The following is a 110,616-nucleotide window of genomic DNA, read 5'->3' as shown; positions in this document are numbered from 1 at the left end:
TCTGGGTCGACATGACCCGCGCCACCCTCTACGGCTTGCTGCCGCTATGCCTGGTGCTGGCGCTGTTCCTGGTATGGCAGGGTGTGCCGCAAACCTTCGCCCATTACGTTGATGCCGTGACGCTGCAAGGTGTGGATCAAGTCATCCCGCTGGGCCCTGCAGCCAGTCAGATTGCGATCAAGCAACTGGGCACCAATGGCGGCGGCTTCTTTGGGGTGAACTCGGCGCATCCGTTTGAAGACCCGACGGCGTGGGCCAACCTCTTCGAAGTGGCGTCGATCATTCTCATCCCGGTCGCCCTGGTGTTCACCTTCGGCCATTACGTTAAAGACCTGCGTCAGAGCCGCGCGATTCTGGCGTGCATGCTGGCCTTGTTCCTGATTGGCGGCGCAACCTCGCTGTGGTCCGAGTACCAGCCCAATCCGACCCTGAACAACCCGGCCGTGGAGCAGACCGCGCCGCTGGAAGGCAAGGAGACGCGCTTCGGCACTACGGGCACCGTGCTGTGGTCGGTGACCACCACTGCGGCGTCCAACGGTTCGGTCAACGGCATGCAGGACAGCCTCAGCCCGCTGAGCGGGATGGTGGCGCTGGTCAACATGATGGTCGGCGAAGTGATTTTCGGCGGCGTCGGTGCCGGTCTGTACGGCATGTTGCTCAATGTGTTGATCGCGGTGTTCCTCGCCGGCCTGATGATCGGCCGCACCCCGGAATACCTGGGCAAGAAGCTTCAGGCCAAGGAAGTGCAGTTGCTGGTAGTGACCCTGCTGGTCATGCCGGTGGGTGTGCTCGTGCTGGGTGCCATCGCCGCCAGCCTGCCAGGCCCGGCCGGTGCCATCAGCAACCCTGGCCCCCACGGCTTCAGCCAGTTGCTCTACGCCTACACCTCGGCCAGTGCCAACAACGGTTCGGCGTTTGGTGGTTTCAGCGGCAACACCGCGTTTCACAACCTGATGCTCGGGCTCGGCATGTTGATCGGCCGATTCGGTTACATCCTCCCGGTACTGGCCCTGGCCGGTAGCCTGGCGATGAAGAAGACCGCGCCGATTGGCCAGAACAGCTTCCCGACCCACGGCCCGTTGTTCGTGACGCTGTTGACCGTGACCATTTTGCTGGTGGGTGGCCTGACGTTTCTGCCGACACTGGCGCTGGGCCCGATTGCTGAACACCTGAGCATGGGCTTCTAAGTCAAGGGGATATGAGAATGAACATGTCTGTAAAAAATGCTGCCCCTGCGCGCACTCAGGAGCCCGCCAAAACCGCGATCTCTGCGTTGTGGCGCCCGGCGCTGGTCCAGGCGTTCGTCAAGCTGGATCCACGTCAACTGCAACGCTCTCCGGTCATGCTGGTGGTCGAGCTGACCGCCATCCTCACCACCGTGCTGTGCTTTGTGCCCGACGCCGCCGTGCCGACCTTCGTGGCCGTGCAAATCGCAGTGTGGCTGTGGTTCACCGTGTTGTTCGCCAACTTCGCTGAGGCCTTGGCCGAAGGGCGTGGCAAGGCCCGCGCCGACAGCCTCAAGGCTGGCAGTGAAGGGTTGAGCGCACGCCGCAAGGAGGCCGACGGCAGCTTCAAGGTGGTACCGGCCACCAGCCTGCGCAAAGGTGATGTGGTACGCGTCGCCGCAGGCGAAATGATTCCTGGCGACGGCGAGGTGATCGAAGGCATCGCCGCGGTCAACGAAGCGGCGATCACCGGCGAATCCGCCCCGGTGATCCGCGAGTCCGGCGGCGACCGCTCGGCCGTCACCGGCAACACCCGCCTGGTGTCGGACTGGCTGCTGATCCGCATCACCGCCAACCCCGGCGAGTCGACCCTGGACCGCATGATCGCCCTGGTGGAAGGCGCCAAACGCCAGAAAACCCCCAACGAAGTCGCGCTGGATATCCTGCTGATCGGCCTCACCCTGATCTTCCTGCTGGTGGTGGTCACCCTGCAGCCATTCGCCCATTTCGCCAATGGCAGCCTGCCCCTGGTGTTTCTGGTCGCACTGCTGGTGACGCTGATTCCCACGACCATTGGCGGCTTGCTCTCGGCCATCGGCATCGCCGGCATGGACCGACTGGTGCGTCTGAACGTGATCGCCAAGTCCGGTCGCGCGGTGGAAGCGGCGGGGGACGTGCACGTGTTGCTGCTGGACAAGACCGGCACCATCACCTTCGGCAACCGTCGTTGCTCGGCCGTGGTGGCGGCGCCCGGCGTCAGTGGTCGGGAAGTGGCTGAAGGCGCGTTGTTCGCCTCCCTGGCCGATGACACGGCGGAAGGCAAGTCCATCGTCGAATACCTGCGCGCCTTGCACCCCCAGGCCGAGCCGACACTCGACCAACTGATCGCCGTACCGTTCAGCGCTGAAACCCGCTTGTCCGGTGTCGACTACCAGGGCCGCGTCTTCCGTAAGGGCGCGGTGGATTCGCTGCTGGCATTTATCGGCCAGCAACGCAGTGACCTGTTACCTGCGCTGTCGCGGGAAATCGACAAGATTGCCCAGAGTGGCGGCACGCCGTTGCTGGTATGCGCCGATGGCAAATTGCTCGGTGCGATCCATCTCAAAGACGTGGTCAAGCCCGGTATCCGCGAGCGTTTCGCCGAGCTGCGTACGTTGGGCATTCGTACCGTGATGGTCACCGGCGACAACCCGCTGACCGCCGCCGCGATTGCCGCTGAAGCGGGCGTGGATGACGTACTGGCTGAAGCCACGCCGGAGAAGAAACTGGCGCGTATCCGCCATGAACAGAACGACGGCCGCCTGGTCGCCATGTGCGGCGACGGCGCCAACGACGCGCCGGCACTGGCCCAGGCCGACGTCGGCATGGCCATGAACGATGGTACCCAGGCCGCACGTGAAGCCGCCAACATGGTCGACCTCGACAGCGATCCGACCAAGCTGCTGGACGTGGTACAGATCGGCAAGGAGTTGCTGGTGACCCGCGGCGCGCTGACCACCTTTTCCATCGCCAACGACGTGGCCAAGTACTTCGCGATCCTGCCGGCGCTGTTTGCCGCGATCTACCCGCAACTGGGCGTGCTCAATGTCATGCACTTGCAAAGCCCGCAGAGCGCGATCCTGTCGGCCATCGTGTTCAACGCGCTGATCATCGTGGTGCTGATTCCCCTGGCCCTGCGCGGTGTGCGCGTGCAGGCCGCGAGTGCGGCGGCCTTGTTGCGTCGCAACCTGCTGATCTACGGCCTGGGTGGGCTGCTGGTGCCTTTTGTGGGCATCAAGGCAATCGACATGCTGCTGACGGCGCTGCACCTGGTTTGAGCCTGATCGTTCCCACGCTCTTCGTGGGAACGCCGCCGCCCCGGACGCTCCGCGTCCCCGCATCACTGAACTGAGGAGTCTGAAATGTCCAACATCATCCGCCCAGCCCTGAGCCTGCTGGCACTCATGACCCTGATCACCGGCGTGGCCTATCCGCTGGTAGTCACCGGCGTGGCGCAAGTGGCCTTCCCCGACCAGGCCAACGGCAGCCTGGTGCGCGATGCCGGCGGCAAGGTGCGCGGCTCCAGCCTGATCGCCCAGGAATTTACCGGCGACAGCTGGTTTCACCCGCGCCCGTCAGCCGGTGCTTTTGCCACCGTGTCCAGCAGTGCCAGTAACCTGGGCCCAAGCAATCCGGCCTTGGCTACCCGCATATTCGAGGATGCCGGCAAACAGTCAGTGCCTGGCCAGGGGCCTGTACCGTTGGCTTCGCTGACGACCTCCGGCAGCGGGCTTGATCCACACTTGCCACCCGAGGCAATTGCCTATCAACTGGCGCGAGTGGCGGCCGCACGAAAGGTGCCGGTGTCGACCTTGCAGCGGTTGCTGGAGGAACACATCGAAAGCCCGTTGGTAGGCCCGCCCGTAGTAAACGTGCTGGCCCTGAACATGGCCCTGGAACAACTCTGAACCCTTGTGGGAGGGGGCTTGCCCCCTCCCACATTTGACATCCATTGAGCCTGATTACCTAGACACCTGAGGAACCCCGCGCATGAGCGACTCCGGCCGCGCCGATGCCCTGCTAGCCGACCTGCCCCGCAACGGCCGTGGCCGGCTCAAAGTTTTCCTCGGCGCCGCGCCCGGCGTGGGCAAGACCTACGCCATGCTCCAGGCTGCCCATACTCAACTGCGCCAGGGTGTACAGTTGATCGCCGGCGTGGTCGAGACCCACGGCCGCGCCGAGACTGAAGCCTTGCTCAGCGGCTTGGCGCAACAACCGCTGTTGCGCAGCGAATACCGTGGCGTAATGCTTGAAGAAATGGACCTCGACGGCCTGCTCGCGGCCAGGCCCAGGCTGGTGCTGGTCGATGAACTGGCCCATAGCAACGCCCCCGGCAGCCGTCATGAAAAGCGCTGGCAGGACATTCAGGAATTGCTGGCGGCCGGCATCAACGTGTTCACCACCGTCAATGTCCAGCACCTGGAAAGTCTCAATGACCAGGTGCGTGGCATCACTGGCGTGCAGGTGCGTGAAACCCTGCCGGACTGGGTGCTGCAAGAGGCCGACGAACTGCTGCTGATCGACTTGCCGTCGCGCGAGTTGCTCGAGCGCCTGCGCGACGGCAAGGTGTATGTGCCGGAACAGGCGCGTGCGGCCATCGATGCGTTTTTCACCCAGACCAATTTGATGGCCCTGCGCGAGCTGGCCATGCAGACCGCTGCCGCCCATGTCGACGACGATCTGGCCCAGGGTTACCGCCAGCTCGGCCAAGCGGCGCCGGCGGTGCGTGGCCGTCTGCTGGTGGGGGTCGATGGTGACGCCCACGCCGAACGCCTGGTGCGCCATGCCAGCCGGGTCGCCCAGCGGCGGCATTTGCCCTGGAGCCTGGTGCATGTCGACAACGGCCGCGCGCGGGATGAACAGTCACGGCTGCGCCTGCAAAATGCCCAGCAACTGGCTGAACGCTTGGGCGGTGAGGTGGTGCTGCTGCGGGCCGGCGAGGTGGCCAGAACGTTGATCCAGCATGCCGCCGAGCGCCGCGCCAGTCTGGTGCTGGTGGGGCAGTCGCGCATGCGCTGGCGCAGGCGTCTGTTCGGCGGCGGCCTCGCCGCACGCTTGCTGCGCAATGCGCGGGGCCTGGAAATCAACGTGCTCGACAGCGACGATATCCCTGCAGCGCCGCGCTTGCCGCAGGTGCGTGGGCTGCGCTGGTTCGACTACGGCCTGGCCGTGGTAGCCACCCTTGTCGCGGCGGGCCTGGCGTGGGGCGTGTCCAGCGTCCTGCCGTTGCCGAATATCTCGCTGGTGTTTCTCGCCGCGGTGCTGCTGGTGGCGGTGCGCAGCAGCCTGGGACCTTCGTTGGTGTGCGCGGCGTTGTCGTTCATGACCTACGACTTTCTGTTTATCCCGCCGAATTTCTCCTTCGCGATCCAGCGTGAAGAGGATGTCCTCACGCTGTTGTTCTTCCTGTTGATGGCGGCGCTCACCGGCAACCTGGCCGCACGCCAGCGTCGGCAATTGCAGGCGCTGCGCGATACTCAGGAAGAAACCAGCGAGCTGCTCGACCTGTCTCGCAAGCTCACCGCCGCCACGGATCGCCAGGCGGTTGTCAGTGCGGCGGCTCACCACCTGCAAGGCTGGAGTGACCTGGATCTGTGCCTGGTCAATCGCGATGGCCAGGGCGGTTGGACGATCGAGACCGGCGGCCCGATGACCCTCACCGAGGCCGAACGTGCCGCCGCCGACTGGGCCTGGCAGCACGACCAGCCGGCAGGCATGGGCACCGGCACCTTGCCGTTTGGACGCTGGTGGTGGTGGCCGTTGTCGGGTGAAGAGGGGCCGCTGGGCTTGTTGGGCGTCAGCGCCAAAGCCGGCATGGCGTTGAGTGGCCAACGCCGTCGCCTGCTCACCGCCCTGAGCCAGCCGTTGGCCCAGGCGCTGGCGCGTGCGCAGTTGGCGCAGGAGTTGGAGTCCGCGCGTTTGCACGGTGAAACCGAACAACTGCGCAGCGCCTTGCTCGCCTCCGTCTCCCATGATTTGCGCACGCCGCTGACCTCCATGCGCGGCAGTATCGACAGCCTGCTGGCGCTGGGCGAGGCGATCCCCTTGGAGGATCGCCGCGAATTGCTTGAAGGCACTCGCGATGAAGCCGAGCGCCTCGACCGCTATATCCAGAACCTGCTGGACATGACCCGCCTGGGCCACGGCGCGCTGAAGCTGGCGCGCGATTGGGTGTCGCCCGGCGATATCGTCGGCAGCGCCCTTGGTCGATTGCGCGCCGTGCTGGCGCCCTTGCAGGTCAATACCGATGTGCCGCCGGACCTGCCGTTGCTCTATGTGCATGCGGCGTTGATTGAGCAGGCCCTGGTCAATGTCATGGAAAACGCCGCGCGCTTTTCGCCGCCCCAGGGCCGCTTGCAGTTGAGCGCCGGCGTGTCGGACGGCCAAGTGTTTTTCGCCGTCGCCGATGAGGGACCGGGAATTCCAGAGGACGAACGCGCGAAGATCTTCGATATGTTCTACACCGCTGCGCGCGGTGATCGCGGCGGACAGGGCACCGGCCTGGGGCTGGCGATCTGCCAGGGCATGGTCGGCGCCCACGGTGGGCACATCAGTGTGGCCGACGGTATTGAAGGGCGGGGCACCTGTATTACCTTGTTCCTGCCATTGCCGGCACAACCTGCCCTGGAGCAAAACCTGTAGGAGCGAGCTTGCTCGCGAAGGCCGTTAACGATAATGATGGCCTGCTGAATGCACGCGGCGCCCTGGTCGTTTTTCGCGAGCAAGCTCGCTCCTGCATGGGTTGGTTTTTTTTAATTGATTTTAACTGAGACACCATGAGCCAGACCGCGACGATTCTAGTCATTGATGACGAACCGCAGATCCGCAAATTCCTGCGCATCAGCCTGGCCTCCCAGGGCTATAAGGTGATCGAAGCCGGCACCGGCAACGAGGGCCTGGCGCAAGCGGCCTTGAGCAAACCGGATTTGCTCGTGCTGGACCTGGGCTTGCCGGATATGGACGGCCAGCAAGTGCTGCGCGAGTTTCGCGAGTGGTCGACGGTGCCGGTACTGGTACTCTCGGTGCGGGCCAGCGAAGCGCAGAAGGTCGAAGCCCTCGACAGTGGCGCCAACGACTATGTGACCAAGCCGTTCGGCATCCAGGAATTCCTCGCCCGTGTGCGCGCGCTACTGCGCCAGGCACCGACGGGAGAGGCTCAGGAGGCCGCGTTAAGTTTCGGCCCGCTGACCGTGGACCTGGCCTACCGCCGCGTCCTGCTTGACGGCGCCGAAGTGGCACTGACCCGCAAGGAGTACGCGGTGCTGGCGCAACTGGCGCGGCATCCGGGGCGGGTGATTACCCAACAGCAACTGCTCAAGGATATCTGGGGGCCGACCCACACCGAAGACAGCCACTACCTGCGCATTGTGGTGGGCCATTTGCGCCAGAAGCTGGCGGATGATCCGACGCAGCCGAGGTTTATCGTGACTGAGGCGGGGGTGGGGTATCGGTTGCTGGGGGCTTGAGTTCAGCGGTGCCTGAACCGGCCTCATCGGGGGCAAGCCCCCTCCCCACTTTGAATGTATTCACAAACCTAAATGTGGGAGGGGGCTTGCCCCCGATGAGGCCCGCTCAGACACCCGCAATTTCAGGCCTGCTCACTCTCATACCGATCCAGCGTATCACTGGCAATCTCCCGCCCCAGCGCGATCAATTCCGGCGCCTTGTAGAACTCGAAAAACCGGCACACCCGCTTGGGCACGTTGATCAGCACATCCGGCGGGTAACCGGCGATTTTGTACTGCGCCAATGACGTCTGCATCACCTCGAAACTCTGGTTGATCAAGTCCAGCAGCGAAGCAGGCCCGACATTGTCGATAATGAACGAGCCCGTGGCCGACTTCGGCGCACCGGGCTTTTCCGGCGCGGCGGCGGGTTGCTGGGATTCGGGTTCAGCCGACTCCAGCCACGGGTTGATCTCGGCAGCCTGGGCCTGCAAGGCTTCCTGCTCGAGCTTCATCAACTGCTCGGCCTGTTTGCGCCGGAACGGCAGGTGCGAGCCGAGTGATTTTGCCAGGCTGTTAAAGCGGCTTTTGAAGGCCGGCGGGCGCTGGATCACCGGCAGATGATAGTGCTTCTGGTTGGTGGCGTTGAGGTTGACTGCAATGATCAAGTCGCAATGACTCGACACCACCGGCACGATGGGCAACGGGTTGAGCAAACCACCGTCCACCAGCATGCGGTTGCCCTGCATCACCGGCGTGAATAGGCTGGGGATCGCTGCCGAGGCGCGCATGGCCTGGTGCAGGCAACCTTCCTGGAACCAGATTTCCTGTTGGTTGGTGAGGTCGGTGGCCACGGCGGTGTAGGGGATGCGCAGGTCTTCGATAGTGATTTCGCCGACGATCTTGCGGATCTGCCCGAACACCTTTTCGCCGCGAATCGCGCCCAGGCGAAAGCTCACGTCCACCAGGCGCAAGACGTCGAGGTAGTCGAGGCTTTCGATCCAGTTTCGGTAATCGTCCAGCTTACCGGCGGCATAGATCCCGCCGACCACGGCGCCCATCGAACAGCCGGCAATACAGGCGATGTCATAGCCGCGTCGTTCGATTTCTTCGATCACGCCGATATGGGCGTAGCCCCTGGCTCCGCCGGAGCCCAGCACCAAGGCAACACGTTTTTTCATGACCAGACCCTTCGCGAAACAGGTGCCCACAATGCACCCATCCAGGGGGCGGCTTCAATCCTCGGTGAGCCCTGCCAAAATTTTTCCAGAATCGCCACGAGGCTCGGGTATGCTCTGGCAATAGGTACTACCGATTTCAGGCTAAGGACAAGGCACTTTTTCCTGTAGGCATCGTCTACAGGCTACGACAGATTTTGTATATTTTGAGGTGTCATCAATGAAAGCCTGGATGTGTTTACCCGTGATCCTGTTGGCCTTGGCGGGCTGTGCCGGGAAAACCGCGTATCGCGACAGCTGCGGGTCGCAGTTGGACGCCGCATGGAAAGAGCTGGACCTGGCCAAGGCCGAAGGCTTCGCAGGCACCGTCAGCTATTCCAAGGCGTTGTCACTGTTGACCGGGGCCAAGACCCAGCAGCAATTCGAGGCGTTCGAAGGCTGCTCCAACAAGGCCGAGAAGGCGCGCTTCTATATCCGTGAGTCACGCGCCGGGCGTTGATTTCGTCACGCGCAGGGTTTTTCATCGCAAAGGGAGGGCAGGATGTCAGCGCTGGTCAATCAGTTAGTCGCTCAGGTCATTGGCCTGGAAGTAGGGTTACTGAGCTGCCAGGCTCGTCTTGCCGCGCTCACCGACGGTGAAGCCCTGCATGATCTGCGCACCACCGTACGCCGCCTGCGCAGCCTGTTGCGCCCCTTGCGCGGGTTACCGGGTGTCGAACAGCTTGAGTCCGCCGCCCGCACGGTCGGCCAATTGACCACGCCGCTGCGTGACCGCGAGGTGCTGGCGGCATACTTGCACCAGCACGGGCATCATGAAGCGGCTGAGCGTCGTCTGCGCCTGCAACCTGAAGCCTATCGCCAGGTCGCGCAAAGCCCGGAACTGGCCCACCTGCTGCAAATCCTCGATGCGTTTCCACGGTTTATCCGTGCCTCCCAACACCAGAAATTGCTCGGGGGCCTGCGCTCGCGCATCCAGAAGCGCCTGGCCAAGCAATGGAAAACACTCGATCACGCGCTCAAAGATCCAGAGCATGATCGCCACCGTTTGCGCTTGTTGATCAAGCGCGTGCGCTACGCAGCCGAAGCCTATCCCGAGTTGGACAAGCTGCCGGTCCGCGCCATGGCCGCTTTGAAAAAAGCGCAGGGCGCTCTGGGTGATTGGCATGACTGCTGGCAATGGCTGCTCCAGGCCGAGCACCAGGCTGACCTGCAGCCCTGCATTGCGACCTGGCGTGCCGCCATGGTCAAGGCCGAGGCACGGGCGGATCGAGTGCTGGACAAGCTCGGCGCGGATTGTTTCTGAACCGGTCCGGCTTTTGGCCGGAATAGGCGCTGTACCTGGCGGGGCGGATGGTTAAGATCCCCTCATCGTTTGCTTGATGTGAGGTCGCCATGCGCTTTAGTGATTTGCTCGACGCTGCTCGCAGTCACCCGTTGGATGTCACCATTCCTGCCGAATGGGGCCAGGGCCGCGCCACGTTTGGTGGCTTGGTCGCCGCCTTGCAATACGAGGCCTTGCGGGCGCAAGTGCCGGCAGACCGGCCGCTGCGCTCACTGGCGATCACTTTCGTGGGCCCGGTAGCGCCGGATGTGCCGGCCAGTTATGAAGTTGAAGTGTTGCGCGAGGGCAAGGCCGTCAGCCAATTGCTGGGCCGTGTGGTGCAGAACGGTGAAGTGGCGACCCTGGTCCAAGCCAGTTTCGGTGCATCCCGCGAGTCGCAAATCGACGTGGCGAGCGCGCCGCCCCCGGTGTTCAAACAGTGGGACGAGTGCCAGGAGCTGCCTTATATCAAAGGCGTCACGCCCGAATTCATGCGGCACCTGGCAATGCGCTGGAGTGTCGGCGGCCTGCCGTTCACCGGCACTAAATCCCGCGACATGGGCGGTTGGGTGCGTTTGCGTGGAGATGTGAAGGAAGAACCGCTGACCGAGGCGCATATCCTCGCACTGGTCGATGCGTGGCCCCCGGCGTTGCTCCCGCATTTGAACAAACCGGCGCCGGGCAGCACCCTGACCTGGACCATCGAGTTCATCCAGCCGCTGCAGAGCCTGACTACACTCGATTGGTGCCAATATCACGTCAACATCGAACACGCCCGCGACGGCTACGGCCATGCCGCCGCCGCGCTCTGGAGTCCGACCGGCGACTTGATCGCCCTCAGCCGCCAGACCGTGGTGGTCTTCGCCTGACGCTCAACGCGGGTGGCGCTGACGCCAGGCACGCCACCAGCCACCGCTGAGGACAAAGCGCGGGAACGTCACGAACTGCTCGACCACCAGGCGTTGCACCGCATCTTTACGGTCGCTGAACGGCTCACTGACCTGGGCTTCCAGGCTATGGCCGTGACGCTGCAACGCCAGGCCCCCCAGGATACCGATCACTCCGATGACGACACTGACCAGACTCAGGCTGAACACACCGGAAACGATCAACAGGAAGCCGATGATGAACAGCGGCACGGCAATCAGGTGCAACGCCAGGTTGGCCGGGTGCTGATGGTTTTGTGGGTAATGACGCCATTGCCAGGCGGGGAGATTAGGGTGACGTTTGCCCATGATGGTGAATCCTCTGTCCGTTGAAACAACTTGGACAGAGTTTAGGTGGGGGTTGGCGGGGCAGCGAATCAAACCTGGCTATGGCTGTCATAGACGGTCCCGAGGAGATCGGCGCAACCGGTGCGACGTCTCCCCGGACTTGACACCTACAGCTTCAACTGCCCAATCGCCTTATTCAACTCTCCCGCCAGCGTCGCCAGCTCATTGCTGGTGGTTGCCGAATCCACTGTCTGCTGCACGGTGTTCTCGGTTACATCACGAATGCTCACCACGGCGCGGTTCATCTCTTCGGCAACATGGCTCTGCTGTTCGGCTGCCACCGCAATCTGGGTGTTGCTCTCGCGCATCTGCGCCACGGCATCGGTGATTTCCGCGAGCGCGGCGCCGGCTTCCTGGGCCTGCTGCACGCAGTCATCGGCCTTGAATGAGCTTTCCTGCATGAAGTCCACCGCGTCGCGGGTACCGGCTTGCAGCGCCGAGACCATGCGGGTGATTTCGTCGGTAGAGCTCTGCACGCGCTTGGCCAGGTTGCGCACTTCGTCGGCGACCACGGCAAAGCCGCGGCCCATTTCGCCGGCGCGGGCGGCTTCGATGGCGGCGTTGAGGGCAAGCAAGTTGGTCTGTTCGGCGATGCTGTGGATCACGCCGACCACGCCGTTGATTTTCTGGCTGTCTTCGGCGAGTTTCTGGATCATCTCAGCGGTCTGTTGCACACCCGTGGACAGCCCGGCGATTGAGCGTTGCACCCGTGTGACCACTTCCTGGCCGCTGCCGGCCAGGGTGTCGGCGGTTTGCGAGAGGTCGCGGGTAGCCCCGGCGTGCTGGGCAATATGGTGGACGGTGGCGGTCATCTCGTTGATCGCCGTGGCGGCCTGGTCGGTCTCGCTTTGCTGGCCGAGCATGCCGTGCTGCACCTCGTTCATGCTGCTGGCCAGGCGTGCGGCACCCTCGTCCAATTGCCTGGCGGTGCGGGCCACGGTGTTGACCACCCGTTGGTAGCCGGCTTGCATGGCGTTGAAGGCGCTGGCCATCTGCCCGACTTCATCCTTGCAGGCCAGGGGCACGCGGGCGGACAGGTCGCCGGTCTTCTCTACATGCAGCATCACGTCCTTGAGGGTGTTGAGCTGGCTGAGCAGGAAGCGGATCAGCAGTTGCGAGGCGCCGAGCATCGCCAGCATCAGAATCGCCACCGCCACCGCATAGTTGACGAAGCGTTCACCGAACACCTGACGCAGGCTCGGCGCGTAGGCGAGTATGGCGACCTGTTGTCCGTCGGCACGGCGGATGACTTCGGCGCCCAGCAGGGGGTTCACGCCGAACAAGGGCAGGTGACTGAGCTCGACCCAGCCGCTGGCGCCTTGCAGGGCCGACAGGTCCTGGCCTGCCTGTTGTGGCGCCTGGTCGCGGGTGAAGCTCAGCCAGTTTTCGCCAGTGGGAAGGGGCGTGTCGACCGGCCAGGCGCTGAGCAACTGCGCCTGGGCCCTGGCCGAATCCTGGGACGCCTGGCTGCGCGCCTGTTGTTCGAGTTGGACGGCATACAGCACCAGCAGCAGCGTAGTGATGAAAGCCACCGCGTTGACGGCCCAGAATTTGTACTTCAGCGAGATATTGCTAAGCCAGGCACCCATGGAGGTTTTCTCTGATAGCGGAAACAGTATTGGCAAGGTGCCAGTATTGTGCCGCTATTCAGGAACGGGTTTTTGATATGGGTCAATGCGCCGCATCACTGCACGGCAGGCAGGCCAAAAAAAGCACGGGCACAGGCGGTACTGTGAATTGCCAGGTCTTCCAGGGTTTCATTGCGATGCAGGGCCACTTCACGCAGCACTTCGGTCAGGAACGCAGGCTCATTGCGACCGTTCTTCGGCTTGGGGCGCAGCGTGCGTGGCAGCAGGTAGGGCGCATCACTTTCCAGCATCAGACGGCCACGGGGAATTTCCCTGACCAATGGATGCAGATGCGTCCCACGGCGCTCGTCGCAGATCCAGCCGGTGATACCCATGTGCAGGTCAAGGTCGAGGTAGCTGAACAGCGCCTCTCGTTCGCCGGTGAAGCAATGCACCACGGCGGCGGGCAGGTGGTCACGGTAGTCCTTGAGGATCTCCAGCAGGCGCTGGTTGGCGTCGCGTTCGTGAAGGAACACCGGCAATTTCAGTTCGACGGCCAGGGCCAGGTGTTCCTCAAGGACTTTTTCCTGTTGCGGACGCGGTGAAAAGTCCCGGTTGAAATCCAGTCCGCACTCGCCGACGGCACGCACGCGCGTTTCGTTGAGCAGACCGCGCAAACGCCGGGCGCTGTCGCTGTTCCAGGCGCTGGCGGAGTGGGGGTGGATGCCGGCGGTGCTGAACAGGCGTTGCGCGCTTTCATCGAGGTTCACGCACAACTCCAGGGCCTGCTCGCTGCCTTCGACACTGGTGCCGGTGAGTACCAATTGTTGCACGCCGGCGGCGTAGGCCCGCTCGAGAACGGCCGAGTGCCTCTCGTCGAAACTGGGGTTGGTCAGGTTGACGCCGATATCAATGAGTTGCATGGTGCTACCTCCGCCTGCGGCCGGAAAGCATATCAGAGCTGTAGATTGATAAGAAAAACGAAGAACTACAACGCGTTATAGCTGTCTTTGAACGTCGCCAGCGACATTGTGCCGGGCCCGTTGCCTCTCACCGTGTCGCCGTTGCACGCTTTGCCAGCGCATAAAGCGCTCTGTTTCTGACGCCCAACAGCTCTTTTTCACGAAGACGTTGGCCAGTATTCTTTCCGGAGAGCGGATGATCCGACCCTCGGCGTTGCTTCTGATGTGCCTGACGTTACTGCTGCCCCTGGCAGCGGTCGCGCGTCTGGATGGGCCGCTGGAAGTGACCAAACCCGGCAAGGTGCGTGACCTGGCGGAGATTCGCTCCAGTCGTACCCTGCGTGTGCTGGTCAACCAGAGCCGTAACAGTTCCGGTGAAGTGCAGGGCCAGGCTATCGGTGTCGAATACCATCGCTTGCGGGCTTTCGAGCAGTACCTCAATGGCCATGCCCGCGATGGGCAGGCAATCAACCTCAAGATCATCCCCAGGGCCAAGGACCAGTTGCTTGGCGCGCTGGCCCGTGGCGAAGGCGATCTGGTGGCTCCCGGCGAATTGCTGGACATGAAGGCCGCGCACAAGATCAGCACCAGTGACCCTATCGCCAGCGACGTGCCGCTGTGGCTGGTGGGCGTCAAGGGTGAACGGCGCTTTACCCGATTGGAACAGTTGTCGGGCCGCACCCTGGCGTTGACCACCGGCAGTGCAGCGGCGGATGCGATCAGCCAGGTCAACCAGAAACTGGCCCTGCACAAGCGCCCGCCGATCAAGGTGGAATGGGTCGACCCAAGCCTGGCGGTGGAGGACGTGCTGGAGATGGTACAGGCCGGGATTTTTCACCTGACCATCGTTGAAAAACCGATTGCCGAGCGCTGGTCGAAAATCCTGCCCAAGTTGCGCTTTGACAAGCAGGTGGTCATCAGCGAGCCGGGCGACGAATACTGGTTCGTGCGTCAGGATGCTTCGATGCTGCGGGCAAGCATCGATCGTTTCCTCAAGACCTACCACACCCCTTCCGATCAGGATGTGGCGTTCCAGCGTATCTATCGACGTCTCTACCAGGTACGCAACCCGTTGGCCCGCGCCGACCGTCAACGCCTGGAGAAACTGCGCCCGGTCCTGCAAAAGCATGCGCGCGAGCAGGGCATGGACTGGTTGAACCTGGCCGCGCTGGCATTCAAGGAGTCTGCGCTGGACCCTGGCGCACGCAACAGCGGTGGCCCTACCGGTCTGATGCAGATCACGCCCTCGGCGGCGCAGCGGGTGGGCGTGAACAATATCGAGAATCTGGACAGTAATGTGCAGGCAGGCGCGCGCTACCTGGCCATGATCCGGCGCAAGTTTTTTGCCAGCCCCAAGCTCAATGAGCGTGAACGCATGGCCTTCGTGCTGGCGGCGTACAACATGGGTCCGGAGCGGGTGCAGGGCATGCGCACCGAAGCCAGGCGTCGGGGGCTCAACCCCAATCAGTGGTTCTTCCAGGTTGAACGCATTGCCATGGAGCAGGTAGGGATGGGCGGCGTCAGCTATGTGAATAGTGTCAACAAGTACTATCTGGCGTTCGATCGGGAGCGAGAGTCCCTGGAACCGCCTGCGCCGAAAGTTGCGTCGCGCAAATAATCGATTTTATCGATGTCTATAACGCATTTTTTCAGCTTTTATCATTGTTTAAACTGATTAATATAGCGGCCAACCAACCCCCTACCTGAAAAAGGATTTACCCCCATGAGCCCATTGATTACCCGTGTCCTTTCCACTCGCGCCGGTTACGGCCTGACGGTTCTGCGCATCTTCGTCGGCATTATCTTCGCTGCCCACGGCTCGCAAAAACTCTTCGGCTGGTTCGGCGGTGGTGGTCTGGCCGGCACTGCACAATGGATGGAAAGCATTGGCCTGGCGCCGGGCACCCTGATGGCGGTGTTGTCCGGCGGCACCGAGTTCTTCGCCGGCCTGGCGCTGATCATCGGCCTGCTCGCACGTCCTGCGGCACTGGGCTTGACCTTCCTGTCGCTGGTGGCGATCTTTTCGGTGCACATTCATAACGGGCTGTTCATGGCCAACAACGGTTATGAATTCGCACTGGCCCTGCTGGGCGGCTCGCTGGCGGTACTGTTCGAGGGCGCCGGCAAACTGTCGGCCGACCGCGCCATCGCCAACTGACCGTTTCGCAAGGCACCAGAGGCCCGCCATGTGCGGGCCTTTTCGTTGCCCGGGATTCTTGACACTGCCCCGCGGGCTTCTCTAGGATGCTACCCATGCGCCGATTTAAACAGCTAATTGCGGGGCGCCACTGGACTCGATGCAGTCCGACAGACCATGCACTCAGCAGCAGGCACAGGTCGAAATACCGCTAAAGCGCTGGTTCGGTGTTGCCTCTCACCTGCCCGCAGACTTTTGAGGCAGAGACACGACACGATGAATGCACTACGCCCTCTGATACGCCTGGCCCCGATCACTGCGGACCTGACTCAGTGCAACCCGAAAATCCTCTTGGGCGGCAAGCACCAGCCGACGCTGCTGCGCTACCTGGATGGCTGGCCACGCCGCACCGGGCGGCCTTCAGCATTCCTGATCCAGTTCGTGGAAGACGGCGACTCCCTGACGCGTTTTCCCAGCAACAGCTTTGACCTCGCGGTGATCCAGGCACCGAGTGCAGACAACGCCGAAGAGGTGATCCGCCAACTGACCCGTGTTGCCCGGCAAGGTTTGATTGCCCGCCGCTGATTCCCGCCGCCAAGTGATCAGTTGAAGGCTACTGGCGACCCTCGGTATCGACGCAGGCAGCGATACCGTATCCAGGCTATCAGGCACAGAATCAGGGGTACCGTCGCGATCATCAGCAGCTTTATGTTGCGTTCGAAGCGGTGCAGCGGTGCATATGCTTCAACCTTGAGGGCATGCAGCTCCATGGGCAGGCGCAGGCGTTCCTTGTTGAGCGCTTGCAATTGGGTATTGGTGTCCACGGCCTGGGTGCCCAAGCCGGTGGCCTTAGGATTCAACCGTTGCCACGCTTGTTCGGTACGCTCAAGGCGACGCTCCAGTTCTGCCGCCTTTTCCCTATAAGACTGTGCAGCAGCTTCGCGCATGGGCTCGAGGGTGATGAACGAACGCGACGTGATAGGCGGGCGAATATTGGCCAGTGATGCGGGTGCCGCCAGGTTATCCAGCGTATTGAGTACGAACTGCACGTTATTGTTGGCCGTTGTCTGGCTGACCGCGTCGGCAAGCAGATCGGTATCGGCAACCACCACGACCTCAATCCGGGCAGCCTTTTGCAAGCCTGGCGGCTGTCCGCCGAAGCCGTCAGGAAATGCCGAATAGGCCGGCCCCTCCAGACGCGCGGCGATCACATGGCGCTGGCCTGAAGTGGAGGCTTCGTCAATCAGTGCGTCGAACTGCGTCGCTGAAGCGAAACGCCCGGCGTCCAGCAGCGCAGACTGCCGAGAGCTTTGCAGCAGCGGGGTGAAGGTCATCCGGCTTTTTCGGTTGCGCAAGAGCGCGCCACTGCTTGATACGCTCAGAGTGTTGAGTTTCCAGGTGCTGATATCGTGCGCATTCATTGCCTGTCGTGGCAGTTTCAACCGGGCTGGATGCAAGACGGTGGGCATACCCGGGCCGAGCGAGGCCGAGGAGGCGTAGAGGCTGTCAACCAGCAGCTTGTTCGCGGACATGCGTATGCCCCATGCGGTCAACAGGCCATCCAGCCTGGAATCTACCGATACGGCTTCAGACCCCATCTCGCTTACCGGGTCGATGAAGATCATCAGCTTGCCGCCGCTCAAGACAAACTGTTCTATGGCATAAAGCGCTTGTTCGGGCAGCGCCCTTGGTTGCACGACCATCAAGCTGCCTATGGACGCAGGCACCTGGGAGATGTTCGATGCCAACTCCACCAGGTTGAAATGCCCGCGCATCTGCTCCATCAGTTGGCTGGCGGACTCATTCAACTGCAACCCGGACAGCACGCCGACGCTGGGCCGACGAGGTTGCATCAACCGATAGATCAGTTGGCTGATCTGATACTCGAGCAGCGGTTCGTCGACGGGGTTGAACGCATCGATGCGTTGCATACCTTGGCCGGCACGGGTGCCTATAAGGCCAAGGAATCCTTGTGTGTCATCCAGGCCGAACAAGCTGGCTTTGTAGGCGTCTTCGGAAAAAGGCGCGGGATCAATAATATGCAGATTAATCATGCCGTTGGCGCCTGCTTCGAATTCCTGGAGCAAGTCCTCTATGCGTTGGCCGAAGCGTTTCACGATTCGGCTTTTCTTCGGTGCTGTGAGCGAGTTGAAGTAATACAAGTCCAGCGGGCTTTCAAGCGTCGCGAGCAGTTGCTGCGTCGAAGGCGATAACGTATGAATTTTCTGTTGTGAAAAGTCCCAGCGGGTGTCGGGTAGTTTGTTTATCCAGACCAGATTAAATGCCAGGAACAGTAATGATATGACGATCAACGTCATACCCATACGGAGAGCGGATCGCATCAGCGACTTTCCTTAACTGTTTTTATAGTTGAGTGTAACGATGGTTGCGTAAAGGAAGGCAAAGATCATGCTGATAAAATATAAACCGTCGTGCAGTGTTATTTTGCCGTTGTCCATTGAACTGAAGCGGGAGGTCGGGTCAAGTTTCATGAGGCTGTCAACTATCCAGATCGGTGCCTGATGTTCAAGCGCATCCAGGACAGAAGAAAGCCCGCTGATGGTGAGCAGCAAGCCCATCGTGAGTAGGAAAATAATAATGCGCTGGTGCGTGAATGCACATATAAAACAGCCAACAGACAGATAGCTTCCCGCCAATAGCCAACTTGCCAGAAATTGTGATGCGATCACCCCGTTGTCGGGCGTTCCAAGGTAATGGGCGGCAGCCACTATAGGAAAACTCAGCAACAGAGCAACACTGCATACAGCCCAGGCTGCGAGGAATTTCCCGATCACTCGTTCTGCCGAGGTGAGGGGCAGGGTTTTCATCATGTCGCAAAAGCCGTCGTTGCGTTCATCAGACCACAATTGCATCGATAAGCTGGGTATCAACAGCAGGTAGAGCCAGGGATGCAGTTCGAAAAACGCCTGTAAGTCACTGCTGTCGCGCTCCATCCAGCGATGGGTATGCAACCCCAGCGCCGCACATAGCACCAGGAAAAACGCCACGCTCAGGTAGGTGTGGGGGGTACAGGCATAGCTGGCGAGTTGGCGTTTGAAAATGAGGGGCAGCAGTTTCAAGAGGATACCTCGTGGCTCAGATGGTGAACGACATCGTTCAGGCGACCTGGCTCCAGATGCAGTGACGTGATGTTCCAGCCGCGATGGGTGATGAGTGAATTGATGGCGGGGAAGATGGCGTGCCCGGGCATGGCCAGAACCGTCACTTTGCCAGGGTTTTGACGGTCTTCTTCGATGCCGGCAACGCCGGGTAATACGGCCAGGGCGAGTAAGTCCAGGGGCGGATCCGCTGCAAGCGTCACCGCTTGGAAGTGCCGGGAGCTGCGCTGCAAGTCCGTCAGCGAAGCGTCGGCAATCAAGCGCCCGCCTGCGATTACCAGGGCGCGGGTGCAAATGTCGGACAGCGTGTCGTAATGGCGCGAGGCGATGAGGACGCTCATTTCTTCGGCCAGGGACTGAACAAGCGTCCTGAATTTGAGCCGTTGCTCGACGTTCAGCCCTTCGGTGGGCTCGTCCAGCAGGAGCACGCTGGGGGAGTGCAAAATGGCTTGTGCAATGGCGACTCTGCGCTTCAAGTCAAGGCTGAGCACATCGATGGGGCAGTTGAGTACGGGGTGCAGTTCCAGTCGCGTAGCGACCCGGTCCACGTGGCGGCGTTTTTCGGCGCCGCTGAACCCACGCGCGGCGGCAACAAAGTTGAGGAGGCTTTTGACTGACAGCGTGTGATGGGTTATGCCCCCTTGGAGCTGGTAACCGACGGCTTGCCTGGCGAGAATTGAATGGGTTTGGGTGTTCACACCCTGAATGCTGATGTGCCCACTGGTAGGCCTTGTCATGCCGGAAATCAAATTCAACAATGTTGTTTTACCGGCGCCATGCTCTCCAAACAATCCCACGCATTCCTGGCGGTGGGCACAGAACGAAAAGTCGCTTAGCACGTTTTTTTTGCCCAGGTACTTTGTCAGGTTGCTGACTTCGATCATAGGTTTACCGAATCAATTGGGCGGTGCCTGAAGAAGGTTTCGTTCGTGGTGTCGGTGCGTTAAAAAGATTACGTTCAATACCTGCTCTTGGGAACGCTGGGCTCACTTAATAAGTAAAGTCCTACGTTTGAGTTGATAACGCGCTGAAACAATTGTGGTGTTCTGAGTGCTTAATAATGGTCGGATATTTGTCTGATATTTATATAAGGTTTTCTTTTTGCAATGAGGCCTGACTGCCATGATGCTTCTACGTACCCTTGTTCTTGAGCGCAGCGGCGAGGATGCTCCCGTCAATGGCGCACTGTTGTGTGGCTTTGCGGTCGAACAGACGTCCTCCAACTTCCTGGTGTATAGCCTTGATGAAGAAGCCGAACCCGGTCATTCCAGGGTGTATATCGCGGCTTTACGCAAAAAGCTTGAACGGTATTTTCTTGGCGGGGTTGAGTCCAAGGAGGACTTGCAAGTAGCGATGCAAGTCTTCAAGCAAATCCTGATGATGGCGGCGGCATCCGGCAATAAGGAACATGCCGTCACCGAGTCTCAGGTTCCTTTTCACTTCATTGATCTGAAAGGCTGCAGGTTGCCACCCGCCAGGCCCGAGGACCATCACTCAGTGATCGTCAAGAAAGCGCTGGTGATGAAGGTGATTACATTGGGTATGTCCGCCCCCGCTGCGCCGGCCATCGAAAGCAGCGCGGTTATCGTGCCGTCGATCCGCTTCTCGTCGCAAATGGTTGCACCGCCGCGGGGCAAGCGTCAGCCGGAGCCCGTCGCGCCGCCCGCAGATGAAGGTTTCGTTGAAGAGCCGCCTGCGCAGGTCATGGCACCGGACGAGTCGCACGTACCGCTCGAGTCCAGTGCGCCGATCGCTCAGTCAGAACCCGTAGAAATGCCGTCGCAACCGCTCTCTCCAAAGGAAAACACCTCCATCCTCGAGATAGACAGCACGCTGAGCAATCTGGCCAGGGTTGCCCAGGAGCTGACACAGAAGAAACAGGCTGTCATCGAACGCGAAGAGATGCTCGAACAGTGGCAGGCTCGATTGCAACAACAGCAGACTCAGCAGGACGAAAGAAGCCGAGCGTTGGACCAGCACCATTCGCGTCTGCAAGAGCAGGAGCTGGAGGTGAGCCAGAAGACCGAAAAGATGGTGCTGATGATGTCGCAGCTATCGCTGATGCGGCAGCGCCTGCAAGGCACGCTGATTGAACTGGACCAGGTGCTTGACGGGCAGGGCTGAGTCGCTGTCGCGCTGGATACTTTGCGCCGTTGATTTATCATCGATCCCCGCCAGCCGACGCCAGGGTATGATGCCGTGGTCTGTCGACACTATTGGACATTGCCTGGGGATGTGCGCGTTTGAGTACCAAGCTGATTACCAAAGAAGGCCATGAAGCGCTGAAAAAGGAGTTGGACTACCTTTGGCGTGAGAAGCGCCCGGACACCACGCGCAAGGTCACATGGGCAGCTTCCCTGGGAGACCGCAGCGAAAACGCGGATTACCAGTACAACAAGAAGCTGTTGCGTGAGATCGATCGGCGGGTGCGCTATCTGCGCAAACGCCTCGAAGATATGCGTGTAGTGGAATACATGCCCGAGCAGGAGGGCAAGGTATTTTTTGGTGCGTGGGTCGATGTCGAAAACGAGCAGGGCGAGACCAAGCGTTTTCGCATTGTGGGTTATGACGAGATCTATGACCGGATGGATTACATCTCCATCGACTCCCCCATGGCACGTGCGCTGCTGCGCAAAGAGGTGGACGATGAAGCCATCGTGCAAACCCCGAGCGGTGAGGTGTGCTGGTGGATTACCCGGATTGAATATGTGAAATAGCACCTGATGGCCCTGGGTAGAGCAAGGGCCATCAGTGTTTCAGCCCTCGCGCAATACCGTCAGCGGGCTGGCGTTGAGCGCACGACGCGTACCGAACACCCCGGCTGCACCGATCAGCGCCGCACCGATCAACGGCAACAGCAATAGCCAGGGGTGAGGGTGCCAGGCCAGGTCAAAGGCGTAGCGGTACAGCACCCAGGTCACCAGTTCCGTGCCCAGTGCCGCCAGCAACCCACTGACCGCCCCCAGCAGGCCGAACTCGATGCGCCGAGCCTTGACCAGCAGTCTGCGCTCGGCACCCAGCGCGCGCAGCAGCGCACCTTGGCGAATCCGCTCATCGAGGGTGGCCTGCAAGCCGGAAAACAGTACGGCCATGCCTGCGGCGAGCACGAACAGCAGCACGTATTCCACCGCCAGCGTTACCTGTGCAAGGATGCTGCGCAGTTGTTCCAGCAGCGCCTCGACCTGCAGGATAGTGACGGCCGGGAAGGCTCGGGACAGGTCGACGATCTGCTGGTCATGCCCGGGTGCCAGGTAGAAGCTGGTCAGGTAGGTGGTCGGTAAATCCTTCAAGGTGCCCGGTTGGAAGATCATGAAGAAGTTGGGCTGGAAGTTGTCCCAGTTGATGGTCCGAAGGCTGGTGACCCGAGCCTCGCGATTCTCCCCGCCAATGGTGAATACCAGATGGTCGTTGAGCTTGAGTTTCAGGCTTTCAGCCACTTTGGCTTCCACCGATACCCCTGGAATCTCATCGCCCGGCTGCGCCGTCCACCAGGTGCCCGCCGTCAGTACGTTACCCTGGGGCAAATCCGCGGCCCAGGTCAGACTCAAGTCCCGTTGCACCGCGCGATCGCCGCTGGAGTCCTTGCTGACGATCTCTTGTACGGGCTCGCCGTTGATGCTGATCAGCCGGCCGGGGACTACGGGATAGAGCGGTGCCGATTGCGCCTGAACGTCCAGGAGGCGGGCGCCAAACGCCTCTTTGTCGGCCGGCAGGATATTCAGCGCAAAATAGTTGGGCGCATCCTTGGGCAACTGGTTCTGCCAGGTGTCGAGCAACTCGCCGCGCAGCAGGGCGATCAAGCCCATGGACAGCAGAATCAGGCCAAACGCCAGGGACTGGCCGGCTGCAGCCAATGGATGACGCAGCAACTGGCCCAGGCCCAGGCGCCAGGGCAGGGAGGCCCGCGCCAGTAACCGGCGCAGGCTTTGCAACAACAACAGCAGTAAGCCGCCGAGGATCAATGCCGCTACCACACCGCCGCCCAGTAATGCGAAGGTCAACACCAGATCAAGGCTCAGGCGCCACATGATCAGGCCCAGGGCAAAGAGCGCCGCGCCGTAAACCATCCAGGTGCTCGAGGGGATCGGCAGCAGGTCGCGACGCAATACCCGCAGCGGCGGCACCCGGCCCAACGCGGCCAGGGGCGGGAGCGCGAAGCCGGCGAGGGCGACGAGCCCGGTACCGATACCGGCAACCGCCGGCAGCAGCCCACCGGGTGGCACGTCCGCCGGCAGCAGGTCGTGCAGGAAGTAGAACAGGCCGAATTGCGCGAGCCAACCGAGGAGGGCGCCGGTCAGGCTCGCCAGCAGGCCCAGTACGCTCAGTTGCAGGCTGAACAGCAACATGGCTTCGCGGCGTGACAGCCCCAGGCAGCGCAGCAGGGCGCTGGCATCGAAGCGGCGGCTGGCAAAGCGGTTGGCCGACAGCGCCACGGCTACACCGGCCAGCAACACCGCTACCAGGCTGGCCATATTCAGGTAACGCTCGGCCTTGCCCAGGGCGCCGCCGATCTGTTGGTTGCCATCGCGCGAGTCCTGCAGGCGCTGGTTGGCCGCCAGGCCCGGCTTGATCAGATCGCGATAGGTTTGCAGCGCCGTGCTGCCGGGCGGGGCGCGCCACAGTTCGCGATAGCTCACGCGGCTGCCAGGCTGGACCACGCCGGTGGCGTCCAGGTCCGCCAGGTTGATCATCACCCTGGGCGTGAGGCTGTAGAAGTTGCCGGCGCGGTCGGGCTCATACGTCAGTATGCGTGTCAGGCGCAGGGTCTTCATGCCGACGTCGATGCTGTCGCCGACTTTCAAATCCAGCGCGGTCAGCAGCCGCGCCTCCACCCAGGCTTCGCCGGGCTTGGGGCCACCGCCCGGGGTTTCGGCACCAAAGGGCTCCCCCGTACTTTTGAGCTCGCCGCGCAGCGGGTACTGCTCGTTGACCGCCTTGATACTGGAGAGCTGAATGCCATTGTCGGCGGCGATAACGCTGGAGAATTCCACGATGCGCGCATGATCCAGGCCCAGTTCGGTGCCGGATCGGATTTGCTCGGGACGGGCCGGCGAGCTGCCTTCGAGTACCAGGTCCGCGCCCAGGAACTCGGTGGCGCGCAACAGCATGGCGCCGTTGAGGCGTGCGCCGAAATACCCGATGGCGGTGCTGGCGGCCACGGCCACCAGCAGGGCGAAGAACAACACGCGCAGTTCGCCGGCGCGGGCATCGCGCAGTAACTGGCGCATGGCAAGACTGAACAGGCGTAACAGCGGCAGGCGTGCCATCAAGGCTCCAGGGGCGCGACCATCAGGCCGGCTTCAAGGCGGATCAGGCGTCGGCAACGATGGGCCAGGCGCTCGTCGTGGGTGACCAGTACCAGGGTGGTGCCGCTCTCTTTATTGAGTTCGAACAGCAGGTCGCTGATGCGCTCGCCGGTATGGCTGTCGAGGTTGCCGGTGGGCTCGTCGGCAAACAGCACGTCCGGCTCGGCGGCAAATGCGCGGGCAATCGCCACACGTTGCTGCTCGCCGCCGGAGAGCTGGCGGGGCGAATGGGTCAGGCGCTTGCCAAGGCCGACGCGCTCGAGCAGGTGCGTGGCACGCTCGCGGGCATCCTTGCGGCCATCGAGCTCCAGCGGCAGCATGACGTTTTCCAGCGCATTGAGGCTGTCGAGCAACTGGAAGGACTGGAATACGAAACCCACATGTTCGGCACGGATACGTGCGCGTTGGTCCTCGTCGAGGCTGCTCAAGTCTTGGCCGGCCAGGGTGACTTCACCGCTGCTGGGCAGATCAAGGCCGGCGAGCAGACCGAGGAGGGTGGATTTGCCGGAACCGGAGCTGCCGACGATAGCCAGGCTATCGCCCTTGTTCAGTTCCAGGCTCAGTTCGTGCAGGATAGTCAGTTCACCTTCCGCGCTGGGAACCACTTTGCTGAGGTTTCGCGCGGTGAGAATGCTTGCGCCCATGGAGAATCCGATGCGAATGTGGTTTTTGAGTGCTGGCCTGGCCTTGATGTGCATGGCCCAGAACGCAGCGGCGGGTACAGTCCTGATCGTTGGCGATAGTATCAGTGCCGGTTTCGGCCTGGATACCCGCAAAGGGTGGGTTGCCCTGCTGGAGCAACGGCTCAAGCAGGAGGGTTTTGACGATAAAGTGGTCAATGCGTCGATCAGTGGCGACACCAGTGCCGGAGGCCTCGCGCGGTTGCCGGCGGCGCTTGCAGCGCATAAACCGGAGGTGGTGGTGATCGAATTGGGCGGCAACGATGGGCTGCGGGGTCAGCCGCCGGCGCAATTGAAACAAAATCTTGCGTCGATGATTGATCAGTCCAAGGCTGGCGGTGCCAAGGTGCTGCTGCTGGGCATGCAGATCCCGCCCAACTATGGCAAGCGCTACGTCGACGCGTTCGCCAAGGTATTCGGCGAGGTGGCAGAGGAAAAAAAGGTGCCGTTGGTGCCGTTTTTCCTGGAAGGAGTGGGGGGGCATCCTGAGTTGATGCAAGCGGACGGCCTGCACCCGGCGGTCGCCGCCCAGGGCAGGTTGCTGGAAAATGTCTGGCCGACGCTAAAACCGCTGTTATGACGCTTTTCTACCGGCAGGCTTTCGGCTAAGGTGGCGCCCCCCCGATTTGGAGCCCCTGATGTCGCGTCCTGCCTGGTCCCTGTTTAACTACCAACTGATCGAGCCGGACGAGCAGTTGGATCTGTTCGCCTGCCAGGAAGTCCGAGTGCATCTGGTGGCGCGTCAACTGGAGTTGGGCGGCTCGATCGATCGCACGCTCTGCGGCACGTTATTGCCGGCGCAACCGCTCTGGTCGTCGGTGGACCGTTCGATCTTCCAGGACCAGCGACTATGTCCGTTATGCCGGGCAATTCTGGAGTCGCAAAAGCGCGGCACACCGCCGATCTGGCCGGAGCTGCGCTTCGAGCTCTAAGCGCGGCCGGCTTGATGCCAGGCACTCGCTTGACGTATACAATCAGTTTTTTCCTACCGTCGTTCTGCGAAGGATTTTCCGGATGTTGTCGCGCCTTTCCGTCGTTACCTGCTGCCTGTCTCTCGCTGCGCTCTGCGCGGTCGGTCCGGCCTCAGCCTTGCAGTTGCCCTTGCCGCCGCCCGGTGAGGACATCGTCGGTCAGGTCCAGGTGATCAAGGCCAAATACGAAGACACGTTTGCCGACCTGGGCACCACCTATGACCTGGGTTATTCGGAGATGGTCGCCGCCAACCCGGGCGTCGATGCCTGGTTGCCGGGGGCGGGGACGGATATCGTGCTGCCGACGCGTTTCATCCTGCCGCCGGGCCCGCGCGAAGGCATTGTGATCAACCTGGCCGAATATCGGCTCTACTATTACCCCAAGGGGCAGGACGTGGTGTACACCTTCCCGTTGGGGATTGGTCGTGAAGGCTGGGGGTCGCCCATTGCTCACACCAGCATCATCGCGAAGACGCCCAACCCCACCTGGACACCGCCGGCCTCGATCAAGGCCGAACATGCCGCCAACGGTGACCCGCTGCCCAACGTGGTGCCTGCCGGCCCCGACAACCCGTTGGGCCCGTTCAAGTTCACCCTGGGCACGCCGGGTTATCTGATCCATGGCTCCAACATGAAGTTCGGTATCGGTACGCGCACCAGCCACGGTTGCTTCCGCATGTTCAACAACAACGTGTTGGAAATGGCCAGCATGGTGCCGGTCGGCACGCCGGTGCGGATCATCAACGATGCCTATAAGTTCGGCAGCGCCGGCGGCAAGGTCTACCTCGAAGCCCATACACCGTTGAACGACGATGGCACGCCGTCGGTGGTCGACAAGCACACGGCGGTGATCAATGCCCTGCTCAAGCGTGAAGACCTGGCCAACAGCCTGCGGGTGAACTGGGATCAGGTGCGTGATGTGGTGGCGGCGGAAGATGGTTTGCCGACTGAAATCGGTGTGCCTGGCGTCGCTCCGGTGGTCTCCAGCGCGCCGGTTGATTTTCAATAAAGCCTCTGCGGACGGCTCCGGCCGGCGCGGCAGATTCCAGGCAAAAAAAAGCCGACCCATAGATGGATCGGCTTGATAACAACCCCGAAGGATTATTACTTGCGGCTTGCTTTTTCAAGCATGCGCAGAGCGCGCTCGTTAGCTTCGTCAGCAGTCTGTTGTGCTTTTTGAGCAGCAGCCAGCGCTTCATCAGCTTTACGGTAGGCTTCGTCTGCACGAGCCTGGGAGCGAGCTGCTGCATCTTCCGTTGCAGTCAGACGAGCTTCGGTTTCTTTGGAGACGCTGCTGCAACCGGTAGCCAGAACTGCGGCCAGAGCCAGAGCAGAGAATTTCAGAACGTTGTTCATCGTGTTCCCCTTCAAGGACTTTCTATTAGATGGCTACTGTCTCAGAGTGAGCAAATAGCCGGCGTACATACTACCCATTACTTGTAGTAAGTAAACTGACGTTGCGCAAGAAGCAAAAAAAATTCTTGTACCGAATCTGTTTTAGCTAATCTTTTGAAGGTTTGTATAAAAGCCAGGCAAATTTTTCTCATCCGGTTGAAGATTGGATCCAGGCTGAAATGGCCGGCCCGCATGCCTCGATCTTCGTAAATAGATGAAATTTTATATATCCAAGCGGGCACTTCCGTTGCGCTTGCGTGTCCCGCACCGGGCATCTTTCGTTCATCTAGAGGTGACTTTAACAGCGCCGGTTCGTCTCAAGCTGCAACTGCCGGCAATGTTCAGGCGTTCGGTCACCGGTTGATCGGGGCCCTTTCTAATAATCCACCCGTGGCAGGGGATGACGAGTGTGCCTTGAGCAATTGCTCAATTGGTGCCTACTATTCCCTACGTGCGGGTGTGAGCGCTCAGGGTTTTCTCGTTGTCGAAACCGGCACGGGGTGGCGTAGATGTTCCTTCGCCGGAAAAACATCGGTAAGGTAGGGTCAATATTCAAGACCCGCGAGGAGTAGTGATGAGCGAGGCGTTGTCCATCCACCATGACCAGGCTGGTCATCAGTTCGAGACCAATGTGGACGGTCATCGTGCCTATCTGACCTACATGGACCTCGGAAAGCAGACCCTGGATATCTATCGCACATTCGTGCCCAACGCGTTGCGTGGGCGTGGCATTGCGGCCGCGTTGACCGAAGAGGCGTTGAAGTTCGCCGAAGAGTCAGGCTACACGGTCATCCCGTCCTGCTCTTATGTGGAACGCTACATGGAGCGCCACCAGCGCCATGCCGCGAAGCTGTGAACGAACAGCCATAAAAAAACGCCGGGTTCAGCCCGGCGTTTTTGTGTGTGCCTGATTCACAGGTACGTGCCGCTTCAGCTGCGTTTGCGTTTGGGCAATACGTCCTTGAGCTTGGCGTGCATGCTGCGCAGGGTGTTCTCGGTAGCGGCCCAGTCGATGCACGCGTCGGTGATCGACACACCGTACTGCAAGTCGGCCAGGTCTTTTGGAATGGCCTGGCAGCCCCAGTTCAGGTGGCTCTCGACCATCAAGCCGATGATCGACTGATTGCCTTCGAGGATCTGGTTGGCAACGTTTTCCATCACCAGCGGCTGCAGGGCCGGGTCCTTGTTGGAGTTGGCATGGCTGCAGTCGACCATGATATTCGGCTTGATCCCGGCTTTGTTCAGCGCCTGTTCGCAGAGTGCGACGCTGACCGAATCATAGTTGGGCTTGCCATTGCCGCCACGCAGCACCACGTGACCGTAGGCGTTGCCCTTGGTGGTGACAATGGACACGCCACCTTCCTGGTTGATGCCCAGGAAGCGGTGAGGGCTGGAGACCGATTGCAGCGCGTTGATCGCCACGGTCAAGCCGCCGTCGGTGCCGTTCTTGAAGCCCACGGCCGAGGACAGGCCTGACGCCATTTCGCGGTGCGTCTGGGATTCGGTGGTGCGGGCGCCGATGGCCGACCAACTGATCAGGTCCTGCAGGTACTGCGGGGAGATCGGGTCCAGCGCTTCGGTAGCGGTGGGCAGGCCCATTTCCGCCAGGTCCAGCAGCAGTTGACGACCGATATGCAAGCCATCCTGGATCTTGAACGAGTCGTCCAGGTACGGGTCGTTGATCAAGCCTTTCCAGCCGACGGTCGTACGCGGCTTCTCGAAATACACGCGCATTACCAGATACAAGGTGTCGGACACTTCTGCCGCCAACCCCTTGAGGCGTTCGGCGTATTCGTGAGCGGCCTTGAGGTCGTGGATCGAGCAAGGCCCGATCACGACGAAGAGGCGGTGGTCGGTGCCGTCGAGAATGTCACGGATGACTTCGCGGCCCTTGGTGACGGTCTGCAGGGCAGCGTCGCTCAGGGGAATTTCGCGCTTGAGCTGATCGGGCGTGATCAGGGTCTCGTTGGATTCAACGTTAAGGTCATTGATCGGTAAATCAGCCATCGTGTTACTCGTCAGGGTCACGGGTGCCGGCCGCCAGCCATCCCCGTGCGGCGGAGCACAGCATGATTTGGATACAGGGGGGAGGAACCTTAGCGCGTAATACGGGCCCGCGACAATGGGCAAACGCCGCTTTAATCCAGCACTGGCTGCACAACCGCCTCATGGGAGAACTCGCCGGCGTGACGCGACACCCAATCGCGGGCCAGGGCTTCGACTTGCTGGGGCGTGGGCTCGGCGGCTTCATGCAGGCGGCAGTAGCGCTCGATCTGGCACACTTGCTCGCCCATGCGCGCGCCGAACAGGGCATGTTCGTCGGTAAAACTGATGCCGATGCGATAGCCGGCTTCCCCTTTGCGGCACCACGCGACATAGCCCGGATAGCGGGCGCCGGCGCCCAGGGAGGGGATATGCAGGTCGACCGCCGTGCCGGGGCGCCAGGCACGCGGCCAGTTGCAGGCGATGCCGCCGCGGCCGATAGTGCGCAGGTGTTGGCGAGGCAGGGGAGGAGAAGGACGTTGGATCAACTCGACAGCGACATCATCAGGGTGAGGTAGAAAACGACCCATGTACACGGACTCCGAACACCGTCCCTTGGACGGCAGTGGCAGCAGTATAGTGAAGGAACTGGAATTGACCGACCTGGATATCGACCAGCAATTGCTGGGATTGCCAGGGTGTTCGCTGGTAGTGTTTACCAGTGTCGGTTGTTCCAGTTGCCGCTGGGCGCGCCAGCAGTTGCCGGGCTGGCGCTTGCCGGTGGACCGACTGTGCTGGGTGGATGCCGGGCACAACGGCGGCGCGGTCGAACGTTACCAGATCTTTCATTTGCCCGCGTTGTTCCTCGTGTGCGAGGGTCAATTCCACGGGCAACTACAGACACGTCTTACGCAATCAGACCTGACCGATGCGGTAAACCAAGCACTGACCCGTACCCCAGAGGATTTGCCATGACCGCCACTGCACACCCTTCGCCACGTATCGGCATCATTGGCACCGGCGCTATCGGCGGCTTTTATGGCCTGATGCTGGCGCGTGCCGGGTTCGATGTGCATTTTCTGGTACGCAGCGAATACGCGGTAGTCAGTAAACAGGGTTTGCGCGTCAATAGCAGCGTGCATGGCAACCTGCACCTGCATCCGGTGCAGGCGTATGCCAATGCTGCCGATATGCCGGCGTGCGATTGGCTGCTGGTGGGGACCAAATCCACCGGCAATGCCGATCTGGCCCCGACCATCGCGCAGGTCGGGGCGCCGGATGCCAAGGTGGTGCTGTTGCAAAACGGACTGGACGTCGAGGACAGCCTGCGTGAGCACCTGCCGCCGTCACTGCACTTGTTGGGCGGGCTGTGCTACATCGGTGTGCATCGCGCCGCGCCCGGTGTTGTCGAGCATCAGGCGCTGGGGCGTGTCAATCTGGGCTATCACAGTGGCACCGCGGCCAACGATGAGGTGCGCCAGCAGGCGATTGTCGAGGAAGGAGCCGCGCTGTTTCATCAGGCGGGCATCGAGTCTCAGGCCATGGCCAGCGTGCACCTGGCCCGCTGGCATAAACTGGTGTGGAATGTGCCGTTTAACGGCCTCTCGGTTTTGCTCGGCACCGGCACCCGCGCGCTGATGGCGGATGAATCCAGCCGCGCGCTGATTCAGGCGCTGATGGTCGAAGTGGTGCAGGGCGCTCACGCCTGTGGCCATGAAATAGCGGTAAGCTACGCCGGGCAGATGTTCGCCATGACTGAAACCATGGACGACTACCTGCCCAGCATGTATCACGACCACGTGCACAATCGCCCGCTGGAACTGGCGGCCATCTATGCGCGACCGCTGGCCGCCGCCAAGGCGGCTGGCTGCGAATTGCCGCGCATGCAGGCGCTTTTCCAGGCCTTGAGTTTTATTGATCGGCACAATCGCTGATTCGGGGGCAAGTACATGGTGAAGGGGTTGAGCGACAAACTGGTGCTGGCGATTTCATCGCGGGCCTTGTTCGATTTGAGCGAGAGCCACAAGGTCTACCTTGCCGAAGGGGTGGAGCCGTATCGCCAATACCAGATCGAGCACGAGGAGGAAATCCTTGAACCCGGCGATGCCTTCCCGCTGGTCAAGAAACTGCTGAGCCTCAATGCCAGTCTCGGGCGCGCCCGTGTCGAGGTGGTGCTGGTGTCGCGCAACAGTGCCGATACCGGCCTGCGGGTGTTCAACTCGATCCAGCATTACGGCCTGGACATTTCCCGCGCCGCTTTCGTTGGCGGGCGTAGTCCCTATCCGTACCTGGCCGCCTTTGGTTGCCATCTGTTCCTGTCGACCCATGCAGACGATGTGCGCAGTGCGCTCGACGCCGGTTTTGCCGCGGCGACGATCCTGTCGGGCGGCGCGCGCCGGGCATCGAGCGAGGAGTTGCGGATCGCCTTCGACGGCGATGCGGTGCTGTTCTCCGACGAGTCCGAGCGCGTCTACCAGGCTGGCGGCCTGGAAGCGTTCCAGGCCAGCGAACGAGAGTCGGCGCGCCAGCCCTTGCACGGTGGCCCGTTCAAGGGCTTCCTGGCGGCGCTCAACCTGTTGCAGCGCGAGTTCGCCGACGAGGCGTGCCCGATTCGAACGGCACTGGTCACCGCGCGCTCGGCGCCGTCCCACGAGCGGGTCATTCGCACCTTGCGCGAATGGGATATCCGCCTGGACGAGTCGCTGTTCCTGGGTGGCCTGGATAAATCCGCGTTCCTGGAAGCCTTCGCCGCCGATGTATTCTTCGATGATCAGGCCGGCCATTGTGAGAGGGCCAGGGAGGTGGTGGCCACCGGTCATGTGCCCCATGGCATCAGTAACGAGTTGAACATCCAGAGTGAGAGCTGAGCCGAACTCCTCAAGGCGCTGCTAAGCTCATTTGATCTCCGCCAGCCTGGCAACCCAGGGGGTTCTATGATTCGTTCGATGCTGTACGCCACGGATCTTGGCCTGTATGCACCCTATGTCATGCAACATGCCCTGGCGTTGGCGCGAACGTTCAAGGCGGATTTGTATGTGATTCATGTGGTGGAGCCCATTGGACTGTTCGCTGAATCGGTATTGCAGAGCTACCTTGATGAAAAGGCACTCAGCGAATGGCAGCGCCATGGGTTGACCACGGTCATGGCGACGATTGAGCAGCGGGTGCTCGACAGCTTTCGCGAGGAGCTGGGGGAAGGCGAGCAGGACCTGGAGTTGATTCGTTCGGTGCGGGTGATCCAGGGGGACCCTTGCGAGGTGATTCTCGACCAACTGCATAAACTCTCCGTCGACCTGTTGATCGTAGGCAGCCATAGCCATGCAAGCGCAGCGGCCACACCGCTTGGGCGTACCGCTGCGCGCCTGGTGCAGGTGGCGAGCGTGCCGGTTTACCTGGTGCCGTCGCTGCAACGTCGGCGCAGTGACGATACTGATCGGTGAGGAATGATAAAAAGTTCTAGATTTATACGTCTTACCTTTAATATAGTTATATACCGTCGCTGATACCCGTGGCGTCTATCTGCTTTGAGGGATTGATATGAAGCTTCAACAACTGCGCTACATCTGGGAAGTGGCGCACCACGACCTCAACGTTTCCGCTACCGCTCAAAGCCTCTACACGTCGCAACCCGGTATCAGCAAGCAGATCCGCCTGCTCGAAGACGAGCTGGGCGTCGAAGTCTTCGCGCGCAGCGGCAAGCACCTGACCCGCGTCACTCCGGCGGGCGAGCGCATCATCACCACGGCCGGCGAGATCCTGCGCAAGGTCGAGAGCATCAAGCAGATCGCCCAGGAATTTTCCAACGAGAAGAAGGGCACCCTGTCGATCGCTACCACCCACACCCAGGCACGCTATGCCTTGCCGCCGGTGATCCGCGATTTCATCAAGCAATACCCTGACGTGGCGTTGCACATGCACCAGGGCTCGCCGATGCAGATCGCCGAAATGGCCGCTGATGGCACCGTCGATTTCGCTATCGCCACCGAAGCCCTGGAGCTGTTCGGTGACCTGGTCATGATGCCGTGCTACCGCTGGAACCGTTGCGTGGTGGTGCCGCAGGGGCACCCGCTGGCCAAGTTGCCTAAGCTGACCCTGGAAGCCTTGGCCGAATACCCGATCGTGACCTACGTGTTTGGTTTCACCGGCCGTTCCAAGCTCGACGAAGCCTTCAGCCACCGCGGCCTTACGCCCAAAGTGGTGTTCACCGCAGCCGACGCCGACGTGATCAAGACTTACGTGCGCCTGGGCCTGGGCGTGGGCATCGTCGCCAAGATGGCGGTCGACGCCAGCCTCGATAAAGACCTGGTGGTGCTCGATGCCAGCGAGCTGTTCGAATCCAGCGTGACCAAGATCGGGTTCCGGCGTGGCACGTTCCTGCGCGGTTTCATGTGCGATTTCATCGAAAAATTCGCACCGCACCTGACCCGCGAAGTGATGGCCAAGGCGATCCAGTGCCACAACAAGCAGGAACTGGAAGAATTGTTCGCCGGGGTTGAACTGCCGGTTCACTAAAGTGGCTCAGCGGGCCTCGGTCACGGTGAAATGTTGCCGAGTGCCCGCCACCAGAATCTCCACCTCATCATCGATACACTTGCCCAGCAGGCTCTTGCCCAACGGCGAGCGCGGGGTGATGACGGTTACCGGTTGCCCGACCACATCCACCTTCAACCCCGCCGCATCCGGCGCCAGGAACAGCCACTGCTGGCGACCGTCTTCGTCTTCCAGGCCGACCAGGGTGCCGAGTTCTATCCCGCGCTGATCATCGTAGGCACGCAGTTGCAGATTCTGGCACAGCACCAGCGATTGCCTGATTTCCTCGACTCGCCTGGCTTGTCCGGTCGCCAGGTACGAAGCCTCCAGGCCGAGGGTGTCGTATTTGTTCTCGGCGATGTTTTCTTCGTGGGTCGCCGTCTCGTAAGCAGTCTGCGCGGCGCGTTGGAGGACATCGAGGTCGACTCTCAGCTTTTCCAGAATCAATTGAAGGACGGCGTGTTTATTCATGGCTGTGCTTGATCATTCGCAGAATTGCAGGACATTTGCCCGGCTCTTTTCGTTCGGGGCGTTCTGGTCTTGTTGCAGCCAGAACTGGCATTTGGGGTTGGACAGGTTGCGCGCATTGTTTCGCGCCTGCTCCAGGGCTTGTTGCTGTTCCTGCTTTTGCAGGTTTTGCTGGTACTGCTCGAACATCCGGTTGGGCGGCTCCGGTGCAACGCTGGGCGGTGTGCCCAATTGTTGAACCGCCTGGGCCACCGGTGCCAGGCTCTGCGGGAACAGGTAGCGCGAGGCCAGCCAGGTGGTCAGCGCGATGGCGATAAACCCCAGCCACAGGCCTGCGGCAATGGCGATGCAAAGCTTGAACAGCGACATCGGACGGTCAGACATGGTGGCCTCCTGGCGGGCATTGACGGCAAGTTGGCGATTGTCGCACAGCCGCTGCGCAGAATAATCGCGATCAAGCCTTCTGCATCGGCGCATTTATGCGGACAATCGAGCCTTTGAGCACTGGAGCCCGGAATGAAAGCGCGCTGGGATATTTTTTGCAGCGTCGTCGATAACTACGGCGACATTGGCGTGACCTGGCGACTGGCCCGGCAATTGGTGGCGGAACACGGCTGTGGCGTGCGCTTGTGGGTCGATGACCTGCGCGCTTTTGAGCGCATGTGCCCGCAGATCGATGTCAGCCTGGAGCAGCAGTGGCAAGAAGGCGTCGATGTACGCCACTGGCCGTGCGAATGGCCGGCAACGGCTGCGGCCGATGTGGTGGTTGCAGCGTTCGCGTGCCAACTGCCGGCTGACTACATGCAAGCCATGGCCGCGCGTGAGCGCACGCCGTTGTGGATGAACCTGGATTACCTCAGTGCCGAGGACTGGGTGGTGGGCTGTCACCGCCTGCCGTCGGTGAAGTTCAAGGGCGTGCAGAAGTACTTCTTCTTTCCTGGTTTTCGCCCGGGCACTGGCGGGTTGTTGCGTGAGGCAGGCTTGCTGCAGCAGCGTCAGGCTTTTCAAGAGGATGCCAATGCGCAGCGACAATTCCTGCAAACCTTGGGCGTGTTTCCAGTAGCCGATGCGCGGCTGATCTCGCTGTTCGCCTACGAAAACGCCGGGCTGGGCGGCTGGCTGGACGTGTTGTCGACAGACGGGCGTGCCACTCATCTGTTGGTGCCGGAAGGGCGGATTCTGGGCGATGTGCAACGCTGGCTGGGCGAGGAGGGGCTGACGGCGGGGGCTGTTCATCAGCGTGGCGCCTTGACCGTGCAAGTGCTGCCGTTCGTGCGCCAGGGGCAATACGACCAGTTGCTGTGGTGCTGCGAGCTGAATGCCGTGCGTGGCGAGGACTCATTCGTGCGCGCCCAGTGGGCCGGGCGCCCGCTGCTGTGGCACATCTATCGTCAGGATGAAGACATCCACCTGGACAAGCTCGATGCCTTTCTTGAACTGTACACCGCCGCCTTGTCGCCGACGGCCAAGGAGGCGGTGGTTGCGTTCTGGCAGGCCTGGAACACCGAGGGCGATATGGCCCGACCGTGGAAAATGCTGCAGGCGCACTGGCCGGAACTCAACGGGCATGCGCAGAACTGGTGTCTGGAACAGGCCTTGCAGGCCGATCTTGCGACGGCGCTGGTACAGTTTTATGAAAGTTGGATATGATACGCCACCTTGATTTTTGTAAATCCCATCCAAATTTCGGATATATGCAATGAAAACTGGTAAAGAACTGAAACCCGGTACAGTGATCCGTCTCGAAAACGACCCTTGGCTGGTTCAGAAAGCCGAGTTCACCAAGTCCGGTCGTAACAGCGCCATCATGAAGACCAAGCTGAAGAACCTGCTGACCGGTTACAAGACCGAGATCGTCTACAGCGCCGATGACAAACTGGACGACGTGATCCTCGACCGCAAGGAAGCGACCCTGTCCTTCATCAGCGGCGACACCTACACGTTCATGGACACCACCGACTACACCATGTACGAGCTGAACGCTGAAGATATCGAAGCCGTTCTGCCGTTCATCGAAGAAGGCATGGAAGACGTCTGCGAAGCGATCTTCTTCGAAGAGCGCCTGGTTTCCGTAGAGCTGCCGACCACCATCGTGCGTAAAGTTGCCTACACCGAAGGTTCCGCTCGCGGTGACACTTCCGGCAAGGTGATGAAGCCTGCCAAGCTGAGCAACGGTACCGAACTGCAAGTGGCCGATTTCATCGAAATCGACGACCTGATCGAGATCGACACCCGCGAAGGTGGTTCGTACAAAGGTCGCGCCAAGAAGTAATTGCTGCGCCCCGATACAAACTGAAAAGCCCGACCATGCGTCGGGCTTTTTTGTGCGTGCGGTATTACTTCAGGTGTTGCTTGAGTTCATCCGACGCTTGCAGCAAGGCGGAACGTACAGCGGGCACCTGGCTGACCACGTTGAGCAAACCGTAGTCGTGGATCATGCCGTTGTAGCGTACGGCAGTCACCGGCACGCCGGCCTGATCCAGCTTGCGGGCGTAGGCTTCACCCTCGTCACGCAGTACGTCGGCACCGGCGGTTTGCACCATCGCAGGGGGCAACCCCTTGAGTTGATCGGTGGTGGCCCGCAGTGGCGAGGCGTAGATCTCGGCGCGCTGGTTGGCGTCGGTGGTGTAATTGTCCCAGAACCATTTCATCATGTTCCTGGTGAGGAAGTGCCCTTCGGCGTACTGGTTGTAGGAACCCGTGTCGAAGTTGGCGTCGGTCACCGGCCACAGCAGCAGTTGGAACCTGATCGCCGGCGTGCCCTTGTCCTTGGCCATCAGGCTGACCACCGCGGCCATGTTGCCGCCGACGCTGTTGCCCGCGACTGCCAGGCGCTTGCCATCGACGTTGATTTCCTTGCCGTGCTCGGCCACCCACTTTGTCGCGCCGTACGCCTGGTTGATCGCCACCGGGTAATGCGCTTCCGGCGATGGCGTGTAGTTGACGAAGACCGCCACGGCCCCCGAACCCACCACCAGGTCGCGCACCAGGCGTTCATGGGTCGGGTAGTCGCCCAGCACCCACCCGCCGCCGTGGAAGAACATGAACACCGGCAACGTCCCCTTGACCCCGGCCGGACGCACAATGGTCAGGTCCAGCGGCTGGCCGTCGACCTGAATGGTCTTCTGGCTCACATCCGCCCTGGGCAGGCTCAACTTCACGCCGGCCTGGGCACCGGTCAGCACCGCGCGGGCTTGCTGGGGCGTCAATTGCTCCATCGGCTTGCCGGTGCCGGCGTTCAGTGCATCCAGGAACCCCTGGGTGCTGTGCTCCACATCACCGCTGGCGGCGAAGGCTGTGCTGATGGACAGGGCGAGCAGGCTGCCGGTGAGTGCTTTGGCAAATGGGTTCATGTTCTTCTCCGATCAGGGCCGTGGTGGTTAAACGGTTACGTGCAGACGCACATCAACGTTGCCGCGCGTGGCGTTGGAGTAAGGGCAGACCTGATGAGCGGCGTCGACCAGACTTTGCGCATCGTCCTGGGCCAGGCCTGGCAGGCTGATGTGCAGGTCGATGTCCAGACCGAAACCGCCGGGGATCTGGCCGATGCCAACGTGGGCGGTGATCGAAGCGTCATCCGGGATTTTGCGTTTGGTCTGGCCGGCGACGAATTTCAGCGCGCCGATAAAGCAGGCCGAGTAGCCGGCCGCGAACAGCTGTTCAGGGTTGGTGGCCTGACCGCCAGCGCCGCCCAATTCCTTGGGGGTGGAGAGTTTGACGTCGAGGATGTTGTCGCTGGAGACGGCGCGACCATCACGGCCGCCGGTGGCGGTGGCTACTGCGGTATAGAGCGTTTGCATGGTGTCGTCCTCTGGCTTATAGCGCCAAATGTTTGTGCGCTAGTTAGTTGGTGAAGTAAATGTATAGCGCTAATATTTTGCGCGCAAGATAAATTCACAAATATTTTTCAGGCGACGGGAAAACAAGGTGGGAGGGGGCAAATCTTAATGCCAGTCAGTTAAGGGTACACCTCCGTCTGTAGGAGCGAGCTTGCTCGCGAAAAACTCACAGACACCGCGTTCATTCAAAAAGCACGCGTTATCGTTGACGTTTTTCGCGAGCAAGCTCGCTCCTACAGGATTTGTCCCCTCCCACAGGTTCAGTATTTTGCTTCTTTAGATTGCGCTCTGCAGGTTGCTGCGCAGGGCAATCAGATCCGCCTGCAGCTTGCGTAACTGCTCCAGCTCCAACCCGCTGGCGCCCAGGATGCACTGTGGAATGCCCATGGCCTTGTCCTGCAGCGCGCGCCCGGCAGCGGTCAATTCCACCACCACCACGCGCTCATCTTCGCGGCTGCGGGTGCGGCTCAACAGGCCTTCGGCTTCGAGGCGCTTGAGCAGGGGCGTCAGGGAGCCGGGATCGGTGAGCAGGCGATTGCTGATTTCACCCACGGTCAAACCGTCTTCTTCCCACAGCACCATCATGGCCAGGTACTGCGGATAGGTCAGGCCGAGGGCCTGAAGCAGCGGTTTGTAGACCTTGGTCATCAACAGCGAGGTGGAATGCAAGGCGAAACACAGCTGGTTATCCAGCATCAAGGATTCGCAGGGAGTAGGATTTTTGCTCATGGCGGTGCCTCTAAAAGCCTGTATGAATGGAATCTAGCGGCCGAATCTTTAATGCGCCAGATAATTCTGCCCCGACGGTCAGGCCAGACCGCTTTGCAGTGCCAGATCCCAAGGTGGAACCGGGCTGAAACGGGACTTCAGGTATTCCAGCAGCAACCGGCTGCGTGCATTGGGCTGCTGTTCCAGGCGTAGCGCGTAGATGCCGGTGGTTTCCGGGCTGGGCAAGCCGCTTTCACAAAACAGTGGCAAGAGTTCACCGCGCACCAGGTATTCGCTGGCGAGCCACGTGGGCAGGTGTGCGATACCCAGCCCAGCCAGGGCGCCCGAGAGCAGGGCTTCGGCGTTGTTGGCACTCATGCGGATACGACGCGGGCGATAGATGGCGCGGCGCCCGTCCAGTTCGAAGCGCCAGGCGAACATCGGCGCGAGCCCGTCCCAGTCCAGGCCGTCGTGTTCGCTCAACTGGCGCGGGTGCGTTGGCGTACCTCGGCTTTTCAGGTAAGCCGGGCTGGCGCAGGCAATGCGCACGATACTGGCGAGCGGCGTGGCGATCAGCCGGGTGTCGGCAATATGCCCGGCGCGCAGCACCAGGTCGACCTTGCCCAGGTGCGCGCCCTGCATATCGACAAAGCTGTCGATCAGATGCAGGTGCACATCCAGCCCTGGGTACACCTGCAGGAAATCTGCAATCACGGGCGCCAGGTGCCGTCGCCCGAACGCCGCCGGTGCATCCACGCGGATCAGGCCTTCCGGCGCATGGCTCAGGGACACGGCTTCGGCGCGCGCCAGCTGCAACTCACCGACGATCCGTCGCGCCCGCTCGGCAAAGGCCAGGCCGGCCGGAGTGGGGACCACCGCATGGGTACTGCGCTGGAACAGGCGGCTGCCGATCGAGTTTTCCAGACTGTCGATACGCCGCGCCACTGCCGAGGGGGTCAAAGGATGCCGGCGCGCAGCGGCGGAAAAGCTGCCGCTTTCCAGCACATCGAGAAACAGACTCAATTGATCGGTCAATGTATTGGGATTCATGGGTCCATGCTTGTGCGAGTTTGGCACAGCCATTGTGCGTTGCTGTGCGTTTCCGTGCCATAGCCGACTGCGTAGCATGCAGGACTCAGGATTTATGGAGTAGCGAACGGTGTTGGATTTAGCGATGTACCTGGTATTGGGCGCGGCCCTTGGCACAGTGGGCGGCTTGTTTGGCATTGGCGGCGGGCTGATCGCCATCCCCGTGCTGGGTGTGCTGTTCGGACTCGATCAGCAGATCGCCCAAGGCACCGCGTTGGTGATGGTGGTGCCCAACGTGATGCTGGCCCTGTGGCGGTATCACCAGCGCAACCGCATTGAGCTGCGCCATGCTTTGCCATTAGGCGTGATGGGCTTCAGCTTCGCCTGGCTGGGTTCGATCTGGGCGGTCGGCCTGGACGCCGGCGCGATGCGGATCGGGTTTATCGTCTTTTTGGTGGTCCTGGCGGCCTACAATCTGGTGCGCATGTTTACCCGCAACGCACCGCCGACTGCGCAAATGCGCTATTCCTGGCCGTGGCTGGGAGTACTTGGCGCAGCGTCAGGCGCCATGGGCGGACTGTTTGGTGTCGGCGGCGCGGTGGTCGCCACACCGGTGCTTACCAGTGTATTCGGCACCAGCCAGGTGGTCGCCCAAGGCTTGTCCCTCGCGCTGGCGCTGCCCAGCACCGGCGTGACCCTGGTCACTTACGCCTGGCATCACGAAGTGGACTGGCTGATTGGCGTGCCTTTGGCGGTGGGCGGCCTGCTCAGTATCAGTTGGGGCGTGAAGGTTGCCCATGCACTGCCCGAGCGGGTGTTGCGTGGCCTGTTCTGCGGTTTTCTGGCGGTGTGCGCGGTGATGCTGACGTTTAAAGTCTGAATCCTTCGAGAATGTATTCGGCCAGGCATTCGGTAATGGGCGACGTCATTTGCGGGTTGCGCAGCAGGCGCAGGTTCATCGACGGCAACGGCGGGAAGCCTTCGTCGCTGCCGAGCACGCGCAGGTCCTGGGACACCAGGCTTTCCATGCTGACCATCGCCGCCAGGCCGGCGCTTACCACCGCCAGGATCGCCGCGCCATTGGAGCTGTGATAGGCCAGGCGATAATCCCGTCCAGCCGTATCCAGCGCTGCCTGAGCCCACTGCGTGTAGAGGCAGTCGCCGCCGGAAACCGCCAGCGGCAGGGCCTCGTGTTCGTCCACGCAAAAACACGGCGCGGCGGCCCACACCATGCGTTCCGTGCGCAGGAATTCACCGAGATCATTGCCGGGTTCGCGGCTGATGACGGTCAATGCCAGGTCCCGTCGCTGCATCAGCACCGTTGACGACTCGCAGTGCAGCTCGATCTGGATCAGCGGGTAGGCCTTGGAGAACTGCTTGAGAATGCCCGGCAGGAAGCGCATCACGTAATCGTCCGGCGTGCCGATGCGCACCAACCCCACCATATGCGGCTCGCGCAGGGTGTTGAACACCTCGCTGTGCAGTTTCAGGATGCGCCGCGCATACCCCAGCAACACCTGGCCTTCGGGTGTCAGCCGCACCTGACGGCCGTCGCGTTCGAACAACTTGCGCTGCAGCACGTCCTCTTCCAGTCGTTTGATCTGCATGCTCACCGCCGATTGGGTGCGGTTGACCAGCTCCCCGGCGCGGGTAAAGCCGCCCTGATCGGCGATGGCGACGAAAGTGCGCAGCACTTCTGTGTCGATGCTCGGGTAAGTCGACAATTGATCAATCTCCGAGATGTATTGCATAAGAAACATTCGTTGGATTGATCATAGGCTCAGGCACACACTCGCGTCATCCCCACTGGAGGGCGAGAAGATGAAAGGTCATAAAGATCATGGGTTGATGGCAAGGTCGCAATTTTTCGGGCTTTTGCATACCTTTTCGCGCTGGCAGGCGTTGCATCGCGAACGCCGGATGCTGGCAGGCATGAGTGATGATGCGCTCAAGGATATCGGGCTCAACCGTGTCGACGTGGAGCAGGAAATCCATCGGCATTTCTGGGAAGACCCACTGCGCAAGTGACCGGGGATGCAGTAGGGTAGGTGCGAGCATTCAAGGAGCTATCCATGCCCGCCATCCTCTCCTTTTCCCTCAAGCAGGCACGCCGCATGGCGCTGTCGGCCCAGGGGTTCTCCGGGCGCCAGCCGCCGGCGCAGATAAAAGCCGCACACCTCAATCGCCTGATCGAACGCCTCGGTGTGCTGCAGATCGACTCGGTCAATGCGCTGGTGCGTTCCCATTACCTGCCGCTGTTTTCTCGACTGGGCAATTATTCTCCCTCGATGCTCGAACAGGCCGCCTGGAGCCAGGGGCGGCGGCGTGCGTTGTTCGAATACTGGGGACATGAGGCCTCGTTGCTGCCCATGACGATGTATCCCTTGATGCGCTGGCGCATGGAACGGGCCAGACAGGGGCAGGGGATCTACGCGCAAATGGCGCGGTTCGGACGTGAGCGGCAAGACGTTGTCCAGCGCGTTCTGGAGGCTGTCGAACAGCGGGGCGCATTGGGCGCGGGCAGCTTGTCGACCCGCGAGGAGCGCGCCGGGCCCTGGTGGGATTGGAGTGACGAGAAACATGCGCTGGAATGGCTGTTCGCGGCAGGCCTGGTGACCGTGGCGGGGCGGCGCGGGTTTGAACGCCTGTACGATTTGCCGGAGCGGGTGATCCCCGGTGAAATCCTGCAAACCTTCGTGAGCGAAGCCGACGCCCTGCGCGGCTTGTTGCTGCACAGCGCCAGCGCATTGGGCGTGGCCACTGAAAAAGACCTGCGCGATTACTTCCGCCTCGATCCTGTCGACAGTCGCCAGCGCCTGGCCGAGCTGGTCGAGGAGGGGCAATTGCTGAATTGCCAGGTGCAGGGCTGGAAGCAATCGGCGTATTGCCTGCCCGAGCCGAAAGTGCCACGCAGCGTGCCGGCCAGCGCCTTGCTGTCGCCCTTTGATTCGTTGATCTGGGAGCGTGCCCGTACCGAGCGCCTGTTCGATTTCCGTTACCGCCTGGAAATCTACACCCCACAACACAAGCGGGTGTACGGCTACTACGTGCTGCCGTTTTTGCACAACGAGCGGATCGCAGCGCGCGTTGATTTACGTGCCGAACGGGCCAGCAATTGCCTGGCGGTACATGCGGTGCACGAGCAAGAGCAGGGCCTGGATGAGCCGGGCATGTTGGCGTTGGCGCTGAACCTGCGGCAGATGGCCGATTGGCTGGGGCTGCAACAGATCAAGCTCAATTGCCAGCGGCCGAGTGCCGCGCGGTTACGCGTGGCACTGCTCAGGATGGATGCTGGGATTTAGGGCGCCATCGGGGGCAAGCCCCCTCCCACCTTTTGAGCGCGGTCCCTGGAGGGGGCTTGCCCCCGATTGGCGCCAGTCCAGTCGACAACAACCTGGAACCTAACGCTTGACCTGTTTCAAGGTTTCGGCAATCAGAAACGCCAGTTCCAGCGACTGGTCGGCGTTCATCCGCGGGTCGCAGTGGGTGTGATAGCGGTCCGACAAGCCGTCCTCGGTGATCGGCCGTGCGCCGCCGATGCATTCAGTGACGTTCTGCCCGGTCATCTCGATATGAATGCCGCCGGCATAGCTGCCTTCAGCCTGGTGCACCTGGAAGAACTCCTTCACTTCGCCAAGGATCTGCGCAAAGTCGCGGGTCTTGTAACCGCTGCTGGCCTTGATGGTATTGCCATGCATCGGATCGGAGCTCCACAGTACCTGCTTGCCTTCGCGCTGCACGGCGCGAATCAGCCCGGGCAGGTGGTCGCCAACCTTGTTGGCGCCCATGCGTGCGATCAGGTTCAAGCGGCCAGGGTCGTTGTCCGGATTGAGAATATCGACCAGACGGATCAGGTCGTCCGGGTTCATGCTTGGGCCGACCTTGACCCCGATCGGGTTGTTCACCCCGCGCAGGAACTCGACATGGGCGCCGTCCAACTGACGGGTACGGTCGCCAATCCAGAGCATATGGGCCGAGCAGGCGTAGTAGTCGTTGGTCAGGCTGTCGCGCCGCACGAAGGCTTCTTCATAGTTGAGCAGCAACGCTTCGTGCGCGGTGAAGAAGCTGGTCTCGCGCAGTTGCGGCGAATCGTCCATGCCGCAGGCGCGCATGAAGGCCAGGGTTTCGTCGATGCGGTCGGCCAGTTGGCTGTACTTCTCGGCCAACGCGGAGTTGGCGATAAAGTCCAGGTTCCACTTGTGCACCTGGTGCAGGTCGGCGAAGCCGCCCTGGGCAAAGGCCCGCAGCAGGTTGAGGGTGGCGGTGGACTGGTGGTAGCTCTGCAACAGGCGGTCCGGGTCCGGTACGCGGCTCTTTTCGTCGAAGCCGATGCCATTGACGATATCGCCGCGGTAGGCGGGCAGGGTGATGCCGTCGATGGTTTCATCGTTGGACGAGCGCGGCTTGGCGAACTGGCCGGCCATGCGTCCGACCTTGACCACCGGGCAGCCGGCGGCGAAGGTCATCACAATTGCCATCTGCAGCAGCACCTTGAAGGTGTCGCGGATTTTCGCGGCGGAGAACTCGGCAAAGCTCTCGGCGCAGTCACCGCCTTGCAGCAGGAAGGCGCGACCCTGGGTCACTTCGGCAAACTGACGACGCAATTCGCGGGCTTCCCCGGCAAATACCAGCGGCGGGTAACTGGCCAGGCTCTGCTCCACTTGCAGCAGGTGCGCAGCATTCGGGTAAAGGGGTTGTTGCTGGATCGGCAGGGCACGCCAGCTGTCGTGGCTCCAGGGTTGGCTCATCATGAACTCGTTAGTTAGGTTGAGGTTCGGACGTCAATGTTAGCAGCAATTAGTGCGTGACCTGCTGGCGTCGCTTGGCTGACAATCGCGCACTTTGTCCTGCAGCAAACCCGTTAGGAGTAGTGATGAGCGAGGAGCGTGTCGAGCGCCTGCTGGCCGAAGTCCATGATGATTTCGGCATGATCCGTGTGCTGGAAGTGGCCGATTACCGTTTTCTCGAATTTGGCGATGCCATTGAGCAAAGCTGCGTGTTCACCGCCGACCCGAGTTGGCTGGAGTACGACTACACCCGCGCGATGTTGATCGGCGCGTTGTGCCACGAGCAGCCGGAGAGTGCGTTATTCCTCGGCCTGGGCGCCGGGACGCTGACCCAGGCCTGCCTCAGGTTCCTGGCGCTTGACGATGTTGAAGCCATTGAGCTGCGCCCCGACGTACCGCGCCTGGCGATGGAGTATCTGGGGCTGGACGATGATCCTCGCCTGTATATCCGCATCGGCGATGCCTTGCAATTGCTCGAAAGCGCTGAGCCTGCGGACCTGATCTTCGTCGACCTGTACACCGATGTGGGGCCCGGCGTCGGCCACCTGGCCTGGACGTTCCTCGAGAACTGCCAGAAGAAGCTCAACCCCGGCGGCTGGCTGGTGATTAACCAGTGGGCCACCGACGATGGCAAGCCACTGGGCGCGGCGTTGTTGCGCGGGTTGTATCACCGGCATTACTGGGAACTGCCGGTGAAGGAGGGCAACGTGATTCTGCTGGTGCCTTCGGAGTTGGATCAGGCGCTGGATCTGGATGCGCTTTGCGAACGGGCTGAAGCGCTGGCGCCGCGATTGGGGTATTCGTTGCAGGCGTTGATCAAGGCGATTCGGCCGGCTACTTAGTCGTCTGTACCGGCGCTATCGGGGGCAAGCCCCCTCCCACATTTGTACGCGTACATCCTTTGGAATGCGGTCGAATGTGGGAGGGGGCTTGTCCCCGATGAGGCCGGTACTGCCAACTCAAATCCCTTTGAACACCCCCGGCCGCTTCTCGATCATCGCCCGCACGCCTTCCTTGGCATCCTCGCTGTTGAGCAGTTTATCCACCATCGGCGGCAATGCGGCCGCCGCCACGGTCTCACCTTCCCTGTGTGCCAATCGCGCCGACATCAGCGTCGCCTGCACCCCAAGCGGCGCCTGGCGTGCGATGCGATTGGCCAGTTCGATGGCGCGGGGCAGCAGGTCTTCGCTGGCCATCACTTCCTGCACCAGGCCCAGACGCAGGGCTTCATGGGCGTCGAACTCGTCGCCGGTCAGTAACCAGCGCATCGCGTTGCCCCAGCCGGCGATCTGATGAAAGCGTAACGTCGCGCCGCCGAACGGAAAGATTCCACGCTGCACTTCCATCTGCGCGAAGCGAGTGTTGCTTGCGCAAAGGTTGATATCCGCCGCCAGCATCAGTTCGATGCCGATGGTCAGGCAGTAGCCGTGGACGGCAACGATGACCGGCTTATTGACCCTGGGGCCTGCGAACACGCCCCAGGGATCGCAGCCGCCCAGGGGCGGTTGCCAGCCTGCGGCCATTACGCCGCTGACATTGGCCAGGTCGAGCCCGGCGGTGAAGTGGTCGCCATGGGCAAACACCACGGCAACTCGCGCATCATCGTTTCGATCAAAATCGCCATAGGCCATGCTCAGTTCGTTGAGCAGATCCAGGTCGAAAGCATTTCGCTTGGCCACTCGATCCAGCCCCAACAGCAGGACATGACCCTGGAGTTCACGGCTGACGCGGCTGGTACTGGCTTGATTCATCGGGTGTGCCCTCGGGCGCGGGTAAGGTTTCAGACCAAAGGGCTGGCCTGGACAGGTGAACCGTTTAAGCGTGATGACCAACAGGGCCGGGCTTTTGAAAATAGACCCTGGCGCGCTTATCTGCAAAGGCTGTGACACAGCTTGGTTTCTCAGTGCTTTGCGATAAAAAAAGCTCCCTTTTTCAGCTATTTCCGGTATAGTGCGCGCCGGCCTTTAACCGGGCCGCGTTTAGGTAGCGCAATTCCCCGAAGTCAGCTTCGGCTGCACGTCCGCACAGCGGACTCTTCCTTGACGAATCTTTTTCATTCATTCGTTTTCGCAAATCCCCGCCGACAAAGCAGCCAGGGCGACTCTTGAGTCTCAACACGGCATGCGCAGCTTTGGAGCATGGGTCTTTGCGGATGCACTTAGAGGCAGACCCATGACCCAGGAAACCGGCGGCTTCGCCGCTTTTAATCTCAATCCGAACATTCTCGCCGCTGTCATCGCGACTGGCTACGAAGAACCTTCGGCTATTCAGCAGCAATCGATCCCGATCATCATGGCCGGCCAGGACATGATTGGCCAGGCGCAAACCGGTACCGGTAAAACCGCCGCGTTCGCCTTGCCTATTCTGCATTGCATCGATCCTGCCAAGCGCGAGCCGCAAGCCCTGATCCTGGCGCCAACCCGTGAGTTGGCGCTGCAAGTAGCAACCGCTTTCGAAACCTACGCCAAGCAAATGCCAGGTGTAACCGTTGTGGCCGTTTACGGCGGCGCGCCCATGGGCCCACAACTGAAAGCCATCCGTAACGGCGCACAGATCGTTGTCGCCACCCCGGGCCGTCTGTGCGACCACCTGCGTCGTGACGAGAAAGTCCTGTCGACCGTGAACCACCTGGTTCTCGACGAAGCCGACGAAATGTTGAAACTGGGCTTCATGGATGACCTGGAAGTCATCTTCAAGGCGCTGCCACCGACCCGTCAGACCGTATTGTTCTCGGCTACCCTGCCGCAGTCGATCCGCGCGATTGCCGAACGCCACCTGCGCGATCCGCAACACGTGAAGATCCAGACCAAGACCCAGACCGTTACCGCGATCGAACAGGCTCACCTGTTGGTTCACGCTGACCAGAAGACCTCGGCTGTACTGAGCCTGCTGGAAGTCGAAGACTTCGACGCCCTGATCATGTTCGTGCGCACCAAGCAAGCGACCCTGGACCTGGCCAGCGCCCTGGAAGCCAAAGGCTACAAGGCCGCTGCGCTGAACGGCGACATCGCCCAGAACCAACGCGAGCGCGTCATCGACTCCCTCAAGGATGGCCGCCTGGACATCGTTGTGGCGACCGACGTTGCCGCCCGTGGTCTCGACGTTCCACGTATCACCCACGTGTTCAACGTTGACATGCCTTACGATCCGGAATCCTACGTTCACCGTATCGGCCGTACTGGCCGTGCCGGTCGCGAAGGTCGTGCACTGTTGCTGGTGACTCCACGTGAGCGCCGCATGCTGCAGGTGATCGAGCGTGTAACCGGTCAGAAAGTCGCCGAAGTCCGCCTGCCGGATGCCCAGGCCGTTCTCGATGCCCGCATCAAGAAACTGACCAACAGCCTGTCGCCGCTGGTGGCTGACGCTGAATCGACCCACGGCGACCTGCTGGACCGCCTGACCGCCGATATCGGTTGCACCCCGCGTGCCCTGGCGGCAGCCCTGCTGCGTAAAGCCACCAACGGTCAGGCCCTGACCCTGGCAGCCATCGAGAAAGAACGCCCACTGGTACCGAACAACGCGCCACGCGGTGATCGTCCAGAGCGTACCGGTGACCGTCCGGACCGTGGCGATCGCGAGCGTCGTGCTCCGGTTCCATTGGCCGAAGGTCGTGCCCGTTGCCGTACCGCGCTGGGCGCGCGTGACGGTATCGCTGCCAAGAACCTGCTGGGCGCTATCCTCAACGAGGGTGGCCTGGCACGTGAAGCCATCGGTCGCATCCAGGTCCGTGACAGCTTCTCCCTGGTGGAGCTGCCGGAAGACGGCCTGGAAAAACTGCTGGCCAAGCTGAAAGACACTCGCGTTGCCGGTAAGCAGTTGAAGCTGCGTCGCTACCGCGAAGATTAATCCGCCCCTGGGCTGATTGATCGCACATAAAAATCCCCGACTGGTTCGGGGATTTTTTATGCCTGGAACTTATGACCTGCACCCTCCCGCAGTTGGATCTGCGTCAGCCAAAACGATAGATGTCCATGCCAAGGGCGCCCAGTGTGAAGCCCTGGTGCGCCACGCTGAAATCTGCGCCCGCACCCCGCGCGAAGTACAACGGCAACAAATGTTCATCGCTGGGATGGCTGCGCACGGCGTGAGGGGCCTGTCGACGATAATCGTGCAACGCGGTTTCATCATTGGCCGCCAGCTTGTCGACAACCCAGTCGCGGAACTCCAGTGCCCATGGCGTGATGGTCTCAGGCCCCGCACGCCAGTCCAGTTCACCCAGGTTATGGGTGATGCTGCCGGAGCCGATCAACAACACATCTTGCTCACGCAGGCCGGCGAGCGCATTCCCGACCCGGGTTTGCAGGGCCGGGCCCATGCGGCTGGGCAAGGAGACTTGCACCACCGGGATATCCGCCGCCGGGTACATCAGCGACAGTGGCACCCAGGTGCCGTGGTCGAAGGGGCGGCGCTCATCGATGTGCGCGCCTAAGCCATCGGCATGCAGCAGCCCGACGATGTCAGCGGCCAGCCGTGGAGCGCCCGGCGCCGGATACTGCACGGCAAACAACTCGCGGGGAAAGCCGCCGAAGTCGTGCCAGGTTTGCGGGGCGGCGCTGCCGCTGACCAGTAATTCGTGGCTTTCCCAATGCGCCGATACCACCACAATCGCCTTTGGGCGGGGCAGCTCGGCCGCCAGGCGTTGCAACGCCGGGCCGCTGGCGCCGGGTTGCAGGGCGAGCATGGGCGAACCGTGGGAAATAAACAGGCTGGGGAGCATACGAAGGATCCTGGGCGTTAACATAGGCCCATCTTCAGTCAGATCACCAATCACAATCTAATATAAGTTTTAGTGCCTTTTGATCGAATTTTCGAGGTGATGCATGGAACCTGAGTTTTGGCAGGAGCGTTGGGCAAGCAACCGGATTGGCTTTCATTTGCCCGAGGTCAACCCTTATCTGCAGCGGCATTGGCCGCAACTGGGGTTGGCGGGCGGGGCCAAGGTGCTGGTGCCGTTGTGCGGCAAAAGCCTGGATCTGGTATGGCTGGCCAGCCAGGGCTACCACGTGATGGGGGTGGAACTGGCCGAGCAGGCGGTTGAGACGTTTTTCAACGAGCAGCGGCTGGCGCCGAAGGTCAGCCAACGGGGCGCCTTCAAGGTGTACCAGACGAGCCGGATCGAAGTGTGGTGTGGCGATTTCTTCGCCCTCGACGCACAGACAGTCGCTGATTGCAGCGCGCTGTATGACCGCGCAGCGTTGATCGCGCTGCCGCCGTTGATGCGAGTCAAATACACCGAGCACCTCAATGCCTTGCTTGGCCAAGGTTGCAAGGGGCTGCTGGTTACGCTCGATTACGACCAGGCCCGGAAGTCCGGGCCACCCTTTGCGGTCAGCGATGAGGAGGTGCGCGTGTTGCTGGGTGGGCATTGGGCGTTGGACAGGCTCGAAGAACAGGACCTTCAAGGCGAAAGCTGGAAGTTCGAGCGGGTTTACCGGTTGACCAAGACCTGAATCGCGCCCACAAAAAAAGGGGCGATTCAATCGCCCCTTTTTGTCTCGCTTGTCCCGTCGATACTGTCAGCCGCGACGACGCAATGCTTCAATCCGCTCTTCCAGCGGCGGGTGGCTCATGAACATGCGCGCCAGGCCCTGCTTGATGCCGCCGTTGATGCCGAAGGCGGTCAGGCTGTCCGGCATATGCACCGGCAGGCCTTGTTCGGAGCGCAGGCGCTGCAGGGCGCCGATCATCGCGCTGGTGCCCGCCAGGCGTGCGCCGGCCTCGTCTGCGCGGAACTCACGTTTGCGCGAGAACCACATCACGATGGCGCTTGCCAGGAAGCCCAGGACCAATTCGGCGAAGATCGTCGCCACGAAGTAGGCGATACCGCGGCCTTCTTCGTTCTTGAAGATCACCTTGTCGACGAAGTTGCCGATGATCCGTGCGAAGAACATCACGAAGGTGTTCACCACGCCCTGCACCAGCGCCAGGGTGACCATGTCACCATTGGCCACGTGGCCGATCTCGTGTGCCAGCACCGCCTTGACTTCGTCCGGCGAAAAACGCTCCAGCAGGCCCTGGCTGACGGCGACCAGCGCGTCGTTCTTGTTCCAGCCGGTGGCGAAGGCGTTGGCCTCATAAGCAGGGAAAATCCCCACCTCGGGCATTTTGATGCCTGCTTCTTGAGACAACTGCTCCACGGTTTGCATCAGCCATTGTTCATGGCGAGTGCGTGGTTGAGTGATGATCTGGGTGCTGGTGCTCATTTTCGCCATCCACTTGGAGATGAACAGCGAGAACAGCGAACCGGCAAAACCAAAGACCGCACAGAAAATCAGCAGCTGATTGAGGTTCAGATCAACCCCGTTGGCCGCCATGAACCCATTGAAGCCAAAAAGGCTCAGGGTGACGCTGGCAATCAGTACGACCGCCAGGTTAGTGGCCAAGAACAGCAGGATGCGCATCATGGTTGTAGAGTTCTCCTCATGCTTAATATGTCGCTTACTGCGGGGTATATAAGGTGCGGCCTGGGGTGATTCAACCGGGCGACTATTTCAAACTGTGTCCTACAGCGAAAATGTAGCGCGTTGAAGGGATTTTCCCACAAGCAATCCCCTGCCGATTGGCCGCCAAGCGTGTCGCACAGCCCGTTAATACTGGGGTAGGGCGGCTGGCGCGGTGCCATCGTTCGGTCCGAGGCCATCCTTGCCAGAGAAGTGTTGCCAGATAATCGCTGTACGACTAAATGCAGGTCGTACAGCCGCATTACCCTTACTGGCGATAGGACTTCAGGAAGTTGCCGATGCGACCGATGGCCATGTCCAGTTCATCCACGCGTGGCAAGGTCACCACGCGGAAGTGATCCGGCCACGGCCAGTTGAATGCGGTGCCCTGGACGACCAGCAGCTTTTCCGACAGCAGCAGGTCGAGCACGAACTTTTCGTCGTTGAGGATCGGACAGACTTTCGGGTCAATCCGCGGGAATGCGTACAGCGCGCCCATGGGCTTCACGCAGCTGACGCCCGGGATTGCGTTGAGCAACTCCCAGGTGCGGTTACGTTGCTCCAAAAGGCGGCCTTGAGGCAGGACCAGGTCGTTGATGCTCTGATAGCCGCCGAGGGCGGTCTGGATCGCGTGCTGGCTCGGCACGTTGGCGCACAGGCGCATGTTGGCCAGCATGTCGATGCCTTCGATATAGCTCTGGGCGTTGTGCTTGGGCCCCGAAATGGCGATCCAGCCGGAGCGGAAACCCGCCACGCGGTAGGATTTGGACAAACCGTTGAAAGTCAGGCACAGCAGGTCGGGTGCCAGGGAGGCGGTGCACACGTGGACGGCGTCATCGTAGAGGATCTTGTCGTAGATCTCGTCGGAGAACACCACCAGGTTGTGTTGGCGCGCCAGTTCGAGCATGCCCAGCAGCACTTCTTTGGAGTACACGGCGCCAGTGGGGTTGTTCGGGTTGATGATCACCAGGGCTTTTGTGTTCGGGGTGATCTTGGCCTTGATATCGGCCAGGTCGGGGAACCAGTCGGCACCTTCGTCGCACAGGTAATGCACCGGGTGGCCACCGGCCAGGGTCACGGCGGCGGTCCACAGCGGATAATCCGGTGCGGGCACCAGCACTTCGTCGCCGTTGTTGAGCAGGGCCTGCAGCGACATCACGATCAGCTCGGACACGCCATTGCCCAGGTAGATGTCTTCAATCCCGACACCTTCCACCTGTTTTTGCTGGTAATACTGCATCACCGCCTTGCGCGCGCTGAACAGGCCTTTGGAGTCGCTGTAGCCCTGGGCCGTGGGCAGATTGCGGATCACGTCCTGGAGGATTTCGTCGGGCGCTTCGAAACCAAAGGGCGCCGGGTTGCCGATGTTCAGCTTGAGGATGCGATGACCTTCCTCTTCCAGGCGTTTGGCGTGCTTGAGCACCGGGCCGCGAATGTCGTAGCAGACGTTGGCGAGCTTGTTCGATTTACTGACCTGCATGGCGATGTGATCCTGAAAATGAACGATCCAGACGGCGTGGACACTACCGTACTGTGAATCCTGCGCGGCCCGCACCTTAAATACGTTTGAATGCCGGTGGCGCGGGTGCCAGACTGGCGTTTTGAAGAGGCGCAATCATACGTGCCGCCTGATCCACGGAAAAGCCACAGATCAGGGTTTTTCAGTTGCCGAGGTGTATCGATGGAAAAGCTGCAGAAAACCGTTGATGAATGGAAAGCCATGCTCGATCCGGAGCAGTACAACGTGTGCCGGCTAAAAGGTACCGAGCGACCTTTCAGCGGCAAGTACAACGAGACCAGGACCGATGGTGTGTATCACTGCAGCTGCTGCAATGAACCGCTGTTCGATTCCAAGGCCAAGTTTGACTCGGGCTGCGGCTGGCCCAGCTTCTACGAGCCGATTGCCGACAGTGCGATGGTCGAGATCCGGGATATCAGTCACGGCATGATCCGCACCGAAGTCACCTGCGCCAAGTGTGACGCACACCTGGGGCATGTGTTCCCGGACGGTCCGCCGCCGACCGGCCTGCGTTACTGCATCAACTCGGTGTGCCTGGACCTGGTGCCGCGCTGAGAGAACAGTCCGTTAAGCGTACATCCCCCTTTGTAGGAGCGAGCTTGCTCGCGAAAAACGTTAACGATAACGCGTGCTTTCTGAATGAACGCAGTGCCTGTGAGTTTTTCGCGAGCAAGCTCGCTCCTACAAAATGCCTTGGGTTCTGGGTTGATGGCACGTCATCATTCCCGTTTATTAGTTTGTACACGATTCAATTGCGAACTATCTTTCTGCTTCCCCTTTGCCAGAGTCACTGCCATGAGCGACAACCTGTTGAGCATCCCTTGCACCACGATCAAGGGTGAGCAAAAGACCTTGGCCGATTTCGCCGGCAAGGCCATCCTGGTGGTCAACACCGCCAGCAAATGTGGTTTCACCCCGCAGTACAAGGGCCTGGAACAACTCTGGCAGCAATACAGGGACCAGGGCCTGGTGGTGCTGGGTTTTCCTTGCAATCAGTTCGGCAAGCAGGAGCCGGGCAATGAAGGCGCGATAGCGGAGTTCTGCGAGCTGAACTTCGGCGTCAGTTTCCCTTTGTTCAAAAAGATCGACGTCAACGGCAGTGACGCCCACCCGCTGTTCGTGCAATTGAAAAAACAGGCGCCGGGACTGCTGGGCTCGAAGAACATCAAGTGGAACTTCACCAAGTTCCTCATCGGGCGTGACGGCAGGCAGGTCAAGCGTTTTGCACCGACCACCAAGCCTCAGGACCTGAGCCAGGAGATCGAAGCGCTGCTCAAATGACAGAGGCTGGCGCACGTCAGAGGCTTGTCGTCCCAGGCACCCACAGGTCCAGCAGGGCCTTGAGTTCTTCACGGCGAAATGGCTTGGCCAGGTAATCATTCATCCCTGCCGCGCGGCAACGCTCGCGCTCTTCGGAAAGGGCGTTGGCGGTCAAGGCAACGATCGGCAGGTCTGGCCAGCGACCGCTCTGGCGAATCTGCCGGCTTGCTTCGTAGCCGTTCATCACGGGCATGTTGCAGTCCATCAACACCAGATCGAAACGCTGGTCCTCAAGACACTTGAGGGCTTCGCCACCATGGGCGGCCACAATGACCTCGCAGCCGAGCTTGCCCAGCATGCCCTTGGCCACCAGTTGATTGACCGGGTTGTCCTCCACCAGCAGGATGCGCGCGCGATCGCTGAGGGAAGTGGCGTCGATTCGGACCGGGTCTGGAAGCGGTTGCGTGTCGCTGTGCAAATTACGCTGCAGGATCTGATACAGCGCATTACGGCTCAGTGGACGGGCTTGTTGCTGCAGCGGTGCCAGGGCCGCGACTTCTTCGCCAGGCATGAAATTGCCATAGGCCGTCACTACCAGGATCGGCGCGGTAATGCCCGGCCGCAGGCGGAACAGGCACTCCGGGCAATCGGTGATCAACAGATCGGGACGCTGTCCGCTCAGATCGTCCTCCATGGAATAGCAACGCGGCGCCAATCCCCAGTGGGGCAGCAGCGTGGTGAGCAACTCTCCCAGGCCACTGCTTTGATTGGTAATGACGATCACATCCCCCGCCAATGGCACTTGAGCCACCGCCGGCAGGTGGGTGGGCAGCGGCAGGTCGACGCAGAACTGGCTGCCGAAGCCGACCTCCGAACTGATGCTCAAGCGGCCCTGCATGGCCTCGCACAGGTTATGGGTCAATGCGAGCCCCAGGCCTGTGCCGCCAAATTGGCGCGTGATGCCGGCGCCGGCCTGGGTAAACGGCTGGAAGATCTTGACCTGAGCGTCCTGTGCAATGCCGATGCCGGTATCGCAGACTTCGATGCGTACCCCGTCGCCGTGTTGGCTCAGGCGCACATCCACACGGCCGAAGCGGGTGAACTTCAAGGCATTGGACAGCAGGTTGCTGACGATTTGCCGTACCCGCGTCGGATCGCCAATCACCTGGGCAGGAAACAGCGGGTCGATCAGGCAGGTCAGTTCCACACTGGGCGCGGCGTTTTGCGACAACAGGTTGGCGGTGTCTTCCACCAGTGATCCCAGGTCGAACGGGATACGTTCAAGCTCCAGTTGCCCCGCGTCGAACTTGGACAGGTCGAGGATATCGTTGAGCAACTCCACCAGTACCTTGCCGGAGTCATGGGCGATGGACAGTTGCTGGCGCTGCTCGGCGTTGAGCGGGCTGTCCAGCGACAGGGCAATCATGCCCAGCAGGCCATTGAGCGGGGTGCGGATTTCATGGCTCATATTGGCCAGGAACGCCGCCCGCGCCTGGGCCATGCTCAGGGCGGTCAATCTCGCTGCTTCCAGTTCGTCATTGAACTCGCTCAAGCGCTGGTTGCTGGTCTTGAGTTCAAGGGTGCGCGCAGAAACGATGTCTTCGAACTGACCCAGGTATTCGGTGAGGCGATCTTCGGCATGGCGACGCTGCTGAATCTCGGCTTCCAGGTTTTCGAACTGCTGGTTGGCAACGTTGACCAGCACGCCGATTTCGTCATGCTCATGCCCCGGCGGGCAGTCCAGGCGCGCCTGTCTGCGCGTGCTCAACGCTCGAATAATGCGCACCAGCGGCTGGGTGAGCATGACGTAGAACAAGCCCAGCAGGATCCCGGTCAGCAGCAGGCTGCGGACAAAACCATTGAGCAGCGTGACCTCGGCGCGGCGCAGGAAGCGGCCGCCAAACGCGTAGGTGTCTACATCAAGGCGCAGCACGCCGAGGGATTCGTTGGGCATATGGCTGAGGTACAGACGGTCTTCGAACTGGCGGTTGGCGCCAAACAGAAAATCGCTGAGGGGCCGATAATGGCTTTCCTGGCGCGGCCGGCCGACATCGGCCAATACCACGCCGTTGTTGTCGATCAACTGGGCGTGAACAATGGCAGGGGAGTGCAGCAGGCCCAGGGTCAGTTCCTGGGCGAGTTCGGCATCGATGTTATAGGCGATGCGCGAGGCGGGGTTATGGCTGATTTCGATCAGCGAGCGTATTTCCCGATTGATGGATGCGTCTTCGCTGGCATAATCAATGCCGATCTGGATAAGACTGAGCAAGGTTCCCAAGAGGAAACCAACCAGCACAGTCAATCTGGCTTGTTTATAAGACAAGCGGTGGGCGAACTTGATATCCATCGAGTGTTGAACCACTTCACGTTTCCCTTCGCCCGGCAAGCATAGCTGAACATCCACCAATGCTGACTTGCCCGGCATGAATCGATTTTCTTGACGCAGCCTTGTGCGGTCTGCCACAGGGTTGCCAATACGCCATCTTTTACAAGAACTTGCCAGAGGAATAGCTGTGGATTCTCGATTGAATGCCTTTCTTGAGCGGGCTGACGCAGTGCTCGCGCGTCTGGAGCCCCTGTTACCCGCCCCGCGCCAAGCCATTGACTGGCATCACTGCCTGGCCGCGCGCTGGCAGCGCGAAGGCCGCACAGGCTTCCTGTTGCCGCTGGAAGTCAGCCTGGACATGCGTCTCTCGGACCTGATCGGCGTCGACAAACAACGAGAAACACTGGCGCGTAACACCCAGCAGTTTCTTGACGGCCTGCCCGCCAACCATGCGCTGCTGTGGGGTTCGCGTGGCACCGGCAAATCCTCCATGGTCCGCGCCTTGCTCGCCCAGCATGCCAAGGCCGGCCTGCGCTTGATCGAAATCGAGCGTGACCACCTGGCCGACCTGCCGCGCGTGGTCGAGCAACTGCTCAAGTTGCCGCAGCGTTTCATTCTGTTCTGCGACGACCTGTCGTTCGAGGCCGGCGAAGGCGACTATCGGGTGCTCAAGAGTGTACTGGATGGCTCCCTGGAGCAGGCGCCGGAAAACGTGTTGCTGTACGCCACCTCCAACCGTCGTCACCTGGTGCCGGAGAACCAGAGTGACAACGACAATTGGAAGCGCGTGGATGGCGAGCTGCACCCGAGTGAGGCGGTGGAAGACAAGATCGCCTTGTCCGACCGCTTTGGCCTGTGGCTGTCGTTCTACCCATTCACCCAGGAACACTTCCTGAATGTGGTGGAGCACTGGATCGGCGAGTTGGCAGGCAAGGCCGGCTTGCCGTGGCAGCGCGATGAACAACTCGACATTCTCGCCGTGCGCTGGGCCACCGGGCGCGGTAACCGCAATGGCCGCTGCGCCTATCAGTTCGCCCGTTACTGGGTGGGTCTCAAATTGCTGGAGCGTCAACCATGATCGATTTGCAACAGGCCGGCACCGGCCTGGATGGCTATGCCCTGTTGTGCGCGCAACTGGAGTCGCTGCTGGCCGATGAGCGGGATTTCATCGCCAACAGCGCGCAATTCTCCGCGTTTCTGTTCAATCAGTTGGACGACCTGAACTGGGCGGGTTTTTACCTTAATCGCAATGAGGAACTGGTGCTTGGCCCATTCCAGGGCCAGATTGCCTGTGTGCGGATCCCTTTCGGGCGTGGCGTGTGTGGCGCCGCCGCTGCGACCCGGCAGACCCAGCGAGTGGAAGACGTGCATGCGTTTGCCGGGCACATTGCCTGTGACAGCGCCTCGAACAGCGAGTTGGTGGTGCCGCTGGTCAAGAACGGCCAATTGATTGGCGTGCTTGATCTCGACAGCCCATCGCTGGCGCGTTTTACCCCTCAGGACCAGGCGGGTATCGAACAGCTGGCGGCTATTTTCCTGCGCTTGACCGATTGCTGAGCGAGCGAGGCGGGGAATGCCTTTGTAGGAGCGAGCTTGCTCGCGCAAAATGTCAACGATAACGCGTGCTTCCTGAATGAACGCGGTGTCTGTTAGTTTTTCGCGAGCAAGCTCGCTCCTACACTGATTTACTGGCTGTCCAGCTCATGCAGTTGGAGTTGCAGCGCCCGTTCCAGCTCGAGCATGAGTTTTTCCAGGGACTTGATCCCCGCCTCGACCACTCGCCGATCATCGTCGCGGGAACAGGCCTGCTCCAGGGCCTCGCATTGCCCGGCCAAGGCATTGGCTTGAACGATGCGTGCGGCCCCCTTGATCTTGTGGGCTTGTTCGATGATGTCCATGGACGACGCCTTGCGATCCAGTAGCGTGATGAGTGCCTGACGATCATGCACGCTGCTGGTCAGCAGTTCTTCAAGCAAACGTCGGCTCAATTGCGGATCCCCTCCCGTCAGCGCGTCCAGGCATTCCAGGTCCAGCCGCTGGCTTGTGGGTTGCGGTGTGATCTGCGCCAGTTGCCGCTCCAGTATCGTGAGGCTGATGGGTTTGAACAGGCAGTCATCCATGCCCGCTTCCACGCAGCGTTGTCTTTCTTCCGGTTGGGCATTGGCGGTAAAGCCCAGCACCACGCAGGGTGCCAACTGTTCGCGTTGCTCGTATTCACGGATGGAACGGCTTAACTCGTAGCCATTCATGATGGGCATGTTGCAGTCGGCGATTACCAGATCGAACTGTTCCTGGCGCCAGGCCTGGAACCCGGCGGCACCGTGCTCGGCGGCGGTGAATTGATGGCCCAGGTAGCCCAACTGCTGGCACATCAGCAGGCGGTTCGCCGGGTGGTCGTCTACCACCAGCACATTGAGCACCGGAGTAGAGGCCGGCTTGGCTGGCGCATGCTCGCCCACGGTCGTGACCGGGCGCAGGCGCGGCATCTTCAGGTTGACATGTACCTGGGTGCCGACCATGGGCACGCTGCTCAGGCTTAACTGGCCGCCCATCATTGCGCAGAGGCTGCGGCAGATCACCAGGCCCAGGCCGGCGCCGCTTCTGGCCAGGTGCCCGGAGTTGTCGGCCTGGGCGAATGGCTCGAACAGGCGCAGTTGGTCGTCGCGGTTGATGCCTATGCCGGTGTCCTCCACGACCAGCTTCAGTTCGACCTGTTCCGGTGTCTGGCTCGGCTGTACCTCCACCTTGATTTTCACCTGCCCACGCTCGGTGAACTTGATGGCGTTGCTCACCAGGTTGGACAGCACTTGCTTGAAGCGCAGCGGGTCTATCAAGACTTCGATGTCGCTCAGGTCGGGCTTGAACTCCAATAGCAGGCTGAGGGTTTTCTGGCGTGCAAGGCCGTCGAAGACACGCACCACGGACTCAATCACCTCCCGCAGATTGACACGTTCCGGGGCCAGGCTCAGGCGCCCTGACTCAATGCGCGCGATGTCGAGAATATCGCCTATCAGTTCCAGCAGATCCTTGGCCGAGTTGTACGCCACTTCTATCGCCGGACGGTCGAGGTGCCCCTGGTCGGCGCGCTTGAGCGTCAATTCGAGCATGCCGATCACGGCGTTCATCGGGGTGCGTATCTCGTGGCTCATGGTGGCAAGGAACGTGCTTTTGGCGCGGTTGGCCTCATCGGCGCGCTCTTTGGCGGCACGCAGCTCATCAAACAACTGGCGTCGTTCACTGATGTCGATCCAGCCGCCAATGATGCCCTGAACTTCGCCGATGGAGTCGCGGTAGGGCAGGATCCAGTGGTAGATCGTCAGCTTCTTCTCGTGGATATGCAGGGTGCGGTCCAGGATCAATGGCGTGCCCTCAGCCACCACCCGCAGGTAATCGGCGTGGTACTGCGCCGCTTCGGGCGCCAGGGCCATGCTCATCTGGGTCACGCTTTTGCCGATCACATCCTCTCGCTTGACGTCGAATGTCTGCAGGTAGCTGTCATTGCAGGTTTGCAGCAAGCCATTACGGTCACGCACATAGATGGGGTGTGGCGTTTCGTTGACCAGTGCGCGCATGAACTCGAACTGATCGTTGAGGGCGCGCTCGGCCATTTTTCGTTGCCTGATCTGGCGGCGCATGTAGGCGTTCCAGGTCAGGGAAACCAGGAGCAACAACCCGGTTCCGATGACGATCCGGGCAATCAGTTGGTTGTAATTGCGCCAATAGCTGTCGGACTCGACGGTATAGCCACGCCAGCGACTGTTGATCACGCCCATTTCATCCGGGGCGATACTGAGCAGCGCCTTGTCGAGGATCGAGCTCAATTCGGTGGCATGGCGTGATGTGGCCAGGGCGAATGTCGCCGGCGTTGTGCCGATGCTGGTCGTGATCTGCAGCTTGTCCCGGAAAACTTTCGAGGACAGGAAGTAATTGGCGATCAACAGCGTGTTCACCGCACCCTCCACTTGCCCTTGCGCGAGCAACTCGGATGCCCTGAAGGTATCGCCGGTTTCCACCAGTTGAATCCGGGGATAGTCCTTGCGCAGGGTATCGGCCAGTGGCGTACCTTGGGTCACCGCCAGGCGCTTGCCCGCCATCTGCTCCAGGTTCAAGGGCGCTCCAGGCTCCTTGCGGGTCAGCAGCACATACGAGTTTTCCAGGTAGGGACGGCTGAAATTCAACTGCGCCTCCCGTTGGTTGCTCGGTACGATGGCCCCGATCATGTCGACGTTGCGTGTGGCGACCTGCTTGATCATATCGTCGACTTCACGCCCGCGCTGAACCGCGAAACGCAGGCCGGTACGCAAGCGAATGAGTTCAAGCAGATCGGCGGTGATACCGCGAAAGTTACCTTCCGCGTCGAAGAAGGTCAGGGGGGCAAAGGTTTCATTGACGATGACCTTCACAACCGGATTCGCCTTCAACCAGCGTTCTTCGCGCGGGGTCAGTTGCAACTTCTTGTCGGTCAGCAGGATATCGCTGCCGGCGCTCCAACGCTTGGCGATGCTATCGCGTTCATTGATGGGCACAGCCGCCAGCACCGTGTCGACAATGCTCAAGAGGATGAGGTTGTCGTGACGCAGGGCGAAGCTGAAACCATAAGCTTCGTGCTTGCCGAAATTGGCCATGCGAATGTTTTTGAGGTAGCCCTTGTTGATCATGAAATGGGTGGAGATGGTGTCGCCGAGAAAAACATCCGCCTGGTCGAATGCCACGGCATTCAGCGCATTCTGATAAGAGGGATAGGGGCGGATATCCGCCTTGGGGTACAGCTTCTCCACCTCTTCGAGGGGCAGATAATGATAGACCAGGCTTAAGCGCAGCCCTTCCAGGCCATTGCCGAGACTGCGGGTTTCTCCCTCGCGCGTGACCAGTACCGGCTGGTCTACGGCATAAGGTGCCGACAGGGTGAGATTGGGGTTTGCGGCCTCAAAGCCATTGGAGGAGCCCAGCAGGTCAATGTCGCCGGCTTCAAGGGCTTGAATGGCGGACAACCGTGAAGGGTAGCGAAGAACCTTGACCGGTATGTCAAGCGCCTTGGCCAGCAGACCGGCATAATCTGCCGTGAGCCCCTCGTAGTCGCGGCCACTGGAAGTGAGGTCGAACGGCGGGTAATCAGGCGCGGCAGTACCCAGTACCAGCTCGCGCTTGTACTGCAGCCACTGACGCTGGGTCCTGTCCAGTCGAGTGTCCAGTTGAACGGTTCCCGCGCGACTCAATAAGGTGAAGTGTTGTGGGGTGATGGAGGAGTCCGCGAGCACGGCAGTGCTGAAGTACAGGCTGGCACTCAATATAATCAAATAGTCCTTGATACGGCTGGGCATCCGCTTTCTCACACTAGCGCGTTTCGTTTTGCCATTTCGATGAGCTCGACTAAAGATTGGGCTTTTAGTTTTTGCATTAACCGCTTTTTATAGGTGCTGACTGTTTTATTGCTCAAGAACATGCCTTTGGCTATTTCTTTGTTAGTGCGGCCTTGTGCAAAAAGTTGCAGAACCATAAGTTCTCGGTCATTAACGGCTTTGAACAGTTCCAGCTCCTGACTGTCCGCGCCTTCCGTTCCATTTGCATTCAGTGCCTGGCTGGGGAAGTAGTTGTAACCGGATAGCACGGCACGAATAGCGCTCAGCAGTTCGCTCAGGTCGCCTTCCTTGCAGACGTAACCGTCGGCGCCCGAACGCATGCAGCGCGTGGCAAACAGGGTCGGGCACTGCGCCGTGAGGACCAGGGTTTTCATCGAAGTGTTCATGGCGTTGAATCGACAGAGTACTTCCAGGCCGTCGAGTTTCGGGATGCTGATATCCAGGATTACCAGGTCGGGCAGGCATTCGCGGACCATTTGTATGGCGTCGCATCCGTTATCCGTTTCTCCAACGACTTTGTAGCCTTCGTGTTCCAATAACATTCTGATGGCAAGCCGTATAACGGGGTGGTCGTCGATAATAAAAACGGTGTTCATAATCAAATTCCATGCAGGTGCAAATAAAGCGGTCACATTAGCTCAGAAGAAGCGGCAGCAGCATGAAGCGGGGGCCGAACAAGCACAAAACAGGAAGTTTCCTACATTAAAAAAGGTAGAGGCCTACAAGTCGATAGGTAATTGTGGCACTTGATGTGTGGGTTTTCAGGCTGGCTGGCGTGGCTGACGGTCACAAGCTTTTTACGACGACGATCATGTTATTTTTCGCAGTTAATAAGGTTAAAAGTCCTACTTATAGGCTCTAAGTCAAGACCATTAAACTTTCAAGTTCGTCTCTGTTTAACGGTTTTGATAAGCAGCCCAGTAGTGGAAGGTTACGCTGCGCAGCTTGTGTGGTCAGTTTGAGCAATTCCCCCGCCGGCAGCCCGCTCAATAGAATCGCGCTGGTAATAAATTGACCGCGGCTGGCGATTTCCACCAATTCCAGACCGGGCAGGTCCGGCAGGCATTGGTCGCATAACATCAAGTCGTAAGAGCACTCGGCCTGGGTCATTGCGCGTATGGCCTGCTCTGCATTTTCCACGGGGGTGAGTTGGTCGAAGCCGAAGCTTCTCAGCAGGCACTGGGTGGCCAGGAGTTGAAAGGGATGATCCTCCACCAGAAGAATACGAAGGGAGTGTCTGGGCATAAAGAGCACACAGTGAGTCAAGCATCGATGGGAGCGTAGGAGTTGCTCGTCTGGTCTACGGGGGCGTGCGTGATTATTCCTCGGGAATATGTACGAATTCGATCAGGCCGCTCTGTTCCCATCGTAGGGCAATTCTTTTAGGGCGCAGAACGGCGTGATCGAGACGTTATTGAGGACTTGAGCGCCCTGTCATTTCCCGTGCCATCTCGGTGGCGTAGCTGTCGGTCATGCCGGCGATAAAGTCGATCATGCGCAGGAAGGAGGCGTGCAACGGCCAGGCGGGGTCCGGCGCGCTGTTGCCCAGCAAGTCGAGAATGCGCCGGTGCTTGAACGACGGCGTACGCCCGCCGTGTTGCTCCAGGGCCGCCCCGCAAAACGCGTTCAGCAGGATCTCCAGGGTGGTGTAGGCGCCGATCTCATGCAGGGTCTTGCGCTTGTCCTGGAAGATTTTCTTGCGCGCCATGTCCTTGGCATCCAGTACGCAACGCTTTGACGGACCATGCATGTGCTCAACCAGATCGCCAGACAGGGTGCCGGCCAGCAGAGCGTCCTGCTGCTCGACGAAGGCGCGCGCCGCCGCGTTGGTCAGGTGCTCGATGGCCTTGCCGCGCAGGATCGCCAGTTTGCGACGGCGCGAGTCCGACGCGCCCAGCTGTCGATACGTCTGCGGCAGGTCATCACCCACCAGGTCGAGCAGCAGTGACTCGACTTCGGCGTACTCCAGCAGCTCCATTTCCAGGCCATCTTCCAGGTCGATCAACCCGTAGCAGATGTCGTCGGCGGCCTCCATCAAGTACACCAACGGGTGGCGGGCCCAGCGTTGCTCCTCCAGTTGCGGCAGGCCGAGCTTGTGGGCGATCTGTTCCAGAATCGGCAGCTCGCTCTGGTAGCAGCCGAACTTGTGTTTCTTGTAGCCCAGCGAGTCCGCGTGGCGGGCAGTCCAGGGGTACTTGAGGTAGGTGCCCAAGGTGGCATAGGTCAGCCGCGTGCCGCCGTCGAATTGATGATATTCGAGCTGGGTCAATACACGGAAACCCTGGGCATTGCCTTCAAAGTTGAGGAAGTCATTGCGCTCGGCACTGCTCATGTCATCCAGCCAGCCGCGTCCGGCGGCCTGTTGGAACCAGTGGCGGATGGCATCTTCGCCGGAGTGCCCGAAGGGCGGATTGCCGATGTCATGGGCCAGGCAGGCCGACTGCACGACCATGCCCAGATCGCTTGGATCGCACCAGTCGGGCAGGGCACCGCGCAGCGTTTCGCCGACGCGCATGCCAAGGGAACGTCCCACGCAACTGACTTCCAGCGAGTGGGTCAGGCGCGTGTGGATATGATCGTTGCTCGAAACCGGGTGCACTTGGGTCTTGCGGCCCAGGCGGCGGAAAGCGCCGGAGAAAATAATGCGGTCATGGTCTTTGTGAAAAGGACTGCGGCCCAGTTCTTCAGGGCTGTGCAGCGGCTTGCCAAGACGTTCGCGGGTCAACAGGGTGGGCCAATCCAAGGCGGGTACGCTCCGTACGGTGAATGACGGTTGCAGCTTCCCGTTTCCGCGCTGGCGGGGCAAGCGCAAATGTTGAGTCGATTGTTTCTATAGCGATGAACACCACGCCTGACCGCCGTTGCCGGCGGTCAGGCGTGGTGTCGAGCGAGCGGGGCTTATCGTTTGCGCGAAGCGCCTTGCATGGCCAGTTTGATCAGCGGAATCAACCCGGCGCCCAGCCGTACCAGCCGCGTTACGCTGCTGATACTGCCGCCCTTGGCGCCCTTGCCGGTGAAGAATCCCATCAGGGTCACCGCCGCCACGCCCCACAGCGGCGCGTGCTTGATGCCCAGACTGTCCTGCCAGTTGTAACGCAGGTCGCGCACTTTGTGCAGAGGCGCCATCAGTTGCTGGGATTCATGACGGATTTCCTGACGGTGCATTTCCATGCGCAGGCGGATCAACGCCTTGCGCATTTCCCGACGGGACGTGTTTTGCGGGATTTCAGGCAGGCTCATGGCAACAGGCGCTCCCGATCATTGGCCAATTCTTCGAGGGTGGCATGGAAGGGCGTGGACTCATCGAACACCGCCGCTTTCAAGCGTACCCCGCAGAAGGCTGCGGCCAGGGTATAAAACACGCACAGACAGATGATCCCGGTCAGACGATAGCCGGTGTCCCATACCAGGATCATTACCAGTGTCGATAACCCCACCAACAGCAGCAGGGCAAACACCAACGCCAGGCCGGCAAACAGCAGCAGGCTGACAGTGCGCGCCTTCTGCTCCTGTAACTCAATGCCAAACAGTTCGACATGGCTGTGCAATAAACCGAGGACGGCAGCGCCCAGGCGGCGGGAGGTGGTACCTGCGCCCTTTGACGAGCTGGATTCGTCGATAGCCATGATATTAGCGCCTGGTAGCCAGCAGACCGATCAAAAAGCCCACGCCGGCAGCGATGCCGACGGACTGCCAGGGGTTGGCCTGCACGTAATCTTCCGTCGCGGTCATTGCCGCCTGGCCGCGCTCGCGCAACGAGTCTTCGGTCAACTGCAGGGTTTCACGCGCCTTGAGCAGGCTTTCATGGATCCTGGTGCGCAGCTCATCGGCCTGGTCACCGGCCAGGACGGCGGTGTCGTCCAGCAACCTTTCGGTATCGGCGACGAGGGTCTGAAAATCCGCCATCAGTATTTCTTGCGCAGTCTTTGCTGATTTACCGGCCATGGTTATCTCCGTGTGTGGCTGATCTGTACGTGTGGTTTCGAGTCGCGGGGTTTGCCGAAGGTTCACTGCGATTGTGTGGTACAGCTTTTGCTTTGCCTTGGTGCGCACGCCCTGGGGGCTGCGCTGAATCCGGGCGGTCGAGGCGCAAGCCTTGAAAAACCTTACCCTAATTAACTGAAACTCGCGCAAATACCCTGTCGGGGATCGCCGGTTGTGTTGATCGCAGCGCCAAATTGGTTCACGCCCTCTGAAGAAGGTCGGGCGATATGGTGCCAATTTAGTGCGAGCAATCCTGGTTTGAACCGCTTTGGTGCTTTTTGCCTTACTGCAGGCCTGCCAACTTCCATGGAAAATTTGCAAAGTGCGGTGGACACGCTGGTCCATAGCTCCAATACCCTGTTCATCCTGATTGGTGCGGTCATGGTCCTGGCCATGCACGCCGGGTTTGCCTTTCTGGAAGTCGGCACGGTGCGCCAGAAGAACCAGGTCAACGCCTTGTCGAAAATCCTCAGTGACTTCGCGATCTCCACCCTGGCTTATTTCTTTATAGGCTATTGGATCTCCTACGGGGTCAGCTTCATGCAGCCGGCGGCGGTGATCAGCGCCGATCATGGCTACGGTCTGGTGAAATTTTTCTTCCTGCTGACCTTTGCCGCAGCGATCCCGGCGATCATTTCCGGAGGAATTGCCGAGCGTGCCAAATTCGCGCCTCAGTTGTGTGCAACCGCCTTGATCGTGGCGTTCATCTACCCGTTCTTCGAAGGCATGGTGTGGAATGGCAATTTCGGTGTGCAAGCCTGGCTCCTCGCGACCTTTGGCGCCAGCTTCCATGACTTCGCCGGATCGGTGGTGGTGCATGCCATGGGCGGTTGGCTGGCGCTGGCGGCGGTGTTGCTGCTCGGGCCGCGCAACGGGCGCTACCGCGAAGGGCGCCTGGTGGCCTTTGCTCCCTCGAGCATTCCGTTCCTGGCGCTGGGCTCATGGATTCTGATCGTGGGCTGGTTCGGCTTTAACGTGATGAGTGCGCAGACTCTCAATGGTGTCAGCGGCCTGGTGGCGGTCAACTCGTTGATGGCGATGGTCGGCGGCACGGTCGCGGCGTTGGTGATCGGTCGCAACGACCCGGGCTTTCTGCACAACGGCCCGCTGGCCGGGCTGGTGGCGATCTGTGCAGGTTCCGACCTGATGCATCCGGTGGGCGCGCTGGTCACCGGTGTGGTCGCGGGGGGCTTGTTCGTGTGGTGCTTCATGGCCGCCCAGGATCGTTGGAAAATCGATGACGTGCTGGGTGTATGGCCGCTGCATGGGCTGTGTGGCGTATGGGGCGGCATCGCCTGCGGCCTCTTCGGGCAGACGGCCCTGGGTGGGCTGGGCGGTGTGAGCCTGATCAGCCAGTTGATCGGTACCGCCCTCGGCGTTACTGTCGCGCTGGTCGGCGGCCTGCTGGTGTACGGCGTGATCAAGCGTGTGTGCGGGCTGCGTTTGAGCCAGGAAGAGGAGTATTACGGTGCGGACCTGTCGATCCACAAGATCGGCGCGGTCAGCCAGGATTGATCGGCGCGCTTGCCGGGCACTGTTGAGCTTAGAATGGTGAGGTGTTTTCCATCCGAGTGCATTTGCCATGCTTCCTGAATGCCAGCTGTTCGGCACCCTGGGTTGCCATCTGTGTGAGATTGCCGAAGCCGAAATCATGCCGCTCGTCGAGCACGGGTTACTTGTGGAATTGGTGGATATCACCGACCCCGACGACCTGACCGAGGTCTACGGCCTGCGGATTCCGGTACTCAGGCGGGTCGACACGGGGGCTGAGCTGGACTGGCCGTTCGACACTGAGCAGGTGGTGGCTTTCCTGCGCTGACGTTTATGCGATGGCGGGTTTCCGAATATTACGTTACTGTATGTTTGTACAGCGATTGAATAGAGGGAACGCCCGTGGTGAATGTTGAACAACTGAAAAGCAGCGTCAATCGCATGTCCGCCGAGATCGTGCGCGATGCGGTGAACGAGCTGCGCCTCGATGGCCTGGTCACGGAAGGCAAGACGCCCTTCAACAAAGTGCATTTCAACACCTGCTTTGCGGAAATCGAAGCGCTGTTCCAGCGTGCCGGTTATCACAAGCAGCTGGATGTGGTGGGCTATCAGGGCCTGCTCTACGCGCTCTACGACCCGGGCCGTTGGGAGGCTGTGGACGTACTGCGCTGGCTCAAGGAGTTTACCGAGGCGGCGAGCGCTTCGCCGGTTCTACGGGTGCAATTGGCCAAGGCCTGAGATCTCTCCTAGGCTCAATCGCGCGCCATGCGGGATAATGCTCGCCTGTTTATTCCAGGCGTTGAGCATCTGCATGTCCACTTCCGGTTTTTCCCCTTCACAGCACCAGGCCAGCACCTTGTACCTGCCGCCCGGCCGGTGGGCGACGGTGCTTGATTGCCTGTGCGAGCACTTCCCGGCCATTGCCCGTGAACACTGGCTGGACCGTATTGCCCGTGGCCGGGTGCTGGATAGCAATGGGCACCCCATCGGTCCGGGCCTGGCTTACAAGGAAGGCCTGTGCATCCATTACTTTCGTGAAGTGCCCAACGAGAAAGTGATTCCTGTACAAGAAACTATCCTGTACGCCGATGAACACTTGGTGGTGGCCGACAAACCGCATTTTCTGCCGGTGACCCCCGCCGGCGAGTACGTTGAACAAACGCTGTTGCGCCGTTTGATCCGGCGTCTGGACAACCCCGCCCTGGTGCCGCTGCATCGCATTGACCGGCATACCGCAGGGCTGGTGCTGTTCTCGGCCAATCCCGCCAGCCGCGCGGCCTATCAGCAACTGTTTCCCACGCGGCGTATCGATAAATTCTACGAAGCCATCGCCCCGGCCTTGCCTGATCTGACGTTCCCCCTGGTGCACAAGAGCCGGCTGGTGGACGGCGAGCCATTCTTCCGCATGCAGGAAGGCCCCGGTGCCAGCAATACCGAAACGGCGGTAGAGGTGCGCGAAAAACACGGCGATCTATGGCGCTACGGCCTGTTCCCGGTCACCGGCAAGAAGCACCAGCTACGTGTGCACATGACTGCGCTCGGGGCGAGTATCTGCAATGACCCGTTCTATCCCGATGTGATCAAGGATGCCGAGGACGATTACGCCAACCCGCTCAAGTTGCTGGCCCAGGGCGTGCGTTTTATCGACCCGGTCAGCGGCCTTCAACGCAGCTTTCGCAGTGAGATTACCCTGGACTGGTAAGCGCCGGAAACGACAAGGCCCGCGCGAGGCGGGCCTTGTGGGCAAGCGGTAAGGCTTACAGGTCTTTAACGGTGCGAACCTGATCCTTGTTGATGCGGGTACGCTTGCCGTCAAGCTGCTGGAATTCGTAGAAGCCCGAATCTTCGTCAAATTTCGGGGTGTCGACGGCCTGGATTTCGCGACCGTCATTCAGGGTAATCACTGTCGGCGAGGCGCAACCGGCGAGGGTGGCGAGGCCCAGTGCAAGCATGAGAGCGGCGATGGTCCGTTGAGTCATGAGTTTGTCTCCGAGAGAATACTTTTAAAATGCTGACCTTGTGACGTGTGCAACGCCGGCAAAGTTCCTGATGCAAGACTCATTCTGACACGCCAGGCCTTGTGTGCAACAGGTCCGGTGTATTGAGGTTGGCCAGGCGAGCGTCATCGGCCGGGCATTCCAGGCCCACCGCGCCCAGCTGCAGGAGGATTTTACGCGGGCTGCGTTCGCCGGCTTTCCAGGCCTGCTCCACCTGATCCTTCAAGGCGACAGGGATGATGCAGAGCAGGGGTTCCCAGAACTCGCCATGGCGCACCATCACCGGAACCTGCCGGTTGCGTTGTGCTTTCGCACGCAAGTCGGCCAACAATCGCGCATCGATGTGCGGCACATCGCAGGGCAGGATCAGCAGGTGCCCATGGCGTGCGGCGAAGAGTCCCGCACGGATACCGGCAAGGGGGCCAGGAAAGTCCGCGCTGTCGTCGCTCACCAGCTGATCGGCGTAGTCTGCATACCGCCCATGGTTACGGTTGCACGAGATGATCAGGTCGTCCGTGAGCGGCCGTGCCAGGCGTTGCAAGTGCGCAATCAACGGCTGGCCGCGCCACTCCAGCAGGCCTTTGTCCTGGCCGCCCATGCGCTGGCCACGACCACCGGCCAGCAACAGAATCGAGCAGGGCAGGGGTAAGGATTCAAGGGGCATGAGGGTTCCGCTGCGGCAGGTAAACAGAGGCTTGTGATATAACATCGGGCTGTTCCTTCGACAACCGGACCGTGCCATGAAAGCCAAGGCTGATGCGCCTTTCGTACCTCTGAATATCGCTGTATTGACCGTCAGCGACACCCGCACCCTGGACACCGACACCTCGGGCCAGGTCTTCGTCGACCGCCTGACCGCCGCCGGCCACCACCTGGCCGAGCGCGTGCTGCTCAAGGACGACCTCTACAAAATCCGCGCCCAGGTCGCCCACTGGATCGCCGAAGACGTGGTGCAGGTGGTGCTGATCACCGGCGGCACCGGCTTCACCGGCCGCGACAGCACGCCCGAAGCAGTCAGCTGCCTGCTGGACAAGCAGGTCGATGGGTTTGGCGAACTGTTCCGCCAGATCTCCGTGGCCGACATCGGCACCTCCACCGTGCAATCGCGCGCCCTGGCCGGCCTGGCCAACGGTACCCTGGTGTGCTGCCTGCCGGGCTCCACCAACGCCGTGCGCACCGGTTGGGACGGGATCCTGGCCGAACAACTGGACAACCGTCATCGGCCGTGCAATTTCGTACCCCACCTCAAGCAGGCCGAGCCCTGTGAAACCCGTGGATAAGCCCGGTAAAACCGGCGCCTTGATGCCGGTGGAAGCGGCCTTGCAGCGTTTGCTGGACATGGCCGACGCCGCGCCGATCCTGGAGCGCGAAACAGTGCGCCTGGCCGAGTGCGATGGCCGCGTACTGGCAGAGGACCTGGTCTCTACCCTCGACCTGCCACCCTGGCCGAACAGTGCCATGGACGGCTACGCCCTGCGCATCGCAGACTGGGCCGGCGAGCCTTTGCCGGTCAGCCAGCGTATTTTCGCCGGCAATGCGCCTGAGCCGTTGGCGCCCGGCACCTGTGCGCGCATCTTTACGGGGGCGCCGGTGCCCCAGGGGGCGGACTGCGTCGAAATGCAGGAAAACGCGATCATTCACAGCGATGAGCGCGTGAGTTTCAGCGAGCCGTTGCAAGCGGGTCAGAACATCCGCCCGCAAGGCCAGGAAACCACGGTCGGCGAGTTGGTGCTGCCGGCCGGTACGCGCCTGGGCCCGATCGAGTTGGGGCTGGCTGCTTCGCTTGGGCGTGATCGCCTGGAGGTGGTGCGCCGAGTGCGGGTGGCGGTGCTGTCGACCGGCGATGAGCTGATTGAGCCTGGGTTGCCCCTGGGGCCGGGCCAGATCTACAACAGCAACCGCCGCGTGCTGTGCAGTTGGCTGACGCGAATGGGCTGCGAAGTGAGCGATGCCGGCATCCTGCCGGACGACCTGGAACAGACCCGCACGCGGTTGGCCGGACTGGGCAGCGTCGACTTGATCCTGTCCACGGGCGGTGTGTCGGTGGGCGAGGCGGATTTCCTCGGCATCGCCCTGCGTGAAGAGGGCGAGCTGGCGCTGTGGAAACTGGCGATCAAACCGGGCAAGCCGCTGACCTGCGGGCATTTTCGTGGCGTGCCGGTGATCGGCCTGCCCGGTAACCCCGCGTCGACCCTGGTGACGTTTGCGTTGTTGGCTCGGCCTTACCTGCTGCGTCGTCAAGGTGTGGAGGATGTGCAACCACTGCGTTTCGAAGTGCCGGCCGGGTTCGTCTGGGCCAAGCCCGGCAACCGTCGCGAGTACCTGCGCGGGCGCATCGAGCAGGGCAAGGCGGTCATCTACCACAACCAGAGCTCCGGCGTGCTGCGCAGCGCGGCGTGGGCTGAAGGATTTGTGGAGGTGATGGAAGGGACCACATTAGCCGCCGGCGACCCAGTCAATTTCATTCCCCTGAACGAAGTCCTGAACTGACCTGGATCTGCATGTGGATGGCCATGGGTATCTACATAACATTGTTGCGACGCCGACGTGTGGCTAGGGAGCTAGCTCCCGTGACGGCATCCAGTCGACAGCTACCAACTGATACGCCTCAGTCCAATGTGGGAGGGGGCTTGCCCCCGATGGCGGCCTCTGGGCCGACCAGGATTTTGTGTCGATCCTGGTCCAAATGTGGGAGGGGGCTTGCCCCCGATGGCGGCCTCCGAGCCGACCAGGATGTTGGATCAGACCGAGTACATATCCGTTTCTGCGGTCACGGCTGCTATGGGTTCCGCTTTTACAGCGGCTCACTTTTGAAAAGCGCAAAAGTAAGCAAAACGCTCTTGCCCCACCACTCGGCACCTCGCTTGGGCTCGGTGTGCCCGAACGCAGGCTTGAATCCGTGGGCCGCCGCACTGGGCCATCCCTGGCCCAGTGCGGCTAACCCGGCGTCCTGCCGGGTTACCCACGGATTCAAGCCTGCGTTCGGCCAGCGTGGTTTAACGGGGCGCCTAAGATCAAGATCAAAAGCGCGGCGGCCTTAGAGCCGACCGGTATCTTTTGCCGATCCGCGATCCAAATGTGGGAGGGGGCAAGCCCCCTCCCACATTTGGATGTGTGTAGGACTGTGGCTACTCAGTAATCATCCCCACGCTCGGTGACATCCCGCTCCACCGGCCCCGCATTCGGATCATACCCCACCGGAAACTTGCCCTTGAGCGTCCACGCAAACGCGATGATCTCCGCCACCGTGCGGTACAACTCCTCTGGAATACTGTCCCCCAGTTCCATGCGCGCCAGCAGCTTTACCAACTCGGCGTTTTCATAGATGGGCACTTCGTTTTCCCGCGCCAGCTTGAGGATCGCTTCAGCCAGGGCCTCGTCGCCCTTGGCGGTCAGGGTGGGCGCTTGCTGGCCGTCGTACTTGAGGGCGATCGCTTGACGGGGAGTGGCAGCGTTTTTCATGCGGTTTCATCCACCCAGCGTTGTTCAAGTCCGGTTTTCGGCCCGCGCGGCGGTGTGCCGAGGTGGCAATCCAGGTCGCCGACGTCAAGCCCGGAGGCCACCAGCCGCTCGCGCAGGCTGCCCAAGTGGTTTTCGATCAGGCTGGCGGTGAAGGCGCGGGTCGCCCACAACTGGCTGGAGAGTTTGCCCTGAGTCAGTTGTGCCTGTACCTGCAACGGCCCCAACGGCTCCATGTCGAACGCCAGTTCGACGCGCCAGAGCATGTGTTTGGGGTCTTTGCGGTCTTTGCGGTCGGATGGCTCCTTGTCGGGCGTCGGCTCCTCGCGCTGGAACTTCACCTGCAGCGGTATGATGTCCTGCAGGCTGCGCATCGGGATTTCCAGTTGCCAGGTGGTTTGCAGGCGGCCGTCGGCGGTGGTGCCGGTCTGTTCCAGGCTCGACAGCTGGTGGCTCTGTAAGCGGGCGATCGCTCCGGCGGCCAGGCGCAGCAGGTTTTCCAGGTCGCCTTCGCCTTCCAGCTTGGCCATCAGCCGCTCGGGCAACGGGAAACTCGGTGGCGTCTGGCGCGCACCGATCTGGCCGAGGGTGCCCAACGGGCTGCGCACGAAGTTCGGCAATACCTGGGCCAGTGTATTGGCGGCGAGGATGGCATTCAGGTTGGTGCTGGCGGGCAGGGCGGGCACAAGGTCCGCGACCAGGCGCAGCAACGCGCCCTTCATGTCCAATGGCGGGATTTGCGGGTTCTGTCCGGCGAGTAGTTTGGCTTCCAGAAAGGCCCCGCTGTTCTGCACCAGTTGCGCCAATACCTTGGGGTTACTGACTTGCGCCAGATCGGGCAAAGCCGCCAGTAGACGCTCGGCCGCCGCGCGCAGGTCGGTGGAGGTGCTGTCGCCACGGGGCAGGTTTTGCAGGGCGGTGAAGACCGCATCCAGGGAGCCCTGGCGACTTTGCTGGGTCGACAGTTGCTGGGTAACCGCCAATTGATCCTTGAGCCCGCTCAGCGGCACAAAATTCAAGGTTTGCGCGTTCTGCACCACAGCGCTGAGCAAACTGCCCACGCGCAGCGGTTGTGGGCTTTCCACCGTCAGTGTCGCGCCGGCCAAGGCGTTATTGAGCACGGTCACCAACGAACGATAGATCGCCGGTTGCGCCGCGCCCTGGGGCAGCGTCTGAGTGGTCAGTACCTTGGCCTGCAACAGCGTACCTTCCGGGACCTGGGTGGTATCGATGCGGGTGAGGGCGGCGACGTTGGCACTGAAGGCCTGTTGCAGGCTGAGGGTCAAGTTGCCCGCTGGCGTCTGGCTCACCGCCACATTGCTGCCCAAGGGCAAAGGCTGGGCGCTGCTGGCCTGCACCAGCGTCTGGCGGCCGCCATCCAAGGTCAGCTTGAGCAGCAACTGAAAGGCTTCACCGCCTTGTTTAAGGGCGATGACTTCGGCATTGGCGGTTTTCCCTGGGTCGATCAGCCCGATCTGCGGCTCCAGCAGTTTGAGCAGTGCACCCGGCGCAGGCGCAGGGCTTTGCCCGGCTGCCGGGGTGGGAGGAAGCGTAGGAAGGTTGATCTCGCCGGTCATCGTGCGCATCGTCTCTGGGGGAAATTGCTCTCTTTAGCGTAGGGCATCGCATGTATAATGCCGCCCGTCTGCAAAGAGAGCGCTAAAAACCTCACAACTATTTGATCCAGCTCTCTAAAACCGGTCGCCAAAGCCGTTATTGTGCATTTCTTTTATAACGGCCGCTGCACCGCCGACTTGAACCGTAAAGGCCCGCGATCTTTTGACCAGCCCTCTTCTTGAAGCCGTAGCGCTCTCCTGTGAACGCGACCTGCGCCTGCTGTTCGAGCACCTCGACCTGCGCCTGGCGGGCGGCGACATGGTGCAGGTCAGCGGCCCCAACGGCAGCGGCAAGACCAGCCTGTTGCGCCTGCTGGCCGGGCTGATGCGGCCGACGGCCGGGGCGGTGCGTCTCAACGGCAAGCCCCTCGACGAGCAACGCACAGCACTGGCGCGCAACCTTATATGGATCGGCCACGCCGCCGGTATCAAGGACGTGCTCACCGCCGAAGAAAACCTCAGCTGGCTCAGTGCCCTGCATCACCGCGCCAGCCGCGACGCCATCTGGCAGGCCCTGGCCGCCGTGGGTCTCAAGGGTTTTGAAGACGTTCTCTGCCACACCCTCTCCGCCGGCCAGCAGCGCCGCGTGGCGCTGGCGCGTTTGTACCTGCCGGGCCCGCCGCTGTGGATTCTCGACGAACCCTTTACCGCCTTGGATAAGCAAGGCGTCGCCCAGCTCGAGGAGCACCTGGCGATGCATTGTGAGCAGGGCGGCACGGTGCTGCTCACCACCCACCACAGCCTGACGCGCTTGCCCGCCGGTTACCGTGAGCTGGATCTGGGACGCTGGTCGGCATGAGCGTATTCGCCCTGTTGGTCGCCCGCGAAGCCCGCCTGTTGTGTCGTCGCCCGGCAGAACTGGTCAACCCGCTGGTGTTCTTCGCCATCGTCATCGCGTTGTTCCCCTTGGCGGTCGGTCCCGAGACTAAACTGTTGCAAACCTTGTCCCCGGGACTGGTGTGGGTTGCGGCACTTTTATCCGTGCTGCTCTCGCTGGACGGGCTGTTTCGCAGTGATTTCGAAGACGGTTCCCTGGAACAGTGGGTCCTTTCGTCGCACCCTTTGCCACTTCTGGTACTGGCCAAGGTGCTGGCACACTGGGCTTTTTCCGGCCTCGCGCTGGTCTTGCTTTCGCCGCTGCTGGCGCTGATGCTGGGGTTGCCCGTCGAGTGTTTGCCGGTGCTGCTTCTGTCCTTGTTGCTCGGTACGCCGGTGCTCAGCCTGCTGGGCGCGGTGGGCGCGGCGTTGACCGTGGGGTTGAAGCGCGGTGGCCTGTTACTGGCCCTGTTGATTCTGCCTTTGTATATCCCGGTTCTGATCCTCGGCAGTGGCGCGTTGCAGGCCGCGCTGATGGGGATGCCGGCGACCGGTTACCTCCTGTGGCTTGGCAGCCTGGCCGCCCTGGCGGTAACCCTGACACCCTTTGCCATAGCGGCCGGCCTGAAGATCAGCGTCGGCGAATAATGAGGTCTGGCCAGGCGTTACACGCATGGCCAGTAAAGACCCTACGCTTCTTGCCACGGCAAGAAGCAACCGTGAGAAACAGCAATGAACTGGACCTGGTTTCACAAGCTCGGCTCGCCCAAATGGTTCTATGGCCTCAGCGGCAGGCTGCTGCCGTGGTTGAGCGTCGCCGCCATATTGCTGATCGGCGTCGGCCTGGTCTGGGGCCTGGCCTTCGCGCCACCGGACTACCAGCAAGGCAATAGCTTTCGCATCATCTATATCCATGTGCCCGCCGCCATGCTGGCGCAGTCCTGCTATGTGATGCTGGCGGTGTGCGGCATTGTCGGTCTGGTGTGGAAGATGAAGCTCGCCGACGTCGCCCTGCAATGCGCTGCGCCCATCGGTGCATGGATGACCGCCGTGGCGCTGATCACCGGCGCGATCTGGGGCAAACCCACCTGGGGTTCGTGGTGGGTGTGGGATGCGCGGCTCACGTCGATGTTGATCCTATTGTTCCTGTACTTCGGCCTGATCGCCCTGGGCAATGCGATCAGCAACCGCGACAGCGCCGCCAAGGCCTGCGCGGTGCTGGCGATTGTCGGCGTGATCAACATCCCGATCATTAAATATTCGGTGCAGTGGTGGAACACCCTGCACCAGGGCGCCACCTTCACCCTCACTGAAAAACCGGCGATGCCGGTGGAGATGTGGGCGCCGCTGCTGCTGATGGTGCTGGGTTTTTACTGCTTCTTCGGCGCCGTGCTGCTGCTGCGCATGCGCCTGGAAGTGCTCAAGCGTGAAGCCCGGACCAGTTGGGTAAAAGCCGAAGTTCAAGCCAGCCTGGGAGCGCGTGGATGAGTTTTGCTTCTTTCAGTGATTTTCTCGCCATGGGCCACCACGGCCTGTATGTCTGGACGGCCTACGGCATCTGCCTGGCGGTGCTGGCCCTCAACGTCGCCGCGCCGCTGCTGGCGCGCAAGCGTTACCTGCAACAAGAGGCGCGCCGTCTGCGCCGGGAGACCGATAAGTGAATCCGTTGCGCAGAAAGCGTCTGTTGATCATCCTCGCCATCCTGGCCGGCGTCGGCATAGCCGTGGGCCTGGCCTTGAGCGCCCTGCAGCAGAACATCAACCTGTTCTACACCCCGACCCAGATCGCCAATGGCGAAGCGCCGGTCGATACGCGCATCCGCGCTGGCGGCATGGTGGAAAAGGGCTCCTTGAAGCGTTCTGCAGACTCCCTGGACGTGAGCTTCGTGGTCACCGACTTCAGCAAATCCGTGACCATCACCTACCGCGGCATCCTCCCGGACCTGTTCCGCGAAGGCCAGGGCATCGTCGCCCTGGGCAAGCTCAACGCCAGTGGCGTGGTGGTGGCCGATGAAGTGCTGGCCAAGCACGATGAAAAATACATGCCGCCGGAGGTGACCAAAGCCCTCAAGGACAGCGGCCAATCCGCCCCAACCCCTGCCAAGGAGGGCTGAGTCATGAACGCCGCTTTGTTTATTCCCGAACTTGGCCAGTTGGCGATGATCCTCGCCCTGTGCTTTGCCATCGTCCAGGCCGTGGTGCCGTTGCTTGGCGCCTGGCGCGGCGATCGCCTGTGGATGAGCCTGGCCCAGCCGGCCGCCTGGGGGCAGTTCGCATTCCTGCTGTTCGCCTTCGGTTGCCTGACCTACGCCTTTATGACCGACGATTTTTCCGTCGCCTATGTCGCCAATAATTCCAACAGCGCACTGCCCTGGTATTACAAATTCAGCGCCGTGTGGGGCGCCCATGAAGGTTCGCTGCTGCTGTGGGCGCTGATCCTCGGCGGCTGGACGTTCGCCGTGTCGGTGTTCTCGCGCCAACTGCCGCAAGTCATGCTGGCGCGGGTGCTGGCGGTGATGGGCATGATCAGCATCGGTTTTTTGCTGTTTCTGATCATGACCTCCAACCCGTTCAGCCGCATCCTGCCGCAGATCCCCATGGACGGGCATGACCTCAACCCACTGCTGCAAGACATCGGCCTGATCGTGCACCCGCCGATGCTCTACATGGGCTACGTCGGCTTCTCCGTGGCCTTTGCCTTCGCCATCGCTGCCTTGCTCGGCGGGCGTCTCGACGCGGCCTGGGCGCGCTGGTCGCGGCCATGGACCATCGTCGCCTGGGCCTTCCTGGGCATCGGCATCACGCTGGGTTCGTGGTGGGCCTACTACGAACTCGGCTGGGGCGGCTGGTGGTTCTGGGACCCGGTGGAAAACGCTTCGTTCATGCCCTGGCTGGTCGGCACCGCCTTGATTCATTCGCTGGCCGTCACCGAAAAACGCGGCGTGTTCAAGAGCTGGACCGTGCTACTGGCCATCGCGGCATTTTCCCTCAGCCTGCTCGGCACGTTCCTCGTGCGTTCGGGCGTACTGACGTCGGTGCATGCGTTTGCTTCCGACCCTGCGCGCGGCGTGTTCATCCTGATCTTCCTGCTGTTTGTGGTCGGTGGTTCGCTGACCCTGTTCGCCCTGCGCGCGCCCGTGGTCAAGAGCCAGGTCGGCTTTAACCTGTGGTCGCGGGAAACCTTGCTGCTGGGTAACAACCTGGTGCTGGTGGTGGCCGCGTCGATGATTCTGCTCGGCACCCTGTACCCGTTGGTGCTGGATGCCCTGAGCGGCGCCAAGCTGTCCGTCGGCCCGCCGTACTTCAACGCCTTGTTCATTCCGTTGATGGGCCTGTTGATGATGGTGATGGCGGTCGGCGTGCTGGTGCGCTGGAAAGACACCCCGGTGAAATGGCTGGCCGGCATGCTGATGCCGGTGCTGCTGGGCAGTGTGGCCCTGGCCGTGATCGCCGGGGTTGCCTACGGCGACTTCAACTGGGCGGTGCTCGCCACGTTCCTGCTTGCGGCCTGGGTGTTGCTGGCCGGCGTGCGCGATATCGCCGACAAGACTCGCCACAAGGGCCTGATCAAAGGCCTGCCGACCTTGACCCGCAGCTACTGGGGCATGCAGATCGCCCATATCGGCATCGCCGTCTGCGCCCTGGGCGTGGTGCTGTCGAGCCAGAACAGCGCAGAACGCGACCTGCGCCTGGCGCCAGGCGAGTCCATGGACCTGGGCGGTTACCAGTTCATCTTCGAAGGCGCCAGGCACTTTGAAGGACCGAATTTCACTTCGGACAAAGGCACCGTACGCGTGGTGCGCAACGGGAAGGAAATCGCCGTGCTGCACCCGGAAAAACGCCTGTATACCGTGCAGAGTTCGATGATGACCGAGGCAGGTATCGATGCCGGTTTCACCCGTGACCTGTATGTGGCGTTGGGTGAACCACTGGGCGATGGCGCCTGGGCGGTACGCGTGCATGTGAAACCGTTTGTGCGCTGGATCTGGTTCGGCGGCCTGCTGACCGGGTTGGGTGGTGTGCTCGCGGCGCTGGACCGGCGTTACCGGGTCAAGGTCAAAAGCCGGGTGCGTGAAGCCCTCGGCATGGGAGCTGCGGTATGACGCGCTGGTTGATGGTGTTGCCGCTGGCGGCGTTTCTGGTGGTGGCGGTGTTCCTCTATCGCGGCCTGTACCTGGACCCGGCCGAATTGCCGTCGGCCATGATCGGCAAGCCGTTCCCGGAATTCTCGCTGCCCACTGTGCAGGGCGACAGGCAACTGACCCGCGCCGACCTGCTGGGCAAACCGGCGCTGGTCAACGTGTGGGCCACCTGGTGCATCTCCTGCCGCGTCGAACACCCGGTGTTGAACAAACTCGCCGAGAAGGGCGTGGTGATCTACGGCATCAACTACAAGGACGATAATGCAGCGGCGTTGAAATGGCTGGCTGAATTCCACAACCCGTACCAGTTGGATATCCGCGACGAAGACGGCAAGCTCGGTTTGAACCTGGGCGTATACGGCGCCCCGGAAACCTTCTTTATTGATGCCAAGGGCGTGATCCGTGACAAGTACGTCGGCGTGATCGACGAGGTGGTCTGGCGCGAGCAACTGGCGGCCAAGTACCAGGCCCTGGTCGATGAGGCCAAACCATGAAGCGCCTGTTAGTTGCGGCTGTGCTGGCGCTGGGACTGGCCGGCGTGGCCCACGCCGCCATCGACACCTATGAATTTGCCAACGACGGTGACCGCGAGCGTTTTCGCGAGCTGACCAAGGAACTGCGCTGCCCCAAATGCCAGAACCAGGATATCGCCGACTCCAACGCGCCCATCGCCGCCGACCTGCGCAAGGAGATCTTCCGGATGCTGGGGGAGGGCAAGGACAACCAGCAGATCATCGACTTCATGGTCGACCGCTACGGTGATTTTGTGCGCTATAAACCGGCGCTTACCGGCAAGACTGCGCTGCTCTGGTTCGGCCCCGCCGGGCTGCTGCTGACCGGCGTAGTGGTCATGGCCGTCATCGTGCGCCGCCGCCGCGCCGCGCCTGCCGATGGCAGCGACGCGCTGTCCCCCGAAGAGCGTAAACGTCTCGACCAATTGCTGGACACCAAGACTGATGATTGATTTCTGGCTTGCAGCCGGGCTGCTGCTGTTGATTGCCCTGAGCTTCCTGTTGATCCCTGTGCTGCGTGGCCGTCGTGCCCAGCGTGAGGAGGACCGCACCGCGCTGAACGTGGCGCTGTATCAAGAGCGCATCGCCGAACTGCAGGTGCAGCGCGACGAAGGCGTCCTGACTGCTGCGCAACTCGATACCGGCCGCGCCGAAGCTGCGCGTGAACTGCTGGCCGATACCGAGGGCGTGCAAAAGCGTCGCGAGTCCCGCCTTGGCAAACCGCTGCCATTGTTGGCGGCGTTTCTTGTCCCGGTCCTGGGCGTTGCGCTGTACCTGCATTATGGGGCGAGCGACAAGGTCGAGTTAACCCGCGAGTTTTCCCAGCCGCCGGTGTCGATGGCCGACATGACGCAGCGCCTGGAACGTGCCGCGGCGGCCCAGCCGGATTCGGCTGAAGGCCTGTACTTCCTCGGTCGCGCCTATATGGCCCAGGATCGTTCCGCCGATGCCGCCAAAGTGTTTGAGCGTAGCGTTGCCTTGGCCGGGCGCCAGCCCGAACTGCTCGGGCAGTGGGCCCAGGCGCAGTATTTCGCCGACAACAAACAGTGGTCGCCCAAGGTTCAGGCGCTGACCGACGAAGCCCTGAAGCTCGATCCAAAGGAAGTCACCAGCCTCGGCCTGCTCGGTATCGCCGCCTTTGAAGGCCAGCGCTATCAGGAAGCGATCGACTACTGGAACCGTCTGCTGGCGCAACTGCCACCCGAAGACAATTCTCGCGTTGCGCTGCAAGGCGGCATCGATCGCGCTGCGGAAAAACTCAGGGAGAGCGGCGGCGCTGTCGCGCAGAAGGCCGTGCTGAAAGTGCGCGTGGACCTGTCAGCCGAGGTGAAAGCCAAGGCCCTGCCAGGCGACAGTGTGTTCATCTTCGCGCGCGCCGTCGGCGGCCCGCCTGCACCGCTTGCGGCCAAGCGTGTCACCGTTGCCGAACTGCCTGTCACCGTGGAACTGGGCGATGCCGACGCGATGATGCCGCAGTTGAAACTGTCCAACTTCCCTGAAGTCCAACTGGTTGCGCGCATATCCCGGGCAGGTGTTCCAACCGCTGGCGAGTGGATCGGCCGCAGCCAACCCTTGGCCAGCACCGCCACTGCGCTGCAGCAGCTGACCATCGACAGTCCGGACAAGTAATTTGAGGAAACGCCCATGACCGCATTTGCACGTATGACCCTGCTCAGCCTCGTATTGGGCCTGAGCGCCTGTGCGGTCCACCGACCACCACCCGGCCCCACCGGCCCGACCATCCCGCCGTCGGGCCCGTCGACCCAGCCCGGCAGCAAACCCTCCGGCCCGGTAACCCCGCCGCCCAAGCCACTGCCAAGCAAGTCGCCGACCTTCGCCCCACCACCGGGCGCGGCCAGCCACTGGGACGGCAAGATGCAGGTGTACGTACTCGACGACCAGCCCGACACCTTCTACCGCCAGCGCACCTACTATCGTTGGAGCAACGGCTGGCGTCGCTCCATCAGCCCCAACGGGCCGTGGGAAGAGACCAGCGTACAGGGCGTGCCACCAGGGTTGAGCAAGCAGTACGCGCAATGACAAAAGGCGACCTTCGGGTCGCCTTTTTCTTGCCTGTGATTTGATCGTTCTCACGCTCCGCGTGGGAATGCATCCCGTGACGCTCCGCGTCACCAGTGCGCAAAAAGCAGGACGCGGAGCGTCCAGGGCGGCATTCCCACGCAGAGCGTGGGAACGATCTTGTTATCAAGCTACAGGACACTCCCGGTTCAACGCTTCATTCACCAACAACTGTGCAATTTCGATCATCTGCACGACCGCCAGCACCTGCTTGCGGCCTGAGCCATCCAGATGCTCGGCGCAGTCGTACGCACAGACTGTCGCCGACTCCAGCATCTCGCTGGCATTGCTTAACGCCGCTTCGGTGCTAAGGCCGGGACGGACGGTGAAGATGAGGTTGGGTGAGGTTTGTGAAAGGTCATCCGAGTGGAATGATGGGGGATTTGGCGTAACTTTTTTCATGCAGTCAGTCTCCATTCAGTCGGAGCTCACCACATCCGCGACCAAGCAGAAGGGTGGCGAGCTGTACGCAGGTTGGTCGACCAGGGAATGGAAACCCGGCAGGGCCCTAAGCCCTCCCGCGCACAGCCCGCCATAACGCGAGCACAAGAATGCCGCTTGCGCGGCACTGTGCGCCATTCTAACCCAGGCGACCAAGCCTGATCGCTGATGAGCAGCGACTGCGAGAGGCTAACGGTGCGTTATAGCAACTGCAAGCCACGCAGATCGTAGGAAAGTTCCTGGCTGGCTCAAGCGTTGCGCCGTCTGAATTGAGACGAGGAAGCAGCGCAGCCCTCCACGTCTGTCATGGCTCACGCTTTCCCGGTAAGGTGACCGTCGCTGGCCTGGTTGCCGGGCAATCGCTGGATATACTCTGTGATACCGGGCAAACCGGCACAGCGGCCAACCCGTGCGAAAACAAGCAAAGAGAGTGGTGTGATGGCAGGCAGGTTGATCTATCTCATCGGGCCATCGGGTTCGGGCAAGGACAGCCTGCTGGATGCCGCACGCCCGCGGTTGGCCGAGCGCGGTTGCCGCATTGTGCGCCGCGTGATCACGCGCTCGGCGGAGGCGGTGGGTGAAGCGGCGCAAGGCGTGAGCCCGGTGCAGTTTGCGGCGATGCAGGCGCAGGGCGCGTTTGCCCTCAGTTGGCAGGCCAATGGGTTGTCCTACGGCATTCCCAAGGACATTGACGAGTGGCTGGCGGCCGGAGACGACGTGCTGGTCAACGGCTCCCGCGCGCATCTGGCGCAAACCCGTGAGCGTTACCCGACGTTGCTGGTGTTGCTGCTGACAGTCGATCAAGCCGTACTGCGCCAGCGCCTGATCGCGCGCGCGCGTGAATCCCTGACGGATATCGAGGAACGCCTGGCGCGCAACGCGCGGTTCACCGAAGCGCTGATCGCTGCCAATGGCGAGGGGTTATTCGTGCTGGATAACTCCGGCCCGCTGGAACACACCGTCGCGCGTTTGCTGTGTTGCCTGGAGCACGCGCCCTCGGCTTGAGCCCGATGCTGCGCCGAAACGCTCATCAATATCCGGTAAAACAACCGTCAGTCAGACCTGGCCATTCTGTGCTTGAGTAAATATAACTCTAGGGTTATTTTTATTGAGTCCGAGCCAAGGAGGCAGCGGTGCAAAGCAGGCTATTGATCAAGGAATTGCTGGAAGCGGGCTGGGTGCTGGATCGGGTCACCGGCAGCCATCACATTTTCACCCACCGCTATAACCCGTACACGATACCGGTGCCTCATCCGAAGAAGGATCTGCCTTTGGGCACCGTCAGAAGCATCAGGAAACGCGCCGGGCTGTTTCAGTTCTAAGGAGAGCATGCATGCAATACCCAATCTGTATCGAATGGGGCGATGACTTTACCGCCACCGGTATTCAGATCCCCGACATTCCGGGCGCCGTCACCGCCGGGGACAGTTTTGAAGAGGCCTACAACGCGGCCGTGGAAGTGGCGCACATCCTGCTGCAGGAGATTGCCGCAGAGGGCGGGGTGATTCCGATGCCAACCTCGGTTGCCACTCATCACGCCCATGAAGACTACGCCGGTATGGGCTGGGGCATGTTGGAGCTGGATATCTCGCCTTATCTGGGCAAGACCGAGAAGGTCAATGTGACTTTGCCCGGTTATGTGATCCAACGCATCGACCGTTACGTGCGTGAACACAACGTCAAAAGCCGCTCGTCATTTCTGGCGGATGCGGCTTTGGAGAAGTTGGTGCGTTCTTAAGCGGTGGCGACCTTTGCCTGCCGCGACGCACTGAGGAAGCGCAACAACGCCACCAGCGGGAATGCACTGCCCACCAGCATCACGCCCAGCCAACCGCCGTGTTCGTACACGCTGCTGGCAATCGCCGAGCCGAAGGCGCCGCCGATAAAGATGCTGGTCATGTACAGCGCGTTCAGGCGGCTGCGGCTGTGGGCGTCAAGGGCATAGACGGCACGCTGGCCGAGCACCATGTTCATCTGCACGCAGAAGTCCAGCACGACGCCCGTCACCGCCAGGCCGATCACGCTGTACAGCGGGTGCACGAAGGCCGGCAGGAAACTCAGTGCACCCAGCAGCATCGCCAGCAACGAGGCGCGGTGGGTGTGGCCGGCATCGGCCAGCCGCCCGGCGATAGGTGCGGCGATGGCGCCGATTGCACCGACCAGGGCGAAGATCGCGATCTGGGTCTGGGTGAGGCCGTGGTTGCGCACCAGTTCAAGTGGGGCGGCGGTCCAGAACAGACTGAACGCGGCAAACATGCAACCTTGATAAAACGCACGCTGGCGCAACACCGGCTGCTCACGCAGCAGTGTTCCCAGCGAACCCAGCAACTGGCCGTAACTGGCGCTGTGCGTCGGTTGGCGCTTGGGAATGGTCAGCATCAACACCACACTGATAAACGCCATCAACGCCGCCGCCGCCATGAACATCGCCCGCCAGCCGAAGTGGTCCGCCACCACGCTGGACACCGGCCGCGCCAGCAGAATGCCAAGCAGCAGGCCGCCCATGATGCTGCCGACCACCCGGCCACGGGATTCGGCAGGCGCCAGGTGTGCGGCCAACGGAATCAGGATCTGCACCGACACCGAGCTGAAACCGATCAGCAGCGACACCAGTAAAAACAGGTTGGGCTGCTCGGTGAACGCGGCGCCCAACAGGCTGGCGATGGCCACCACGGTGGTGACGATCATCAGCCTGCGGTTTTCCAGCAGGTCGCCCAGCGGCACCAGGAAAAACAGCCCCAGGGCATAGCCGATCTGCGTCAGCGACACAATGAGGCTGGCCATGGCCGGCGTGAGGCCGATGTCCGGCGCGATCAGTTCGATGATCGGCTGCGCGTAGTAGATGTTGGCGACGATGGCGCCGCAGCAAAACGCAAACAGCATGACCATGCCTCGGGTCATGCTGCCGGTAGCGTGGGGGGTAGCATTCATGGGGTTCTCATACGGGCGAAGGACGATGGAGGAGAGAGTAGAGACATCGGCCGGTAGTGAGTAGGCCGCTTGTGGTGATAATTGTCATGCCGCGAAATAATGACTCAATCTAATTAAATGTGGGGGCTTTGTAGGAGCGAGCTTGCTCGCGAAAAACTCACAGGCACCGCGTTCATTCAGGAAACACGCGTTATCGTTGACGTTTTTCGCGAGCAAGCTCGCTCCTACAGACTGGCATTAGGGCTTGCCCCCTCCCACAGTTCTGACTGTGTTTATTCAGCCGGAACGTTTATTGGCCGGTATAAATCTGGTCAAACACCCCGCCATCGTTGAAGTGGGTTTTCTGCACGGTGCGCCAGTCGCCGAAGGTCTTCTCCACCGACAGGAAGTCGACTTTCGGGAAACGGTCGGTGTACTTGGCCAGCACGGTCGGGTCGCGCGGGCGCAGGTAGTTGTTGGCGGCGATTTCCTGGCCTTGCGGCGACCACAGGTACTTCAGATAGTCTTCGGCGGCTGCGCGGGTGCCTTTCTTCTCGACCACTTTGTCCACCACCGACACCGGCGGCTCGGCCTCGGCGGACACGCTTGGGTAGATCACTTCGAACTGATCGCGGCCGAATTCGCGGGCGATCATTTCCGCTTCGTTCTCAAAGGTCACCAGCACGTCGCCGATCTGGTTGGTCATGAAGGTGGTCGTTGCGGCCCGGCCACCGGTGTCGAGTACCGGCGCCTGTTTGAACAGCTTGCCGACAAAGGCCTTGGCCTTTTCTTCATCGCCGCCGTTCTTGAGCACATAACCCCAGGCCGACAGGTAGGTGTAGCGGCCGTTACCCGAGGTCTTCGGGTTGGGCACGATCACTTGCACGCCATCCTTGAGCAGATCCGGCCAATCTTTCAGGGCTTTCGGATTGCCCTTGCGCACGATGAATACGGTGGCCGAGGTGAACGGCGCGCTGTTGTTCGGCAGGCGGGTGACCCAGTTGTCCGGTACCAGCTTGCCGTTGTCGGCCAGGGCGTTGATGTCGGTGGCCATGTTCATAGTGATCACGTCCGCCGGCAGGCCGTCGATCACCGAGCGCGCTTGTTTGCTGGAGCCGCCGAAAGACATCTGCAGGGTCAGCTTGTCATTCGGGTGCTCGGCGTCCCAGTGCTTCTGGAAGGCGGCGTTGTAGTCCTTGTAGAAATCACGCATCACGTCGTAGGAGACGTTGAGCAGGGTGACCGGAGCCGCCTGGACGGCGCCGGCCAGGGCCAGGCCGGCGGCCAGGAGAGAGGCGCTGAGGATGTTTTTCACTGCTCGTTCCTTGTTGTTCGAGAGAAGGGGGGAGGCACAATGCCAGCGACTATAGCCGGGGCCGCATAGTCGCTTAAAGATTAAAAAGAACTTCGCTTATTCCACTTTCCTGAACAGGTTGCTGCCACAGCGTGAGCAAAACGCTGCATTCGGCTCGTGGCTGTTCTTCTTGCACGCCGGGCAGTCGGTCTGCAGCTGTTCACCGCGCATGGCACTGGCCAGCTCGGCGGTGAATATCCCGGTGGGTACGGCGATAATCGAGTAGCCGGTGATCATCACCAGCGAGGAAATCACCTGGCCCAGGGGCGTCTTGGGCACGATATCGCCAAAGCCCACGGTGGTGAGTGTCACGATCGCCCAATAGATGCCCTTGGGAATGCTGGTAAACCCGTGCTCCGGGCCCTCGATTACGTACATCAGGGTGCCGAACACCGTCACCAGGGTGCACACGCTGACCAGGAACACCACGATCTTCTGCTTGCTGCCGCGCAGCGCCGCCATCAGATAGTTGGCCTGCTTGAGGTACGGACTGAGCTTGAGAACGCGAAAGATCCGCAGCATGCGGATGATGCGGATAATCAGCAGGTACTGCGCGTCGCTGTAGTACAGCGCGAGGATGCCGGGCACGATCGCGAGTAGATCCACCAGGCCATAAAAGCTGAAGGCGTAGCGCAATGGCTTGGGTGAGCAGTAAAGCCGCAGGCCGTACTCAATCAGGAAAATGAGGGTAAAGCCCCATTCGATATAGGCCAGCACGTCGGCGTAGTTCTGGTGGATTTCGTCGATGCTGTCGAGCATCACGATGACCAGGCTGGCGAGGATGATCAACAACAGGATGCCGTCAAAGCGCCGCCCGGCGACGGTGTCACTTTGGAAAACCATCACGTAGAGTCGCTGGCGCCAGTCGTTGTTGCTGTCCATAAATCCCGCTCGAATTGAATATCGGCAAAGCCTAGGGGGATTCGAACGGCCTGTCCATGCGCGGTTTGCGCAGCACGCGCTGGCTGGCGCGCACCAGCCAGCAGGCCAGAATGAATGGCGCGGTCAGCGTCGGCAGGTGCAGCGCGGCGAAGCCCGGTGTGAGCACGACAGCCAGGACGATGCCGATCAGCGGCAACCAGGGTTGGCGACGTGCCTGGCTCAGCGCCAGGGCGGCGAGCGCCGGGTTGTAGCTGTGCAGGCCGAGCAGGGCGCCGCTGGTTTCGCCCAGCAGCAAGGCGACCAGCACGCCGGCGATCGCGCCGGACAGTGCCCACACGGCGGCGCGCCGGTCAGCCAGCAGCAGACCAAGGACGATCAAGGCCCCGGCTACGGGCTGGTCCAGCAGCATGACTTGCGCCAGACCGGTAAACGGCGCAGCGAGTAGCGTCATGTGCTGGGGCTCGCTCAGGGCAAAGTTGGCTGGCGCCATGGTGCCCAGCAACAACCAGCCCAGGCCGACAAAGGGTGCGGTGTAGGCGGGCAGATCCTGGGGTTGAGCGGCGTGTTTCAACCACTGCCGCACCAGCATCGCGCTCAAGCCGCCACAGGCCAGGATCAGTGGCGGCACCAACGTCGACCAGGCGAAGTGCTGGCTGATCAACACACCCAGCAGTACGCCGTTGTAGCTATACATCCCGGCCTGGCGTTCAACCTTGGGGTAGCCTCGGCGCTGGGCCGTGAGCAAACCCGCGACGCCACCCAGCAATGCGCCGCCGAGCAAAGCCGGCGCGCCGATCAGAATCGCCAACAGGCACAGCAGGCCGCACAGCGGATGGCGCTGGAGAAAGATCTGGCTGAAGCCGTTGAGCAGGGCTTCGGCCCAGTCGGGGCAGGTTGGATTGTGCATGGCAGCTCCCTGTAGGAGCGAGCTTGCTCGCGAAAAACCTAAGGGAGCCGCGTGCATTCAGGATGCCTGCGTCAGCGTTGGCGTTTTTCGCGAGCAAGCTCGCTCCTACAGTAGGGTTTCGATACGCAAGGAATTGGTCGACCCCAACTGCCCAAACGGCACCCCAGCTGTAATCACCAGCGTATCCCCACGCTGCGCCATGCCTTGGGCCTGGGCGATCTCAAGCGCGGTTGAACACACCTCATCCACCTGCCGAAGCCGATCATTGACCACCGAGTGCACGCCCCACGCCACGCTCAAGCGCCGCGCCGTGGACAGGTTCGGCGTGAGCGTGAGGATCGGCGCCACCGGCCGCTCCCTGGCCGCGCGCAGGCTGGAGGCGCCCGACTCGCTGTAGTTCACCAGCACCGCCACCGGCAGGATGCTGCTGATGCGGCGGATCGCGCAGCTGATGGCGTCCGAGACCGTGGCATCCGCGCCGGGCCGGCTGACATCCAGCTGGGCCTGGTAGTCCGGGCCGTTTTCCACCTGGCGGATGATCTTGCTCATCATCTGCACGGCTTCCAGCGGGTACTCGCCGGACGCGGTTTCGGCCGACAGCATCACCGCGTCCGCGCCTTCAGCCACCGCATTGGCCACGTCGCTGACCTCTGCGCGGGTCGGTGCAGGAGAGAAACGCATGGATTCGAGCATCTGGGTCGCCACCACCACCGGTTTACCCAGTTGGCGGCAGGTCTTGATGATGTCCCTCTGGATGTGCGGCACGCTTTCGGCCGGCACTTCCACGCCCAGGTCGCCGCGGGCCACCATGATCGCATCGCTCAATTCGGCGATTTCGCGCAGTTGCTGCACCGCCGAGGGTTTCTCGATCTTGGCCATCAGGAACGCCCGGTCGCCGATCAGCGCGCGGGCTTCGCGGATATCTTCCGGGCGCTGCACGAAGGACAGCGCCACCCAGTCCACGCCCAGCTCCAGGCCGAAGCTCAGGTCGCGACGGTCCTTGGCGGTGAGCGGGCTAAGTGCCAGCAGCGCCTGTGGCACGTTCACGCCTTTGCGGTCGGACAGCTCGCCACCGTTGAGCACGGTGGTGTCGATGGCGTCGGCGTGCTTGGTGACTACGCGCAGGCGCAGCTTGCCGTCGTCCAGCAACAGGTCCATGCCGGGTTGCAGTGCCGCGATGATTTCCGGATGGGGCAGGTTGACCCGACGTTGATCCCCCGGTGTTTCATCCAGGTCCAGGCGCAGCGCCTGGCCGCGCACCAGTTGCACCTTGCCCTCGGCAAAGCGCCCGACGCGCAGCTTGGGCCCTTGCAGGTCCATGAGGATGCCCAGCGGGTAATTCAATTGGCGCTCGACCTGGCGAATCCACTGGTAGCGCTGCGCGTGATCGGCGTGGTCGCCGTGGCTGAAATTGAGCCGAAATATATTCACCCCGGCCTGCACCAGCTCGCGGATATCGTCGATCCCATCGGTGGCCGGGCCCAGGGTGGCGAGGATTTTGACCTTCTTGTCAGGCGTCATGTTTGGCGGTCTCAAGGATCAGGATGGCGCGGAAGTCGTTGACGTTGGTGCGGGTCGGCTCGGTGATGATCAAGTCGCCCAGGGCGGCGAAGTAGCCGTAGCCGTTGTTGTCATCCAGCTCGTCGCAGGCGCTCAGGCCCAGGGCTTCGGCGCGGCGGTAGCTGCACGGGGTCATGAGCGCGCCGGCGTTGTCTTCCGAGCCATCAATGCCATCGGTGTCACCGGCCAGGGCATAGACGCCGGGCAGGCCCTTGAGGCTGTCGGTGAGGCTGAGCAGGAATTCCGCGTTGCGCCCGCCACGGCCATTGCCGCGCACGGTGACGGTGGTTTCACCGCCGGAGAGGATCACGCACGGCGCCGCCAACGGCTGGCCGTGCTGCACGATTTGCCGGGCGATGCCGGCGTGTACCTTGGCTACTTCGCGCGCTTCACCTTCGAGGTCGCCGAGGATCAGCGGGCTGAAACCGGCCTGGCGCACTTTGACCGCCACCGCTTCCAGGGATTGCTGCGGCCGGGCGATCAATTGGAAATGGCTGCGGGCGAGCAGCGGGTCGCCGGGCTTGACGGTTTCCGAGGCAGGGTTTTGCAGCCAACTGCGCACCGAGGCCGGGGCGTCGATGCCGTAGCGCTTGAGGATCGCCAAGGCCTGTTGCGAGGTGCTCGGGTCGCCGACCGTGGGGCCGGAAGCGATCACCGTGGCCTGGTCGCCCGGCACATCGGAAATCGCGTAGGTGTAGACCGTGGCGGGCCACGCGGCCTTGGCCAACCGTCCGCCCTTGATCGCCGAGAGGTGCTTGCGCACGCAATTCATCTCGCCAATGGTGGCGCCGGATTTGAGCAAGGCTTTGTTGAGGCTTTGCTTGTCGGCCAGGGTAATGCCTTCGGCGGGCAGGGCGAGCAAGGCGGAACCGCCACCGGAGAGCAGGAAGATCACGCGGTCGTCTTCGTGCAGATCGCTGATCAGTGCCAGCACGCGTTTGGCCACGGCCAGGCCCGCAGCATCCGGAACAGGGTGCGCGGCTTCGACCACTTCGATTTTCTTGCACGGTGCGCCATGGCCGTAGCGGGTCACGACCAGGCCCGAGACCTCGCCCTGCCAGCAGTTCTCCACGACCAGCGCCATGGCGGCGGCAGCCTTGCCGGCGCCGATCACGATCACGCGGCCGCTGCGGTCGGCGGGCAGGTAAGGTTCAAGGACTTGCCGGGGGTGGGCGGCATCGATGGCTGTGGCAAACAGCTCGCGAAGCAGGTGTTGCGGATCGACCGACATAAGCGGGCTCCCGGGGAATTCTTGTTATTAGAGATGCAACAATCCAGCTATGAAATGAGGGCTAAATGTGGGAGGGGGCTTGCCCCCGATAGCAGTGTTTCAGTCACACCACCTACACCTGACACACCGCAATCGGGGGCAAGCCCCCTCCCACACTGGATTGCATTCCAAGGTGGGTTACTTGTCGCGAATCGAGAAATTGGCCATATGCTCCAGGCCCTTGATCAGCGCCGAATGGTCCCAGTTACCGCCGCCAAGCGCGGCACAGGTGCTGAACACTTGCTGGGTGCCGGCGGTGTTCGGCAGGTTGATCCCCAACTCCTTGGCGCCGGCCAATGCCAGGTTCAGGTCTTTCTGGTGCAGATTGATGCGGAAACCCGGGTCGAAGGTACCCTTGATCATGCGTTCGCCATGCACTTCCAGGATCTTCGACGACGCAAAGCCGCCCATCAACGCTTCACGCACCTTGGCCGGGTCGGCACCGTTTTTCGAGGCGAACAGCAGCGCTTCGGCCACTGCCTGGATATTCAGCGCAACGATGATCTGGTTGGCGACCTTGGCGGTCTGGCCATCACCGTTGCCGCCGACCAGGGTGATGTTCTTGCCCATGGCCTGGAACAGCGGCAAGGCGCGTTCGAACGTCTGCGGCTCGCCACCAATCATGATGCTCAACGTGCCGGCCTTGGCGCCGACTTCACCGCCGGACACCGGTGCATCCAGGTACTGCGCGCCGCTCTCGTTGACCTTGGCCGCGAACGCCTTGGTGGCGGTAGGGGAGATCGAACTCATGTCGATCACCACTTTGTTCGGTGACAGGCCGGCGGCCACACCGTCGGCGCGGAACAGCACGTCTTCGACCTGCGGGGTATCCGGCACCATCACGATGATGAATTCGGCTTCCTGGGCGACTTGCTGCGGGTTGGCCAGCGCCACCGCGCCAGCAGCGATCAGCTCGGCGGGCGCTTTGCCGTGATGCTCGGAGAGAAACAGTTGATGCCCTGCCTTTTGCAGGTTGGTGGCCATGGGTTGGCCCATGATGCCGGTGCCGATAAATCCGATTTTAGCCATGATCAAAATCCTCTTTTTATTCGGTGGGGCAGATTTGTTCAGGTCTGCCAGACACGGCATGTCCAATGTGGGAGGGGGCTTGCCCCCGATAGCAATTTTTCATTCAACAGATGTGCTGGCTGATGCACCGCTATCGGGGGCAAGCCCCCTCCCACATTTTTTTGTGTTGTGTCTGTTAGATGGCGTTATGGGTTTTAAGCCAGCCAAGGCCCGCTTCGGTAGTGTTCAACGGCTTGTATTCACAGCCAACCCAACCCGCGTAGCCAATGCGGTCCAGATGCTCGAACAGGAAGCGGTAATTGATCTCCCCCGTCCCCGGCTCGTTGCGCCCCGGGTTATCCGCCAGTTGGATATGGTTGATCACCCCCAGGTGCGTCGCCATCGTCCGCGCCAAATCGCCTTCCATGATTTGCATGTGATAGATGTCGTATTGCAGGAACAGATTGTCACTGCCCACCTGCTCGCGAATCGACAGGGCCTGCGCCGTGTTATTGAGGTAGAAACCGGGTATGTCGCGGGTGTTGATCATCTCCATCACCAGTTTGATACCCGCCGCCTGCAGCTTGTCGGCGGCGTACTTGAGGTTGGCGACGAGGGTCTTTTCCACGGTGTCGTCATCCACGCCCTGCGGCCGAATGCCCGCCAGGCAGTTGACCTGGGTATTGCCCAACACTTGGGCATAGGCGATGGCCAGCTTGACCCCGGCGCGAAATTCCTCGACCCGGTCCGGGTGGCAGGCCAGGCCGCGCTCGCCTTTGGCCCAGTCCCCGGCCGGCAGGTTGAACAGCACCTGGGTCAGACCGTTGGCGTCGAGCTGCGCCTTGATGTCGGCTGAACTGAACTCATACGGGAACAGGTATTCCACGCCTTCGAAGCCGGCATCGGCGGCCGCTTTGAAGCGGGTAAGGAATTCCTGTTCGGTAAACAGCATGGACAGGTTGGCGGCAAAGCGCGGCATAGGGTTCTCCTTAATCGAGCAGGGAAATGGCGGTCGGTGCGTCGTTGCCGACCAGGGCCAGGTCTTCGAATTCGTTGACGGCGTTGATCTCGGTGCCCATGGAAATATTGGTCACCCGTTCCAGAATAATCTCAACGATCACCGGCACCTTGAATTCTTCGAGCATTTCCTGGGCGCGGCGCAGCGCCGGCTGGATCTGGCTCGGCTCGAACACGCGCAGCGCCTTGCAACCCAGGCCTTCGGCGACCGCAACGTGGTCGACGCCATAACCGTTGAGTTCCGGGGCGTTGAGGTTGTCGAAAGACAGCTGCACGCAGTAGTCCATTTCAAAGCCGCGTTGCGCCTGGCGGATCAGACCCAGGTAGGAATTGTTCACCACCACGTGGATATACGGCAGTTTGAACTGCGCGCCGACGGCCAGTTCTTCGATCATGAACTGGAAGTCGTAGTCGCCGGACAACGCCACGACTTTGCGGCTCGGGTCGGCCTTGACCACACCGAGCGCCGCCGGAATGGTCCAGCCCAGGGGGCCGGCCTGGCCGCAGTTGATCCAGTGGCGGGGTTTATAGACGTGGAGGAACTGCGCGCCGGCAATCTGCGACAGGCCGATGGTGCTGACGTAGCAGGTGTCTTTGCCGAACACCTGGTTCATCTCTTCGTATACCCGTTGCGGCTTGACCGGCACGTTGTCGAAGTGGGTCTTGCGATGCAGGGTGGCCTTGCGCTGCTGACAGTCGTGCAGCCAGGCGCTGCGGTCCTTGAGCTTGCCGGCGGCTTTCCACTCGCGGGCCACTTCAATGAACATCGTCAGCGCGGAACCGGCGTCGGACACGATGCCCAGGTCCGGCGTGAACACGCGGCCGATCTGCGTCGGCTCGATGTCGACGTGGATGAACTTGCGGCCTTCGGTGTAGACCTCCACCGAGCCGGTGTGACGGTTGGCCCAGCGGTTGCCGATACCCAGTACCACGTCGGACTTGAGCATCGTTGCGTTGCCATAACGGTGAGAAGTCTGCAGGCCGACCATGCCCACCATCAGCGGGTGGTCGTCGGGGATGGTGCCCCAGCCCATCAGGGTCGGGATCACCGGGATACCGGTCAGCTCGGCAAATTCCACCAGCAACTCGCTGGCGTCGGCGTTGATCACGCCACCTCCGCTTACCAGCAAGGGGCGTTCAGCCTGGTCCAGCATTGCCAGGGCTTTCTCCACCTGGATGCGGGTGGCCAATGGCTTGGCCAGGGGCAGCGGTTGGTAGGCGTCGATGTCGAATTCGATCTCGGCCATTTGTACGTCGAACGGCAAGTCGATCAGCACCGGGCCTGGGCGACCGGAACGCATTTCATAGAAAGCCTTCTGGAACGCGTAGGGCACCTGGCCCGGTTCGAGTACGGTGGTGGCCCACTTGGTCACCGGCTTGACGATGCTGGTGATGTCCACGGCCTGGAAGTCTTCCTTGTGCATCCGTGCGCGGGGCGCTTGGCCGGTAATGCACAGGATCGGGATCGAGTCGGCCGAGGCGCTGTACAGGCCGGTGACCATGTCGGTACCCGCCGGACCCGAGGTGCCGATGCACACGCCGATGTTGCCGGCCTTGGTGCGGGTGTAGCCCTCGGCCATATGTGAGGCGCCTTCAACGTGGCGAGCAAGGACGTGATCGATGCCACCCACCTTCTGCAAGGCCGAATACAACGGGTTGATTGCGGCGCCCGGGATACCGAAGGCGGTGTCCGCCCCTTCACGGCGCATCACCAGGACGGCGGCTTCGATTGCTCTCATTTTGCTCATGATTTTGGTGCCTCTTGCGTTTTGTAATTGTATACAAGTGGTGTCTGCGCAAAGTGTATTCACGGCGAGCGGCCTAGGTCAATGCATTTCATAAACTGAGCTTTGCGTTCGTCTTAATCACTTTTTTCGACGTATGGAAGCTTTGTTTGGAAATATTGTATACAAAAACAAATATCATTGTGTTCTATTTGTTCGATCCGGCATCTGATCAAACAGACGCTCCAGCGTATTCCCAATAACAAAAGAAGGACGGCACCATGAGCGCTTTAACCTTGAAGATTGCCACCCAACTGGCCAGCCAGGCCCTCGCTGCGGGCCGCACCGTTGCCGCCGCGCCGCTGACCATCGCGGTGCTCGACAGCGGCGGGCACCTGATCGCCCTGCAACGCGAAGACGGCGCGAGCCTGCTGCGCCCGCAGATCGCCATCGGCAAGGCCTGGGGCGCGATTGCCTTGGGCAAGGGTTCACGTTTGCTGGCGCTGGACGCGCAGCAACGTCCGGCGTTTATCGCAGCGCTGAACAGCCTGGGGCAGGGCAGCGTGGTGCCGGCGCCGGGTGGGGTGTTGATTCGAAATCAGGACGGCGTGGTGCTGGGGGCGGTCGGGATCAGCGGGGATACGTCGGATATTGACGAGCAGTGCGCGATCACGGCGATCGAGGGGGTGGGGTTGTTGGCGGATGCCGGGGTGTCAGCCTGATTCCTGGGTGATCCTTAAGACCGCATCGGGGGCAAGCCCCCTCCCACATTCGAATGTATTCACACATGAAAATATGTGAACCCAATCAAGTGTGGGAGGGGGCTTGCCCCCGATTGGCACAGGCCCTGCGGTCTATCAGTCCGGCTCACACCCCTTGAGCACCAACCGAATAATCGTCTGCGCCGCCGCTTCATAGTCGGCTTCATCCAGTTTCGCCTTGCCGGTCACCGCCGAGATCTGCCAGTCGAAATCCGCATAGGTTTGCGTGGCGGCCCAGATACTGAACATCAGGTGATTAGGCTCGATATTCGCAATCAGGCCGCGCTCCACCCAGTCCTGGATGCAGTTGATATTGTGCCTGGCCTGGGCGTTGAGCTGTTCGACCTGCTCGGCACTGAGATGCGGCGCGCCGTGCATGATTTCGCTGGCGAACACCTTGGAGGCAAACGGCAGGTCGCGGGAGATGCGGATTTTCGAGCGGATATAGTTGCTCAGCACTTCCTTGGGGTCGCCCTCGGGGTTGAAGGGCGTGGAAGCGGCCAGGATCGGCTCGATAATGCTCTCGAGCACCTCGCGGTAGAGGTTGTCCTTGGACTTGAAGTAATAGTAGACGTTGGGCTTGGGCAGCCCGGCCTTGGCGGCGATGTCGCTGGTTTTGGTCGCGGCGAAGCCCTTGTCGGCAAACTCCTCGCTCGCCGCCCGCAGGATCTTTTCTTTGTTGCGCTCGCGAATGCTGCTCATAAACCAGAGATTTCCTTGCCATGACAGGCGGTTGCGCATGGTAGCACCGGCCATCTGCGCGCCTCAACAATGTGCCCGCTCAGCCGTGCGCCGCGCTATGCTCGCTTGATCTCTTACTTGACGGATACCCGATTCATGGCAGGAAGCAGCTTGTTGGTTTTGCTCGACGATATCGCCGCAGTACTCGATGACGTTGCACTGATGACAAAAATGGCGGCGAAGAAGACCTCGGGTGTGCTCGGCGATGACCTGGCGCTTAATGCCCAGCAAGTCTCCGGCGTGCGCGCCGAGCGGGAAATTCCCGTGGTGTGGGCGGTGGCCAAGGGCTCGTTCGTCAACAAGTTGATTCTGGTGCCGACCGCATTGTTGATCAGCGCCTTTGCCCCGTGGGCGGTGACGCCGCTGTTGATGCTGGGCGGCGCCTACCTGTGTTTCGAAGGGTTCGAAAAACTCGCCCACAAGTTTCTGCACAGCAAGGCGCAAGACCAGGCCGAGCACGCGCAGTTGACCGAAGCGGTGGCCGACCCGGCGACTGACCTGGTGGCCTTCGAAAAGGACAAGATCAAAGGCGCGATCCGCACCGACTTCATTCTTTCGGCCGAAATCATCGCGATCACCCTCGGTATCGTGGCCGATGCGGCGTTGACGCAACAGGTGATCGTGCTGTCGGGCATCGCCATTGTCATGACTGCAGGTGTTTATGGACTGGTGGCGGGTATCGTCAAGCTCGATGACTTGGGGTTGTGGCTGACACAGAAGCCGGGGCAAGTGGCGCGCAGTATCGGCGGCGCCATCCTGAGTGCCGCGCCTTACATGATGAAAAGCCTGTCGGTGATCGGTACGGCGGCGATGTTCATGGTCGGCGGCGGGATTCTTACCCATGGCGTGCCGGTGGTGCATCACTGGATCGAAACCGTGAGCCAGAACAGCGGCGCGCTGGCGTGGTTGATGCCGACGTTGTTGAATGCGGTGGCGGGGATAGTTGCAGGGGCTGTCGTGTTGGCAGTGGTCAGTGTGATCGGCAAGGGCTGGAAAGCGTTGCGTGCATGATTGAGCAGGCATAAAAAAGGCCATTCGATTGAATGGCCTTTTTTGTGGTCAAGAGATGATCGTTCCCTCGCTCCGCGTGGGAATGATCTGGTATGGCGTCTTTTTGTGGTCGCTGTTTACTCGGCAATCTGCAACTTGCGCGATTCGGTGTAGATATACCGCACCTTCTCATACTCGAACGGCGAGTTCATCTGACCATAACGGAAGCTGGTCTGGTAGCGCTTGTCCACGGCCCGCAGGGCCCAGATTTCCGGGTGGTTGGAGCTGACTTCGGAGACGTTGAGGAAGTTGATCTGCGACTCGGCGGTGTAGTCCACCAGCAACCCGGTGGTATCGCGCAGGTTCGATGGGCCGAAGATCGGCAGCACCACATAGGCGCCGCCCGGCACGCCGTAGAAGCCCAGGGTCTGACCGAAGTCTTCGCTCTGGCGCGGCAGGCCCATGGCGGTGGCCGGGTCCCACAGACCGGCGATGCCGATAGTGGTGTTGACCAGCAGGCGTCCGGTGGTCTCCAGGGAACGATGGCCCTTGAGTTGCAGCAGGCTGTTCAACAGGTTGGGCACGTCGCCCAGGTTGTTGAAGAAATTGCTCACGCCGGTGCGCAGGAAGCTTGGGGTGACATAGCGGTAACCGTCCACCACCGGCAGGAACACCCACTGGTCGAAGCGATAGTTGAAGTGATACACGCGGCGGTTCCACGACTCCAGCGGGTCATAGACGTTGAGCGCGGTCAGCGACGAACGCTCGAATTCACGCTGGTCGAGACCTGCGTTGAATTTGAGTTTGGTCAACGGTTCCTTGAAACCGTCGGCGTCGACCTTGACCGGTTCGTGGGCCTTGCTGTTGTCGGCATTGGCCACGCCTGCGCACATCAGTGCGGCAAGCAGCAGAAGATATTTAGCCACGGAAGAACTCCAGCATGGCGTCGGCGTTGACGCGGTAATTGAGGTTGCCGCAGTGGCCGCCCAGCGGGTAGACGGTCAAGCGATCGCCGAAGGTTTTACGCAGGAAACCCAGGTCGCCCGGGCCAAGGATCACGTCGTCGGCGTTGTGCATCACGGCGATCTTCGGGCTGGCATGCAGGTAGTCCTTGAGCGCATACAGGCTCACCTGGTCCACCAGTTGGAGCAGACTGCCGCCGTCGGAACGGGCGCGCCACATCGGGATCACCTGTTCGGTGAGGTAGCAGTCGAAGTCGCATTGCAGGGCACGCTTGAGGAACGGCGTGAGGCTGGTGCCTTCGGTGATCGGGTACTTCGGCGGGATAATCAGGCCGCGGCGGTTGATCAGGTCCGAGGTAAAGGCGATGTCGGCGGCCGAGAAGCGGAACGAGGTGCCGATCAGCATGGCCATCTGTTCGTTGGTCAGGTGCTGCTTGGACTGCTGGAAGTCGTAGAGCAGGGCGTCATTGAGGTCAATGTAGCCCTTTTGCTGGAAGTAGCGGGTCAGCTTGCTCAGCACCAGTTCATAAAAGGTGGTGGTGTTGTTGATGCCCTTGACCTCGGTCTGGACCAGCTTGTCGAGGTTGGTGATCGAGGTGTAGAGGTTGACCGGTGGGTTGAGCAACAGCACTTTCTTGAAGTTGAAGCTGCGACGGGTTTCGTCGAGCTTGCTGACAAAGGCTGCATCCAGGGCGCCCAGGCTGTAGCCGGTGAGGTAGAAATCGGTCACTGGCAACGAAGCGTTCTGCGCACGCACGGCCTGCATCACGCGGTACATGTCTTCCGCGTCTTCCTGGGTGATGCCCGGGGTGGCGAAGCGTGAAGCGGCGCTGATGAAGTCGAAGCTGGTCGGCGATGACAACTGCACCACGTGGTAGCCGGCTTGGTAATACAGTTTCTTCAGGTATTCGTTGATGCTGCTGTCGAAGCGCGCACCGGTGCCGGCGATCAGAAAGATCAGCGGCGCGGCGCGGTCCTGCTTGGCGATGCGGTAGGTGAGCTTCTTCACCGCCCAGAAGTTGTCGGGCAGGCTGAACTCGCGCTCGGGGCGCATGTTCAGGGTGTAATCGGATTGATTGATCTCGTCGTCAGTCGGCAGGGTGGGCCGAAGATCGGGCGGAGTGGTGGCGATGGTCGCTTCGAACGGGTTCGTCAAAGGGTAGCCATAGCTGGCCTGGTCGATATCGACGGCCAGTGCTGACGCACTCAAAAAAAGGCTGCCCAGCAAGGCAGCACAGCGCAAGGAACGGAGCATGACTTAATCCCTAAGAGGAAAGGTGCTGAATGAAATTCGCAGGCTATGACCACCGCGTTGCCACCGAAGTGCCAGCCCTCGGCACGAAAATTCGGAAAAAAGCGTCGAAATCGGGGTGATAGCTGGCAGAAGATACACTTTGCCACGCATTGATGAACAGATATCTGCGCAGACACCTTGCTAACGGCCGCTGTGGGATTAAGCTGAGCGCCGTTTTTGCCTATCGGAGTGCCTTATGTCCCGTCGTTTGCCATTGATCCTGCTGCTTATCGCCCTGCCATTATGGTTGGCGGCCAGTTATGCCGCGCGGTATGGCTTCATGGAGGATGGGCAGTGGGTCGGCATTTGTGCTGACGAGGCCAGCCGCTGGGAATGCCAGGTGCGTTCGAACCTTGGGTTGATGATTCACTTCAAGGTGCTGGGTTGGGCGGCGTTGATCACGTCGGTGCTGGGTTTTTTTGTGCCTGGGCGTGCGGGGTGGGGCTTGGCGGTGTTGGGGTTGGTGTTCGGGTTGCCGGCGTTGGCGCTGTACAACACCACGTTTGCGGTGTTTGCGGTGGTGATTGCGGGGCTGCGTTTGGTCAGGAAGCCTCGCGCCGTCTGACAGGGCCTATCGGGGGCAAGCCCCCTCCCACAGGGGAACGCATTCCAAATGTGGGAGGGGGCTTGCCCCCGATGGCGGTGTCAAGCCTTGCGCACCCGCAAGCAACGCCACAAAGCCACAACCATAAGCAGGCTGACCACCGCCCAACCCCAGGCCTGCTGATTCAGCACACCTTCACGGTACAATTGCGGCGCAATGCCGGCACCGATGATAAAGGTCAGCAGCGCAATCTCCCGACGCGGCCCGTTCACCGGGCGCACCAGGTACACCAGGGCCGGCAGCACCAGCGCCGCGCTTGGAAAGCTGCGATAACGCGGGTCAAACACCAGCGCCAGCATCATCACAGCGCCAGCAAACCCGGCGATTGCCACCCACCACCCGGCGCGCTGTTCCAGCCAGTTGAACGCTCGCTCACGCCACCCATCACGCACGCCGAGCGCCAGGGCGGCGTGGGCCAGTACCAGCAGGTTCAATATCACCAGCAAGCCGGCCCATACCCATTCATCAGCAAAGCGCGCGGTAACGCGGGTCAGTTCAGCCCAGGTGCCGATGGAACATGCGGCGACCGCGCCCAGTAAAGGCAGGGCAATGGCCGCACGAACTGTCCGAACCCGCCCACCGAGCACCAATGTCCCCAACAGAATCATCCCGCCGACGCCCAGCCACAGCGGCCAGTACGGCACATTGGTCACCGGCCCGGCGAGGATGCCCTTGTCCTGGCGATCGGCATCGAACAGGCCCCAGTAACCGCCCACCGCACCTTCACTGGCGCGCTTCCACGGCTGGTCAAAGGCTTCAATCAGGTTGTAGCGCCAGCCATTGGCTTCGGCCATGGCGACAAAGCCGCGCATGAACCTGGCTTCATTGACCCGGCTCGGCACGGCGGTCTCGCGCTGGCGTCCTTCACTGGGCCAGCCGGTTTCGCCAATCAGAATGTCCTTGGGCGCGAACTTGTGGCCGAAGGTCTGGCGGACATCGCCTACGTGCTTGAGCGCCTGGTCGATGCCGGACGGCTCATCTTCCCAGTACGGCAGCAGGTGGATGGTCAGAAAGTCCACCGCCGGGGCGATTTCCGGGTGCTGCAGCCAGAACTCCCACACATCGGCGTAGGTGACCGGCTGCTTGATCTGGCGTTTGACGGTCTGGATCAGCGTCACCAGTTGCTTGGCGGTGACCTCCTTGCGCAACAGCGCTTCGTTGCCGACGATGACCGAGGTCACCACGTCCGGGTTGGCATTGGCTGCCGCGATCAACTCGTCGATTTCCTTTTGAGTCGCCACCGGGTCGCTGCTCACCCAGGCCCCGGCCATTACCTTCAGCCCATGCTTGCGCGCCATCTGCGGCAACGCTTCCAGGCCGGTCATGGAATAGGTGCGAATGCATTCAAAACGTGTGGCCAGCAGGGCCAGGTCGGCATCCATGCGCTCGGGACGCAGCTTGAACGGTTGGTCGAACGGCGACTGGTCCTTGTCGAAGGGCGTATAGGACGCACATTGCAGCTTGTGGCTGGCGCTTGCCACATCCGGCAGCACCACGGGCCGGCCGAGGCCGTACCAGTAGCCGACGAGGGCGAGCAAGCCAAGGCTCAGGGCGAAAAAATAGGGCAGGGCAGGGAAGCGGGCAGTCGCAGGCATGGTCGGCTTATCTGGGGGAGCAAAGGCGCGCATCTTACCCGTAATTGTCGCGCTTCAGTGGGGCCGCATAATTTTGACATGCAAAGTTCGGGCGGGATTTTCTCGATAAGTCCTACAAAGCGTCCTGCTGGCGATGTGATGTCGTTTCTTGCTCAACCAAGGTCGCTGACAGAGCAGGGCAAAGGCCTACGCAGGTTGATGATAAAACTGTCAGTACTCCACTGATGCCTCAACGACCGGATCGATGCGCGTGAAGGGGGCGCGGTGCACCGTATAACAACAGGTTGACGTCGCTCGGCATTCGTCGGGCGCAGCACTTTCGGGGAAGTAATATGAAGATGCGACGACTCTTGGGCGCAGCTGCCACGCTGGTAGTTGCGATGGGCTCCACACTGGCCAGTGCCGACAGCAAAACCCTGAGCATCGGCTATGTGGATGGCTGGTCCGACAGCGTAGCCACCACCCACGTGGCGGCAGAAGTGATCAAGCAGAAGCTCGGCTACGACGTGAAACTGCAGGCGGTCGCCACCGGGATCATGTGGCAGGGTGTCGCCACCGGCAAGCTCGACGCCATGCTGTCCGCCTGGCTGCCGGTGACCCACGGCGAATACTGGACCAAGAACAAGGACAAGGTGGTCGACTACGGCCCCAACTTCAAGGATGCAAAAATTGGCTTGATCGTGCCGGAGTACGTCAAGGCCAAGTCCATCGAAGACCTCAAGACCGACACCACCTTCAAGAACAAGATCGTCGGTATCGACGCCGGCTCAGGCGTGATGCTCAAGACCGACGAGGCCATCAAGCAATACGGGCTCGACTACAAACTGCAAGCCAGCTCGGGCGCCGCAATGATCGCCGAACTGACCCGCGCCGAAGACAAGCAGGACTCCATCGCCGTCACCGGTTGGGTGCCGCACTGGATGTTCGCCAAGTGGAAACTGCGTTTTTTGGATGACCCAAAAGGGATTTATGGTGCTGCTGAAACCGTCAACAGCATTGGCAGCAAGGGCTTGGAGAAGAAGGCGCCGGAAGTCGCGGCCTTTCTGAAGAAATTCCAGTGGGCCTCCAAGGATGAAATCGGTGAAGTCATGCTGGCGATCCAGGAAGGTGCCAAGCCGGATGCCGCAGCCAAGGATTGGGTAGCCAAGCACCCGGAACGCGTGGCCGAGTGGACCGCTAAATAACAAACCCTGATAAAACCCCTGTGGGAGGGGGCTTGCCCCCGATTGCGGTGTGTCAGTCGTTGATGATCTGACAGGTCTATCGCTATCGGGGGCAAGCCCCCTCCCACATTATTTCGTCACCCGCAAATGTTTCTGCGCTCTCACAAACCCTCGCTACACTCGATCTACTACTAAGGTCGTCTGGAACCCTTTCCACAGCCGCCTACAGTGGATACGTTCCAATAATAAAAAAGCTGTGCTGCGAGGATAAAAACAATGAACGACAGCATTTACCTCTCGATTCAAAACAGCCCGCGTTTCAAGGAGCTGGTCAGGAAAAGGGAAAGGTTCGCCTGGATTCTCTCGGCGATCATGCTAGGGCTTTACTCCGGCTTCATCCTGTTGATCGCCTACGGGCCGCAAGTGCTGGGGGCCAAGCTGAGCCCTGGCTCATCCATTACCTGGGGTATCCCTATCGGGGTCGGGCTGATTGTTTCGGCCTTCATCCTCACCGGCATCTATGTACGACGCGCCAACGGCGAATTCGACGACCTGAACAATGCGATTCTCAAGGAGGCTGCGCAATGATCCGTCGTCTATTGGCTGTATTCGCAGCTTCAGTCTTTGCGCCCGCTGTTTGGGCGGCCGATGCATTGACCGGTGAAGTGCACAAGCAACCGCTGAATATTGCAGCGATCCTGATGTTCGTGGCCTTTGTCGGCGCGACGTTGTGCATCACCTACTGGGCTTCCAAGCGCAACAACTCGGCGGCCGACTACTACGCGGCCGGCGGCAAGATCACCGGTTTCCAGAACGGCCTGGCGATCGCCGGCGACTATATGTCGGCCGCGTCCTTCCTGGGGATTTCCGCGCTGGTGTTCACCTCCGGTTATGACGGCCTGATCTACTCGATCGGCTTCCTGGTGGGCTGGCCGATCATTCTGTTCCTGATCGCCGAGCGCCTGCGCAACCTGGGCAAGTACACCTTTGCCGACGTGGCGTCCTATCGTCTCGGGCAAACCCAGATCCGCAGCCTGTCGGCCTGCGGCTCGCTGGTGGTGGTGGCGTTCTACCTGATCGCGCAGATGGTCGGCGCGGGCAAGCTGATCCAACTGCTGTTCGGCCTCGATTACCATGTGGCGGTGATCCTGGTGGGCATCCTGATGTGCATGTACGTGCTGTTCGGCGGCATGCTGGCGACCACCTGGGTGCAGATCATCAAGGCGGTGCTGCTGCTGTCCGGTGCCTCGTTCATGGCGCTGATGGTGATGAAGCACGTCAACTTCGACTTCAACATGCTGTTCTCCGAAGCGATCAAGGTTCACCCTAAAGGTGAAGCGATCATGAGCCCCGGCGGGCTGGTGAAAGATCCGATCTCGGCGTTCTCCCTGGGCCTTGCGCTGATGTTCGGTACTGCGGGCCTGCCGCACATCCTGATGCGCTTCTTCACCGTGAGCGACGCCAAGGAAGCGCGTAAGAGCGTGCTGTATGCCACCGGCTTTATCGGCTACTTCTATATCCTGACGTTCATCATCGGCTTTGGCGCGATCCTGCTGGTCAGCACCAATCCGGCGTTCAAGGATGCGGCAGGCGCCTTGCTCGGCGGCAACAACATGGCGGCGGTGCACCTGGCCAACGCGGTGGGCGGCAGTATCTTCCTGGGCTTCATCTCGGCCGTGGCCTTCGCCACCATCCTTGCGGTGGTTGCCGGCTTGACGCTCGCAGGTGCTTCGGCGGTGTCCCACGACCTGTATGCCAGCGTGATCAAGAAAGGCAAGGCCAACGAGAAGGACGAGATTCGCGTGTCGAAGATCACCACCATTGCCCTGGCAGTGTTGGCTATCGGCCTGGGGATTCTGTTCGAAAGCCAGAACATCGCGTTCATGGTCGGCCTGGCGTTCTCGATTGCCGCCAGCTGTAACTTCCCGGTGCTGCTGCTTTCCATGTACTGGAAAAACCTCACCACCCGTGGCGCCATGATTGGCGGCTGGCTGGGCCTGATCAGTGCCGTGGGCCTGATGGTGCTGGGTCCGACCATCTGGGTGTCGATCCTGCACCATGAAAAAGCCATCTTCCCTTACGAATACCCGGCGCTGTTCTCGATGATCATCGCATTCGTGGGTATCTGGTTCTTCTCCATCACCGACAAGTCGGCGGCGGCGGAGAAAGAGCGTGCGCTGTACTTCCCGCAGTTTGTGCGTTCGCAGACGGGCCTGGGGGCGAGTGGGGCGGTTAACCACTAAGGTTGTAACAAGATAGAGAAATGCCCCGGTCGAAAGGCTGGGGTATTTTTTTTGCCTGGGTTTTTTTGGTGTCTGGGCCAGTGCCATCGGGGGCAAGCCCCCTCCCACATTTGACTGTATTCACACGTTCAGATGTGTGAACCCAATCCAGTGTGGGAGGGGGCTTGCCCCCGATGAGGCCGGTTCAGACACTACAAACAAAAACGGCCTCCACTAAGGGAGGCCGTTCTCAGTAAAGCTCGCAGCTAAATGCCTACTTGCGATCTTCCAGCTTGGTGATATCACGCGACTCGTAGCCGGTGTACAGCTGGCGCGGGCGGCCAATCTTGTACGGGCTGGAGAGCATTTCCTTCCAGTGGGAGATCCAGCCCACGGTCCGCGCCAGGGCGAAGATCACGGTGAACATGCTGGTTGGAATACCGATCGCCTTGAGGATGATCCCCGAGTAGAAGTCGACGTTCGGGTACAGCGAGCGTTCGATGAAGTACGGGTCGGTCAGGGCGATCTCTTCCAGGCGCATGGCCAGTTCGAGTTGCGGATCGTTCTTGATGCCCAGTTCCTTCAACACTTCGTCGCAGGTCTGCTTCATGACGGTGGCGCGCGGGTCGCGGTTCTTGTAGACCCGGTGGCCGAAGCCCATCAACTTGAACGGATCGTTCTTGTCCTTGGCCTTGGCGATGAACGTGTCGATGTTCGAGACATCGCCGATTTCATCGAGCATGGTCAATACGGCTTCGTTCGCACCGCCGTGGGCAGGGCCCCACAGTGCGGCGATGCCGGCGGCGATACAGGCAAACGGGTTGGCACCCGAAGAGCCCGCCAGACGCACGGTAGAGGTGGAGGCGTTCTGCTCGTGGTCGGCGTGGAGGATGAAGATCCGGTCCATGGCCTTGGCCAGCACCGGGCTGATCGGTTTGATCTCGCACGGCGTGTTGAACATCATGTGCAGGAAGTTTTCCGCGTACGTCAGGTCGTTGCGCGGGTACATCATGGGTTGGCCCATGGAGTACTTGTAAACCATTGCGGCCAGGGTCGGCATCTTGGCAACCAGGCGGATCGCGGAAATTTCGCGATGCTGCGGGTTATTGATGTCCAGGGAGTCGTGATAGAAGGCCGACAGGGCGCCAACCACGCCGCACATGACGGCCATCGGGTGAGCGTCGCGACGGAAGCCGTTGAAGAAGGTCTTCAACTGCTCGTGAACCATGGTGTGGTTCTTCACGGTGCTGACGAACTGGGCTTTCTGTTCGGCTGTTGGCAATTCGCCATTTAGCAGCAGGTAGCAGGTTTCCAGATAGTCCGACTGTTCGGCGAGTTGCTCGATCGGGTAGCCGCGGTGAAGCAGAATGCCATTATCGCCATCGATATAGGTAATCTTCGACTCGCAAGAGGCGGTCGACATGAAGCCTGGGTCGAAAGTGAAACGGCCCGTGGCCGTCAGGCCCCTTACGTCGATTACATCGGGACCAACGGTGCCGGTTAAAATGGGCAGCTCGACGGGGGCTGCGCCCTCGATGATCAACTGCGCTTTTTTGTCAGCCATGTGGCCTCCTATTTATGCTTCAAATCATCAGACAGACCCCCCACGCAGGGCCCGCACCACTATAGTGAGATAAATTCAGATGTCAATTTGCCTAAAGTCTTGCTCCAGAAGGCTTTAACCCTACTATTTCGTCGAAATTGAGCGCCATTTACGCCTTTTATCCCGCCAGCGCAATCCGCTATTAGGGTGAGGTGTGCGCGTTGTCATTAGTAACCTAACTGTCTATACTCGGCCACCGACCGCCAAGGGCTTTTGGGCTTGCTTTCATTGGGGGTCGCACTCCCTGGGTGGTGCTTACCTGACCAGTCGCACTCCCCAACAACTTTGCCCTGATTGTTAGGGGCTCTTCAGTGTGAAAAAAAGCCGTGAATAGCCAACGACCTGTAAACCTAGACCTAAGGACCATCAAACTCCCCATCACCGGCGTTACGTCGTTCCTGCACCGTGTTTCCGGCATCATCCTGTTCCTGGGCCTGGGCATCATGCTTTATGCATTGAGCAAATCCCTGGGTTCCGAGGAAGGTTTCGCCGAGGTGAAGGCAACCTTGACCAGCCCGCTGGCCAAGTTCGTAGCATGGGGCCTCCTGTCCTCTCTTCTGTATCACCTGGTAGCCGGTGTGCGCCACTTGATCATGGACATGGGCATCGGTGAGACGCTGGAAGGCGGCCGCCTGGGCTCGAAAATCATCATCGCCATTTCCGTGGTGCTGATCGTTCTGGCAGGAGTTTGGATATGGTAACCAGCGTAACGAATCTGTCGCGTTCGGGCCTCTATGACTGGATGGCACAGCGTGTGTCTGCGGTCGTTCTCGCGGCTTATTTCATTTTCCTGATCGGATACCTCGTCGCAAACCCGGGCATCGGCTATGAGCAATGGCATGGCCTGTTCGCCCACAATGCGATGCGAATCTTCAGCCTGCTGGCCCTTGTAGCCCTGGGCGCTCACGCCTGGGTCGGCATGTGGACCATCGCGACCGACTACCTGACGCCAATGGCGCTGGGCAAGTCCGCGACCGCAGTCCGTTTCCTCTTCCAGGCAGTATGCGGCATCGCGATGTTCGCTTACTTCGTCTGGGGTGTGCAGATTCTTTGGGGTATCTGATTCATGGCTAACATTCCAACTATTTCATTCGACGCCATCATTATTGGTGGCGGCGGTGCCGGCATGCGCGCTGCGCTGCAGCTGGCCCAGGGCGGTCACAAGACCGCCGTGATCACCAAGGTGTTCCCGACCCGTTCCCACACCGTATCGGCCCAGGGTGGCATCACCTGCGCCATCGCTTCCGCCGATCCGAACGATGACTGGCGCTGGCACATGTACGATACCGTCAAGGGTTCCGACTACATCGGTGACCAGGACGCTATCGAATACATGTGCCAGGAAGGCCCGGCCGCGGTGTTCGAGCTGGATCACATGGGTCTGCCGTTCTCCCGTACCGAGCAAGGCCGTATCTACCAGCGTCCATTCGGCGGTCAGTCGAAGGATTACGGTAAAGGCGGGCAGGCTGCCCGTACCTGCGCCGCATCCGACCGTACCGGTCACGCGCTGCTGCACACGCTTTATCAGGGCAACCTGAAAGCCGGTACCACGTTCCTGAACGAGTATTACGCTGTCGATCTGGTGAAGAACGGCAAGGGCGAGTTCGTCGGTGTGATTGCCATCTGCATCGAAACCGGTGAAACCACCTACATCCGCGCCAAGGCTACCGTGCTGGCGACGGGCGGTGCAGGTCGTATCTACGCGTCGACCACCAATGCCCTGATCAACACCGGCGACGGCGTTGGCATGGCGCTGCGTGCCGGCGTGCCGGTACAAGACATCGAAATGTGGCAGTTCCACCCGACCGGCATCGCCGGCGCCGGTGTACTGGTTACAGAAGGTTGCCGTGGTGAAGGTGGTTACCTGATCAACAAGCACGGCGAGCGTTTCATGGAGCGTTACGCTCCGAACGCGAAAGACCTTGCTGGTCGTGACGTTGTTGCTCGCTCGATGGTTAAGGAAATCATCGCCGGCAACGGCTGTGGCCCGAACGGCGACCACGTACTGCTCAAGCTCGATCACCTGGGCGAAGAAGTGCTGCACAGCCGTCTGCCAGGTATCTGCGAGCTGTCCAAGACTTTTGCTCACGTTGACCCGGTGGTTGCTCCGGTTCCGGTGGTTCCGACCTGCCACTATATGATGGGCGGCGTGCCGACCAACATTCATGGCCAGGCGATCACCCAGAACGCCGAAGGCGTGGACGAGATCATTCACGGTCTGTTCGCGGTAGGCGAAGTGGCGTGCGTATCGGTTCACGGTGCCAACCGCCTGGGCGGCAACTCGCTGCTCGATCTGGTGGTATTCGGCCGCGCTGCCGGCCTGCACCTGGAAAAAGCCCTGACCGACGGCATCGAATACGATGACGCCACCGACGCCAACATCGAGGCCGCCCTGGCGCGCCTGAACGCTCTGAACGAGCGCACGGATGGCGAAGACGTGGCAACCCTGCGTCGCGAGCTGCAAAGCTGCATGCAGAACTACTTCGGTGTGTTCCGTACCGGCGAATACATGCAAAAGGGTATCGCCCAGCTGGCCGACCTGCGCACGCGCATCGCCAACGTCAAGATCAACGATAAGAGCCAGGCGTTCAACACCGCTCGTATCGAAGCCCTTGAGCTGCAGAACCTGCTGGAAGTAGCTGAAGCGACGGCGATCGCCGCCGAGGTTCGCAAAGAGTCCCGTGGTGCCCACGCCCGTGAAGACTTTGAAGACCGCGACGACGAGAACTGGTTGTGCCACACCCTGTACTTCCCGGGTGACAAGCGCGTGACCAAGCGTGCCGTGAACTTCTCGCCGAAGACGGTGCCGACGTTTGAACCGAAGATTCGGACTTACTAAGGGTGACTGCCATGTTGAAAGTCAGTGTTTATCGCTACAACCCTGATCAGGACGCTGCGCCGTTCATGCAGGAGTTCCAGGTTGATACCGGTGGTAAAGACCTGATGGTGCTGGATGTATTGGCACTGATCAAAGAGCAGGACGAAGGTTTCTCCTATCGTCGCTCTTGCCGTGAAGGCGTGTGCGGTTCCGACGGCATGAACATCAACGGCAAAAACGGCCTGGCGTGCATCACGCCGCTGTCGGCCGTGGTCAAGGGCAACAAGCTGATCGTTCGTCCACTGCCAGGTTTGCCGGTCATCCGTGACCTGGTCGTCGATATGAGCATCTTCTACAAGCAATACGAGAAAGTTAAGCCATTCCTGCAGAACGACACGCCGGCTCCGGCCATCGAACGTCTGCAGTCCCCGGAAGAGCGTGAGAAACTCGACGGTCTGTACGAGTGCATCCTGTGCGCTTGCTGCTCGACGTCGTGCCCGTCCTTCTGGTGGAACCCGGACAAGTTCCTGGGCCCGGCTGCGCTGCTGCAAGCCTATCGCTTCCTGGCAGACAGCCGTGACACCAAGACGTCCGAGCGTCTGGCTTCACTGGATGACCCGTTCAGCGTATTCCGCTGCCGCGGGATCATGAACTGCGTCAACGTATGTCCCAAAGGCCTGAACCCGACTAAGGCCATTGGTCACATCCGTAACATGCTGCTGCAGAGCGGCGTGTAACTGGCGTTGCAGTAAAAGCAGGACCGTTGTGCCCGTAAATGCTGCGGCGCAGGCTTCAACCGGCGCCGTAGTTTTAACTTGAGCAGCGACTTACAAAGCCGCAGCTCTTATTTTGAAGAAATGAGACAAGCAGGGGCATTCGGGTTGGTACCCGAACTATCAGCGTGATCCTAGTGGCTTGTTCTGGTCGCTGCACTTGGCCTTTTGCAAGCAGACTCGGTGTTTTCGCCGGTGGTGTCCCCAAATCGAGGGTGACCAAGCATGCAAGAAAGCGTGATGCAGCGCATGTGGAACAGCGGCTATCTTTCAGGTGGTAACGCTGCCTATGTGGAAGAGCTTTATGAGCTCTACCTGCACGACCCTAACGCT

General features: G+C 61.0%; 115 protein-coding genes (2 of these 115 running past the window's edge). 64 read left to right on the top strand and 51 right to left on the bottom strand.

Annotated features, from left to right (window positions below; all coding sequences use genetic code 11):
• From kdpA to TU82_RS09150, 5 genes are all read left to right on the top strand, one after another.
• Positions 1–1,187, top strand: the 3' portion of a protein-coding gene (gene kdpA, locus TU82_RS09170) for a potassium-transporting ATPase subunit KdpA (protein WP_057722878.1). 508 nt of this gene lie to the left of the window's left edge; the window shows 1,187 of its 1,695 coding nt (coding positions 509–1,695); the start codon falls outside the window, past its left edge; its stop codon occupies positions 1,185–1,187.
• Positions 1,188–1,198: 11 nt separating this feature from the next.
• Complete coding sequence (kdpB, locus tag TU82_RS09165) at positions 1,199–3,262, top strand: potassium-transporting ATPase subunit KdpB (protein ID WP_231982738.1); 2,064 nt, start codon at positions 1,199–1,201, stop codon at positions 3,260–3,262.
• 84 nt (positions 3,263–3,346) lie between these two features.
• Positions 3,347–3,892 (top strand): potassium-transporting ATPase subunit KdpC, encoded by a 546-nt coding sequence (kdpC, locus tag TU82_RS09160; protein WP_057722874.1) that lies wholly within the window; start codon positions 3,347–3,349, stop codon positions 3,890–3,892.
• Positions 3,893–3,974: 82 nt separating this feature from the next.
• The gene (locus tag TU82_RS09155) at positions 3,975–6,626 is read left to right on the top strand and encodes a sensor histidine kinase (RefSeq protein ID WP_057722872.1); all 2,652 of its coding nucleotides are present in this window, start codon (positions 3,975–3,977) and stop codon (positions 6,624–6,626) included.
• A 134-nt stretch (positions 6,627–6,760) separates the two neighbouring features.
• Positions 6,761–7,450 carry a response regulator gene (locus TU82_RS09150; protein ID WP_057722870.1) on the top strand — a complete coding sequence of 230 codons (690 nt, stop codon included), beginning with the start codon at positions 6,761–6,763 and terminating at the stop codon, positions 7,448–7,450.
• A 122-nt stretch (positions 7,451–7,572) separates the two neighbouring features.
• Here TU82_RS09150 and TU82_RS09145 read toward each other — a convergent pair whose 3' ends face one another.
• Positions 7,573–8,610 (bottom strand): patatin-like phospholipase family protein, encoded by a 1,038-nt coding sequence (locus tag TU82_RS09145; RefSeq protein WP_057723276.1) that lies wholly within the window; start codon positions 8,608–8,610, stop codon positions 7,573–7,575.
• 217 nt (positions 8,611–8,827) lie between these two features.
• Between TU82_RS09145 and TU82_RS09140 the strand changes: the two genes are divergently transcribed.
• From TU82_RS09140 to TU82_RS09130, 3 genes are all read left to right on the top strand, one after another.
• Entirely contained in the window at positions 8,828–9,106 is a 279-nt protein-coding gene (locus tag TU82_RS09140) for a hypothetical protein (RefSeq protein ID WP_057722868.1), read from the top strand.
• 42 nt (positions 9,107–9,148) lie between these two features.
• Positions 9,149–9,910, top strand: coding sequence for a CHAD domain-containing protein (locus TU82_RS09135; RefSeq protein ID WP_057722866.1), 762 nt, complete (start codon positions 9,149–9,151; stop codon positions 9,908–9,910).
• 89 nt (positions 9,911–9,999) lie between these two features.
• Positions 10,000–10,797 (top strand): acyl-CoA thioesterase, encoded by a 798-nt coding sequence (locus TU82_RS09130; RefSeq protein WP_057722864.1) that lies wholly within the window; start codon positions 10,000–10,002, stop codon positions 10,795–10,797.
• Positions 10,798–10,800: 3 nt separating this feature from the next.
• On the opposite strand, the gene TU82_RS09125 is transcribed toward TU82_RS09130, so the two are convergent.
• The 3 genes from TU82_RS09125 to TU82_RS09115 form a co-directional block, all read right to left on the bottom strand.
• Entirely contained in the window at positions 10,801–11,163 is a 363-nt protein-coding gene (locus TU82_RS09125) for a DUF962 domain-containing protein (protein ID WP_057722862.1), read from the bottom strand.
• 146 nt (positions 11,164–11,309) lie between these two features.
• Positions 11,310–12,791: a methyl-accepting chemotaxis protein gene (locus tag TU82_RS09120; RefSeq protein ID WP_057722860.1), complete on the bottom strand. Its 1,482-nt coding sequence runs from the start codon at positions 12,789–12,791 to the stop codon at positions 11,310–11,312.
• A 95-nt stretch (positions 12,792–12,886) separates the two neighbouring features.
• Positions 12,887–13,693, bottom strand: coding sequence for a TatD family hydrolase (locus tag TU82_RS09115; protein WP_057722859.1), 807 nt, complete (start codon positions 13,691–13,693; stop codon positions 12,887–12,889).
• 235 nt (positions 13,694–13,928) lie between these two features.
• On the opposite strand from TU82_RS09115, the gene TU82_RS09110 reads away from it, so the two are divergent.
• From TU82_RS09110 to TU82_RS09100, 3 genes are all read left to right on the top strand, one after another.
• Positions 13,929–15,350 (top strand): MltF family protein, encoded by a 1,422-nt coding sequence (locus TU82_RS09110; protein ID WP_057722857.1) that lies wholly within the window; start codon positions 13,929–13,931, stop codon positions 15,348–15,350.
• A 105-nt stretch (positions 15,351–15,455) separates the two neighbouring features.
• A complete protein-coding gene (locus tag TU82_RS09105) occupies positions 15,456–15,890 on the top strand; it encodes a DoxX family protein (RefSeq protein ID WP_057722855.1) in 435 nt (144 codons plus the stop codon).
• A gap of 255 nt (positions 15,891–16,145) precedes the next feature.
• Entirely contained in the window at positions 16,146–16,454 is a 309-nt protein-coding gene (locus TU82_RS09100; RefSeq protein ID WP_057722853.1) for a hypothetical protein, read from the top strand.
• Positions 16,455–16,471: 17 nt separating this feature from the next.
• On the opposite strand, the gene TU82_RS09095 is transcribed toward TU82_RS09100, so the two are convergent.
• Genes TU82_RS09095 through TU82_RS09085 form a run of 3 tightly spaced genes read right to left on the bottom strand, consistent with a single transcriptional unit; the run spans position 16,472 to position 19,872 of the window.
• Positions 16,472–18,211, bottom strand: a complete 1,740-nt coding sequence (locus TU82_RS09095; protein ID WP_057722850.1) for a GldG family protein — start codon at positions 18,209–18,211, stop codon at positions 16,472–16,474.
• Between the two features lie 12 nt (positions 18,212–18,223).
• The gene (locus TU82_RS09090) at positions 18,224–18,949 is read right to left on the bottom strand and encodes an ABC-2 transporter permease (protein ID WP_057722848.1); all 726 of its coding nucleotides are present in this window, start codon (positions 18,947–18,949) and stop codon (positions 18,224–18,226) included.
• Positions 18,946–19,872: an ABC transporter ATP-binding protein gene (locus tag TU82_RS09085; protein ID WP_057722847.1), complete on the bottom strand. Its 927-nt coding sequence runs from the start codon at positions 19,870–19,872 to the stop codon at positions 18,946–18,948. The genes TU82_RS09090 and TU82_RS09085 overlap by 4 nt, the downstream gene beginning before the upstream one ends.
• Before the next feature lie 238 nt (positions 19,873–20,110).
• Between TU82_RS09085 and TU82_RS09080 the strand changes: the two genes are divergently transcribed.
• Together TU82_RS09080 and greB are read left to right on the top strand one after the other, a co-directional pair.
• Positions 20,111–21,112: a hypothetical protein gene (locus TU82_RS09080; protein WP_057722845.1), complete on the top strand. Its 1,002-nt coding sequence runs from the start codon at positions 20,111–20,113 to the stop codon at positions 21,110–21,112.
• Between the two features lie 119 nt (positions 21,113–21,231).
• Positions 21,232–21,705 (top strand): transcription elongation factor GreB, encoded by a 474-nt coding sequence (greB, locus tag TU82_RS09075; protein WP_057722843.1) that lies wholly within the window; start codon positions 21,232–21,234, stop codon positions 21,703–21,705.
• 39 nt (positions 21,706–21,744) lie between these two features.
• Here greB and TU82_RS09070 read toward each other — a convergent pair whose 3' ends face one another.
• Entirely contained in the window at positions 21,745–24,255 is a 2,511-nt protein-coding gene (locus TU82_RS09070) for an ABC transporter permease (protein ID WP_057722841.1), read from the bottom strand.
• Complete coding sequence (locus tag TU82_RS09065) at positions 24,255–24,938, bottom strand: ABC transporter ATP-binding protein (protein ID WP_057722839.1); 684 nt, start codon at positions 24,936–24,938, stop codon at positions 24,255–24,257. The genes TU82_RS09070 and TU82_RS09065 overlap by 1 nt, the downstream gene beginning before the upstream one ends.
• Positions 24,939–24,948: 10 nt before the next feature.
• Here TU82_RS09065 and TU82_RS09060 point away from each other — a divergent pair, with 10 nt between their 5' ends.
• The 3 genes from TU82_RS09060 (at position 24,949) to TU82_RS09050 (ending at position 26,954) form a co-directional block, all read left to right on the top strand.
• The gene (locus TU82_RS09060; protein WP_057722838.1) at positions 24,949–25,554 is read left to right on the top strand and encodes an arylesterase; all 606 of its coding nucleotides are present in this window, start codon (positions 24,949–24,951) and stop codon (positions 25,552–25,554) included.
• Positions 25,555–25,612: 58 nt separating this feature from the next.
• A complete protein-coding gene (locus TU82_RS09055; protein WP_057722836.1) occupies positions 25,613–25,906 on the top strand; it encodes a hypothetical protein in 294 nt (97 codons plus the stop codon).
• A gap of 82 nt (positions 25,907–25,988) precedes the next feature.
• A complete protein-coding gene (locus TU82_RS09050; RefSeq protein ID WP_057722834.1) occupies positions 25,989–26,954 on the top strand; it encodes a L,D-transpeptidase family protein in 966 nt (321 codons plus the stop codon).
• A gap of 95 nt (positions 26,955–27,049) precedes the next feature.
• Here the strand turns inward: TU82_RS09050 and oprI are convergent, their stop codons facing one another.
• Complete coding sequence (gene oprI, locus TU82_RS09045; RefSeq protein ID WP_003172710.1) at positions 27,050–27,301, bottom strand: outer membrane lipoprotei OprI; 252 nt, start codon at positions 27,299–27,301, stop codon at positions 27,050–27,052.
• Positions 27,302–27,914: 613 nt separating this feature from the next.
• Here oprI and TU82_RS09040 point away from each other — a divergent pair.
• Positions 27,915–28,196, top strand: a complete 282-nt coding sequence (locus tag TU82_RS09040; RefSeq protein ID WP_003233387.1) for a GNAT family N-acetyltransferase — start codon at positions 27,915–27,917, stop codon at positions 28,194–28,196.
• A gap of 74 nt (positions 28,197–28,270) precedes the next feature.
• Here TU82_RS09040 and TU82_RS09035 read toward each other — a convergent pair whose 3' ends face one another.
• Together TU82_RS09035 and TU82_RS09030 are read right to left on the bottom strand one after the other, a co-directional pair.
• Complete coding sequence (locus TU82_RS09035; RefSeq protein ID WP_057722831.1) at positions 28,271–29,347, bottom strand: 3-deoxy-7-phosphoheptulonate synthase; 1,077 nt, start codon at positions 29,345–29,347, stop codon at positions 28,271–28,273.
• Positions 29,348–29,478: 131 nt separating this feature from the next.
• A complete protein-coding gene (locus TU82_RS09030) occupies positions 29,479–29,913 on the bottom strand; it encodes a PilZ domain-containing protein (RefSeq protein ID WP_057722829.1) in 435 nt (144 codons plus the stop codon).
• Here TU82_RS09030 and TU82_RS09025 point away from each other — a divergent pair.
• The 5 genes from TU82_RS09025 to cysB all read left to right on the top strand — a co-directional run bounded on the left by TU82_RS09025 (position 29,912) and on the right by cysB (position 33,835).
• Positions 29,912–30,298, top strand: a complete 387-nt coding sequence (locus tag TU82_RS09025; protein WP_057722827.1) for a YbbN family protein — start codon at positions 29,912–29,914, stop codon at positions 30,296–30,298. The two genes, TU82_RS09030 and TU82_RS09025, sit on opposite strands and share 2 nt — an antisense overlap.
• On the top strand, positions 30,295–31,257 hold the full coding sequence (locus TU82_RS09020; RefSeq protein ID WP_057722825.1) for a putative 2-dehydropantoate 2-reductase: 963 nt from the start codon (positions 30,295–30,297) through the stop codon (positions 31,255–31,257). The genes TU82_RS09025 and TU82_RS09020 overlap by 4 nt, the downstream gene beginning before the upstream one ends.
• A gap of 15 nt (positions 31,258–31,272) precedes the next feature.
• Entirely contained in the window at positions 31,273–32,190 is a 918-nt protein-coding gene (locus TU82_RS09015) for a 5'-nucleotidase (protein ID WP_057722823.1), read from the top strand.
• A 66-nt stretch (positions 32,191–32,256) separates the two neighbouring features.
• The gene (locus TU82_RS09010) at positions 32,257–32,763 is read left to right on the top strand and encodes a universal stress protein (protein WP_057722821.1); all 507 of its coding nucleotides are present in this window, start codon (positions 32,257–32,259) and stop codon (positions 32,761–32,763) included.
• Between the two features lie 97 nt (positions 32,764–32,860).
• The gene (gene cysB, locus TU82_RS09005) at positions 32,861–33,835 is read left to right on the top strand and encodes an HTH-type transcriptional regulator CysB (RefSeq protein ID WP_057722819.1); all 975 of its coding nucleotides are present in this window, start codon (positions 32,861–32,863) and stop codon (positions 33,833–33,835) included.
• A 6-nt stretch (positions 33,836–33,841) separates the two neighbouring features.
• Here cysB and TU82_RS09000 read toward each other — a convergent pair whose 3' ends face one another.
• Both TU82_RS09000 and TU82_RS08995 read right to left on the bottom strand, forming a co-directional pair.
• Positions 33,842–34,324, bottom strand: coding sequence for a GreA/GreB family elongation factor (locus TU82_RS09000; RefSeq protein WP_057722817.1), 483 nt, complete (start codon positions 34,322–34,324; stop codon positions 33,842–33,844).
• A gap of 12 nt (positions 34,325–34,336) precedes the next feature.
• Positions 34,337–34,705: a hypothetical protein gene (locus tag TU82_RS08995; protein WP_057722815.1), complete on the bottom strand. Its 369-nt coding sequence runs from the start codon at positions 34,703–34,705 to the stop codon at positions 34,337–34,339.
• A gap of 132 nt (positions 34,706–34,837) precedes the next feature.
• On the opposite strand from TU82_RS08995, the gene earP reads away from it, so the two are divergent.
• Together earP and TU82_RS08985 are read left to right on the top strand one after the other, a co-directional pair.
• Positions 34,838–35,971, top strand: a complete 1,134-nt coding sequence (earP, locus tag TU82_RS08990; RefSeq protein WP_057722813.1) for an elongation factor P maturation arginine rhamnosyltransferase EarP — start codon at positions 34,838–34,840, stop codon at positions 35,969–35,971.
• Between the two features lie 49 nt (positions 35,972–36,020).
• Entirely contained in the window at positions 36,021–36,593 is a 573-nt protein-coding gene (locus TU82_RS08985) for an elongation factor P (RefSeq protein ID WP_003172723.1), read from the top strand.
• Positions 36,594–36,657: 64 nt separating this feature from the next.
• On the opposite strand, the gene TU82_RS08980 is transcribed toward TU82_RS08985, so the two are convergent.
• The 4 genes from TU82_RS08980 to TU82_RS08965 form a co-directional block, all read right to left on the bottom strand.
• Positions 36,658–37,674 (bottom strand): alpha/beta hydrolase, encoded by a 1,017-nt coding sequence (locus TU82_RS08980; RefSeq protein ID WP_057722811.1) that lies wholly within the window; start codon positions 37,672–37,674, stop codon positions 36,658–36,660.
• A gap of 27 nt (positions 37,675–37,701) precedes the next feature.
• Complete coding sequence (locus tag TU82_RS08975; RefSeq protein ID WP_057722809.1) at positions 37,702–38,121, bottom strand: organic hydroperoxide resistance protein; 420 nt, start codon at positions 38,119–38,121, stop codon at positions 37,702–37,704.
• Positions 38,122–38,436: 315 nt separating this feature from the next.
• Complete coding sequence (locus TU82_RS08970) at positions 38,437–38,889, bottom strand: MarR family winged helix-turn-helix transcriptional regulator (RefSeq protein WP_057722808.1); 453 nt, start codon at positions 38,887–38,889, stop codon at positions 38,437–38,439.
• A 78-nt stretch (positions 38,890–38,967) separates the two neighbouring features.
• On the bottom strand, positions 38,968–39,918 hold the full coding sequence (locus TU82_RS08965) for a LysR family transcriptional regulator (RefSeq protein WP_057722806.1): 951 nt from the start codon (positions 39,916–39,918) through the stop codon (positions 38,968–38,970).
• Positions 39,919–40,027: 109 nt separating this feature from the next.
• Between TU82_RS08965 and TU82_RS08960 the strand changes: the two genes are divergently transcribed.
• On the top strand, positions 40,028–40,777 hold the full coding sequence (locus TU82_RS08960; RefSeq protein ID WP_057722804.1) for a sulfite exporter TauE/SafE family protein: 750 nt from the start codon (positions 40,028–40,030) through the stop codon (positions 40,775–40,777).
• On the opposite strand, the gene TU82_RS08955 is transcribed toward TU82_RS08960, so the two are convergent.
• Positions 40,767–41,648, bottom strand: a complete 882-nt coding sequence (locus tag TU82_RS08955) for a LysR family transcriptional regulator (RefSeq protein ID WP_057722802.1) — start codon at positions 41,646–41,648, stop codon at positions 40,767–40,769. The two genes, TU82_RS08960 and TU82_RS08955, sit on opposite strands and share 11 nt — an antisense overlap.
• A gap of 70 nt (positions 41,649–41,718) precedes the next feature.
• Between TU82_RS08955 and TU82_RS08950 the strand changes: the two genes are divergently transcribed.
• Entirely contained in the window at positions 41,719–41,925 is a 207-nt protein-coding gene (locus TU82_RS08950; protein WP_057722800.1) for a DUF1127 domain-containing protein, read from the top strand.
• 44 nt (positions 41,926–41,969) lie between these two features.
• Positions 41,970–43,199 carry a winged helix-turn-helix domain-containing protein gene (locus tag TU82_RS08945; RefSeq protein WP_057722798.1) on the top strand — a complete coding sequence of 410 codons (1,230 nt, stop codon included), beginning with the start codon at positions 41,970–41,972 and terminating at the stop codon, positions 43,197–43,199.
• 99 nt (positions 43,200–43,298) lie between these two features.
• Here the strand turns inward: TU82_RS08945 and TU82_RS08940 are convergent, their stop codons facing one another.
• Positions 43,299–44,645 carry a class II 3-deoxy-7-phosphoheptulonate synthase gene (locus TU82_RS08940; RefSeq protein ID WP_057722796.1) on the bottom strand — a complete coding sequence of 449 codons (1,347 nt, stop codon included), beginning with the start codon at positions 44,643–44,645 and terminating at the stop codon, positions 43,299–43,301.
• Positions 44,646–44,770: 125 nt separating this feature from the next.
• Between TU82_RS08940 and TU82_RS08935 the strand changes: the two genes are divergently transcribed.
• A complete protein-coding gene (locus tag TU82_RS08935; protein WP_057722794.1) occupies positions 44,771–45,526 on the top strand; it encodes a spermidine synthase in 756 nt (251 codons plus the stop codon).
• Positions 45,527–45,643: 117 nt separating this feature from the next.
• Here TU82_RS08935 and TU82_RS08930 read toward each other — a convergent pair whose 3' ends face one another.
• A complete protein-coding gene (locus tag TU82_RS08930; RefSeq protein WP_057722792.1) occupies positions 45,644–46,435 on the bottom strand; it encodes a crotonase/enoyl-CoA hydratase family protein in 792 nt (263 codons plus the stop codon).
• A 421-nt stretch (positions 46,436–46,856) separates the two neighbouring features.
• Between TU82_RS08930 and TU82_RS08925 the strand changes: the two genes are divergently transcribed.
• Positions 46,857–48,530, top strand: coding sequence for a DEAD/DEAH box helicase (locus tag TU82_RS08925; RefSeq protein ID WP_017136163.1), 1,674 nt, complete (start codon positions 46,857–46,859; stop codon positions 48,528–48,530).
• 103 nt (positions 48,531–48,633) lie between these two features.
• On the opposite strand, the gene TU82_RS08920 is transcribed toward TU82_RS08925, so the two are convergent.
• The gene (locus TU82_RS08920; RefSeq protein ID WP_057722790.1) at positions 48,634–49,401 is read right to left on the bottom strand and encodes a DODA-type extradiol aromatic ring-opening family dioxygenase; all 768 of its coding nucleotides are present in this window, start codon (positions 49,399–49,401) and stop codon (positions 48,634–48,636) included.
• 103 nt (positions 49,402–49,504) lie between these two features.
• On the opposite strand from TU82_RS08920, the gene TU82_RS08915 reads away from it, so the two are divergent.
• Positions 49,505–50,134: a thiopurine S-methyltransferase gene (locus TU82_RS08915; protein ID WP_057722788.1), complete on the top strand. Its 630-nt coding sequence runs from the start codon at positions 49,505–49,507 to the stop codon at positions 50,132–50,134.
• 66 nt (positions 50,135–50,200) lie between these two features.
• Here TU82_RS08915 and htpX read toward each other — a convergent pair whose 3' ends face one another.
• A complete protein-coding gene (gene htpX / locus TU82_RS08910) occupies positions 50,201–51,088 on the bottom strand; it encodes a protease HtpX (RefSeq protein WP_057722786.1) in 888 nt (295 codons plus the stop codon).
• A 304-nt stretch (positions 51,089–51,392) separates the two neighbouring features.
• Entirely contained in the window at positions 51,393–52,604 is a 1,212-nt protein-coding gene (locus TU82_RS08905) for a pyridoxal phosphate-dependent aminotransferase (RefSeq protein ID WP_057722784.1), read from the bottom strand.
• Between the two features lie 201 nt (positions 52,605–52,805).
• Between TU82_RS08905 and msrB the strand changes: the two genes are divergently transcribed.
• Together msrB and TU82_RS08895 are read left to right on the top strand one after the other, a co-directional pair.
• The gene (gene msrB / locus TU82_RS08900) at positions 52,806–53,198 is read left to right on the top strand and encodes a peptide-methionine (R)-S-oxide reductase MsrB (protein WP_057722782.1); all 393 of its coding nucleotides are present in this window, start codon (positions 52,806–52,808) and stop codon (positions 53,196–53,198) included.
• Positions 53,199–53,438: 240 nt separating this feature from the next.
• A complete protein-coding gene (locus TU82_RS08895; protein ID WP_057722780.1) occupies positions 53,439–53,924 on the top strand; it encodes a glutathione peroxidase in 486 nt (161 codons plus the stop codon).
• A gap of 16 nt (positions 53,925–53,940) precedes the next feature.
• Here the strand turns inward: TU82_RS08895 and TU82_RS08890 are convergent, their stop codons facing one another.
• On the bottom strand, positions 53,941–56,250 hold the full coding sequence (locus TU82_RS08890) for a hybrid sensor histidine kinase/response regulator (RefSeq protein ID WP_057723275.1): 2,310 nt from the start codon (positions 56,248–56,250) through the stop codon (positions 53,941–53,943).
• A gap of 166 nt (positions 56,251–56,416) precedes the next feature.
• On the opposite strand from TU82_RS08890, the gene TU82_RS08885 reads away from it, so the two are divergent.
• Together TU82_RS08885 and TU82_RS08880 are read left to right on the top strand one after the other, a co-directional pair.
• Positions 56,417–57,307 (top strand): ATP-binding protein, encoded by an 891-nt coding sequence (locus TU82_RS08885; protein ID WP_057722779.1) that lies wholly within the window; start codon positions 56,417–56,419, stop codon positions 57,305–57,307.
• The gene (locus TU82_RS08880) at positions 57,304–57,786 is read left to right on the top strand and encodes a GAF domain-containing protein (RefSeq protein ID WP_057722777.1); all 483 of its coding nucleotides are present in this window, start codon (positions 57,304–57,306) and stop codon (positions 57,784–57,786) included. The genes TU82_RS08885 and TU82_RS08880 overlap by 4 nt, the downstream gene beginning before the upstream one ends.
• A 128-nt stretch (positions 57,787–57,914) precedes the next feature.
• Here the strand turns inward: TU82_RS08880 and TU82_RS08875 are convergent, their stop codons facing one another.
• From TU82_RS08875 to TU82_RS08845, 7 genes are all read right to left on the bottom strand, one after another.
• Complete coding sequence (locus tag TU82_RS08875; RefSeq protein ID WP_057722774.1) at positions 57,915–61,550, bottom strand: transporter substrate-binding domain-containing protein; 3,636 nt, start codon at positions 61,548–61,550, stop codon at positions 57,915–57,917.
• A gap of 8 nt (positions 61,551–61,558) precedes the next feature.
• Positions 61,559–62,185, bottom strand: a complete 627-nt coding sequence (locus tag TU82_RS08870; protein ID WP_057722772.1) for a response regulator transcription factor — start codon at positions 62,183–62,185, stop codon at positions 61,559–61,561.
• A 262-nt stretch (positions 62,186–62,447) separates the two neighbouring features.
• Complete coding sequence (locus TU82_RS08865) at positions 62,448–62,834, bottom strand: response regulator (RefSeq protein ID WP_057723274.1); 387 nt, start codon at positions 62,832–62,834, stop codon at positions 62,448–62,450.
• Between the two features lie 166 nt (positions 62,835–63,000).
• Positions 63,001–64,332, bottom strand: coding sequence for a deoxyguanosinetriphosphate triphosphohydrolase (locus TU82_RS08860; protein ID WP_057722770.1), 1,332 nt, complete (start codon positions 64,330–64,332; stop codon positions 63,001–63,003).
• Positions 64,333–64,487: 155 nt separating this feature from the next.
• On the bottom strand, positions 64,488–64,829 hold the full coding sequence (locus TU82_RS08855; RefSeq protein ID WP_057722768.1) for a hypothetical protein: 342 nt from the start codon (positions 64,827–64,829) through the stop codon (positions 64,488–64,490).
• Positions 64,826–65,215, bottom strand: a complete 390-nt coding sequence (locus tag TU82_RS08850) for a phage holin family protein (RefSeq protein ID WP_057722765.1) — start codon at positions 65,213–65,215, stop codon at positions 64,826–64,828. Before TU82_RS08850 ends, TU82_RS08855 begins: the two co-directional genes overlap by 4 nt.
• Positions 65,216–65,219: 4 nt before the next feature.
• Positions 65,220–65,534: an ElaB/YgaM/YqjD family protein gene (locus tag TU82_RS08845; protein WP_057722763.1), complete on the bottom strand. Its 315-nt coding sequence runs from the start codon at positions 65,532–65,534 to the stop codon at positions 65,220–65,222.
• 345 nt (positions 65,535–65,879) lie between these two features.
• Between TU82_RS08845 and TU82_RS08840 the strand changes: the two genes are divergently transcribed.
• From TU82_RS08840 to TU82_RS08825, 4 genes are all read left to right on the top strand, one after another.
• Entirely contained in the window at positions 65,880–67,088 is a 1,209-nt protein-coding gene (locus TU82_RS08840) for an ammonium transporter (RefSeq protein ID WP_057722761.1), read from the top strand.
• A gap of 67 nt (positions 67,089–67,155) precedes the next feature.
• The gene (locus tag TU82_RS08835) at positions 67,156–67,392 is read left to right on the top strand and encodes a glutaredoxin family protein (RefSeq protein ID WP_057722759.1); all 237 of its coding nucleotides are present in this window, start codon (positions 67,156–67,158) and stop codon (positions 67,390–67,392) included.
• Between the two features lie 74 nt (positions 67,393–67,466).
• Positions 67,467–67,802 carry a hypothetical protein gene (locus TU82_RS08830; RefSeq protein ID WP_057722757.1) on the top strand — a complete coding sequence of 112 codons (336 nt, stop codon included), beginning with the start codon at positions 67,467–67,469 and terminating at the stop codon, positions 67,800–67,802.
• Between the two features lie 73 nt (positions 67,803–67,875).
• Positions 67,876–68,766, top strand: coding sequence for a pseudouridine synthase (locus TU82_RS08825; RefSeq protein ID WP_057723273.1), 891 nt, complete (start codon positions 67,876–67,878; stop codon positions 68,764–68,766).
• 55 nt (positions 68,767–68,821) lie between these two features.
• On the opposite strand, the gene TU82_RS08820 is transcribed toward TU82_RS08825, so the two are convergent.
• Together TU82_RS08820 and mobA are read right to left on the bottom strand one after the other, a co-directional pair.
• Positions 68,822–69,043, bottom strand: a complete 222-nt coding sequence (locus TU82_RS08820; RefSeq protein ID WP_005786486.1) for a YgdI/YgdR family lipoprotein — start codon at positions 69,041–69,043, stop codon at positions 68,822–68,824.
• A 79-nt stretch (positions 69,044–69,122) separates the two neighbouring features.
• Complete coding sequence (mobA, locus tag TU82_RS08815; protein WP_057723272.1) at positions 69,123–69,725, bottom strand: molybdenum cofactor guanylyltransferase MobA; 603 nt, start codon at positions 69,723–69,725, stop codon at positions 69,123–69,125.
• Positions 69,726–69,801: 76 nt separating this feature from the next.
• Here mobA and moaB point away from each other — a divergent pair, with 76 nt between their 5' ends.
• Together moaB and TU82_RS08805 are read left to right on the top strand one after the other, a co-directional pair.
• Positions 69,802–70,341 carry a molybdenum cofactor biosynthesis protein B gene (gene moaB / locus TU82_RS08810; protein ID WP_057722756.1) on the top strand — a complete coding sequence of 180 codons (540 nt, stop codon included), beginning with the start codon at positions 69,802–69,804 and terminating at the stop codon, positions 70,339–70,341.
• Positions 70,325–71,551 carry a molybdopterin molybdotransferase MoeA gene (locus TU82_RS08805; protein WP_057722754.1) on the top strand — a complete coding sequence of 409 codons (1,227 nt, stop codon included), beginning with the start codon at positions 70,325–70,327 and terminating at the stop codon, positions 71,549–71,551. Before moaB ends, TU82_RS08805 begins: the two co-directional genes overlap by 17 nt.
• Before the next feature lie 642 nt (positions 71,552–72,193).
• On the opposite strand, the gene TU82_RS08800 is transcribed toward TU82_RS08805, so the two are convergent.
• Positions 72,194–72,523 (bottom strand): EscU/YscU/HrcU family type III secretion system export apparatus switch protein, encoded by a 330-nt coding sequence (locus TU82_RS08800; RefSeq protein WP_057722752.1) that lies wholly within the window; start codon positions 72,521–72,523, stop codon positions 72,194–72,196.
• A complete protein-coding gene (fliK, locus tag TU82_RS08795; RefSeq protein ID WP_057723271.1) occupies positions 72,520–74,097 on the bottom strand; it encodes a flagellar hook-length control protein FliK in 1,578 nt (525 codons plus the stop codon). Before fliK ends, TU82_RS08800 begins: the two co-directional genes overlap by 4 nt.
• A gap of 202 nt (positions 74,098–74,299) precedes the next feature.
• Between fliK and ccmA the strand changes: the two genes are divergently transcribed.
• The 10 genes from ccmA to TU82_RS08745 all read left to right on the top strand — a co-directional run bounded on the left by ccmA (position 74,300) and on the right by TU82_RS08745 (position 81,645).
• Positions 74,300–74,935: a cytochrome c biogenesis heme-transporting ATPase CcmA gene (ccmA, locus tag TU82_RS08790; RefSeq protein ID WP_057722750.1), complete on the top strand. Its 636-nt coding sequence runs from the start codon at positions 74,300–74,302 to the stop codon at positions 74,933–74,935.
• Entirely contained in the window at positions 74,932–75,600 is a 669-nt protein-coding gene (ccmB, locus tag TU82_RS08785; RefSeq protein ID WP_057722748.1) for a heme exporter protein CcmB, read from the top strand. Before ccmA ends, ccmB begins: the two co-directional genes overlap by 4 nt.
• Before the next feature lie 84 nt (positions 75,601–75,684).
• The gene (locus TU82_RS08780) at positions 75,685–76,440 is read left to right on the top strand and encodes a heme ABC transporter permease (RefSeq protein WP_057722746.1); all 756 of its coding nucleotides are present in this window, start codon (positions 75,685–75,687) and stop codon (positions 76,438–76,440) included.
• Positions 76,437–76,613: a heme exporter protein CcmD gene (gene ccmD / locus TU82_RS08775; RefSeq protein ID WP_057722744.1), complete on the top strand. Its 177-nt coding sequence runs from the start codon at positions 76,437–76,439 to the stop codon at positions 76,611–76,613. The genes TU82_RS08780 and ccmD overlap by 4 nt, the downstream gene beginning before the upstream one ends.
• Positions 76,610–77,065 carry a cytochrome c maturation protein CcmE gene (gene ccmE, locus TU82_RS08770; protein WP_057722742.1) on the top strand — a complete coding sequence of 152 codons (456 nt, stop codon included), beginning with the start codon at positions 76,610–76,612 and terminating at the stop codon, positions 77,063–77,065. Before ccmD ends, ccmE begins: the two co-directional genes overlap by 4 nt.
• A gap of 3 nt (positions 77,066–77,068) precedes the next feature.
• Positions 77,069–79,054: a heme lyase CcmF/NrfE family subunit gene (locus TU82_RS08765; protein WP_057722740.1), complete on the top strand. Its 1,986-nt coding sequence runs from the start codon at positions 77,069–77,071 to the stop codon at positions 79,052–79,054.
• A complete protein-coding gene (locus TU82_RS08760; RefSeq protein ID WP_057722738.1) occupies positions 79,051–79,587 on the top strand; it encodes a DsbE family thiol:disulfide interchange protein in 537 nt (178 codons plus the stop codon). The genes TU82_RS08765 and TU82_RS08760 overlap by 4 nt, the downstream gene beginning before the upstream one ends.
• On the top strand, positions 79,584–80,057 hold the full coding sequence (locus TU82_RS08755) for a cytochrome c-type biogenesis protein (RefSeq protein ID WP_057722736.1): 474 nt from the start codon (positions 79,584–79,586) through the stop codon (positions 80,055–80,057). Before TU82_RS08760 ends, TU82_RS08755 begins: the two co-directional genes overlap by 4 nt.
• Positions 80,050–81,234 carry a c-type cytochrome biogenesis protein CcmI gene (gene ccmI, locus TU82_RS08750; protein ID WP_057722734.1) on the top strand — a complete coding sequence of 395 codons (1,185 nt, stop codon included), beginning with the start codon at positions 80,050–80,052 and terminating at the stop codon, positions 81,232–81,234. The genes TU82_RS08755 and ccmI overlap by 8 nt, the downstream gene beginning before the upstream one ends.
• Positions 81,235–81,249: 15 nt before the next feature.
• Positions 81,250–81,645, top strand: coding sequence for a hypothetical protein (locus TU82_RS08745; RefSeq protein WP_057722732.1), 396 nt, complete (start codon positions 81,250–81,252; stop codon positions 81,643–81,645).
• 165 nt (positions 81,646–81,810) lie between these two features.
• On the opposite strand, the gene TU82_RS08740 is transcribed toward TU82_RS08745, so the two are convergent.
• Positions 81,811–82,086: a DUF6124 family protein gene (locus TU82_RS08740; protein WP_057722731.1), complete on the bottom strand. Its 276-nt coding sequence runs from the start codon at positions 82,084–82,086 to the stop codon at positions 81,811–81,813.
• Positions 82,087–82,563: 477 nt separating this feature from the next.
• Here TU82_RS08740 and phnN point away from each other — a divergent pair, with 477 nt between their 5' ends.
• From phnN to TU82_RS08725, 3 genes are all read left to right on the top strand, one after another.
• A complete protein-coding gene (phnN, locus tag TU82_RS08735; protein WP_057722729.1) occupies positions 82,564–83,130 on the top strand; it encodes a phosphonate metabolism protein/1,5-bisphosphokinase (PRPP-forming) PhnN in 567 nt (188 codons plus the stop codon).
• Positions 83,131–83,258: 128 nt separating this feature from the next.
• On the top strand, positions 83,259–83,447 hold the full coding sequence (locus TU82_RS08730; RefSeq protein ID WP_057722727.1) for a type II toxin-antitoxin system HicA family toxin: 189 nt from the start codon (positions 83,259–83,261) through the stop codon (positions 83,445–83,447).
• A gap of 11 nt (positions 83,448–83,458) precedes the next feature.
• A complete protein-coding gene (locus tag TU82_RS08725; RefSeq protein WP_057722725.1) occupies positions 83,459–83,863 on the top strand; it encodes a type II toxin-antitoxin system HicB family antitoxin in 405 nt (134 codons plus the stop codon).
• Here the strand turns inward: TU82_RS08725 and TU82_RS08720 are convergent.
• The 9 genes from TU82_RS08720 to gcl all read right to left on the bottom strand — a co-directional run bounded on the left by TU82_RS08720 (position 83,860) and on the right by gcl (position 94,781).
• Positions 83,860–85,056, bottom strand: coding sequence for an MFS transporter (locus TU82_RS08720; protein WP_082631987.1), 1,197 nt, complete (start codon positions 85,054–85,056; stop codon positions 83,860–83,862). The genes TU82_RS08725 and TU82_RS08720 overlap by 4 nt on opposite strands.
• A gap of 289 nt (positions 85,057–85,345) precedes the next feature.
• Positions 85,346–86,350, bottom strand: coding sequence for a sulfate ABC transporter substrate-binding protein (locus TU82_RS08715; protein WP_057722721.1), 1,005 nt, complete (start codon positions 86,348–86,350; stop codon positions 85,346–85,348).
• 96 nt (positions 86,351–86,446) lie between these two features.
• Positions 86,447–87,271 carry an ion transporter gene (locus TU82_RS08710; RefSeq protein ID WP_057722719.1) on the bottom strand — a complete coding sequence of 275 codons (825 nt, stop codon included), beginning with the start codon at positions 87,269–87,271 and terminating at the stop codon, positions 86,447–86,449.
• A 31-nt stretch (positions 87,272–87,302) separates the two neighbouring features.
• The gene (locus tag TU82_RS08705) at positions 87,303–88,178 is read right to left on the bottom strand and encodes an urea transporter (RefSeq protein WP_057722717.1); all 876 of its coding nucleotides are present in this window, start codon (positions 88,176–88,178) and stop codon (positions 87,303–87,305) included.
• Between the two features lie 105 nt (positions 88,179–88,283).
• The gene (gene pyk, locus TU82_RS08700) at positions 88,284–89,699 is read right to left on the bottom strand and encodes a pyruvate kinase (protein ID WP_057722715.1); all 1,416 of its coding nucleotides are present in this window, start codon (positions 89,697–89,699) and stop codon (positions 88,284–88,286) included.
• Positions 89,689–90,969 carry a glycerate kinase type-2 family protein gene (locus tag TU82_RS08695; RefSeq protein WP_057722713.1) on the bottom strand — a complete coding sequence of 427 codons (1,281 nt, stop codon included), beginning with the start codon at positions 90,967–90,969 and terminating at the stop codon, positions 89,689–89,691. The genes pyk and TU82_RS08695 overlap by 11 nt, the downstream gene beginning before the upstream one ends.
• 177 nt (positions 90,970–91,146) lie before the next feature.
• On the bottom strand, positions 91,147–92,037 hold the full coding sequence (locus TU82_RS08690; RefSeq protein ID WP_057722710.1) for a 2-hydroxy-3-oxopropionate reductase: 891 nt from the start codon (positions 92,035–92,037) through the stop codon (positions 91,147–91,149).
• A 175-nt stretch (positions 92,038–92,212) separates the two neighbouring features.
• Positions 92,213–92,995: a hydroxypyruvate isomerase gene (gene hyi / locus TU82_RS08685; RefSeq protein WP_057722709.1), complete on the bottom strand. Its 783-nt coding sequence runs from the start codon at positions 92,993–92,995 to the stop codon at positions 92,213–92,215.
• Between the two features lie 10 nt (positions 92,996–93,005).
• A complete protein-coding gene (gcl, locus tag TU82_RS08680) occupies positions 93,006–94,781 on the bottom strand; it encodes a glyoxylate carboligase (RefSeq protein ID WP_057722707.1) in 1,776 nt (591 codons plus the stop codon).
• A 257-nt stretch (positions 94,782–95,038) separates the two neighbouring features.
• Between gcl and TU82_RS08675 the strand changes: the two genes are divergently transcribed.
• Positions 95,039–95,479 (top strand): GlcG/HbpS family heme-binding protein, encoded by a 441-nt coding sequence (locus tag TU82_RS08675; protein ID WP_057722705.1) that lies wholly within the window; start codon positions 95,039–95,041, stop codon positions 95,477–95,479.
• A gap of 135 nt (positions 95,480–95,614) precedes the next feature.
• Here TU82_RS08675 and TU82_RS08670 read toward each other — a convergent pair whose 3' ends face one another.
• Positions 95,615–96,220 carry a TetR/AcrR family transcriptional regulator gene (locus tag TU82_RS08670; RefSeq protein WP_057722703.1) on the bottom strand — a complete coding sequence of 202 codons (606 nt, stop codon included), beginning with the start codon at positions 96,218–96,220 and terminating at the stop codon, positions 95,615–95,617.
• A 135-nt stretch (positions 96,221–96,355) separates the two neighbouring features.
• Here TU82_RS08670 and TU82_RS08665 point away from each other — a divergent pair, with 135 nt between their 5' ends.
• On the top strand, positions 96,356–97,270 hold the full coding sequence (locus TU82_RS08665; protein WP_057722701.1) for a DUF808 domain-containing protein: 915 nt from the start codon (positions 96,356–96,358) through the stop codon (positions 97,268–97,270).
• Positions 97,271–97,386: 116 nt separating this feature from the next.
• On the opposite strand, the gene TU82_RS08660 is transcribed toward TU82_RS08665, so the two are convergent.
• Both TU82_RS08660 and TU82_RS08655 read right to left on the bottom strand, forming a co-directional pair.
• Positions 97,387–98,175, bottom strand: a complete 789-nt coding sequence (locus TU82_RS08660; protein ID WP_057722699.1) for an MlaA family lipoprotein — start codon at positions 98,173–98,175, stop codon at positions 97,387–97,389.
• Complete coding sequence (locus TU82_RS08655) at positions 98,168–99,466, bottom strand: serine/threonine protein kinase (RefSeq protein WP_057722697.1); 1,299 nt, start codon at positions 99,464–99,466, stop codon at positions 98,168–98,170. Before TU82_RS08655 ends, TU82_RS08660 begins: the two co-directional genes overlap by 8 nt.
• A 235-nt stretch (positions 99,467–99,701) precedes the next feature.
• On the opposite strand from TU82_RS08655, the gene TU82_RS08650 reads away from it, so the two are divergent.
• Positions 99,702–100,070, top strand: coding sequence for a hypothetical protein (locus TU82_RS08650; protein WP_057722695.1), 369 nt, complete (start codon positions 99,702–99,704; stop codon positions 100,068–100,070).
• Positions 100,071–100,150: 80 nt separating this feature from the next.
• Here the strand turns inward: TU82_RS08650 and TU82_RS08645 are convergent, their stop codons facing one another.
• Complete coding sequence (locus tag TU82_RS08645; RefSeq protein ID WP_057722693.1) at positions 100,151–101,704, bottom strand: glycoside hydrolase family 17 protein; 1,554 nt, start codon at positions 101,702–101,704, stop codon at positions 100,151–100,153.
• Positions 101,705–102,036: 332 nt separating this feature from the next.
• Here TU82_RS08645 and TU82_RS08640 point away from each other — a divergent pair, with 332 nt between their 5' ends.
• From TU82_RS08640 to TU82_RS08630, 3 genes are all read left to right on the top strand, one after another.
• On the top strand, positions 102,037–102,888 hold the full coding sequence (locus TU82_RS08640; protein WP_057722692.1) for a glycine betaine ABC transporter substrate-binding protein: 852 nt from the start codon (positions 102,037–102,039) through the stop codon (positions 102,886–102,888).
• Between the two features lie 255 nt (positions 102,889–103,143).
• Entirely contained in the window at positions 103,144–103,455 is a 312-nt protein-coding gene (locus TU82_RS08635) for a DUF485 domain-containing protein (RefSeq protein ID WP_057014105.1), read from the top strand.
• Positions 103,452–105,110, top strand: a complete 1,659-nt coding sequence (locus TU82_RS08630) for a cation acetate symporter (protein ID WP_057722689.1) — start codon at positions 103,452–103,454, stop codon at positions 105,108–105,110. The genes TU82_RS08635 and TU82_RS08630 overlap by 4 nt, the downstream gene beginning before the upstream one ends.
• A 253-nt stretch (positions 105,111–105,363) precedes the next feature.
• On the opposite strand, the gene gltA is transcribed toward TU82_RS08630, so the two are convergent.
• On the bottom strand, positions 105,364–106,653 hold the full coding sequence (gltA, locus tag TU82_RS08625; RefSeq protein ID WP_003233249.1) for a citrate synthase: 1,290 nt from the start codon (positions 106,651–106,653) through the stop codon (positions 105,364–105,366).
• A gap of 365 nt (positions 106,654–107,018) precedes the next feature.
• Between gltA and sdhC the strand changes: the two genes are divergently transcribed.
• The 5 genes from sdhC to TU82_RS08600 all read left to right on the top strand — a co-directional run.
• Positions 107,019–107,393 carry a succinate dehydrogenase, cytochrome b556 subunit gene (gene sdhC, locus TU82_RS08620; RefSeq protein WP_057722687.1) on the top strand — a complete coding sequence of 125 codons (375 nt, stop codon included), beginning with the start codon at positions 107,019–107,021 and terminating at the stop codon, positions 107,391–107,393.
• Positions 107,387–107,755 (top strand): succinate dehydrogenase, hydrophobic membrane anchor protein, encoded by a 369-nt coding sequence (gene sdhD, locus TU82_RS08615; protein WP_003233245.1) that lies wholly within the window; start codon positions 107,387–107,389, stop codon positions 107,753–107,755. The genes sdhC and sdhD overlap by 7 nt, the downstream gene beginning before the upstream one ends.
• Positions 107,756–107,758: 3 nt before the next feature.
• A complete protein-coding gene (gene sdhA, locus TU82_RS08610; protein WP_057722685.1) occupies positions 107,759–109,531 on the top strand; it encodes a succinate dehydrogenase flavoprotein subunit in 1,773 nt (590 codons plus the stop codon).
• Between the two features lie 11 nt (positions 109,532–109,542).
• On the top strand, positions 109,543–110,247 hold the full coding sequence (locus tag TU82_RS08605; protein WP_003172807.1) for a succinate dehydrogenase iron-sulfur subunit: 705 nt from the start codon (positions 109,543–109,545) through the stop codon (positions 110,245–110,247).
• Between the two features lie 261 nt (positions 110,248–110,508).
• Positions 110,509–110,616, top strand: partial view of a 2-oxoglutarate dehydrogenase E1 component gene (locus tag TU82_RS08600; protein ID WP_057722683.1) — the beginning only. The gene runs 2,724 nt beyond the window's last position; 108 of the gene's 2,832 nt are visible here — the first part of the coding sequence; the start codon lies at positions 110,509–110,511; the stop codon falls past the right edge of the window.

The sequence above is a fragment of the Pseudomonas orientalis genome (assembly GCF_001439815.1).
Taxonomy (GTDB): Bacteria; Pseudomonadota; Gammaproteobacteria; order Pseudomonadales; family Pseudomonadaceae; genus Aquipseudomonas; species Aquipseudomonas orientalis.
The sequence above is the reverse complement of the archived record's forward strand: the minus strand, read 5'-3'. Positions and strand labels throughout refer to the sequence as shown.

Coding starts and splice junctions, on each gene's coding strand:
- kdpB (WP_231982738.1), top strand. CDS start 1,199: ATGAGAATGAACATGTCTGTAAAAAATGCTGCCCCTGCGCGCACTCAG.
- kdpC (WP_057722874.1), top strand. CDS start 3,347: ATGTCCAACATCATCCGCCCAGCCCTGAGCCTGCTGGCACTCATGACC.
- TU82_RS09155 (WP_057722872.1), top strand. CDS start 3,975: ATGAGCGACTCCGGCCGCGCCGATGCCCTGCTAGCCGACCTGCCCCGC.
- TU82_RS09150 (WP_057722870.1), top strand. CDS start 6,761: ATGAGCCAGACCGCGACGATTCTAGTCATTGATGACGAACCGCAGATC.
- TU82_RS09145 (WP_057723276.1), bottom strand. CDS start 8,610: ATGAAAAAACGTGTTGCCTTGGTGCTGGGCTCCGGCGGAGCCAGGGGC.
- TU82_RS09140 (WP_057722868.1), top strand. CDS start 8,828: ATGAAAGCCTGGATGTGTTTACCCGTGATCCTGTTGGCCTTGGCGGGC.
- TU82_RS09135 (WP_057722866.1), top strand. CDS start 9,149: ATGTCAGCGCTGGTCAATCAGTTAGTCGCTCAGGTCATTGGCCTGGAA.
- TU82_RS09130 (WP_057722864.1), top strand. CDS start 10,000: ATGCGCTTTAGTGATTTGCTCGACGCTGCTCGCAGTCACCCGTTGGAT.
- TU82_RS09125 (WP_057722862.1), bottom strand. CDS start 11,163: ATGGGCAAACGTCACCCTAATCTCCCCGCCTGGCAATGGCGTCATTAC.
- TU82_RS09120 (WP_057722860.1), bottom strand. CDS start 12,791: ATGGGTGCCTGGCTTAGCAATATCTCGCTGAAGTACAAATTCTGGGCC.
- TU82_RS09115 (WP_057722859.1), bottom strand. CDS start 13,693: ATGCAACTCATTGATATCGGCGTCAACCTGACCAACCCCAGTTTCGAC.
- TU82_RS09110 (WP_057722857.1), top strand. CDS start 13,929: ATGATCCGACCCTCGGCGTTGCTTCTGATGTGCCTGACGTTACTGCTG.
- TU82_RS09105 (WP_057722855.1), top strand. CDS start 15,456: ATGAGCCCATTGATTACCCGTGTCCTTTCCACTCGCGCCGGTTACGGC.
- TU82_RS09100 (WP_057722853.1), top strand. CDS start 16,146: ATGAATGCACTACGCCCTCTGATACGCCTGGCCCCGATCACTGCGGAC.
- TU82_RS09095 (WP_057722850.1), bottom strand. CDS start 18,211: ATGCGATCCGCTCTCCGTATGGGTATGACGTTGATCGTCATATCATTA.
- TU82_RS09085 (WP_057722847.1), bottom strand. CDS start 19,872: ATGATCGAAGTCAGCAACCTGACAAAGTACCTGGGCAAAAAAAACGTG.
- TU82_RS09080 (WP_057722845.1), top strand. CDS start 20,111: ATGATGCTTCTACGTACCCTTGTTCTTGAGCGCAGCGGCGAGGATGCT.
- TU82_RS09070 (WP_057722841.1), bottom strand. CDS start 24,255: ATGGCACGCCTGCCGCTGTTACGCCTGTTCAGTCTTGCCATGCGCCAG.
- TU82_RS09065 (WP_057722839.1), bottom strand. CDS start 24,938: ATGGGCGCAAGCATTCTCACCGCGCGAAACCTCAGCAAAGTGGTTCCC.
- TU82_RS09060 (WP_057722838.1), top strand. CDS start 24,949: ATGCGAATGTGGTTTTTGAGTGCTGGCCTGGCCTTGATGTGCATGGCC.
- TU82_RS09055 (WP_057722836.1), top strand. CDS start 25,613: ATGTCGCGTCCTGCCTGGTCCCTGTTTAACTACCAACTGATCGAGCCG.
- TU82_RS09050 (WP_057722834.1), top strand. CDS start 25,989: ATGTTGTCGCGCCTTTCCGTCGTTACCTGCTGCCTGTCTCTCGCTGCG.
- oprI (WP_003172710.1), bottom strand. CDS start 27,301: ATGAACAACGTTCTGAAATTCTCTGCTCTGGCTCTGGCCGCAGTTCTG.
- TU82_RS09040 (WP_003233387.1), top strand. CDS start 27,915: ATGAGCGAGGCGTTGTCCATCCACCATGACCAGGCTGGTCATCAGTTC.
- TU82_RS09035 (WP_057722831.1), bottom strand. CDS start 29,347: ATGGCTGATTTACCGATCAATGACCTTAACGTTGAATCCAACGAGACC.
- TU82_RS09025 (WP_057722827.1), top strand. CDS start 29,912: ATGTACACGGACTCCGAACACCGTCCCTTGGACGGCAGTGGCAGCAGT.
- TU82_RS09030 (WP_057722829.1), bottom strand. CDS start 29,913: ATGGGTCGTTTTCTACCTCACCCTGATGATGTCGCTGTCGAGTTGATC.
- TU82_RS09020 (WP_057722825.1), top strand. CDS start 30,295: ATGACCGCCACTGCACACCCTTCGCCACGTATCGGCATCATTGGCACC.
- TU82_RS09015 (WP_057722823.1), top strand. CDS start 31,273: ATGGTGAAGGGGTTGAGCGACAAACTGGTGCTGGCGATTTCATCGCGG.
- TU82_RS09010 (WP_057722821.1), top strand. CDS start 32,257: ATGATTCGTTCGATGCTGTACGCCACGGATCTTGGCCTGTATGCACCC.
- cysB (WP_057722819.1), top strand. CDS start 32,861: ATGAAGCTTCAACAACTGCGCTACATCTGGGAAGTGGCGCACCACGAC.
- TU82_RS09000 (WP_057722817.1), bottom strand. CDS start 34,324: ATGAATAAACACGCCGTCCTTCAATTGATTCTGGAAAAGCTGAGAGTC.
- TU82_RS08995 (WP_057722815.1), bottom strand. CDS start 34,705: ATGTCTGACCGTCCGATGTCGCTGTTCAAGCTTTGCATCGCCATTGCC.
- earP (WP_057722813.1), top strand. CDS start 34,838: ATGAAAGCGCGCTGGGATATTTTTTGCAGCGTCGTCGATAACTACGGC.
- TU82_RS08985 (WP_003172723.1), top strand. CDS start 36,021: ATGAAAACTGGTAAAGAACTGAAACCCGGTACAGTGATCCGTCTCGAA.
- TU82_RS08980 (WP_057722811.1), bottom strand. CDS start 37,674: ATGAACCCATTTGCCAAAGCACTCACCGGCAGCCTGCTCGCCCTGTCC.
- TU82_RS08975 (WP_057722809.1), bottom strand. CDS start 38,121: ATGCAAACGCTCTATACCGCAGTAGCCACCGCCACCGGCGGCCGTGAT.
- TU82_RS08970 (WP_057722808.1), bottom strand. CDS start 38,889: ATGAGCAAAAATCCTACTCCCTGCGAATCCTTGATGCTGGATAACCAG.
- TU82_RS08965 (WP_057722806.1), bottom strand. CDS start 39,918: ATGAATCCCAATACATTGACCGATCAATTGAGTCTGTTTCTCGATGTG.
- TU82_RS08955 (WP_057722802.1), bottom strand. CDS start 41,648: ATGCAATACATCTCGGAGATTGATCAATTGTCGACTTACCCGAGCATC.
- TU82_RS08950 (WP_057722800.1), top strand. CDS start 41,719: ATGAAAGGTCATAAAGATCATGGGTTGATGGCAAGGTCGCAATTTTTC.
- TU82_RS08945 (WP_057722798.1), top strand. CDS start 41,970: ATGCCCGCCATCCTCTCCTTTTCCCTCAAGCAGGCACGCCGCATGGCG.
- TU82_RS08940 (WP_057722796.1), bottom strand. CDS start 44,645: ATGAGCCAACCCTGGAGCCACGACAGCTGGCGTGCCCTGCCGATCCAG.
- TU82_RS08935 (WP_057722794.1), top strand. CDS start 44,771: ATGAGCGAGGAGCGTGTCGAGCGCCTGCTGGCCGAAGTCCATGATGAT.
- TU82_RS08930 (WP_057722792.1), bottom strand. CDS start 46,435: ATGAATCAAGCCAGTACCAGCCGCGTCAGCCGTGAACTCCAGGGTCAT.
- TU82_RS08925 (WP_017136163.1), top strand. CDS start 46,857: ATGACCCAGGAAACCGGCGGCTTCGCCGCTTTTAATCTCAATCCGAAC.
- TU82_RS08920 (WP_057722790.1), bottom strand. CDS start 49,401: ATGCTCCCCAGCCTGTTTATTTCCCACGGTTCGCCCATGCTCGCCCTG.
- TU82_RS08915 (WP_057722788.1), top strand. CDS start 49,505: ATGGAACCTGAGTTTTGGCAGGAGCGTTGGGCAAGCAACCGGATTGGC.
- htpX (WP_057722786.1), bottom strand. CDS start 51,088: ATGATGCGCATCCTGCTGTTCTTGGCCACTAACCTGGCGGTCGTACTG.
- TU82_RS08905 (WP_057722784.1), bottom strand. CDS start 52,604: ATGCAGGTCAGTAAATCGAACAAGCTCGCCAACGTCTGCTACGACATT.
- msrB (WP_057722782.1), top strand. CDS start 52,806: ATGGAAAAGCTGCAGAAAACCGTTGATGAATGGAAAGCCATGCTCGAT.
- TU82_RS08895 (WP_057722780.1), top strand. CDS start 53,439: ATGAGCGACAACCTGTTGAGCATCCCTTGCACCACGATCAAGGGTGAG.
- TU82_RS08890 (WP_057723275.1), bottom strand. CDS start 56,250: ATGGATATCAAGTTCGCCCACCGCTTGTCTTATAAACAAGCCAGATTG.
- TU82_RS08880 (WP_057722777.1), top strand. CDS start 57,304: ATGATCGATTTGCAACAGGCCGGCACCGGCCTGGATGGCTATGCCCTG.
- TU82_RS08875 (WP_057722774.1), bottom strand. CDS start 61,550: ATGCCCAGCCGTATCAAGGACTATTTGATTATATTGAGTGCCAGCCTG.
- TU82_RS08870 (WP_057722772.1), bottom strand. CDS start 62,185: ATGAACACCGTTTTTATTATCGACGACCACCCCGTTATACGGCTTGCC.
- TU82_RS08865 (WP_057723274.1), bottom strand. CDS start 62,834: ATGCCCAGACACTCCCTTCGTATTCTTCTGGTGGAGGATCATCCCTTT.
- TU82_RS08855 (WP_057722768.1), bottom strand. CDS start 64,829: ATGAGCCTGCCTGAAATCCCGCAAAACACGTCCCGTCGGGAAATGCGC.
- TU82_RS08850 (WP_057722765.1), bottom strand. CDS start 65,215: ATGGCTATCGACGAATCCAGCTCGTCAAAGGGCGCAGGTACCACCTCC.
- TU82_RS08845 (WP_057722763.1), bottom strand. CDS start 65,534: ATGGCCGGTAAATCAGCAAAGACTGCGCAAGAAATACTGATGGCGGAT.
- TU82_RS08840 (WP_057722761.1), top strand. CDS start 65,880: ATGGAAAATTTGCAAAGTGCGGTGGACACGCTGGTCCATAGCTCCAAT.
- TU82_RS08835 (WP_057722759.1), top strand. CDS start 67,156: ATGCTTCCTGAATGCCAGCTGTTCGGCACCCTGGGTTGCCATCTGTGT.
- TU82_RS08825 (WP_057723273.1), top strand. CDS start 67,876: ATGTCCACTTCCGGTTTTTCCCCTTCACAGCACCAGGCCAGCACCTTG.
- TU82_RS08820 (WP_005786486.1), bottom strand. CDS start 69,043: ATGACTCAACGGACCATCGCCGCTCTCATGCTTGCACTGGGCCTCGCC.
- mobA (WP_057723272.1), bottom strand. CDS start 69,725: ATGCCCCTTGAATCCTTACCCCTGCCCTGCTCGATTCTGTTGCTGGCC.
- moaB (WP_057722756.1), top strand. CDS start 69,802: ATGAAAGCCAAGGCTGATGCGCCTTTCGTACCTCTGAATATCGCTGTA.
- TU82_RS08800 (WP_057722752.1), bottom strand. CDS start 72,523: ATGAAAAACGCTGCCACTCCCCGTCAAGCGATCGCCCTCAAGTACGAC.
- fliK (WP_057723271.1), bottom strand. CDS start 74,097: ATGACCGGCGAGATCAACCTTCCTACGCTTCCTCCCACCCCGGCAGCC.
- ccmB (WP_057722748.1), top strand. CDS start 74,932: ATGAGCGTATTCGCCCTGTTGGTCGCCCGCGAAGCCCGCCTGTTGTGT.
- TU82_RS08780 (WP_057722746.1), top strand. CDS start 75,685: ATGAACTGGACCTGGTTTCACAAGCTCGGCTCGCCCAAATGGTTCTAT.
- ccmD (WP_057722744.1), top strand. CDS start 76,437: ATGAGTTTTGCTTCTTTCAGTGATTTTCTCGCCATGGGCCACCACGGC.
- TU82_RS08765 (WP_057722740.1), top strand. CDS start 77,069: ATGAACGCCGCTTTGTTTATTCCCGAACTTGGCCAGTTGGCGATGATC.
- TU82_RS08760 (WP_057722738.1), top strand. CDS start 79,051: ATGACGCGCTGGTTGATGGTGTTGCCGCTGGCGGCGTTTCTGGTGGTG.
- TU82_RS08755 (WP_057722736.1), top strand. CDS start 79,584: ATGAAGCGCCTGTTAGTTGCGGCTGTGCTGGCGCTGGGACTGGCCGGC.
- ccmI (WP_057722734.1), top strand. CDS start 80,050: ATGATTGATTTCTGGCTTGCAGCCGGGCTGCTGCTGTTGATTGCCCTG.
- TU82_RS08745 (WP_057722732.1), top strand. CDS start 81,250: ATGACCGCATTTGCACGTATGACCCTGCTCAGCCTCGTATTGGGCCTG.
- TU82_RS08740 (WP_057722731.1), bottom strand. CDS start 82,086: ATGAAAAAAGTTACGCCAAATCCCCCATCATTCCACTCGGATGACCTT.
- phnN (WP_057722729.1), top strand. CDS start 82,564: ATGGCAGGCAGGTTGATCTATCTCATCGGGCCATCGGGTTCGGGCAAG.
- TU82_RS08725 (WP_057722725.1), top strand. CDS start 83,459: ATGCAATACCCAATCTGTATCGAATGGGGCGATGACTTTACCGCCACC.
- TU82_RS08720 (WP_082631987.1), bottom strand. CDS start 85,056: ATGAATGCTACCCCCCACGCTACCGGCAGCATGACCCGAGGCATGGTC.
- TU82_RS08710 (WP_057722719.1), bottom strand. CDS start 87,271: ATGGACAGCAACAACGACTGGCGCCAGCGACTCTACGTGATGGTTTTC.
- TU82_RS08705 (WP_057722717.1), bottom strand. CDS start 88,178: ATGCACAATCCAACCTGCCCCGACTGGGCCGAAGCCCTGCTCAACGGC.
- pyk (WP_057722715.1), bottom strand. CDS start 89,699: ATGACGCCTGACAAGAAGGTCAAAATCCTCGCCACCCTGGGCCCGGCC.
- TU82_RS08695 (WP_057722713.1), bottom strand. CDS start 90,969: ATGTCGGTCGATCCGCAACACCTGCTTCGCGAGCTGTTTGCCACAGCC.
- TU82_RS08690 (WP_057722710.1), bottom strand. CDS start 92,037: ATGGCTAAAATCGGATTTATCGGCACCGGCATCATGGGCCAACCCATG.
- hyi (WP_057722709.1), bottom strand. CDS start 92,995: ATGCCGCGCTTTGCCGCCAACCTGTCCATGCTGTTTACCGAACAGGAA.
- gcl (WP_057722707.1), bottom strand. CDS start 94,781: ATGAGCAAAATGAGAGCAATCGAAGCCGCCGTCCTGGTGATGCGCCGT.
- TU82_RS08675 (WP_057722705.1), top strand. CDS start 95,039: ATGAGCGCTTTAACCTTGAAGATTGCCACCCAACTGGCCAGCCAGGCC.
- TU82_RS08670 (WP_057722703.1), bottom strand. CDS start 96,220: ATGAGCAGCATTCGCGAGCGCAACAAAGAAAAGATCCTGCGGGCGGCG.
- TU82_RS08665 (WP_057722701.1), top strand. CDS start 96,356: ATGGCAGGAAGCAGCTTGTTGGTTTTGCTCGACGATATCGCCGCAGTA.
- TU82_RS08655 (WP_057722697.1), bottom strand. CDS start 99,466: ATGCTCCGTTCCTTGCGCTGTGCTGCCTTGCTGGGCAGCCTTTTTTTG.
- TU82_RS08650 (WP_057722695.1), top strand. CDS start 99,702: ATGTCCCGTCGTTTGCCATTGATCCTGCTGCTTATCGCCCTGCCATTA.
- TU82_RS08645 (WP_057722693.1), bottom strand. CDS start 101,704: ATGCCTGCGACTGCCCGCTTCCCTGCCCTGCCCTATTTTTTCGCCCTG.
- TU82_RS08640 (WP_057722692.1), top strand. CDS start 102,037: ATGAAGATGCGACGACTCTTGGGCGCAGCTGCCACGCTGGTAGTTGCG.
- TU82_RS08635 (WP_057014105.1), top strand. CDS start 103,144: ATGAACGACAGCATTTACCTCTCGATTCAAAACAGCCCGCGTTTCAAG.
- TU82_RS08630 (WP_057722689.1), top strand. CDS start 103,452: ATGATCCGTCGTCTATTGGCTGTATTCGCAGCTTCAGTCTTTGCGCCC.
- gltA (WP_003233249.1), bottom strand. CDS start 106,653: ATGGCTGACAAAAAAGCGCAGTTGATCATCGAGGGCGCAGCCCCCGTC.
- sdhD (WP_003233245.1), top strand. CDS start 107,387: ATGGTAACCAGCGTAACGAATCTGTCGCGTTCGGGCCTCTATGACTGG.
- sdhA (WP_057722685.1), top strand. CDS start 107,759: ATGGCTAACATTCCAACTATTTCATTCGACGCCATCATTATTGGTGGC.
- TU82_RS08605 (WP_003172807.1), top strand. CDS start 109,543: ATGTTGAAAGTCAGTGTTTATCGCTACAACCCTGATCAGGACGCTGCG.